The sequence below is a fragment of the Clostridium sp. genome (assembly GCF_050717635.1).
Lineage (GTDB): Bacteria > Bacillota > Clostridia > Clostridiales > Clostridiaceae > Clostridium_AD.
In genome coordinates this window covers 173,014-258,458 of sequence record NZ_JBOITO010000002.1, presented here as the reverse complement: position 1 = coordinate 258,458, position 85,445 = coordinate 173,014, and the positions used below count along the sequence as shown (strand labels likewise).

87 protein-coding genes and 4 pseudogenes (1 of these 91 running past the window's edge) are annotated in these 85,445 nt (G+C 31.6%); 31 read left to right on the top strand and 60 right to left on the bottom strand.

Going from position 1 to position 85,445, the window contains the following annotated elements; all coding sequences use genetic code 11:
- The first annotated feature begins 117 nt into the window (after positions 1 to 117).
- Positions 118 to 465, top strand: a complete 348-nt coding sequence (locus ACREWB_RS01560) for a group II intron maturase-specific domain-containing protein (protein WP_431545724.1) — start codon at positions 118 to 120, stop codon at positions 463 to 465.
- A 182-nt stretch (positions 466 to 647) separates the two neighbouring features.
- Here the strand turns inward: ACREWB_RS01560 and cls are convergent, their stop codons facing one another.
- Together cls and ACREWB_RS01550 are read right to left on the bottom strand one after the other, a co-directional pair.
- Complete coding sequence (gene cls / locus ACREWB_RS01555; RefSeq protein WP_431545716.1) at positions 648 to 2,129, bottom strand: cardiolipin synthase; 1,482 nt, start codon at positions 2,127 to 2,129, stop codon at positions 648 to 650.
- 317 nt (positions 2,130 to 2,446) lie between these two features.
- On the bottom strand, positions 2,447 to 2,569 hold the full coding sequence (locus ACREWB_RS01550; protein ID WP_431545715.1) for a hypothetical protein: 123 nt from the start codon (positions 2,567 to 2,569) through the stop codon (positions 2,447 to 2,449).
- Positions 2,570 to 2,650: 81 nt separating this feature from the next.
- Between ACREWB_RS01550 and ACREWB_RS01545 the strand changes: the two genes are divergently transcribed.
- Positions 2,651 to 3,094, top strand: a complete 444-nt coding sequence (locus tag ACREWB_RS01545) for a YaaA family protein (RefSeq protein ID WP_431545723.1) — start codon at positions 2,651 to 2,653, stop codon at positions 3,092 to 3,094.
- A gap of 325 nt (positions 3,095 to 3,419) precedes the next feature.
- Here the strand turns inward: ACREWB_RS01545 and ACREWB_RS01540 are convergent, their stop codons facing one another.
- Positions 3,420 to 3,584, bottom strand: a complete 165-nt coding sequence (locus ACREWB_RS01540; protein WP_431545714.1) for a PadR family transcriptional regulator — start codon at positions 3,582 to 3,584, stop codon at positions 3,420 to 3,422.
- A gap of 40 nt (positions 3,585 to 3,624) precedes the next feature.
- Here ACREWB_RS01540 and ACREWB_RS01535 point away from each other — a divergent pair, with 40 nt between their 5' ends.
- The 5 genes from ACREWB_RS01535 to ACREWB_RS01515 all read left to right on the top strand — a co-directional run bounded on the left by ACREWB_RS01535 (position 3,625) and on the right by ACREWB_RS01515 (position 6,536).
- On the top strand, positions 3,625 to 3,783 hold the full coding sequence (locus ACREWB_RS01535; RefSeq protein ID WP_431545713.1) for a hypothetical protein: 159 nt from the start codon (positions 3,625 to 3,627) through the stop codon (positions 3,781 to 3,783).
- A gap of 289 nt (positions 3,784 to 4,072) precedes the next feature.
- Complete coding sequence (locus ACREWB_RS01530) at positions 4,073 to 4,450, top strand: GntR family transcriptional regulator (protein ID WP_431545712.1); 378 nt, start codon at positions 4,073 to 4,075, stop codon at positions 4,448 to 4,450.
- Positions 4,443 to 5,138 (top strand): ABC transporter ATP-binding protein, encoded by a 696-nt coding sequence (locus ACREWB_RS01525; protein ID WP_431545711.1) that lies wholly within the window; start codon positions 4,443 to 4,445, stop codon positions 5,136 to 5,138. The genes ACREWB_RS01530 and ACREWB_RS01525 overlap by 8 nt, the downstream gene beginning before the upstream one ends.
- Entirely contained in the window at positions 5,138 to 5,902 is a 765-nt protein-coding gene (locus tag ACREWB_RS01520; RefSeq protein ID WP_431545710.1) for a hypothetical protein, read from the top strand. Before ACREWB_RS01525 ends, ACREWB_RS01520 begins: the two co-directional genes overlap by 1 nt.
- Before the next feature lie 79 nt (positions 5,903 to 5,981).
- The gene (locus ACREWB_RS01515; protein WP_431545709.1) at positions 5,982 to 6,536 is read left to right on the top strand and encodes a class I SAM-dependent methyltransferase; all 555 of its coding nucleotides are present in this window, start codon (positions 5,982 to 5,984) and stop codon (positions 6,534 to 6,536) included.
- 152 nt (positions 6,537 to 6,688) lie between these two features.
- Here the strand turns inward: ACREWB_RS01515 and ACREWB_RS01510 are convergent.
- Positions 6,689 to 7,121, bottom strand: a pseudogene (locus ACREWB_RS01510) (ATPase); the annotation flags it as partial.
- Between the two features lie 2 nt (positions 7,122 to 7,123).
- Positions 7,124 to 7,288, bottom strand: a complete 165-nt coding sequence (locus ACREWB_RS01505) for a hypothetical protein (RefSeq protein WP_431545725.1) — start codon at positions 7,286 to 7,288, stop codon at positions 7,124 to 7,126.
- A gap of 508 nt (positions 7,289 to 7,796) precedes the next feature.
- Between ACREWB_RS01505 and ACREWB_RS01500 the strand changes: the two genes are divergently transcribed.
- On the top strand, positions 7,797 to 8,138 hold the full coding sequence (locus ACREWB_RS01500) for a methyl-accepting chemotaxis protein (RefSeq protein WP_431545708.1): 342 nt from the start codon (positions 7,797 to 7,799) through the stop codon (positions 8,136 to 8,138).
- Between the two features lie 134 nt (positions 8,139 to 8,272).
- On the opposite strand, the gene ACREWB_RS01495 is transcribed toward ACREWB_RS01500, so the two are convergent.
- From ACREWB_RS01495 to ACREWB_RS01450, 10 genes and pseudogenes are all read right to left on the bottom strand, one after another.
- Complete coding sequence (locus ACREWB_RS01495) at positions 8,273 to 8,581, bottom strand: acetamidase/formamidase family protein (protein WP_431545707.1); 309 nt, start codon at positions 8,579 to 8,581, stop codon at positions 8,273 to 8,275.
- Between the two features lie 734 nt (positions 8,582 to 9,315).
- On the bottom strand, positions 9,316 to 9,639 hold the full coding sequence (locus ACREWB_RS01490; protein WP_431545706.1) for a nucleotidyl transferase AbiEii/AbiGii toxin family protein: 324 nt from the start codon (positions 9,637 to 9,639) through the stop codon (positions 9,316 to 9,318).
- A 261-nt stretch (positions 9,640 to 9,900) separates the two neighbouring features.
- Complete coding sequence (locus ACREWB_RS01485; protein ID WP_431545705.1) at positions 9,901 to 10,614, bottom strand: DUF429 domain-containing protein; 714 nt, start codon at positions 10,612 to 10,614, stop codon at positions 9,901 to 9,903.
- A gap of 88 nt (positions 10,615 to 10,702) precedes the next feature.
- Positions 10,703 to 11,440 (bottom strand): annotated as a pseudogene (rhuM, locus tag ACREWB_RS01480) (RhuM family protein); the annotation flags it as partial.
- A 22-nt stretch (positions 11,441 to 11,462) separates the two neighbouring features.
- Positions 11,463 to 11,672 (bottom strand): helix-turn-helix domain-containing protein, encoded by a 210-nt coding sequence (locus tag ACREWB_RS01475; protein WP_431545704.1) that lies wholly within the window; start codon positions 11,670 to 11,672, stop codon positions 11,463 to 11,465.
- A complete protein-coding gene (locus ACREWB_RS01470) occupies positions 11,638 to 12,003 on the bottom strand; it encodes a DUF1848 family protein (protein ID WP_431545722.1) in 366 nt (121 codons plus the stop codon). The genes ACREWB_RS01475 and ACREWB_RS01470 overlap by 35 nt, the downstream gene beginning before the upstream one ends.
- Before the next feature lie 281 nt (positions 12,004 to 12,284).
- Entirely contained in the window at positions 12,285 to 12,794 is a 510-nt protein-coding gene (locus ACREWB_RS01465; RefSeq protein WP_431545703.1) for a hypothetical protein, read from the bottom strand.
- A 252-nt stretch (positions 12,795 to 13,046) separates the two neighbouring features.
- Positions 13,047 to 14,708 (bottom strand): aspartate-alanine antiporter, encoded by a 1,662-nt coding sequence (gene aspT, locus ACREWB_RS01460; RefSeq protein WP_431545702.1) that lies wholly within the window; start codon positions 14,706 to 14,708, stop codon positions 13,047 to 13,049.
- 2 nt (positions 14,709 to 14,710) lie between these two features.
- The gene (locus ACREWB_RS01455) at positions 14,711 to 16,309 is read right to left on the bottom strand and encodes a bifunctional aspartate transaminase/aspartate 4-decarboxylase (RefSeq protein WP_431545701.1); all 1,599 of its coding nucleotides are present in this window, start codon (positions 16,307 to 16,309) and stop codon (positions 14,711 to 14,713) included.
- A 385-nt stretch (positions 16,310 to 16,694) separates the two neighbouring features.
- Positions 16,695 to 16,850 carry a hypothetical protein gene (locus ACREWB_RS01450; protein ID WP_431545700.1) on the bottom strand — a complete coding sequence of 52 codons (156 nt, stop codon included), beginning with the start codon at positions 16,848 to 16,850 and terminating at the stop codon, positions 16,695 to 16,697.
- A 457-nt stretch (positions 16,851 to 17,307) separates the two neighbouring features.
- On the opposite strand from ACREWB_RS01450, the gene ACREWB_RS01445 reads away from it, so the two are divergent.
- Complete coding sequence (locus tag ACREWB_RS01445; RefSeq protein ID WP_431545699.1) at positions 17,308 to 18,705, top strand: alanine/glycine:cation symporter family protein; 1,398 nt, start codon at positions 17,308 to 17,310, stop codon at positions 18,703 to 18,705.
- Between the two features lie 252 nt (positions 18,706 to 18,957).
- Here ACREWB_RS01445 and ACREWB_RS01440 read toward each other — a convergent pair whose 3' ends face one another.
- From ACREWB_RS01440 to ACREWB_RS01425, 4 genes are all read right to left on the bottom strand, one after another.
- A complete protein-coding gene (locus tag ACREWB_RS01440) occupies positions 18,958 to 20,259 on the bottom strand; it encodes an APC family permease (RefSeq protein ID WP_431545698.1) in 1,302 nt (433 codons plus the stop codon).
- A 269-nt stretch (positions 20,260 to 20,528) separates the two neighbouring features.
- Positions 20,529 to 20,804 (bottom strand): hypothetical protein, encoded by a 276-nt coding sequence (locus tag ACREWB_RS01435; protein WP_431545697.1) that lies wholly within the window; start codon positions 20,802 to 20,804, stop codon positions 20,529 to 20,531.
- 25 nt (positions 20,805 to 20,829) lie between these two features.
- Complete coding sequence (locus ACREWB_RS01430) at positions 20,830 to 20,982, bottom strand: lmo0937 family membrane protein (protein ID WP_431545696.1); 153 nt, start codon at positions 20,980 to 20,982, stop codon at positions 20,830 to 20,832.
- 246 nt (positions 20,983 to 21,228) lie between these two features.
- On the bottom strand, positions 21,229 to 21,432 hold the full coding sequence (locus ACREWB_RS01425) for a CsbD family protein (protein WP_431545695.1): 204 nt from the start codon (positions 21,430 to 21,432) through the stop codon (positions 21,229 to 21,231).
- A gap of 422 nt (positions 21,433 to 21,854) precedes the next feature.
- Between ACREWB_RS01425 and ACREWB_RS01420 the strand changes: the two genes are divergently transcribed.
- Positions 21,855 to 22,214 carry a hypothetical protein gene (locus ACREWB_RS01420; protein WP_431545694.1) on the top strand — a complete coding sequence of 120 codons (360 nt, stop codon included), beginning with the start codon at positions 21,855 to 21,857 and terminating at the stop codon, positions 22,212 to 22,214.
- A gap of 37 nt (positions 22,215 to 22,251) precedes the next feature.
- Here ACREWB_RS01420 and ACREWB_RS01415 read toward each other — a convergent pair whose 3' ends face one another.
- The 9 genes from ACREWB_RS01415 to ACREWB_RS01375 all read right to left on the bottom strand — a co-directional run bounded on the left by ACREWB_RS01415 (position 22,252) and on the right by ACREWB_RS01375 (position 32,186).
- Positions 22,252 to 22,413 (bottom strand): hypothetical protein, encoded by a 162-nt coding sequence (locus ACREWB_RS01415; protein WP_431545693.1) that lies wholly within the window; start codon positions 22,411 to 22,413, stop codon positions 22,252 to 22,254.
- A 176-nt stretch (positions 22,414 to 22,589) separates the two neighbouring features.
- The gene (nfsB, locus tag ACREWB_RS01410; RefSeq protein WP_431545692.1) at positions 22,590 to 23,243 is read right to left on the bottom strand and encodes an oxygen-insensitive NAD(P)H nitroreductase; all 654 of its coding nucleotides are present in this window, start codon (positions 23,241 to 23,243) and stop codon (positions 22,590 to 22,592) included.
- Positions 23,244 to 23,978: 735 nt separating this feature from the next.
- Positions 23,979 to 25,151, bottom strand: a complete 1,173-nt coding sequence (locus tag ACREWB_RS01405; protein WP_431545691.1) for an iron-containing alcohol dehydrogenase — start codon at positions 25,149 to 25,151, stop codon at positions 23,979 to 23,981.
- A gap of 85 nt (positions 25,152 to 25,236) precedes the next feature.
- On the bottom strand, positions 25,237 to 26,289 hold the full coding sequence (locus ACREWB_RS01400; RefSeq protein WP_431545690.1) for an S-methyl-5-thioribose-1-phosphate isomerase: 1,053 nt from the start codon (positions 26,287 to 26,289) through the stop codon (positions 25,237 to 25,239).
- Positions 26,290 to 26,340: 51 nt separating this feature from the next.
- On the bottom strand, positions 26,341 to 27,555 hold the full coding sequence (mtnK, locus tag ACREWB_RS01395; protein ID WP_431545689.1) for an S-methyl-5-thioribose kinase: 1,215 nt from the start codon (positions 27,553 to 27,555) through the stop codon (positions 26,341 to 26,343).
- A 186-nt stretch (positions 27,556 to 27,741) separates the two neighbouring features.
- A complete protein-coding gene (locus tag ACREWB_RS01390; protein WP_431545688.1) occupies positions 27,742 to 29,079 on the bottom strand; it encodes an APC family permease in 1,338 nt (445 codons plus the stop codon).
- Positions 29,080 to 29,220: 141 nt separating this feature from the next.
- Complete coding sequence (locus tag ACREWB_RS01385) at positions 29,221 to 29,964, bottom strand: nucleoside phosphorylase (RefSeq protein ID WP_431545687.1); 744 nt, start codon at positions 29,962 to 29,964, stop codon at positions 29,221 to 29,223.
- Between the two features lie 89 nt (positions 29,965 to 30,053).
- On the bottom strand, positions 30,054 to 31,364 hold the full coding sequence (locus tag ACREWB_RS01380; RefSeq protein ID WP_431545686.1) for an amidohydrolase family protein: 1,311 nt from the start codon (positions 31,362 to 31,364) through the stop codon (positions 30,054 to 30,056).
- Positions 31,365 to 31,595: 231 nt separating this feature from the next.
- Positions 31,596 to 32,186 (bottom strand): class II aldolase/adducin family protein, encoded by a 591-nt coding sequence (locus ACREWB_RS01375; RefSeq protein WP_431545685.1) that lies wholly within the window; start codon positions 32,184 to 32,186, stop codon positions 31,596 to 31,598.
- A 289-nt stretch (positions 32,187 to 32,475) separates the two neighbouring features.
- Here ACREWB_RS01375 and ACREWB_RS01370 point away from each other — a divergent pair, with 289 nt between their 5' ends.
- Entirely contained in the window at positions 32,476 to 33,249 is a 774-nt protein-coding gene (locus ACREWB_RS01370) for a DeoR/GlpR family DNA-binding transcription regulator (RefSeq protein ID WP_431545684.1), read from the top strand.
- A gap of 148 nt (positions 33,250 to 33,397) precedes the next feature.
- Here the strand turns inward: ACREWB_RS01370 and ACREWB_RS01365 are convergent.
- A pseudogene (locus ACREWB_RS01365) lies at positions 33,398 to 33,607 on the bottom strand (hypothetical protein); the annotation flags it as partial.
- Positions 33,608 to 33,622: 15 nt separating this feature from the next.
- Positions 33,623 to 33,883 carry a transposase gene (locus tag ACREWB_RS01360; RefSeq protein WP_431545683.1) on the bottom strand — a complete coding sequence of 87 codons (261 nt, stop codon included), beginning with the start codon at positions 33,881 to 33,883 and terminating at the stop codon, positions 33,623 to 33,625.
- A gap of 1,308 nt (positions 33,884 to 35,191) precedes the next feature.
- Between ACREWB_RS01360 and ACREWB_RS01355 the strand changes: the two genes are divergently transcribed.
- A complete protein-coding gene (locus ACREWB_RS01355) occupies positions 35,192 to 35,728 on the top strand; it encodes a hypothetical protein (RefSeq protein ID WP_431545682.1) in 537 nt (178 codons plus the stop codon).
- Positions 35,729 to 35,733: 5 nt separating this feature from the next.
- Here the strand turns inward: ACREWB_RS01355 and ACREWB_RS01350 are convergent, their stop codons facing one another.
- A complete protein-coding gene (locus ACREWB_RS01350; RefSeq protein ID WP_431545681.1) occupies positions 35,734 to 36,867 on the bottom strand; it encodes a hypothetical protein in 1,134 nt (377 codons plus the stop codon).
- A 148-nt stretch (positions 36,868 to 37,015) separates the two neighbouring features.
- Here ACREWB_RS01350 and ACREWB_RS01345 point away from each other — a divergent pair, with 148 nt between their 5' ends.
- Both ACREWB_RS01345 and ACREWB_RS01340 read left to right on the top strand, forming a co-directional pair.
- Positions 37,016 to 37,672 (top strand): hypothetical protein, encoded by a 657-nt coding sequence (locus ACREWB_RS01345; protein ID WP_431545680.1) that lies wholly within the window; start codon positions 37,016 to 37,018, stop codon positions 37,670 to 37,672.
- Between the two features lie 90 nt (positions 37,673 to 37,762).
- Positions 37,763 to 38,236, top strand: coding sequence for an HNH endonuclease (locus ACREWB_RS01340; protein ID WP_431545679.1), 474 nt, complete (start codon positions 37,763 to 37,765; stop codon positions 38,234 to 38,236).
- Positions 38,237 to 38,440: 204 nt separating this feature from the next.
- Here ACREWB_RS01340 and ACREWB_RS01335 read toward each other — a convergent pair whose 3' ends face one another.
- A complete protein-coding gene (locus ACREWB_RS01335) occupies positions 38,441 to 38,569 on the bottom strand; it encodes a TetR/AcrR family transcriptional regulator (RefSeq protein ID WP_431545678.1) in 129 nt (42 codons plus the stop codon).
- Positions 38,570 to 38,993: 424 nt separating this feature from the next.
- The gene (locus ACREWB_RS01330; RefSeq protein ID WP_431545677.1) at positions 38,994 to 40,265 is read right to left on the bottom strand and encodes a RidA family protein; all 1,272 of its coding nucleotides are present in this window, start codon (positions 40,263 to 40,265) and stop codon (positions 38,994 to 38,996) included.
- A 231-nt stretch (positions 40,266 to 40,496) separates the two neighbouring features.
- Here ACREWB_RS01330 and ACREWB_RS01325 point away from each other — a divergent pair, with 231 nt between their 5' ends.
- Positions 40,497 to 41,312: a GyrI-like domain-containing protein gene (locus ACREWB_RS01325; RefSeq protein ID WP_431545676.1), complete on the top strand. Its 816-nt coding sequence runs from the start codon at positions 40,497 to 40,499 to the stop codon at positions 41,310 to 41,312.
- A 439-nt stretch (positions 41,313 to 41,751) separates the two neighbouring features.
- Here ACREWB_RS01325 and ACREWB_RS01320 read toward each other — a convergent pair whose 3' ends face one another.
- Together ACREWB_RS01320 and yjeM are read right to left on the bottom strand one after the other, a co-directional pair.
- Complete coding sequence (locus ACREWB_RS01320) at positions 41,752 to 43,551, bottom strand: response regulator (RefSeq protein WP_431545675.1); 1,800 nt, start codon at positions 43,549 to 43,551, stop codon at positions 41,752 to 41,754.
- 237 nt (positions 43,552 to 43,788) lie between these two features.
- Complete coding sequence (gene yjeM / locus ACREWB_RS01315; RefSeq protein ID WP_431545674.1) at positions 43,789 to 45,303, bottom strand: glutamate/gamma-aminobutyrate family transporter YjeM; 1,515 nt, start codon at positions 45,301 to 45,303, stop codon at positions 43,789 to 43,791.
- Positions 45,304 to 45,830: 527 nt separating this feature from the next.
- Between yjeM and ACREWB_RS01310 the strand changes: the two genes are divergently transcribed.
- Positions 45,831 to 46,418 (top strand): DUF3794 domain-containing protein, encoded by a 588-nt coding sequence (locus ACREWB_RS01310; protein ID WP_431545673.1) that lies wholly within the window; start codon positions 45,831 to 45,833, stop codon positions 46,416 to 46,418.
- A gap of 496 nt (positions 46,419 to 46,914) precedes the next feature.
- Here ACREWB_RS01310 and ACREWB_RS01305 read toward each other — a convergent pair whose 3' ends face one another.
- Both ACREWB_RS01305 and ACREWB_RS01300 read right to left on the bottom strand, forming a co-directional pair.
- The gene (locus ACREWB_RS01305) at positions 46,915 to 47,166 is read right to left on the bottom strand and encodes a hypothetical protein (protein ID WP_431545672.1); all 252 of its coding nucleotides are present in this window, start codon (positions 47,164 to 47,166) and stop codon (positions 46,915 to 46,917) included.
- 597 nt (positions 47,167 to 47,763) lie between these two features.
- Positions 47,764 to 48,195 (bottom strand): hypothetical protein, encoded by a 432-nt coding sequence (locus tag ACREWB_RS01300; RefSeq protein ID WP_431545671.1) that lies wholly within the window; start codon positions 48,193 to 48,195, stop codon positions 47,764 to 47,766.
- Positions 48,196 to 48,222: 27 nt separating this feature from the next.
- On the opposite strand from ACREWB_RS01300, the pseudogene ACREWB_RS01295 reads away from it, so the two are divergent.
- Together ACREWB_RS01295 and ACREWB_RS01290 are read left to right on the top strand one after the other, a co-directional pair.
- Positions 48,223 to 48,624 (top strand): annotated as a pseudogene (locus tag ACREWB_RS01295) (DUF1295 domain-containing protein).
- A 26-nt stretch (positions 48,625 to 48,650) separates the two neighbouring features.
- A complete protein-coding gene (locus ACREWB_RS01290) occupies positions 48,651 to 48,953 on the top strand; it encodes a DUF2177 family protein (protein ID WP_431545670.1) in 303 nt (100 codons plus the stop codon).
- A 72-nt stretch (positions 48,954 to 49,025) separates the two neighbouring features.
- Here the strand turns inward: ACREWB_RS01290 and ACREWB_RS01285 are convergent, their stop codons facing one another.
- The 6 genes from ACREWB_RS01285 to ACREWB_RS01260 all read right to left on the bottom strand — a co-directional run bounded on the left by ACREWB_RS01285 (position 49,026) and on the right by ACREWB_RS01260 (position 54,708).
- On the bottom strand, positions 49,026 to 50,306 hold the full coding sequence (locus ACREWB_RS01285) for a glycoside hydrolase family 18 protein (protein WP_431545669.1): 1,281 nt from the start codon (positions 50,304 to 50,306) through the stop codon (positions 49,026 to 49,028).
- Between the two features lie 87 nt (positions 50,307 to 50,393).
- Positions 50,394 to 50,921, bottom strand: coding sequence for a hypothetical protein (locus ACREWB_RS01280; RefSeq protein WP_431545668.1), 528 nt, complete (start codon positions 50,919 to 50,921; stop codon positions 50,394 to 50,396).
- Positions 50,922 to 51,138: 217 nt separating this feature from the next.
- Positions 51,139 to 51,324: an alpha/beta-type small acid-soluble spore protein gene (locus ACREWB_RS01275; protein ID WP_431545667.1), complete on the bottom strand. Its 186-nt coding sequence runs from the start codon at positions 51,322 to 51,324 to the stop codon at positions 51,139 to 51,141.
- A gap of 72 nt (positions 51,325 to 51,396) precedes the next feature.
- Positions 51,397 to 52,116 carry an RNA polymerase sporulation sigma factor SigK gene (gene sigK, locus ACREWB_RS01270; RefSeq protein ID WP_431545666.1) on the bottom strand — a complete coding sequence of 240 codons (720 nt, stop codon included), beginning with the start codon at positions 52,114 to 52,116 and terminating at the stop codon, positions 51,397 to 51,399.
- Positions 52,117 to 52,252: 136 nt separating this feature from the next.
- The gene (gene spo0A, locus ACREWB_RS01265) at positions 52,253 to 53,068 is read right to left on the bottom strand and encodes a sporulation transcription factor Spo0A (RefSeq protein ID WP_431545665.1); all 816 of its coding nucleotides are present in this window, start codon (positions 53,066 to 53,068) and stop codon (positions 52,253 to 52,255) included.
- Between the two features lie 107 nt (positions 53,069 to 53,175).
- Positions 53,176 to 54,708, bottom strand: a complete 1,533-nt coding sequence (locus ACREWB_RS01260; RefSeq protein ID WP_431545664.1) for a transcriptional regulator — start codon at positions 54,706 to 54,708, stop codon at positions 53,176 to 53,178.
- 270 nt (positions 54,709 to 54,978) lie between these two features.
- On the opposite strand from ACREWB_RS01260, the gene ACREWB_RS01255 reads away from it, so the two are divergent.
- The 5 genes from ACREWB_RS01255 to ACREWB_RS01235 all read left to right on the top strand — a co-directional run bounded on the left by ACREWB_RS01255 (position 54,979) and on the right by ACREWB_RS01235 (position 61,175).
- Complete coding sequence (locus ACREWB_RS01255; protein WP_431545663.1) at positions 54,979 to 56,877, top strand: DUF2207 family protein; 1,899 nt, start codon at positions 54,979 to 54,981, stop codon at positions 56,875 to 56,877.
- Between the two features lie 61 nt (positions 56,878 to 56,938).
- Complete coding sequence (locus ACREWB_RS01250) at positions 56,939 to 59,587, top strand: zinc ribbon domain-containing protein (RefSeq protein ID WP_431545662.1); 2,649 nt, start codon at positions 56,939 to 56,941, stop codon at positions 59,585 to 59,587.
- A 51-nt stretch (positions 59,588 to 59,638) separates the two neighbouring features.
- The gene (locus ACREWB_RS01245; protein WP_431545661.1) at positions 59,639 to 60,196 is read left to right on the top strand and encodes a LemA family protein; all 558 of its coding nucleotides are present in this window, start codon (positions 59,639 to 59,641) and stop codon (positions 60,194 to 60,196) included.
- Between the two features lie 4 nt (positions 60,197 to 60,200).
- A complete protein-coding gene (locus ACREWB_RS01240) occupies positions 60,201 to 60,920 on the top strand; it encodes a hypothetical protein (protein ID WP_431545660.1) in 720 nt (239 codons plus the stop codon).
- Between the two features lie 108 nt (positions 60,921 to 61,028).
- On the top strand, positions 61,029 to 61,175 hold the full coding sequence (locus ACREWB_RS01235) for a small, acid-soluble spore protein, alpha/beta type (protein WP_431545659.1): 147 nt from the start codon (positions 61,029 to 61,031) through the stop codon (positions 61,173 to 61,175).
- Positions 61,176 to 61,222: 47 nt separating this feature from the next.
- Here ACREWB_RS01235 and ACREWB_RS01230 read toward each other — a convergent pair whose 3' ends face one another.
- The 3 genes from ACREWB_RS01230 to ACREWB_RS01220 all read right to left on the bottom strand — a co-directional run bounded on the left by ACREWB_RS01230 (position 61,223) and on the right by ACREWB_RS01220 (position 66,115).
- Entirely contained in the window at positions 61,223 to 61,963 is a 741-nt protein-coding gene (locus tag ACREWB_RS01230; RefSeq protein ID WP_431545658.1) for a copper homeostasis protein CutC, read from the bottom strand.
- Positions 61,964 to 62,172: 209 nt separating this feature from the next.
- Positions 62,173 to 63,411 (bottom strand): serine/threonine transporter SstT, encoded by a 1,239-nt coding sequence (gene sstT, locus ACREWB_RS01225; protein WP_431545657.1) that lies wholly within the window; start codon positions 63,409 to 63,411, stop codon positions 62,173 to 62,175.
- Positions 63,412 to 63,688: 277 nt separating this feature from the next.
- Positions 63,689 to 66,115, bottom strand: a complete 2,427-nt coding sequence (locus ACREWB_RS01220) for a glycoside hydrolase family 2 protein (protein WP_431545656.1) — start codon at positions 66,113 to 66,115, stop codon at positions 63,689 to 63,691.
- 216 nt (positions 66,116 to 66,331) lie between these two features.
- Between ACREWB_RS01220 and ACREWB_RS01215 the strand changes: the two genes are divergently transcribed.
- Complete coding sequence (locus tag ACREWB_RS01215; protein WP_431545655.1) at positions 66,332 to 67,216, top strand: glycine betaine ABC transporter substrate-binding protein; 885 nt, start codon at positions 66,332 to 66,334, stop codon at positions 67,214 to 67,216.
- A 68-nt stretch (positions 67,217 to 67,284) separates the two neighbouring features.
- Here the strand turns inward: ACREWB_RS01215 and ACREWB_RS01210 are convergent, their stop codons facing one another.
- The 8 genes from ACREWB_RS01210 to ACREWB_RS01175 form a co-directional block, all read right to left on the bottom strand.
- A complete protein-coding gene (locus ACREWB_RS01210; protein ID WP_431545654.1) occupies positions 67,285 to 67,557 on the bottom strand; it encodes a DUF5320 domain-containing protein in 273 nt (90 codons plus the stop codon).
- A gap of 86 nt (positions 67,558 to 67,643) precedes the next feature.
- Positions 67,644 to 68,594: a hypothetical protein gene (locus ACREWB_RS01205; protein WP_431545653.1), complete on the bottom strand. Its 951-nt coding sequence runs from the start codon at positions 68,592 to 68,594 to the stop codon at positions 67,644 to 67,646.
- Positions 68,591 to 68,932 carry a PadR family transcriptional regulator gene (locus ACREWB_RS01200; RefSeq protein WP_431545652.1) on the bottom strand — a complete coding sequence of 114 codons (342 nt, stop codon included), beginning with the start codon at positions 68,930 to 68,932 and terminating at the stop codon, positions 68,591 to 68,593. The genes ACREWB_RS01205 and ACREWB_RS01200 overlap by 4 nt, the downstream gene beginning before the upstream one ends.
- Before the next feature lie 142 nt (positions 68,933 to 69,074).
- Positions 69,075 to 70,448, bottom strand: a complete 1,374-nt coding sequence (locus tag ACREWB_RS01195; RefSeq protein WP_431545651.1) for an MATE family efflux transporter — start codon at positions 70,446 to 70,448, stop codon at positions 69,075 to 69,077.
- A 2-nt stretch (positions 70,449 to 70,450) separates the two neighbouring features.
- Positions 70,451 to 70,879, bottom strand: a complete 429-nt coding sequence (locus tag ACREWB_RS01190; protein WP_431545650.1) for a MarR family winged helix-turn-helix transcriptional regulator — start codon at positions 70,877 to 70,879, stop codon at positions 70,451 to 70,453.
- A 144-nt stretch (positions 70,880 to 71,023) separates the two neighbouring features.
- Positions 71,024 to 71,671 carry a hypothetical protein gene (locus tag ACREWB_RS01185; RefSeq protein WP_431545649.1) on the bottom strand — a complete coding sequence of 216 codons (648 nt, stop codon included), beginning with the start codon at positions 71,669 to 71,671 and terminating at the stop codon, positions 71,024 to 71,026.
- A gap of 102 nt (positions 71,672 to 71,773) precedes the next feature.
- On the bottom strand, positions 71,774 to 73,687 hold the full coding sequence (locus ACREWB_RS01180) for a M56 family metallopeptidase (protein ID WP_431545648.1): 1,914 nt from the start codon (positions 73,685 to 73,687) through the stop codon (positions 71,774 to 71,776).
- Entirely contained in the window at positions 73,680 to 74,063 is a 384-nt protein-coding gene (locus ACREWB_RS01175; RefSeq protein WP_431545647.1) for a BlaI/MecI/CopY family transcriptional regulator, read from the bottom strand. The genes ACREWB_RS01180 and ACREWB_RS01175 overlap by 8 nt, the downstream gene beginning before the upstream one ends.
- Positions 74,064 to 74,318: 255 nt before the next feature.
- Here ACREWB_RS01175 and ACREWB_RS01170 point away from each other — a divergent pair, with 255 nt between their 5' ends.
- Positions 74,319 to 76,022: an oleate hydratase gene (locus tag ACREWB_RS01170; RefSeq protein ID WP_431545646.1), complete on the top strand. Its 1,704-nt coding sequence runs from the start codon at positions 74,319 to 74,321 to the stop codon at positions 76,020 to 76,022.
- A 69-nt stretch (positions 76,023 to 76,091) separates the two neighbouring features.
- Here the strand turns inward: ACREWB_RS01170 and ACREWB_RS01165 are convergent, their stop codons facing one another.
- The gene (locus ACREWB_RS01165; protein WP_431545645.1) at positions 76,092 to 76,652 is read right to left on the bottom strand and encodes a TetR/AcrR family transcriptional regulator; all 561 of its coding nucleotides are present in this window, start codon (positions 76,650 to 76,652) and stop codon (positions 76,092 to 76,094) included.
- 265 nt (positions 76,653 to 76,917) lie between these two features.
- Here ACREWB_RS01165 and ACREWB_RS01160 point away from each other — a divergent pair, with 265 nt between their 5' ends.
- Both ACREWB_RS01160 and ACREWB_RS01155 read left to right on the top strand, forming a co-directional pair.
- Positions 76,918 to 77,265: a YggT family protein gene (locus ACREWB_RS01160; protein WP_431545644.1), complete on the top strand. Its 348-nt coding sequence runs from the start codon at positions 76,918 to 76,920 to the stop codon at positions 77,263 to 77,265.
- 105 nt (positions 77,266 to 77,370) lie between these two features.
- Positions 77,371 to 78,294, top strand: coding sequence for a DMT family transporter (locus ACREWB_RS01155; RefSeq protein ID WP_431545643.1), 924 nt, complete (start codon positions 77,371 to 77,373; stop codon positions 78,292 to 78,294).
- A 408-nt stretch (positions 78,295 to 78,702) separates the two neighbouring features.
- On the opposite strand, the gene ACREWB_RS01150 is transcribed toward ACREWB_RS01155, so the two are convergent.
- Both ACREWB_RS01150 and ACREWB_RS21790 read right to left on the bottom strand, forming a co-directional pair.
- On the bottom strand, positions 78,703 to 78,909 hold the full coding sequence (locus ACREWB_RS01150) for a hypothetical protein (RefSeq protein WP_431545642.1): 207 nt from the start codon (positions 78,907 to 78,909) through the stop codon (positions 78,703 to 78,705).
- A gap of 9 nt (positions 78,910 to 78,918) precedes the next feature.
- The gene (locus ACREWB_RS21790; RefSeq protein ID WP_503417239.1) at positions 78,919 to 79,029 is read right to left on the bottom strand and encodes an iron-sulfur cluster assembly accessory protein; all 111 of its coding nucleotides are present in this window, start codon (positions 79,027 to 79,029) and stop codon (positions 78,919 to 78,921) included.
- Positions 79,030 to 79,141: 112 nt separating this feature from the next.
- Between ACREWB_RS21790 and ACREWB_RS01145 the strand changes: the two genes are divergently transcribed.
- Positions 79,142 to 79,291 (top strand): hypothetical protein, encoded by a 150-nt coding sequence (locus ACREWB_RS01145; protein ID WP_431545641.1) that lies wholly within the window; start codon positions 79,142 to 79,144, stop codon positions 79,289 to 79,291.
- 589 nt (positions 79,292 to 79,880) lie between these two features.
- On the opposite strand, the gene ACREWB_RS01140 is transcribed toward ACREWB_RS01145, so the two are convergent.
- On the bottom strand, positions 79,881 to 80,291 hold the full coding sequence (locus tag ACREWB_RS01140; RefSeq protein WP_431545640.1) for a hypothetical protein: 411 nt from the start codon (positions 80,289 to 80,291) through the stop codon (positions 79,881 to 79,883).
- 282 nt (positions 80,292 to 80,573) lie between these two features.
- Between ACREWB_RS01140 and ACREWB_RS01135 the strand changes: the two genes are divergently transcribed.
- On the top strand, positions 80,574 to 81,845 hold the full coding sequence (locus ACREWB_RS01135; RefSeq protein ID WP_431545639.1) for a methyl-accepting chemotaxis protein: 1,272 nt from the start codon (positions 80,574 to 80,576) through the stop codon (positions 81,843 to 81,845).
- A gap of 125 nt (positions 81,846 to 81,970) precedes the next feature.
- On the opposite strand, the gene ACREWB_RS01130 is transcribed toward ACREWB_RS01135, so the two are convergent.
- Positions 81,971 to 82,906 carry a tRNA dihydrouridine synthase gene (locus ACREWB_RS01130; protein WP_431545638.1) on the bottom strand — a complete coding sequence of 312 codons (936 nt, stop codon included), beginning with the start codon at positions 82,904 to 82,906 and terminating at the stop codon, positions 81,971 to 81,973.
- Between the two features lie 202 nt (positions 82,907 to 83,108).
- Between ACREWB_RS01130 and nagZ the strand changes: the two genes are divergently transcribed.
- Entirely contained in the window at positions 83,109 to 84,392 is a 1,284-nt protein-coding gene (gene nagZ / locus ACREWB_RS01125; protein WP_431545637.1) for a beta-N-acetylhexosaminidase, read from the top strand.
- Positions 84,393 to 84,395: 3 nt separating this feature from the next.
- Here the strand turns inward: nagZ and ACREWB_RS01120 are convergent, their stop codons facing one another.
- Positions 84,396 to 84,791, bottom strand: a complete 396-nt coding sequence (locus tag ACREWB_RS01120) for a DUF1523 family protein (protein WP_431545636.1) — start codon at positions 84,789 to 84,791, stop codon at positions 84,396 to 84,398.
- 213 nt (positions 84,792 to 85,004) lie between these two features.
- Here ACREWB_RS01120 and ACREWB_RS01115 point away from each other — a divergent pair, with 213 nt between their 5' ends.
- A protein-coding gene (locus ACREWB_RS01115; protein WP_431545635.1) for a threonine/serine exporter family protein crosses the window boundary here: on the top strand, positions 85,005 to 85,445 show its 5' portion. It continues 318 nt past the right edge of the window; 441 of the gene's 759 nt are visible here — the first part of the coding sequence; the start codon lies at positions 85,005 to 85,007; the stop codon falls past the right edge of the window.

The window sequence follows — 85,445 nt, the reverse complement described above, 5'->3', positions numbered from 1 at the left end:
GTTTTATAGTAATCTTATTATTTTTCATGGTTATATCATCTCATATTTTTCTTATTTTTTCTATCTATTTTTTAGCTAGAATGTTATCCACAGTGGTTTCCGCAAGCTGTTTCCTATATAATAAAAAGGAAAACTAGTAAGAAGAAATACAAAGCAAGTTTATTAAGGTGTAAAGAATGGATGAAGAAAAATAGGACAATTCCAATTAAAGAATTTATGAAAACAATAAAAGCTAAAACACAAGGACACTGTAATTATTACGGGATTACGGATAACCGAAGGGCAGTAGGTAACTTCATTGATGAAGTTAAAAGGCTGATTTTTAAATGGTTAAATCGTAGAAGTCAGAAGAAGAGTTTTAATTGGGATAAATTTATTCTGTTTTTGGATAAGTATCCGTTACCAAAAGTGAAAACACGTGTAAATATATTTGATTTAGGTGCGGGAAACAGCTATATTATGTAAACGATGAAGTGAAGAGCCGTGTGCGTAAATAGCGCAAGCACGGTTCTGTAAGGGGTTGGGGTCGTGAGACCCCGCCTACTTGACCCTTTCATATACTTATTACTTGAATCTTTTATGCTGTAAATGTAGATATTCTGAAGAATGGATTGATAACAAAGAAGATATTATAAAAATTCAAATTTTCAAGCAAGCGGAGTAATAAAACGCCAAACAGATTCATAGATTTTTTTCCATAAACCACGATTAGCATAAGTTTCAATATCAAATATCGTACAATCTTCGATATCATTTAAAAATGTATCACGACATTTAATTGCAAATTCATTATTATAAATAAATGCATTGACTTCATAATCAAGACTAAAACTCCTAATATCAACATTTGCAGTTCCTACTGTTGAAACGTGATCATCTATAACAAGTGTTTTTGCATGAAGAAAACCCGAATGCAGATATACCTTTATACCACACTGTAAGAGTTTTGCCGCATTTAATAATGAAACAGCATAAACAGTTTTTATATCTGGTATACCAGGCAACATTATTCTAACATCAACACCACCAGCAACTGCAATTCTTAGTGCATCTAATATAGTTTTATCTGGAATAAAATATGGTGTTTGAATATATAGATATTTTTTTGCGGTGGTAATCATCTTAACGTAACTATCTTTTATAGCGTCATTTTTACTACTAGGTCCACTTGAAAGTATTTGTACTCCTATGTTTCCTTCTTCAATAGGATCATAAAAACTTTTTAATAACCTTTCGTCAAACTTTAATTTAGCCCTATTTACCTTTCTAAAACTTTGATTTTGCAAAAAAACCAAATCAGACCAAAACCTTGTTTGAAATGAAAGTACACTATAACCAGTCAGACGTATCGTTGTATCCCTCCAAGGTTTATTTATCTTTTTTAATCCAAAATATTCGTCACCAACATTAATTCCACCAGTATGCGCAATCTTACCATCAACAATAACTATTTTCCTATGTAATCTGTAATTTACAAGCAATAAACTTTTTATAATAGATGGCAAAAATCTGTATACGTGCCCACCAGCTTCTTTTAACTTCTTAAAATCACTCATATGAGTACGTAAAGATCCAATTCCATCATATATTAAATTTACTTTTACTCCCTGACTTGCCTTTTCTTCTAGAAGAGCTATAAATTCTTTACCTATCTTATCTTTTGATCTAAAAATATAATACATTACTTCAATACTTTTTGTTGCATTTCTAATATCTTCAAAAATTGCAGAAAATGTTTCCATACCATTTAATAAGAGTCTTGCTTCATTATTTTGAGTAAAATAACACATTATATTTTTTGAGTTCATGGTAATCAAATCTCTGTATTTTTCAGTTTCTACTTCTCTAAATTGTATTTTCTCCGTATCAATACTATGAATATGTTTCTCTAGTACTTTATTGTACTTTTCTTCTATTTCACCCATACCATACTTTTTTGACATAATACGTATTTTATATTTACTACCAACCAAGAAATAAAAAACGAACCCAATATAAGGTAAAAAAATAAATACCAAAAGCCATGCAAATATAACTCTCGTATCACTTCGTTTTATAAAAATCAGTCTCAAAACACATATCATATTAAATAAATATATAAATATTAAAAAAATAGTTGATAAATCCATGTTGTTCCCCCCACAATATTATATTTTAGGTAATTAAGTACAACCTATTCAATCACTATTATACTTCATCTAACACTATAAATATTTTAAAATAAAATTTAAATTCTCATTTTATATATTACTTCCTTACACTATTTTCCAGAGATAGGCTCGTCAATTTAGTCAATTCTCTTAAAGATTCTAGATTAATAATTGTTTTTATTTGTATTAAATTTTATATCATTTATGATACTATTATACTATATTTTATCCACTAATAAATTATTTTAACTCTTTTATTAACTGTAAGATTTTATTTATCACTGTATCATAAAGATTTATAGTCTCGTATGGCTTTGATATTTTTTGTTCATTATCATTTCTCCACCACCATTCCCTCTCACATCAATAACAAGATATGGATAATCCTTTACCTGTCCTAGAAAACTAAGAATTTTCACATCATCTTCTTCTATAAAGTTTGATTTACATTAGTGGTTAAATTCTTATCCTTACCAGCTAAAGGATAGTGTACCTATGATATAATAATATTATCCGGATTATATGGTGCACTTAGACCGCTTGATTTAATACAACCTTATAGGTTAGAGATGGGAACTAAACTTAAAAACAACAGAGGTAATAACTTATATGATTTTTGGGGAAGTAAGATTACTACGTATATTAAAAAAGAATTAAAGATACAAAACGATAATACACTTATAAATTTAGCATCAAATGAATATTACTCAGTAATAGATATGAGCAAAACAAATGTAAAAGTGATAACACCTATATTTAAAGATTATAAAAATGGAACTCATAAGGTTATAACTATTTACACAAAACGTGCAAGAGGATTAATGAGCCGGTTTATAATTGAAAATAGTATTAGTTTGCCAAGTGATCTAAAAGAATCTAACGAAGAGGGTTATAGTTATAATGAATATCTATCTTCTGACGCAGAATTCATATTTACTAGATAAATGTACTCATTGGGTTTAGAAAGGATTTTTCTTTTTTTGAATCGCAGGTAGATATCCCCACTCCTTAAATCCAAATTTTTCTAGTAACCTTATACTTGGAATATTCCATTCTAACAATATTGCAATTAAATCATCTCCTGCGGAGCTGCATATTAACGACTTCAGAAGGAGATTTAGACTCCCACTGAAGTTTTCTCTTTGTTACAGCGTGTAACTCCTACCTATAGAAGTAGGAGACTTTCCTTCTGAAATGTCGTTAAATTTCTAAATTTCAATTCTTCACTCTCTTTAATTACACTTTTTCGGAGTTTTTCATCAAGATAATTTAAAGTATAAGCTTGCTCAGCAGGATCCGTGAAAGAACTCCATAAAGCGTTCCTGGACCCATGTTAAGTCTTCCATTAGAAACATCAGTAATATCTTTCATAAGTATATATCCATGACTTGGATTCATCAGTACTAATAGTACATAGTACATAGCTTCTGTCATTGGTCCACCATTATATGGCAGAAGTTATTTAATAAAAGCGGTGTCATGGTATGAACAGAAAGAGATTTCAACGAATAAAAAATATGGTGTTTTAATGTATGAATTCCTGAATATGAAATCTGTACCTGATATTTTAAAGCTAGAAATCATCAGTGCATATACGAAGTTAACAAAAGCTTTTGATCCTGAAATTAAATGAATTATTAACAAAACACACTAAAGCTCACACCATTAACATTCTTTTTTAGCAAACATAAACTGAAAGTTCATGTTTGCTAAAAAATTCCAACCCTTTAAAATCCACGTCTTTGAATAATACTTATTATAAGCTTCAGTACCCGCCGTTTTGTATCAAATCAATATCAAACTACTACAAATTGGTTACAAATTACGTTAATATTTATTCTATTGACATCACGAGCGTTCTAGTGTACTATCAATATAGGTCACTAGAACGCTCATATGTTTTCGCAAAAGGAGATTAAATAATGGATACAGAATTTAATGATAAAACCCCTATATATCTGCAAATTATGGACTTTATAAAAATGGACATCGTTACAGGAAAGCTAAAATCCTTGGATAAATTACCTTCAGTACGGGAAATGGCAAATAATTTAAGGGTAAATCCAAATACGCTTCAAAGATCCTATCAAGAACTTGAAAGACTTGGAATTGTTTATACACAAAGAGGCACTGGAACATTCGTTGGGGAGGGTAAAAATATGGTGGATGATTTAAAAAAAGAAATGGCAAAGGAAGTTATAGATTCCTTTATGCTTAGAATGAAAAGCTTAGGCTTTACTACTAATGAAATAATTAAATCTGTATCAAATGAAACTATGGAGGTAAACCAGAATGACTAATATCTTAAAATCAGAAGAAGTATGTAAGTCTTACTTAAATAAAAAAGCTTTGCAAGGAGTAAATCTAGAAATAATGCCTGGAAAAATCTTAGGACTTCTTGGTCCTAATGGTAGCGGTAAAACTACCTTCTTAAAAATAGCAGCAGGCATACTACATGCCTCCAGTGGAGAAATTCTCATAGATGGTGAAAAACCTGGTGTTTATACAAAGTCTATAGTTTCATATTTACCTGATAATGAGTATCTTCTAAAATGGATGAAAGTAAATGATGCTGTTATGTACTTCAAGGACTTTTATTCTGATTTCGATGAAAAAAAGGTAAAAGAGTTACTACTATTTATGAATCTTGATGAAAATGTCCCAGTTAAAACCCTATCAAAAGGAATGAAGGAAAAGTTAAAGCTTGCCTTGGTACTTTCAAGAAAAGCAAAGCTTTATATACTTGATGAGCCACTTGGAGGTGTAGACCCTACTGCTAGAGAACAAATATTAGATGCTATAGTAAATAATTTTACTGAAAATAGTTCCATGATAATTACTACTCATCTTGTAAATGATATAGAAAGAATTTTCGATGATGTAGCCTTTATATCTGATGGAAAGGTAGTGTTTAAAGGTAATGCAGAAGAATTAAGAATGGAAAAGAAAAAGTCAATTGATGAATTGTATAGGGAGGTATTTCAATAATGTTTAAGCTCATAAAATATGAATTAAGATCTACTGCTTTAACCATACTTGGTATTTGTATAACTGTCATAGTTGCTAATCTATTTTTAATCACAAAAAAAACTTCCTGGGGTGTTGCTGTTCCTGTATTATCTGTGTGCTTAACTGTTGGTGCCATAATAGTAATTTTTATATCTTCATTAAAAGTTATGAGCAAATATTTGTATGGAGATGAAGGCTATCTATTATTCACGCTTCCACAATTTGGAACATCAATCCTAACCTCAAGACTGATAACCGCTTTAATTCAAACATCCATTGTAGCTTTTGTATGCATTTTCATGTTTAATTTAATTGCACCAGAAGAAATAAATTATACTTTCTTAAAATTGGTTACGCCTAGTCAAATTATTGTTATTATAATTGGATATATATGGGTCATATTTTATTTCTTAACTTTTATATACTTCTGCATGGTTATTGGTAAAGTGGCCTTTAAAGGTAAAAAACTAGGTAAAATCGGTTCTTTTATAATTTTCATTTTAATATCAGTTGCAATAAGCTGGTTAACATTTAAAATTGAAGCCCTATTTCCTCAAACACTAGATTTGGGCGGTTCTTCAATAGCTAATACTTTCAAAACAGCTAATACTAATTTAACTGTCCAAATTTTCGGTGGAGAATTTGGTACTAATATTGCCAGTGGCATATTTGACATTATTATTTTTCTTGGGTGCTTTATTACCACTAGCCATCTAATAGATAAAAAATTAGATCTTTCATAAGCTTTAATAATTTAATAATATAAAAATAAGATTAACTAAAAATAATAATAAAATTAGGCTTATAGAGGGGATGTTAACTATGTTTAAGTTTATAAAGGAATTTATTAAAAATCCTGAATTTATTGGAGCAGTGGCACCAAGTAGTAAATATTTAGCTGAAAAGATGATAGAAAATATTAATTTTAAGGAATGTGATTGTATTGTAGAATATGGTCCAGGAACAGGTATTTTCACAGAAAAACTTATTGCCAGGAAAAAGGAGAACACGTTATTACTTGTTATTGAGAATAACAAAGAATTCTATGAGGATTTATTTCATATGTATGGCTACAAACAAAACGTAAAAATAATAAATGATGGGGCAGAGAATATAAAAAAATATCTAAAAGAGTATAATATTAAACAGGTGGATTATGTTGTATCCGGGCTTCCTTTTACTGTATTGCCAGTAAGTGTTACAAATGCTATATTAAAGAATACAAATGATATATTAAGCAATAAAGGAGAATTTATTACTTTCCAGTACTCCTTATTAAAAAAGAATTTATTTGAAATTTTTTTTGGTAGTGTAAAAGTGAAGAAGGCAATGATAAACATACCACCTGCATATGTATTTAGATGCAGGGTAAATTAACAAACATAAACTGTAAGTTATTGTTTACTAATAGGCGGCACCTAAAATTACCTCCTAGCAAATAGGACTCCTTACTTAGTATAAAAATAGCTAGTAAATAAACTTTACTAGCTATTAATTTAATATATTATTAACCCAACTTAGCATATTTAAATCGTCCCTTTTAAATTCTCTAATGAGGTATAATACCTTATTTCAATGGTTTCCTCCGGTATTCCATGCCCACCTTTTCTAACCCTCTGCTTAACTCTCTTTTGCAATTTCAGGGTTTTCAACCCCTATATAATTCATCACTATATAGAATTCATTATCTTTTGCTATCCTTATATTTTTTATTATACTTCTACCCGACAGTGTGGTCTCTTGGTTAAATGATATTTCTTGTGAAATATAACTTTTTATTAGTTTCACTGCTTCTCTAGCACATTTCATTTGAAGATCATTATCTTGCCAAGAACCGATACTGGCTACAATTTCATCAGTATTTATTCTCTTTTCGTCTTTATTTTCATTATAATAAATCGACTTATATATTGAAGTTTTACCAGCACCATTGGTACCTGCAAATATTGTGTACGTTGGCATAATTATTTACCTATTACCTTTTCTTGTTCTCTTTGTAAAACCATATTAGATAACATCATATAAAAATCTTGCTCTTGTTTACTCTTTACCTTCCTAAATAAATCCTTTAATTGACTATAAGACATGCCCAGGAAAATGTCATATATCTCGTTATTTCCATCACTCACATCTATTACCTCCGATTGCGACTATTTATATAATATTATATACCAATATACTAAAATAATAAACAGCTCTTGACCCACTAAGGTAACTGTGACTTGGTAAAAACAGTAAATAGCTTCTAGTTAAATGGACATTAGCAAGCAACTCATACTATATCACTGTCTTTGCCAATCATCCTATTTTATAACAGATAAAAATACTTTATACTTTTATTTCACTTAATTTATAACCTTTATTAACATAATTCTTCACTACTTCATTTACGTGTTTAATTGTAGTAATCTCAGCCAAAGACTAGCAAAGACCCCTAGGGGTAACCCAAATGGTGTCGAAATTAAAAGCCATAAGCTTTATCAAGCTGCACATCTGATTAATAACAAGTAAAATAATTGTCACCGCTATGCTATAACTAGAAAGTAAATCTTCTAGTTTTTACAACGACCTCGGAGATCATTATATAAACTGGAATTTTATGTTTACTATGACTATTTTTCAACTGATGGAGCGATGTTGGCTACATTTAACGATTTAACAGGCTTAGCTATAGTATTTAAAGAGATAAGTTTAAATGTTGAATTTCAAAAGGTATCTTCTAGTGTTTCCGATACAGTATTGATTACCAACAGCCTTAACTTACATGCAAGCAATATTGAAGATATATTAGCGAACGTAACTGCTATAAGTAAGCAAATAAATCTATTAGCATTAACCGCAGCAATAGAAGCTGCAAGGTCTGGAGAGCAAGGTAGAGGGTTCTCAGTGATAGCCGATGAAGTGAGAAAACTAGCTAAACAGTCACAAAGTTCAAACCTACATAAGTTTATTTTCGAACTTAAAAGTGTAAAATCTTAAAAATAATTACAAAATAGCCTCTATATTATTTAAATAATATAGAGGTTATTTAAACCACTAATCATTGTTGTTGATTTAGATTGGTTAGGTTTTATAGTGTAACGTATCTTTATATAAGTACATCTACTATTTTCCTATAGTGAATCATAAATCCATAATGGCAATTCAAAACGCGCCGTTTTAAGTGGGTCAGCGATTTGCGATATTTGTACATTATTCCCACCATGCATTCCAGGTGTGCCACAGGATATGGGCTCTGTTTTTGGAGCAGTTCCGATCACTCCAATCATAGGGCATATTGGGATCTTAATCTTATCAGAAAACTCAACCTGACCATTGACTATTGGTAGGATTTTAATAAAGTTTTCTTTTAAGCTACTACCTAAAACTCCTAAATCAGGACCAGTAGCTGGATTAATCCTATTCCAATCAAGGTTTTTCATAATAGTATTTTGTGATTGTATTTGATTTTCAAAGCAATCACATGTCTCAAAAACTACTTGACTTCCTGCCGGAACCTCAGCAACTGGTATATTGCATTTTTTCAGTGATTCTTTCCATTAACCCTTTAAACCCTATTATTGATATAACTCTTTTAAGATTATATGCAAAAGCAAGTTCGTCACCAAACCTCCTCACTAAGGTGCCAGGCACTTATAAAACAATGTAAATGAGCCTTAGGGAGGATCCAACATCAAATGCATGAAATAAAAAAAATATTTTTTTTAAAAGTCCAGAATATAAAATCCTAAAAACATCTACAACTTTATACAGATTACCACTCATGTCAATAAATGTTGAAAATTTAGAGAAACTCTAAAACCAATAAATATTTTAAAATCAGTTTCTTTAATTTACAATTAATCTTTAGTTTTGTCACTACACTGACACAGAAAATTGTTATTATACGTACATAGAAAGTAATTGATTTTTTTTAATTGAAGTCCCCCTTTAATTAAAAAAAAATTTACATAACACAAAGAAATGGAGACAGCATATATATTTATCTGCTGTCTCCATTTCTTTCTAAACTACTTCCACAACGTGCTTGTTGATGTAGTTATACTTGTCTATACTTGTTTATCCTTATTTATTTTAAACTATAAGGGGCAAAATAAGTAACTTACATAATTCATATAATGATCTACAAGAATTTATTGATTTTTATTCATCAATTTCAATAAACAAACAATTTATTACTTTCCTTTAAGTATCCCTTATGCGCAATAAAATCTTGCATTTCTTTCAGCTTGTATAATTGAGTTACATCATATATATGCCTTACTTTTTTATTTATTGTTCCATCAATTGCATGTCTTTTAACCGATAAAATTTTATCACCAAATGTTCTCTCAACATTTAATACATTAACCCTAACGGTTTTTAATTCGTATTTACTTATATCTGCCATCATTTTATTCTTTTCTAAAAATTCTTGAATATAAGTTTTAAGATCTTTTTCTTTATGAGGATATGGTTTAACACTAGAACCTATTTCCAATTTAACCTTCCTATTTTATCGCTGAATGCATTACCAATTAAAATTTATTCGATTAATTTACTATTCTTCCCAAGTCACAGTTACCCTAGTAGTATGCCTAGCCCACTTGCCAATAACCTCCGAGATCGTAGTATTTGCTTCTATTTGTTGAGATGACGCTGCTGGGGTGGTATAAAACAAATTGTTTATAATTTATTTACGTCCTTCGGAGGATATGAGCACATCAAATTTACCACCATTCAAGTCTGGATATGCAACTAGCTAATCCAACCACTCTGCATAAACCATTTGCATCATTATGTCTTTTGAATCCATCATAGGATTCTCAGGAATAGTCTTAAGTCCATTTTCTATAATCATTTTTCCAATCACTGCCAAACACATGGCATCAATAACATCATCAATTTTCTTTCTTGATGACACATCGTATAAAAATTTATCTACAACTTGATTTGCATCTGGATAATATCGTCTAATTATTTCAAGACGTTTGTGCTGACCTTCCTTAGATTTTTTATTCTCAAGCACTGGTATATTGTTATTGAGTTTTAAAAAACAAAATTCAGGATGGCTTTCAACCAGCTTGTTTTTCCACTGAATGTTACTCTGCAAGAATTCATCCACTTGCTTTATTGCTTTAGATATACCTAAAGTTTGTTCTGAAAGGCTTTTCCCCAAAATAGCAATGTTTTGTTCCCTAGCAGTTATTTTATCCTTAGCATATATAGCTTGTCTACAAGGAACTTCAAATATGCTTGAGCTCTTCTTTCCAAGCTCCTTTCTTACAAGACGATCTGGGCGTATGTCACCTTCACTTTCAGCAAGACCTATTGGAATATCAATTATAAAACTATGAGCCTCTGGATATCTATTGCATATATCCTCTATAGTATTAAATTTACCAACCTCAAAATGGCTTTTAGTTATATAAACTGCAACCCACTTACCATTACATCCATCAATTCCAACACTCACGTTCTTACCCCCTCTCTAATTTATTAGCAAATTCGCTTCGCTCATAAAAAACCCCGTGGTGCGTGAACAAATTGTAAACACAATTTGTTTTGCTAATCGCAACCTCAGATTTAACAATTTTTCCTTTGGGTACAGATTCCCATGTAGTCAATCCCATATGTTCTTTTTCAGCATCAGCTCGTTCTACAATCAGTTCTGCTGCAGTATGCCTGTGAACTGCCCAATGCATTTTATTTTGTACTGTTTGAAAAAACCTCCTTGTAGTCTTCGAATTTTTATCATAATCAAAAGATGTAGCATACAAGTCTGTGATTTTTTGATAAAACTTGCGTTCAGAAAGCCGTATTTCACGAACGCTTTGTAGCTGACGCTCAAAATATTCATCCGTAAACATATGACCCTTTTTCAGACGTTCCTTATCCATCGTCCATCCTTGAATTGTGTAATACTTTACAATTTGACCTGCCCATTTGCGAAATCGCACAGCACGTTCATTATTGACTTTAAAACCTACCGCAATAATTGCCTGTAAATTATATTGAATCACTTCGCGATTTACCTGCCGGGAACCTTCCGTTTGAACTATTCGGAATTTCCGAATAGTTGAGTCTGAAGCAAGTTCAGCATCATCATATATTTTTTTTATGTGTTCATTGATGGTTGGCAGACTAACATCATATAATGCTGTCATCATCTTCTGTGTCAGCCAAATATTCTCTTCCTCATAACGCATTTCCAAACTTTCATCACTATCACCAACCGCAGCAATATATGTTAAATATTCAGCAGCAGATGAATGTATCGTTACTTCATTCTTATTTTTCATAGATTTGTCCCTCATTTCCAATTTAAATTCTTTCACCATTTTTTAGCACAGAAGTCTGTTCATAGGTTACACTCAGTGCATCAGCTATAGCTATCATTTCTTCGGAAGACAATGATACTCGATTCAATTTTTTATTAAAATTCTGCGGACTTTGACCTATTCTTCTACAAAGTTCTGCAATGCTTATATTCTGTTTCTCACATAATTCTCGAACCATATCCGATGTTGTCATTCTCCACCTCCACCTGTATAAATATTGAATTCTGTTCTCCTGTTTCATCAATATCTTGTATTTTTAAACTATTTACATCTTTTCTATCATTAACTTGATTTTTTTCAAAATCTCTTAATAGAATTGGAGACTTTGAATTATGCATTCTATTATTTCTTTCTGCTTTCTCTTTGTTAACATTAGCATAGCAATATAAACAGTTATTTACACAGGAACCATATTGACCAATATCAATGCATTTCATACAACCACAATATTCTCTATTGCCATCTAACTTATCTTTATTAATTATTCTAGACCCTATTATTCTTTCAATTAGCTCTCCATCGATATTTCGAAATACAATTACTATATTTCACAAAACGCTATATTTTCCTCTTATATTGCAAAATAAAACACCAGATACAAATGTACCTGGTATTGATAAGATATTATTAATTTTATAATAAAGAAATTAACCTATTATTTTCTTTATGTTTATATATCTTAATATCATAATCCTTCTTTATTTACACGGCTCGGGGATCCTTGTGTAGCCTTACTTAGCTTGCTATAAATTACATAATTTCCAGCTGTACCAAGGTATACTGGATTTGTGTACAATAATAACGATTAGCTTACTAATCCAGCGATATAGGGTGATAACAGTAAGCTTGCATCCTTTGTATTTATTGACATACCAACTTTTAATACTGGGAGTTTTTGCTCTCTAAAATTAATGGCGAAGGCATCTACTACTTTTTCTGTTCCTGTACTGCGACCGCCTAAAGTTGATCCTTCAATTTGGTTATATGCAGCAAGATAACAAACTTGCTTATTAGAAAGCGTAACAGGTACTTCTAACGGTAAGATTAACAACCCTCCTGTTAAAGAGTTTACTACAGAAGTTACAGCAATAACATTGGCTTCTGTCTGACTTACTGGTTGTAGTATTGCCAACTGAAAGTTCCCTTTACCACCTGTTTGAGTAACATAAGTTGCAAGGCTACTAATAGTTGTTTGCTGTCCATTAAAAGCAAGGGCTCCAATGGCCTGATTGCTTCCTCCACCATGGTCAAAAGCAATTAATGCATTTATATCTCCTATCTTCAAAGTTTCAATTAGCAAATTCGCTTCGCTCATAAAAATCCCCGGGGTACATAAACAAATTGTGAACACAATTTGTTTTGCTATTTACAGATTACATTACCATCCTTACATCAACTATATCCTTAAATTTTGGGAGAGCATTGCAGCTATAGTTGAGAAAGTCTGCTATGTCTACTTTTCATCATGGCATCGCCTTACTTCCTTTTTTCGGAAGGCTGTCCAGACCCCATAAGAGGCAACTGAAAGTTACCTCCTTCCTAAGCACATGCAGACTGGTTTTACTTGCTACAACAATACGATGATAAGCGGCCCAATAACAGTCAGTAAAATATTACCGACGGCATATGCCGGCGTGTAGCTTAAGGCAAAAACACTGCTACCTGTCTCATCGGTGACTGCATTTAGAGCGGCTGTGACAGTACCAGCTCCACATTGTCCGCCGATGATATCAATGGCATCTAACTTAAGAATGTATTTTCCAAAATAAAGGGAAAGAATATGAGGCACAATGGAGAGTACTGCCCCAATGATTAGTACCATGAATCCCATTGATTGCAATGCCACAACAAAGCTTGCCCCTGCGGTAATCCCAACCACTGCAATAAAGGTATTCAAACCCACACTCTTTAAAAACCAACGTGTAGATGAAGGAATTTGACCAATATTGGGATGTCGTGACTGATACCATCCAAAGAACAGTCCTAGAAACAATGCACCGCCTCCGGCACCCAGTGTGATGGGAATATTGAAAGCGGTCAACGTAATCATACCCACCAGTAAACCACTAATGATGCCCACAGACATATAACTCACATCGGTATCAATGCCTGTGTTACGTGCATAACCAAATTCCTTAACAACTTTATTCATAACGTTCATAGGTCCTACAATACGGATTGTATCTCCTTTTCTCATATCGTGGATGTCCTCTAAGGGATATCCATCTCTCAAAGCAGATACGATTATAATATTATTGGCACTACAATCATCAATATGAGATTGCTGAAAGACCTTTGTGAGAACGATATTTTTCTGTTGCAAAATAACATTGAGATATTTCTTTTCCGCCGTTTCCTGAAGGTTGGCTCCTTTAAACTCAACCATACTCAGCAAATCACCAATGAGGGTGATAACATCCCCTTCCATAAGTTGGAAACCCTGTGATACTGTCACTTCTTGGTCGTCGCGAAATATCTTTTCAAATGTCAAATGATTGTCGTAGTTTTTTTCAATACCAGAAACAGATTTTCTTATATAAACAGAACCTTCTCCAATACTAAATGCACGCATTTTTATCGTACTGATAATCGTCTTCTCCGATGCATTATCTTTAAAGTTTATGCTTTCAACCTTTTCCTTGGTTGCTTCCTTCAAATCTACTCCCAGAAGCTTCGGTGCAATATTCTTAAGTAGAATAACGACACCTACTGTTCCAAAAACATATGTTAAGGCATAAGCCACAGCAACCTGTGCCTGCATGGCGTTTTTAGCCGCTTTACTTAGACCTGAAAGGCTCATGATCGAGGAAGAGGATGTGCCTATAACTGCCGATTGGGTAAGTGCTCCTGCCACAATTCCTGCCCCTTCGCCAGGGCTAATGTGAAAGGCTTTAAACAGTATTAGGGCCGTCACCAGTGAACAGGCTGCAAAAAAACCAGAATGGATGATGAGCTTAATCCCCGACTTCTTAAAGCTGCCAAAAAAAGCTGGTCCAACCTCATAGCCGATGACAAAAATGAAAAGGCTAAAGAAAATAGTTTTGATAGCTGGTGCGATATCAAATGTCCCTGCCTGCCCAACGATTAGTCCAATAATTAGTGTTCCAACCGTTGCGCCCAGGCTAAAGGACTTTAACCTGAATTTTCCAATAAAATAACCCAGAGCCAGACAAATAAAAATAGAAAGTGCTACATTATTGATCAAAAATTCACTCAATACCTTTAGCATGATTAATCACCCACTTCCAATGATGACTTCATTTTATCATCATATTCTTTTAGCAATACTTTAATTCGTCTTCCAATTTTGAAGTAAGCATCGTCGGGTAGGTTCGCTTGCGACACCCGCACTGTTCCCGAAGCGGCAGCAAAACCCACCCCTTCAATAAGCACCACGCCTTCTTCCTTGGCAAGATTCAACAAAAAATCAATCTCTTCAAAATTCTTTCGAATATATGTTGCCAAATTCTTACCATACAACCGCTCCGCTAAACTATAAATATCAATGAGCGCATAGTACTTCGCATTTTCACGAGTGTTATCCTCTTTAATTCCCAATCCTTCAAAAAGATTATGATATCGCCTGGCCACAATTTTCTTAGTGGATTCAATATAATCATCACAATCATGGCAAACTAAGTGAGTCATGGAGAATAACGCCATCATTGCCTGCTGTGGTGTGGACAATCCCGATGTATGATAAAGCCCAATGGACCGGCTATCCGCGGTCAGTCTTTCAATAAAAGGAAAAGAACGTGGTTCAATGGTCACAATACTATAATCCTCATCAAGGGTCTTTAATTTTTCTTCGGGTAAACGAGCAATCAAATCATCAAAGACATTCTGCTTGTTCATGGCGATGCAGCCAGTCCTCCAGCCCGTGGCACCATAAAGTTTAGAGTATGAATACACAAGCAAGGTATTATATGGTGCAACCGCATAAACAGATTGAAATCCCTCTACGAAAGTCCCATAGACATCATCCGTGATGATCATCAAATCAGGACGTTTTTCGCATATTTCTTTAATTCGTTTTAAAAGAGTGCTATCTAATGCCCGTGATGCCGGGTTGGAAGGATTCACCAAAAAGAATGCTTTAATGCTCTTGTCCTCCAGAACATCCAGAGCACCTAGGGGAATCTCCCAGTTGTTATCTTCACGCGCTGCCAAATCCACCTCAACCATTTCATATTTCGTCAACTTAGGAATCTGTAAATAAGGGGTGAATATAGGCATGTTAATGGCAATTCGGTCTCCTTCATTGATTAAGCCATTCTTCTTAAGAGAATTAAAGATGTAACAAATGGCCGCCGTCCCACCTTCTGTCGGAAAAACCTGGGTTGATTCCGCTAAAGAAACACCATTATAAAGGGTGTCTTGCAGATAAACATTAATGATTTTTTCTATGTTGATCAAGCAACGGGATGGTACAGGATAGTTGTTCCCAATGATGGCATCCGTAAACTCCTTCACCAAGGCGTCTCGACCAATGCCAAGTACATCAACGGCATAATCTATGAACAACTTAATGAAAGCATCTTCCTTCTGGCTGCTATCCAAAAAATCATTCAATCTGCCACCAATTCCATCCAATGTAGTGTATCCACCCAGATTGCCTTCATGCATGGTAAGTTCAGACTCCTTCACACCAAAAGCCATAAATCGAGTAAATGCCAACCGTGCCTGGGTATTAATCCAATTTGGATTGCCACGTCCTGCATTCAAAAAACTATTATCCTTTTCATTGTTTTTTGCAAACTTCAACATCTTTGATGCAATTTCAAACGCTCCAACTCGTTCCAACTCTTTTTCATATTGATTCTTATCCATACTATCAATCTCCTCTATTTTGGAATTATATATTTTAACGTGGTAAATTTACACTTTGAGGTTACTACTCCTACAATGAGTTAACGTCATACCAACTATTACAATTCCTCCTTAAATTCTTTTAAATAGCTTTGCTTTTTATTTCGACTACGTATATAGTTATTTGTTTGTAAACTTAATGAATTATTATACTTTAACTCACGATAAATCATATATGTGTATTGCGACATATATGTGTGTATTGCGACATATATGTATGTATTGTGACATATATATTGTACCATATATATGTATATAAAACTATTTTTCACCAATATGTCTAAAGTTAGAATTAAACAATCTTAGCGTTTCCTTCTGGAATTGTAGAAGAATATTTTACACTTGGTTATATATCATTTTCATAATTCATAATAATATTTACATTAATTTTTTCTTCTTCTCCAACTAATAGCATATTATCAAAGTCTCGATAAAATAGTGGAACAGGTATGCATCTCATTAAGGATCCATTAACCTTAACATAAAGGGCTAAAACTTTCATAGAATAAGCATCAATAACTACTACTCCAGTCACTGATGCTCATTCTAGATTCTAACTAACAATTTACTTTTTACCCAAGTCACAATTACCATTGATGGTTCATGATTATTGACAGACTAGGCGAAAACTATCAATATTTGTCTATTTATGATATTATATAAGATAGACGGAATTTGTGGTTTAAATCTTTAGAATATACTTAAGTTGTACATTTTTAGATATTATAATGTAATAAGATTATTAATAAAAATACATAAACAAGCCGCAATTAGTATAACCTTTTGCTTTTGATATTATAACCAAAGCAAAAGGTTATATCTGATTTAATAAAAGAAATACCAATGCACTAAGGCAAGTACTAAGGTGTTCATTGATTCTTGCAATGACATCGGATTATATGGTAAATCACTATAAAATTTTTAGATAATATCATAAAATTGAATAAGGAGGAATGAAAATGGAGTCATTTGCAAATATAGTCAATAAAATTGATGGATGGATATGGGGTATACCACTCATTGTTTTATTGTTTGGAACTCATCTATTCTTAACTTTTAGACTTAAATTTATTCAACGGTACATATTTAAAGCTATAAAGTTATCAGTAACAAAGGATGAATATGGTCATAATGTGGGGGATGTAAGCCAATTTAGTGCATTAACAACAGCACTTGCAGGTACTATGGGAACTGGTAACATAATTGGTGTAGCAACAGCAATTGGTATTGGTGGACCCGGTGCAGTCCTTTGGGTCTGGTTAACAGGTCTTTTTGGAATAGCTACAAAATATTCCGAGGCGTTGCTATCTGTTAAGTATCGTGTTAAAACAAAGGATGGTACAATGGCTGGTGGTCCTATGTATGTTTTAGAGCATGGACTTAAGTCAAAATGGGGTGGAGTAGCCTTTGCATTATTTACAAGTATTGCAGCTTTTGGTATTGGATGTATGGTACAGTCTAACTCCGTATCTTCAATGGTATATGAAACTTTTAATGTTCCAACATGGATTACAGGAATTGTAATAGCTGCATTAGTAGCAATTGTTATACTAGGTGGAATAAAGAAAATAGCTAAGGTTTGTGAAATTCTAGTTCCATTCATGGCCATATCCTATTTTATTGGGCTTCTTATACTTCTTGTAATCGGATATAAAACTGTTGGAAGCTCAATAGCGCTAATATTTAGGGATGCATTCTCCCCTCAGGCCGCAACTGGTGGATTTGCTGGAGCAGGAGTTATGATGGCAATGAGATTTGGTATTTCCAGAGGACTTTTTTCAAATGAATCAGGTCTTGGTAGTGCACCAATAGTTGCAGCAGCTGCACAAACAAGAAACCCAGTTAAGCAAGCATTGGTTTCAGCAACAGGCACATTTTGGGATACAGTTGTTGTAGCTGCATTGACGGGCATAGTTATTGTAAATTCAGGTTTTTGGCAAAAAGGTCTAGAGGGTGCTGCACTTACTAAGGCTGCATTTTCAGCAATACCTGTTATAGGACCTATAATGTTAACAATCGGACTTATTACACTTGTGTTTTCAACTATACTTGGTTGGTCATATTATGGAGAAAAAGCAATTGAATACTTACTTGGCAAAAAAGCTATTGTACCATATAGAATATTTTGGGTCATATTTATTTATATTGGATCAGTGTTCTCAATTTCTTTGGTTTGGGGACTTGCAGATATATTTAATGCATTAATGGCAATTCCAAATCTAGTTGCCTTAATTATGCTAAGTCCTGTAATTGTAAGTGAAACTAAGAAATATTTATGGGATGATAATATAGAAGCAATAAATAGTGAGTCAATAAGAGAAATTGATGAAAAAGGAAAAATTATTGGGGGGTTATAGTGCTACAATAAAGAGGAAGTTTTTAAATTATTTTTAAACACTTCCTCTTTATTATTATTTCTGATTACAATCTGTTCACGTCCCCCGGGGGTTTTTATGAGCGCAGCGAATTTGCTAACTATCTTTTATAGTGTCATTTCGAGTGCTCGTTCCCCTTGAACCCCCCCACAGTGGACTTTCACCACCTAGTTAATTGCCATGGCTGGCACACTAAAAAGAACGCAAATTTACAATTATTTGCGTTCTTTATTGCTATTTACTGGGTCTCTGTACTCTACCCCTTACTTTACGATAGATTATTTCAATAGCAAACGATAAACCCACCATAATTATTAACACCCAAATTTGGCTTGGCGCTACAGTAGCCCGTTGCCATATTAGGATGCCTAATGCCATCAAACACACAAGCATTCCTGCTAATGCTATGGCTCTACGACTGTGTGTTTTCTTGAAAAGCTTATAATTGGCAAAATTAACAGCAGCAAAAATTAGTAAAAATCCAGCACTACCCATAATAGAAAGACTCGTTATGTTAAAAAAGTTTGCTACTAATAAAGTCAATCCAGAAGTAATAAAAAGTCCTTCCACGGGTTGATGCCAAACCTTTTTATCCAAAAATTCTGGCAACTCACCCTCTTTGGCTATAATAAAACTAACTCTAGATGCTCCGTACAAGGTTGCATTGATTGCTGAGGCAGTTGACAAAAGGGCCGCAACTGTAATAAGAACATAGCCAAAACTACCTAAAAACGGCTTAGCTGCAGCCGCTAAAGCGAAGTCCTGTGCACCTGCTATTTGCTTAATCGACAAATTTCCTAAGGTAACCACAGAAATAAGTACATAAAGCACTAAAACAAATCCTACTGCGGTAAAATATGCTTTAGGAATTGTCTTTTCAGGATTGCGCATTTTTCCGACTGCGTTAGCCATAAGCTCAAACCCTTCATAAGAAACAAAAATAATCATGCCTCCCGCAATTAGCTGAAATGGCTGGCTCCATGTAGATGGTTGTATATTTTGTGGATTCGTACTCCACAGACCCACCATGATAAACAAGATTAAGATTGTTAATTTAAAGCCGACAATCCATTTTTCTAATTTACCAACTATCTTGGCATTGAAGAGATTTAAGCCAGTAAGGAGAATAACAATTCCACTAATTAAGACATGTTTCCCTACTAATTGATACGCTGTAGGCAAAGCCGTAGCTCCGTAACTGCCAAAGGCGTAGGCATACAGGGCAAGCATTATTACGTAACTCACCCATAACAGGATATTGAGTACACCTGTAATTAGCCCGGTCCCAAATGCCTGATTCAAAAATTCAACAGTTCCTCCCTGACCCGGGAATGTAACAGACAATTTAGCGTATGAATAAGCTGTCACCAGTGCTACTACTCCCGCAATGGTAAATGCTACCGGGGTACCTCCTTTAGCAAGATTAACCGCTAACCCCAGTACAGCAAAGATACCTCCACCTACCATACCACCTACGCCAATTGCTACTACTGACCAATAACCTATAGACTTTTCTCCAGTAGATGAATGACCCATTTTATGTTAACCCTCTTTCACGACAACTCTCTGTCTTTTATTGTATCAGTTTCACTTACAATTCTGTTTCCATGTGCCGATGATCTCAGTCCCATCAAGCAAAGTTACAATAATATTATTCCCTTCAAAAACAATCATATTCTCGATTATTTTTGAAGGGAATAAAAAACTTTTAAATAGAAATACTGATTTTACTTAACGAGAATTGTTCTTGATATCCTTATATAGAAAGTTTATGAATACTTTTGACTCGTCCCAACTAACGCAATTTATAGTTCTCTTGCCAGTTGGTTAGAATCCCATATAGCATACATGATATTATGCACATTACGGTAATCACCAACGTTGTAAACAACCTTATCCGAATCTACCATAGTGTCATAAAGTTTCTTTTGATAACGATAACCCGCAGCAACTATGACAGTATCTGCCTTTAATGTCTTTATGAATGAACTACAATACACTTCAATTTTATTAAAGACTAAGAGACCTTTTAGCCTATCAAATATTTCCATGATACTATTGAAAAAAATAAGAGCCTCCAAAGGCTCTTATTTATAAAGTATTTTCCTATTTAAATCTTTTTTTTGAAATCATATCCACTATAAACACTATTACACCTATTACTAGTAAAATATGTATCAAGCCGCCGCCAATACTAAATACTAATCCTAAAACCCAAAAGAATACAACAATTGCACCTATCAAACTTAGAATACCCATCTAAACACAACCCTTCTTACATTAATTCACTATTATAATAGCAAATTTTATTTTTAATTCTCCAAAAAAATTCTTAACTAAAAAATACCGACTAATTTAAGTATTATTATTATTACAACAATTCCACCAATTAATTTTAACATATAATCACACTCCTTGTTATTTGATAATCACTCCTATATATTTACTATTACCTTTTTTACCTTTTGAAATTTCGCTCCAAGTTACTTATGTACTTATGTACTCTTATTCTTTATTTAATGTATCATTAAATTTGTCTTCAATCTTATCTTCGGTTTTATCAATTTTTTCCTTTAAATCACCCTTTTGATATTGAAGCCGCCCTTTAAGCTCCATCTCTTCGCTATTTGAGACTTTACCTACAGTCTCCTTAGTCTTTCCTACGACCTTATCTTTTTCATTTTCAACTTTATTATTTAAATTAACCATCATACACCTCCATTTTATTTTATGGAAAATTGATATCAAATTTAAAAATTTTTTCTATAATATAGAATGTATGATTAAATTATAACATATTTCTCTTAGTTTATCAACATTGTTCGACATTTTTTTTATTATATTGAACTGATACGATCTAATGGCTATAGTTTAATTTTCTAATTGGGTTAGTGCCAACATTTCCGATTTATCTATACTAACCGACGCTAAGGATATAACTGGTAATAAATCAAGATTTTCAACCATGTTAAGACAAAAACAGACATAGCCAACATACGTGTAAAAGCGAGCCACATTGATGCGGCTCGCTTTTGCACGTATCGTTACTTTACCATTATGAATTTTTTTAAGCAAGCTCATCCAAGACCTCGCATAATGATGTAACTTCACAGCAGCTTAATGCTCAAATAATGTTGTTTAAAGAAGCTTTAGACCAGTTTGGAGCAACGAGTCCTAACCAAGTTGTTGAACTGTGGGCTAAAGGATTTAAAGAGCGTAATGGGGTTTTACAATACTCTGTTTATTGCGATAAATTAAAGGAAAATTTCATTAAAAACCGAGGAGAAGCACCAACTTCTTATTGGATCATTGGGGCCTCAAGTCCTTGGTTGCAAAATTATGAAATAATAAACAATAAAAAATTAAGTAATAATTCTTATGAGATAACCGTCAAATTGACCTGGGTAGCAGTTCAATATAATAAGTCAGAAAAAAGGACTCTAATTATTGTAAAAGAAAAAAATAAATGGTGTATAGAAAACATAAAATGATTTGAAATAATCAATAATTTCGTTCAAGTATCTCCTATCAATAGTACGAACATGCCAAATTCATATATGCAACTAAAAGCGACTTATAATCTTTTAACTGCTTTCCACTTTCAATAAGATTACAGCAATTCTCAATAATTTCTTTGTATTTTCCTTCAGCTCTTAGTGCAGAAACTTTCCGCTGAGTAGAGTCAGACATTGAGGTTATAACCGTTAGAAGACTGTTTCTATTTGCTTAAGAATGGTTAAAGAGCCCACTGAGATAAAATCTCAGTGGGCTCTTTAACCATTCACTTAAAAAAACATGTTTCCACATGTAATATCACATTAGTTAAATCTATCCCCATAGGATAGCATGTGAAAAATTTTTATCTATTAGATAATAGTAATTATTTCTTCCTCTTTTAATCTAGATTTAGGTAATTTAGCGTTGAAATCTTTATCACTGCGATAACCTAATCCAACTATAGCAACTGCAGTATATCCTTTTTTACGTAAACCTAACTCTTCATCTAAAACTTCCGCGTCAAAACCCTCCATTGGTACAGCATCAATGCCCATTGCAGCAACACCTAATAAAAGATTACCAATGTTTAAATATACTTGTTTTTCCATCCAATATTGTAAATCTTTCGAATCATTACGATGTATATTTACAAACATTGAACGTCCCTTATATTGTTTATCTTTAACTTCTTTCACAGCAAAACGGCCATCAGCTTCCTCTTTTTCTAATATATGAAGTAAATAGTCCTCATCCATATCAGTTCTTGAACAAAATACAACAACCTGAGATGCATTTAACACTTTAGCTTCATTAAAATTAAAAAAGCCTTGGGTGCTTTTACTAATTTGTTTTTTACCTTCATCTGTATCTGCAATTATAAAGTGCCATGGTTGCCCATTAACACTAGATGCACTAAGTCTTAACAGCGCCTTGATTTTGATAAAATCTTCATCAGAAATTTTCTTTGTAGAATCAAACTCCTTTACAGAATAACGTGTGTTTAAAATTTCAATTAAGTTCATATTCTTTTCATCCTCTTTTTTCTATGTATTTTTTATTATTTGATCATTAACAATATTTTATTTTGAAAATAAACTCTAACAAGTACCATACCCTTATTCATATTTCTCTTTTTATATACTATATACATTAATCCATATACTTAATATTATTATACCTTACTTACTTGAACCCATCAAAGGAATCCGTAAAAATAATTCACAATAGGTTAATGTTGTAGCAATAGAACATGGAAGGTTATTATTTCTACTACTTTGAAAATAATAAAATTTAGTGTAGGAAAGATGTATAATTTAGCGATTATTCTACGTTGTAGCTGCAATTTGATTAACGCTAAATTGTATGGATTATCTCTAAAAATTGTACACCTATATCACCCTATGTAAGAATTTTCCTTATTGTGCTATGTTATTACGCCTGGTATTAGATTCTTTTAATATCCTTTGTTATTTTCTCATTACCTGCTGCCTTCCAGCCATAAAGTATTTCATACTTTCGCCTTGTTCCCATTTTATAGGGAGAACTTCCTTTTTATATATTATAAAGTAAAAATAAAATCTAGATTAAAACCCCCTCGCTTCTAATTCACAAGAAGAAAGGGGGTTTTAATTTTTGTGAAATGTATGCTAATATATTTATCTTTTCCGAGATTTTTTAACATAAATTAGAAGTTTATATTTGCTATTCTTGCATAATGCATTAACTATCAATAAAGTTTTAGGTCTAGGAAATTAATATTACAAAGCTAATCTAAAAATTGCTTCGACGTCTTTTTCATTTAGTTTCATGAATCCACCAATTTTACTTTCATCTGTTACACCAAGATGTTTTACAAGTGCTGAAATATCTTCCTCTTTGGCACCCAGTTCAGCAAAAGTTAAAGGCATTCCTATAGATTTTAAAAACATTTTAAAACGTTCAATACCCTCAAGTGCTGTCACTTCAGTATTTGAAAAATTCATATCACATCCAAAAACCCGTGTAGCAAACTGTGCAAAACGGTTAATATCATGTCTCATTACATATTTCATCCAAGCTGGAGCTACAACAGCTAAACCTGCACCATGTGCACAATCATACATGGATGAAAGTTCATGTTCAATCTTATGACTGCTCCAATCCTGTTCTCGACCAACACCACAGATGTTATTGTGAGCAACCATACCTGCCCACATAATATTAGCACGTGCTTGATAATTCTTTAAATTATTCATAACCTTAGGTGCTTCTTCAATCATTGTCTTTAACACAGCTTCACAAAAACGATCTGTAATTTCAACATCTTGAGTATTTGAAAAATATCTTTCACATACATGAAGCATGATATCGGTAATGCCACAAGCTGTCTGATAAGCTGGCAGTGAGCAGGTATACTGAGGATTAAGGATAGAAAATTTTGGACGTAAGGCTTCTCCTGTAGTAGCCCATTTTAGTAGTCCATTCTCATTAGTTATAACAGAGTCAGGTGAGCCTTCGCTTCCTGAAGCTGCAATTGTAAGAACTGTAGCAACAGGAAGTGCTTCATCCACCGTTTTACCAGTTGAATAATAGTCCCAAAAATCTCCCTCATATGGAACTCCTGCTGCAATTGCCTTGGCAGAATCAATTGTACTTCCACCACCTACTGCAAGTATAAAATCAACGTGTTCTTTCCGGCACAAATCGATTCCTTCATAAACTAGTCCACTTCTTGGATTTGGATGAACACCACCCAATTCAATATACGAAATATCTGCTTCCTTTAAAGATGTTGCAACAGCTTCATATACACCGTTATGTTTAATGGAACCGCCTCCATAATGAAGTAAAACCTTTGTTCCACCGAAACGCTTTACCAGTTCACCCACATCATTTTCGCTTCCTTTTCCGAATGAAAAGTATGTGGGAGCATAAAATTTAAAATTTTCCATAATATTAATATTCCTCCCTAAAAAAAGTGATAATTTAAACTTTATTTACTTATACTATCTAACCAAAACTTCTGTTTTATCTATCCTAATAAAACTTCTGACTCTTCGTTTCAAAGTACCTTTTTAAATCATAACTAGAAAAAATACCTTTGTCTGTTACAATACCACTAATTAAGTGAGGTGGTGTAATATCAAATGATGGATAAATACCTTTAACCCCTTCTAATGTATTTTTCATACCGCCATAGGATAAAACTTCCCTATAATCTCTTTCTTCTATAATAATATCAGAGCCTTTTTCTTTATCTACGTCTGGTATTCCTGTTACAAAATATGGTATTCCAAAGTGTTTTGCTAAAATAGCAATCTGGAAGGTCCCAATTTTATTTGCAATATAACCCTCTTTAACTATGGTATCTGCAGCAGAAGTAAATAGATCTATATTTTTATTCTGCATGGTATATGCAACCATATTATCAGTTATGACCGTTGTATCAAAACCCATCTGACTACAACAGCTTGCAGTTAATCTAGCTCCCTGTAAATAAGGTCTCGTCTCTGCACAGTAAATTTTTATTTCATTATTTCGTTTCCTCGCTGCTCTTAGCATCGTTCCTATAATTGTTTCTCCAAAACACTGTGTCATAATACATCCATTCTTAGGGAACATATCAGCAAGATATTCCCCTACCTTATCCATAGTAGAATAACGTCTATTTAAAGAATCTATGGTTGCATTAAAAATAGCCTGTGAGGCATCTTTACCTTCTGATAAAGCTTCTTTAGCAGCCGCTAAACAGCCTTTTGTTATAATGCTCATGCGATTTGCCGTAGTAGGTCTGGCATGAGAAATATCATAGGCTGCCTTTTCAAGAAATTCTAACTGCACTACCTCATTTTTTCCTCTTACCTCAAAGGCTGCAAGCGCCATGCCCATACCTGCCGCAGTATATGGACCTGCACTCTGAGTTACCATATCCTTAATTGCCTTTGCTACCTCTTTATAGGTATTACAAACAACAAATTTAATTTCTCTTGGATAAATTCTTCTATCTAGAATACTTACCCTTCCATTTTCATACCAAGCTACATTTTCATACTGCAACATAAAAGCCAAGTCTTGATCCATTCTTTCCATTTTATATCGCCCCTTTTATCTTTCAAAGCAACAGTAAAGCTGCCTTGAGTGTTATGACACTATTAATTTAAATTCCTCGGTTATATCACTTCCTGTAATAAACCTATATCTGTTCATTATTAAACTAATACCTATTTTAATTAAAGCTCTCTCGAAAGGAATTCTTTGCTCTAATTTTTTTATGCTAGTTACCTCTAACACTTTAGAATCTCCTACAACCCGTCTAATTATTTCAGTACCAGCATAACCAAGAGAATCTGCTAATACTTCTTTTACGTAATGCTCTTTAAAATATGAATTATATAAATTAAAGTTAACTAAAACATCATACTTTTCTGAAAACTTTTTCTTGAAAATATTAAATGTATCTTTTATACTCTCTTCAATCCAGCATAAAAACTCTAAATTGTTGCATTCAGTATAGTATTTATTGCCCCATGCAAAGAATAAATTACCTATTACATTGCCAACGTCATATCCCATCGGTCCATAAAAAGCAAACTCTGGGTCAATTACCTTAATTCCTTTTTCATTGGCAAAAATAGAACCTGAATGAAGGTCTCCATGAATGAGTGCTTGTGCATGATTCATAAATCCTTCTCTTAAAATACCAACTTCAGATTTTAACCTTTCATTATTATACAAGTTATTTTCAACGAAGATCTCGTTTTCCTTTAGAATTATATTTTTGTTTCTAGTTCTATTTTTATAGTTATAATAAGGTTCTGTGAATACTAAGTCTTCAGTAATATCACAAAGGTCCTTATTTATACACCTACTAACTCTTTCCTTTTTATCTGCACTATCAATTACTAAATCCGTAGTTGGAAGTAGGGTGTCTGCCAAAAAAGTAGATATATTATCAGCTAAATGAGGAAAACATTTCCCACTCAAGAGCTCCGTTCTTAGATTCTTATATTCTGATATATCCTCCATAGAAAGAGCACACATAGTTCCGTCATAATGGTAAATTTGAGGTACAAAAGATTGAGCCAAAGTTCCTTCTATTTTTAGAATTTCAGCTTCAATTCTATTACGATTAATATCTAAGGGCCTTCCAGAGGATCTTAAAAACTTGTCTGCTTGTTTTATAATTAAGGATTTACCGGTTTTAGGATTCCAAACCTTAAATACGTAGTTGATATTTCCATCTCCTATTTCTGTAGCTTCTAATTCTTCCTCATCACTAAAATAGTGCGTTACTTCTTTAGCATAAATTTTTATTTCCTCCGCATTCATTAAAAAATGTTCGGAATATCGGTTCATTTTAAAATCCTCCTTCTAACCTTTCACTTTTATTTTTTTCTTTAGATATAAATTTAGGCCATCCAATTAATATGAAGAAAGTTCCGAATACAAGCATAAGCATGCAATACCAGGCAACGTTTTCATATTGTAACAAAAATGCTAAATCAGTATCTTATCTCTTCATTTATCTCGCTCCTACTATGATTATTTTATAGCTTCTATTTTTTTCACCTTAGGTTCACGAATAAAGGCATAAGCCATTACTATTGCACAATATCCAAAAATTACTTTTAGTCCTAAGGAACCAATAAATTCAATACTAGAATAGAATCCAAAGATATAAATTCCTGAACTAAGAATTGGTAACCCGTACATAGCCCAAACAGGTAATTTAAAATATGCTTTTTCATAAGCTTCTGGATTTTTTTTAGGCAAAAACATAGTAGCAAGTACAGGAAATATTGCGAAAATTAATCCGATGTTATTACCAATGATTGCTATATATTCTATGGTTCCCCCTGTCAGTATTGGTAACATACCCACTACATAGAAGATACCTAAGAGCAAATGTGGTGTTCCGTACTTTTTATTCTCAACTGCCAACCATTTTGGAAACCACCCATCTTCAATAGCCGCCTTAATACCCTTTGTACCCCATGCAAATACAGCATTCAAAGAAGAAAGTAAAGCAAATATCGCACCGCCCACAATAAAGAAAATATAAACCGGTGTTGGAAAAATTTGTTTTGCAACAGTACCCAAGGTTTTATAAGCAACGTCTTTTATTGGCAATACACCTGATGCTACGATTGCCATCAAGAAATAAACAATTGAAACTATTATAGTAGAAAAAATCATCGCACGTGGAATTGATTTCCCTGGGTTCTCCGTTTCTCCGCCTAGTTCTGATAAATACTCCGCACCAATCAAAGCAAAACGTACTAAGAAAGAAGCTGCTATAAATCCCATAACCCCAGATGGCATAATATTTTCAACTTGGAAAAATGAACCGAAATCTTGCACTTGTGGTAACCCAAAAGCTATAAACAGACCTAAAGCAGCCATCAACACCAAAACCATTATATTTTGAATAAATACTGCCGTTTCAATACCACGCAAATTGGCAAAGAAAATTAATGTCATTACAATGGATGCAACAATAGTTGTATTCAATCCTGGAATAAATTCCTTTGCGTACTCCGTAAATCCAATAGCATAATTTGCCAATACTAATTGGCCTGCAACTAAAAGAGAAACGTAGAAAAAAGCAGTTTTTCTTCCAATTAAATCACGAACGTATGTATACATACCTCCTGATGCTGGAATTGCAGATCCAAGAGCAGCCAAAGAGATAGTTGGAATTATAACCAAAATAGCTGCTAATAAAAATGACCACGCAACTCCTTTACCAGTTAATCCAATTCCAACACCTGTTAAGATCATGATTCCTGAACCAATAATCTGTCCAATAGAAACACCCATAAGGTCCATAAAACTAATGCTTTTCTTTTTTACTACATTAACTTGCGAATTTTTTTCCACTTTTTAACCCCCTATTTAATATTTAACATATCTATCTCAACTATAACTTTATTTAAAAAAGCCTAAATAAATCCCATTATTTATCAGTTAATAATTAGCTGTTTTTCATCTCCTGAATTAAGTCTTCAGATTTTCTCCTTATTAGTTAAGGGCAACTGCTATTAATGCGTCTAGAGCTATTGTAATTCCCTTATCTACAGTACGTTTAAGCAATTCTGGATCTGGATCATTGCTTTCAGCTGAATCCAAAACTGCCAAAGCATTTCCGTCAACAGAAAGAATTGCTCCAGCCTTTGCACCAAATAAACTTGCTGCAGTGTACAAAGCGGATACTTCCATCTCCAAGGCAATTGCTCCTGACCTCATCTGCTCCACTGTATTGGTAGGCATAACACCAGAATAAAATGCACCTTGCGTCACAATAATTCCTTTAAACGCCTCCATCTGGTTATCCTTCACACTTTGAACTAATGCATTTATAACATCTAAATCAGCAATAGCAGGAAAGGAATCCGGTACATAGATATTAGATACTCCATCTTCTTTAGCTGCCGCTGTAGCAATTACTAAAGTTCCAGCCTTAACTTCCTGTTTTAAACCACCACAAGTACCAATACGAACAATTACTTTGGCACCACCTTTTATAAGTCCGATAAATGATAACATAGCACCACTAGCTCCAACTCCATGAGATGAAACAGTGATTGGCTCTCCCTTATACTCACCATAATAAGTCCAATACTCTCTTGCTTTAGCTAGACATTTCATGTTATCCAGCATATTTGCAATTTGCTCTGCACGAAATGGATCCCCACACACTAATACTCTTGGTGTGATATCCCCTGGTTTTAATCTGATTCCTGGTAAAATAACTTCTTTTGACATTATTCATCCTCCATTCTCATTCTATTACTTTGTTTTTCTTTATTTTTACTGATACATTTTGTAGAAAACATTATTCAATTATATTAATATCACTTTATATTTAGTGATAATTTCTTAGCAATTAAACGTACTTGATATTTTATTTTCTCTTCATCTACGAATTTTAAATCTTTGTTCTCCATTAGAATTTTTCCATTAACTATAACCGTATCTACATCACTTCCTTGCATACTATACACCATTGCTGACATTGGATTGTTTAATGGTGTTAAGTGTGCCTTGTCCATATCGATTAAATTTATGTCGGCCTTTTTACCAACTTCTAAGCACCCTGTTACGTCTCCAAACCCTGTTGCCTTAGCTCCATTAACTGTAGCCATTCTAATGACTTCCTTTGCATTAACAGCCAAAGGATCCATTGAATTCCCTTTGTGAATTAATGATGCTAAATGCATTTCTTCTACAAAATTCAAGTTGCTGTTACTTGACGCACCGTCAGTTCCTAAAGTAACATTAATACCTTTTTTTATCATCCTAGGCACATCAGCAATACCACTGGCTAATTTCAAATTACTAGATGGACAATGCGCTACACTAACATTTCGATTTTTCAATATTTCAAAATCACCATCTGTAAGGTGTACGCAATGAGCTGCAATGGTAGGTACATCGAATACACCCCACTCCTGTAATTTTGCCATGGGTGTTGTTCCATATTTTTCAAATATTTGTTCCTGTTCGTAAGGTGCTTCTGAAATATGAATTTGAATCCCTGTTTTAGCTTCTTTTGCAGCAGCAACCCTAGCTTTTATTTTTTCTTCTGAATAAGTGTAAATTGCATGAATAATAGCATATTCCTTAATCAATCCATCATGAGAATTATTCCACTTCTTGATATGAGAAACATACTCCTGATATTCCTTTTCAGGAGTAATTAAAATATGAGGTCCCGCAACATTAGCACGAATATTATTTTCTACCACAACATCCATCATTACATTGCTTGGCTCATACATCTCAGCAAAGCAAGTAACTCCGCTCTTAATCTGTTCTAATACGCCTAACATTCCTCCCCAATAAATATCTTCATGCGAAAATTTTTCTTCAGCAGGAATCATCTTTTCAAATAACCACTTATTTAAAGGAAGATCATCCCCATAGCAACGAAGAATTGTCATAGGCGAATGAACGTGCGTATTTACAAATCCTGGTATAGCCATCTTGCCCATTGCATTAATCACTTTATCTGCATCAAATTTGTCTACTGTTATATTTTCTTCTCTTTCAATAAATACAATATCACTACCGTCAATACCTATAAATCCATTTTCAATTACTGACATCTCAGTATCTACTGTAAGTATCTTTACATTTTTTATTAACGTTTTAATCGTTTTCATTGTTTTCATCGTTTTTATCAATATCCTTTCATCTAGCCATTTCTTCTAATCAATCAACAGCAACTCCCGCATCTGAAACTCTATCCTTAAGTCCTAATTGTAGGAAGAATTCCTCCAATCTCTGCTACTGCTCTCTTGTATTTTTTTTGCTTCTACCATGAAAGCATCTTTAGATTTTTTCTTTATAAAAAATGTTTACGCTCTAGAAATCTGCTTTATAAATATTAAGTATTACTCAAGTATTACTGGGTTACCTGAGGTTTTTGCATAATAGTAAATTTTTGCAGCATCTTCTACATAGGCACTTGCAATAGATGCGTCTTCCATATTCTTACCACAACTAATAGTACCATGATTTGCCAAAAGACATGAATTAGACTTTTCTAAGTAAGGAATTATGGCCTGTCCTAATTCAAGAGAACCTGCAGGTTTAAATGGTACTACCTTAATGTCTCCGCCTAAGAAAGGTTTCATTTCAATTAGAATTAAAGGAATGTCTTGTCTGTTTACTGCAAAACCTGTAGCAAAAGGTGAATGTGTATGGACAATGGCATTAATATTAGGATATTTTATATATATCTCCAAATGCATTCTCCATTCTGATGATGGCTTTTGGCCTGGTTTTTTAGTTTTACCGTTTACATCAATTTCTACTATATCCTCCTCTGCCATTAAGCTATAAGAAAAACTGCTTGGTGTAATTAAAAAACTTTCATTGTCACCATCAATCTTCCTCATACTTATATTTCCACTTGTTCCTGCTACCAACCTTTCTTCATATAACCATTTGGCAGTGTTCAATATAATTTCTGTTTTTTTCATAGTCAAACCTCCTAATAGATTTATTATAATATACTCAATATACAACATATTAACTCAAAAGTCAACATTTTTGTGAGTATTTTTGTGGTTTTTTATTGTTTTTTGATATTCTTACGAAAAGTACTAGACTGTATATTGACTTTAGGTTATAGAGATGTACAGCATTTCTTTGATGCAACGTTAGCATTTTAAAGCTGGCATCTTGTTATTCATCACTTGTTGATATTTGTAGCTTTATGTGGTATATTTTATTTGAACTTCAATACATTTATAGAGAGGAATTAAATCTATGTTAAAAATTAATAGACAAAAGGCAATAGATGATGAACTACATGCTCGTGGCAGTATTCTAATATCTGATATGAGTCAAAAACTAGATTGTAGCGAAGAAACAATTCGACGAGACATAAAAGAGATGGAACAAGACAAGAAATTAACTCGCATTCATGGTGGAGCATTTTTACCTGAGGAATACGATAAAAGCGTACCTATTCAATTAAGAGAAACTTTTTTTTCTGCAGAAAAAGAACGTATGTCTTCTTATATTATAAAAAATTACGTTCAAGAAGACGATATTATTATGTTAGATTGTAGCACCACCTGTTTAACACTTGCCAAGCAATTGTTATTTTCCAATACGAAGTTAACGATTATTACTAATTCTCTTCGTATCTGCAATCTTTTTAACACTATTTCAACAAATAAGGTAAAACTCATATGTCTTGGTGGCACCCTACGCCAGAGATCTAGTTCTTACATTGGATACCAAACCACCCAAGCACTCTCTAGATATCTTGCCGATAAATGTTTTATTAGTTGCTCTGCAGTTGATTTGAAACATGGGTTAGTTGATAATAATCTAGACGAGGCTCAGATAAGAAAAACCTATATTAATCAATCACGCCAATGTTTTTTGGTTGCAGATAATACCAAGTTTTCTGATAAATCCGATATTATAATTACTGGATTAGAAAACTTAGATATCGTTATTACTAATAAAAGACTCTCTAAAAAATGGGAGCAAACATTGCAAGACTTAAAAATCTCTATTGATTATTGCTAATCCATTATACGAGTAGCAAACAGAAATTGTTCACAGCATTACCAATTTCCGTAATGAGGTCGTCCTTTTAGACCTTTTGCAACCACTTGTACCAAGCGAATTTTTATTACAACTATTTTTCTTCATATAAAGCAAAAAAGCACCTATATTAGGCTGCTTTCATAACAATAGGATTGGCTAAATATCCTAGGAAATTTTCAACTCCTAGGATATTTATGACTCTCTTCAAATTGTAGCTAAAGACGGCTATACTGACTCCACCAATTACCTTTTTGAATCCCCTTAAAAATAAATAATCGAAATTCATACCTATTTTTAATGTTCCAAATACATGCTCAATAATTTCTTGCCTTTGACTATATTTAGCCTTGTTTTATTTGGTCCTTTTATTAGCAACATCAACAATTTCTTCATATGTTTTCCTTGTTAATATTCTTCCTACTTTAGATGTTGTACATTTTTCTTTGCATGTACAGTTATCACAAGCCTGACGATTAGCATATTTTCTTTCTTTTACATCTTTTTTCTTAGTTATACACACTAATATTTGCCCTTCTGGGCATATATAAGTATTGTCTTGTGGATTATATATAAATCTATCATTAAAATAAATAGAATCTTCAGTGCTATACATAGCGATAATAAGTAACCACTGTGCATTCCCTCTCTTTTCCTATTTAAACCTATTAATACTGCATTATTAACTTCCTTATGTGGTTCCAGTGATGTTACATAATCAAAACACTCTTTAAAATATCACCAGTAGGTCTTTCAATACTGTATCTTATTGCTTGTTCTAACTTTTCATCTGCAAATGTAACTATATTTCCAGCAACCTCATTACTGAAAGAAAGTCCATGTGAAAAAACCTAGTACACCAATTATAAATAGAGTCCATGCTACAGGATGCTTTATTAAAGTTTTCATGATCGATCCCCCTTTTAATAATATAATTATTAATAATTATATTATTAAAACAAATTATATATTACCAAACTACACAGTATTAATTCCCTTTACTCATAATAAAACTTACTTTATTTAAGATAAAATCTTACAGAATCTGTTTGAGTTCCATTATTATCTTTAATGTTTTTTCTATATGGGTTCTCACTAATATCTCAAACGGCGATTACTTTTGCTATCACCCCACTTGAAGTTGCTTAGGACAGATTGGAACATTCTTTGTTTCAGTTGTAGGTTGATGACCTGTTTTTGTTTAGGTAGGACTATAGAAATTATAGGAGGGGTTTTTTAAAGCCACATCATGAACTATTAGCCATGAAGTGGCTCATTTTGTATGCATATCTCTATTTCCAAAGGATTAACACTTCATGGTTCGTTGTAATGATTATGATTAAATACGCAACAACAAAGTGGCAACAAATATAATAGGCTCAAATAATGTTGTTTAAAGAAGCTTTAGACCAGTTTGGAGCAACGAGTCCTAACCAAGTTGTTGAACTGTGGGCTAAAAAGGCATAAGTTCAAAGGAAAAGGGATAATAGATTTACTTCTCTATATTTCAATTGAAATTCCAGAAATAATTATGGGAATATCATTGCTTGGATTTTGGTATATTTACATTAGCACTTGCACATACAATCTTTTGGTAAAACATATCTTATAAACTCATGGTTCTTCTCTAATTGACCCTTTTGACGGCAACAATTCACATGCGAAAAACAGCCACAAAATAGTATTTCCTATTTTTGATGACTTATAAAGCAAGTAACTCTATTAAACCTAAAATATGATTAAAAATAGAGAATTTGCATTTATAAAATTGAACAAAAAGACTATTCTTATTATTCTTAGTCTTAAATATAAATATAAGTGCGACCTTAGCAGGTCAAGGGGGGATGGTAAAGATTATATACCATAGTTTTTATATTAATACTAAAGTATTTACTATTTAAAATTTTTTAGGGGGTATCTTTTTTTGACAAAGAAAACAATATTAATGCAAACTTTTGCGTTTAAGCCTAGTGGAACTATGATACCCATGATTATTACACTACCTTATAACCTAAATCCAGAGGTGAAATTTGTAATTAAAGAAGACATATATCATATAAAAAAGGCGGGACATATGTCAACTATAGCTATAAGAAATAGTATAATAGAAACTGACGAAGCCCTAGGTTTTCTTAATATGTTTATGATTAATGATGATGACGAATTAATCTATGACTGTTGGCTAGATTATAATAATAAGATAGGTAGACAGATGGTGGAAATGCTTTGTACTCAGGAAAGAATTAGGTTTGAGTTTAGGGATAGTCGTATGGAAAAATGCGAACAATTTAGTATAGACAACGCTCTAGCTCCATTTGCAATGCGATATATCAAAAATAGCACTGCATACAACGTGTGGGCTGAAAATGACTTTGATATATTAAAGAATAGTTTAGACCAAAAGTATCCCATATATATTGATCTCTGGGATGAATTAGAAATAAAGCCGCCAACCAGCTAATGACTCTAATTGGAGGTTTTATTTGCATTTTCAAACACTAAACAATCTTTACATTGCTTAAAGTTTTGATTCAGGGCTATTTTAATCTCGGCAAAATATATTTTATTTGATTTTGATATAGCCTTAGTATTTTCATTAATACCCTTAACCCATTTACAATTTTTATGATGTAATACTTTCGTAGTAACATTTCCTATGTATTCAAAATTTTCTAATTCCGTAATCCATTTATATTTTTGCAAGTCTTTGATTTTTACAAGGGGTTTTACATAAGTGGTTGATGGTCTATTCAATTCAAGTTGATATTTCTCTACTAAATTCAGCTGCTTAAGCTCTTTAAACCAACCGCAAATCGTTTTAATAGCAGGTGAATCCATTTCGCCTGCTTGTGACCTTTCTCTAGACAATTTTTCGGATATTAGGTTAAGACTCTGAAAAAACGTACCACTAGTCTCCATTTTCTTAGGGTTATTATTATTTTGTCTTATACTTGTTTTCGTACTCTTATTTGTACTTAGACCACAATAGATATAAAGTTTTAAGGCACCACCACTTATTGTATATAGATACTCCTTAAAATTAGTATGGATCGAAAAAAATAGTGTTTTTAATTTTCGGTTCATTTTGACCCATTTTTTATATTTAAATACAAGTTTTCTAAATGAGTCTTCGGGTGCAAAATTATCTTTGCACTCTATATCATAAGGTTTAATAAAAATATATTTTTCACCTTTATGCTTTTTTGTAAATATAAGTCCCATATCTTCTAATTGCCTCAGCCACTTATATACTACTCTCTGCGTACAGTTAAACAAATCGCTTATTTCCTTTAAATCTTCTTTTAAATAACCACATTCGTAATCCATTGTGAGACCACAATGGATGTATAAATTAATCGCTTTTGAACTTTTGAATAGTTTGAGTGAAGGCATAAATGTGTTATATATAACGAAAAACATATTTATATTCTTAAAATATTTATATTCTTTTTTATCAGTATTTTTAAGTGATTTACCTTTCTCATATTTTTTGAATTCTATACAACCTTTTATAAGTAATGTATAATCTTTATATTCTTGTACATTTAATGAATGTACAAGCCATTTTTTGTCTTTATATATTTCTTTTTTTCTAGCCATATATATCTCCTTAAATTTAACATAATTACTAATTTATCTATTTTTAAATCAACCCTTAGCAGGGTAAGGGGTGGAAATAGAATATATACCAATAGAACTAATATTATATACCCTTCATATTTTAATAAAACGAGAGGTCGTGGTCAATATGTATACGCAAAATAATAAAATAAATGAACAAGTGAAATATTCAAATACCTATAATGTATTTATCAAAATATATAAAAATACTGTTAAAGACAAAGAATGGGCAAACGCAGAAATAAATGCGAGAGCAGATCAAGCTTACACAAAAGGTAAAAATGTTTTTACAATAGTGATATCATCTAACCTTTTGCAAGAAATAAAATTTTATAATGGTATAGTTCATTGCTTTGCTACAATTAATTCATATAGAGTTCTATATAATTATTTGTCACTCAATGAACTTGGAGTTAATGATGAAATAGAGTTAATTAATTTAATTAATTCGAAGAACATAAATCTTTTTAATAGAATAAGATTTATAAACAATAATGCTAAAGTTGGGGAAATCACCACTGTAGATGAGGATGAGGAACAAATAACATGTAAGGTAATAAATACTTATGAATCATTTATTGATTACACTACTACAAAGTCTTTGCCACTTAATAAGAGCTCTAATATTCCGTTTCACAATGATTTTGTAAAAAATTTAAATTTATCTAAAGTAAAATTAAATCCTAATAGTAAATATGGAGTTCAATCCTATAATCCTAATTTATTACATTCATTTACCTACATTTACCTGCAAGAAATTATAATTATTACAAGCTATATATGATTTACGTTTATCTAATTATTAATTAAATAAGAAAATAAAGAGGTCACTAAGTTATTCTTGGTGACCTCTTTATTTAAGGAGGAATTAACAATGTATATTGAAAAAATCGTGCAAGTAAAAAATATTATAGTATTGAATAAAGACGGTAAATTATTATCGTCGTGTAATCTTAAAAGAGCCAATAAATTAGTCAGAAGAAACTGTGCTAAGTGGACAGGTGATAGGAAAATAGAACTTTTGGTAAATGATAAAGATAGAAAAATCCTTAGAAAACAAATTATTGAAGAAGCAGGGCGCATTTGCTATATATGCAATGAATATATAGCAGAAAATGAATTCCCAACACTGGATCATGTTACGCCTAAATTTAAACTTGGTGAGGATAAAAAAGAGAATTTAAAGTGCTGCTGTAAAAGATGTAATGATGATAAATCTAATATGGATTTAAGCGAATATGTTGACCATATAAAATATAACAGAGGCAATTATTTATGGCTTAGTAACGAACAAATAGAGAGCATATATAAAATGGGGAGGGTTTTATGTAGTAACTCAGCAATGTGATTAAAGCAGAATCAATTAAGTTATATTATTCTTCAAAGTGAAAGGCTATTCATCAAAATTTCACATCATATCAGTATTTGTTATTGAAGCTAGAAATGTACTGCCATTATATATGGATCACCTTCAACAAATTCACCTGCAGCTATCATCTGCCAACAACACTATCTTTTAAATAGAATAAAAATAATTTCTTAGTTATTTTAACTAATGTTTATATAATGAACTGTCTTTTACTCCTACAGCGTTGGGTATATCCTTTACAGATACACCATCATAACTGTTTTTTGAAAAGAGTGTTAATGTCTCATCTAATATTCTTTCTTTTGTTGTCATACCTTTAAACCATACCTTTCTAGAGTATTCTTACTCATTCATTTACCTCTAAGTAAAATGAATATACCATAAAAAATATCATAAAATACAACTAGCGAATACGGCATTCCCAAAATAAAGGCCAGACCTGTTTTTACCTTGAGCAAGTCCCGCATTAATAAGTGCTAAGTTTTTTTATCATTACTAATATACGTAAACAGCGTTAAAATTCTAAGATTTTATTTAAGTATTCATAAACTATACTTCTACACTAATTTCTAACTTCCTCTATATAGAGTAACATTTTTGTACCGTAAACTAAAAAAGGAGCTGTCTCAATTTTAATTTGAGACAGCCCCTTTTTATGATTAGGGTATGCGATTTCGCATTCATCATCATCATTAACAAGTAACTTTAATAGTTCCTGTATTTAAACAAATGCTTATTATGCTTGTGGAGGTGTTCCTTCAGCATTTGCTACAACTGCATCCATTTGGACTAATGCATCGTTAGTTAAAACTGATACTCCGACCATTGTTCGTGCAGGAACACCGCCTGGGAAGAATGTTGTGTAAACTGCGTCTACAGCATCAATATCTGCAATATTTTTAAGGAAGATATTCACTTTAACCACATCATCCATAACGTGGTCCACACTTTCTATAATTGCCTTAATATTTTTTAAGCACTGGTAAGCCTGCTCTTTTACACCACCAGCTACCATATCAGCAGTTTTTGGATCTAAAGGTAATTGAGCTGAAATATGATTGTAATGAGAAAAAGCTACAGTTTGTGTAGATAGTGAACTTTTTGGTGCATTTTCCGTATTGTTTGCTTCTATAATTAGTCCATGTCTGTCTTCAACAAGTTGTGGTGGTGTACCATCTCCGTGTGACACCACTGCTTCAATTTGTACCAAAGCATCCATAGGTAAAGCTGAAACTGCAACTGTTGTCCGTGCAGGTACATAAGCTACGGCTCTTGCGATAGCTGAGTCTGGGAAAAATGTTGTATAAACTTCATTTACGGCTTCAATATCCGAGAAGTTTTTAAGGAAGATGTTAATTTTAACAATATCGTCAAAAGGAACATCGATACTTTCTAAAATTGCCTTAATATTCTTTAAGCACTGTCCAGCTTGCTCTTTTACACCGCCCACTATAAGTCTACCAGATTTTGCATCGATAGGTAATTGTGCTGATATATTATTGTAATGAGAAAAAGCTACAGCTTGCGTAGATAGAGTACTTGTTGGCGCATTAGCCGTGTTATTTGTGAGCTTTATAAGGTCTCCTGATTGTGGTGCGTTTGGAATTGTACCTTCACCGTTTGTAACAAGTGCATCAATTTGCACCAAAGCATCCATAGGTAAAGCTTCAACTGCGACTACCGTACGTGTAGGAACATAGCTTGTGAAGAATGTTTTATAAACTTCGTCTACAGCGTCAGTATCTTTGATATTCTTAACATATACAGTGATTCTAACAACATCGCTCATAACATGGTCGATGCTTTCTACAATTGCCTTAATATTTTTAAAGCACTGCTTCGCCTGCTCTTTTACACCACCAGCTACCAATTCACCAGATTTTGGATCAATAGGTAATTGAGCTGAAAGATTATTGTAATGAGAGTAAGCTACAGTTTGTGAATATGGACCGATACCTCTTGGAGCATTTTCCGTATTTCTTGCTAATACTGCGTTATATCCGCTCATGATAGTATTCCCCTTTTGTAATATTTATTGATAGAATCATTAAAATTCATCTAAGCAAATCATAAACCTTTGACTAGCTCTAATGTCAATAGGTATTATTATTCTTTTTGCACAAAATTTATTAATGTCAATATGATACATTCATATTTTTATATAGCTTTAATGCTACTTAGTGGTTTATAATAATAGTTATAAATTGTTTAATATTTATAGAATGGATGTGGCATACTTATGAAGGATACTTTTTTAATTGGAGAATTAGCCAAGCTTTTTAATATAAGCACAGATACCTTAAGGCATTATGACAAAATCGATCTTTTAAAACCTAATTGTGATGCTGTAAATAAATACAGATTCTATAGTGTTCGGAATTTTTTCAAACTAAGCAGAATCCTATTTTTTAAGAGTCTTGATATTTCATTACAGGATATTAAAAAATATATGAATAATAAAAATACAAATAACTTAATGACCTTACTAAAAAATAAGGAAGATGAAATTGATGTAAAAATAAATAAGTTAGTCAATTTAAAAAACAAAATAAATACAAAACTTGAGCTACTCGGAAATATAAAACATGAACTGAATATTGTAAAGATAAAGCGCTTGCCTCAAAGAATTGGAGTGGTTTTAGACATTAAAGATAGTAAAAACGATTACGAACTTAAAGAATCCGTTAAAAAAAACGAAAAATATTTAAAGCTCAGTTCCTGGCTTATTGAAGGGCAAGTATACACTTCTCTCTCAAGGGAAAACATGACAAGTGGAAATTTTAATAAATTCAAATATTTCATCGAAATCTTGTCAACTGAAAATATAATAGGGTTGGATTTGATAACGATTCCAGAAAATGAGTTTGCTTGTGTTGTTTTTTTAGGACCATATAAAAATATCGAAAATCACTATACTGTTCTTATTGAATGGATTGAAGAAAATGGATACGAAATATTGGGAGACTCTATCGAAAAAAATATAGTAGATTATGACTTTTCAGATTCTGAAAATGAATATGTATCTGAAATACAAATACCTATTAGAAAACTCTAAAGCTTCCTTGCCTTTTAGCCCATTTGCGTTTATCTAACTAAAATAATAGAGACACAAATTGTGAGAGGCGACCTTGTCACGGTTGCTTTTTAAGTTGAAAAATAATTAAGGTATTACACATATAATATATCTATGCTATATTATATCACTTATAGGTTAAGAACAGGCTAAGTTTTGATTTAAATTCATAAAAAATACAGCTCAAATTTGAGCCGTATTTTTTAACGAAGTCCTTTTTTGATCGTTATTATTAATTTTCACAGCTAAATTGAAAACATTTTGAGATTCTTTTTTTAATTCTTTCATCTTATATTCTCAAATTATTATTAGATAATAAGTTCATATTACTTCCTACTATATTTTAGCTTTTGCACCTCAAAATGGAACCCGCTAAGAATTCTCAATGCGGTTTTTTCATACTCTGAAAAGTATATTTTTTTTATATACTATTTAATAAATTATCTTTAATCTTTAAGAACGCTCGTACACATTTAGGACAAAGTTGCGTACCAGATACAAAAGTAATCGTTTTTACGGCATCATCTAAAGTCTTTGCATTTCTATATGGCCTATCGCTGGTCAGTGCATCGAAAGTATCTGCAACGGAAATAATTCTTGATTCAATAGGAATGGTTTCCTTAGAGATACCTGTTGGATAGCCTTTGCCATCCCAACGCTCATGATGGTAACGTATTATGTTCGCTTCAAAATTTAATGTGTCAATATGTGAAAGTATTCTAAAAGCAACTTCGGGATGGCTTTTTATATTGTCGTACTCATTCTCAGTGAGAATCCCTGGTTTGAGCAGAACCGCATCTCTTACTCCAATTTTCCCAACATCGTGAAGCTCAGCGGCAATTTTTAATTTTTCTATTCTTTTTGAAGTTAATTTTAGTTCTTCTGCAATTTGTACAGCATAGATAGTTACCCTCTTACTATGTCCGCTTGTACATTCATCTCTAGCTTCAAGAGCAGATACCAACGCTTTTATACTTCCAATCATTAGTTCATATTCCCTTTGATTCTGGTGATGCTTTTCCTTTAAAAAATACTTTACTAGCATCACAATTTTATCAACATCAAAAGGTTTTTCAAAATTTTGTATTACTCCAAGTTCCAGAGATTTATTTACATTTCTTTTTTCATCACTCCAGCTCATTAACAAGATATCCATTTTACTTAAAAGTGGATTTTTTCGTATAAGTGAAGCTAATGTATATCCATTAATAAAGGGCATATTTATATCTGAAATTAGTAAGTCTGGTTTTTCTGATAAAAGCAGAAAGTATGCTTGCAACCCATTAGTTGAAGTTATTACATTAATACCATTCTTTATGAACGCAATACGTAAGATGTTTGAAACTATAGCCTCATCATCTACCACTAAAACCTTATAGTCATGCATAGCGCCAATGTCATTGAAAAAACTTTGTACTTTTTCTAAAATTTGATCAGGAGTGGATTCATTTGCAATGTAGCCATCACCCCCTACAGTAAAAGTAGCTTCTATGATGGCACCCTGTGAACGTGATGACATCATAAGAATAGGTAAATAGTCATTATACGTTTCTGCTTTTATTATTTTGCATAATTCCAAGCCATCTATACCAGGCATATCGATGTTAGTTAGAACTAAATCTGGTCTATCTTTAAGAAATAAACTATAGGCTTCTATTCCATTATTTGCAAATATAGGTTCATAAATAGTATCGTTAAAGGCCTTACGTTTTAGTTCCTGTGTTAATTTATTATCATCAACTAAAAGTATTTTATATTTATCTTTATTAAATTCAACATCTAAATAGGATCTTCTGGCTTTTTCATTGTTAGCCTTTTGTTGTGGAATATATTCAATATATTTATGTAAATCATTTAATTTAGTAACACAAATATTTTTAAATATTGACAATTTATCTGAGAATTCAATAACATCCTTTGATGGTGTATCTTCTAGTAATATTAACAAAACCTCAGGCTGTTCTTCTAAACATTGGTACAATTCACATATTGGTGTTAAAATCTTGCGATAATCACATCCCAAATATTTATCTAAAAGAATTAGTGTTTTAATTTTGTTTTTTTCTTTAAATTCCATAAAATCATTAGGATTAATTAGTTCAAGATCTATTTGTTCAATATGAGAAAATGTGTCTTTAATGTAATTCGAAGTTGATGGATTATCTATTAATGCTAAAAATGTCATTTTTATCGCTCCGTTCCACAAAATAACTCTTCTCATTCTATAATACAATATTTCTATTTTAATTTCAATGTTTTCCTCTATTCATAGTAATATTTTTTTAAATAAATACCATTACATTATTCAAGTAAAATATGTCATCATATGCTCCCATATTTTACAATGGGGTTGTACCGTAAACTTAATAAATGAATAATAAAAAAGTGACATCTGTTCACAATACAGATGTCACTTTTTTATGCTTTATGATTAAATTTAATTTAAAAAGAATATGCTTTATTGTTTATTTAAATATTTTTTTTCATAGTTACTATACATTATCCATGCAACTGTGGCAAAGAATATTGGTCCAGCTATACTCCAAAGTGTTGTTTTTAAATCTCCTGCCAGTGCCGGTTGTAGAATTGAGAAGAAATTTGCAAATCCAACAGTGAACATAACTACAACTGTCCATATTACAGCACTTTTGTATGTCTTAAACATTTCAAAAGGTTTGATAATATCTGTGTTTTTCTTGAATGGTATGAAAGCAAATGCTATAAACATATATGGAATAGTCATAGCTACATTAGTCATTGATACCAATATTACAAAGAATTTTTTCATACTACTTCCACCGAAGGCTATAAGAACAATCATAACACAAACAATTGCTGCTTGAACCCACATAGCATTTTGAGGTATTCCGTCTTTCATTTCTGCCATTTTACCAGGCCATAATTTCGCTGGAGTACCTTCAATTATTTGTTTTAATGGAGAAAACATTAATGCGAAAAATGCACCTGCTAAAGTTAAGAACATTGAAAATCCAAAGAATCTAGCTATTCCATGTGACATTGCTATTGAAGTTGCATTGCTTGCACCAAATGCTTGACCTAGAGCATATCCTAGATTACCCATTACTACATAACTAGCATTACCTAAATTAACAGTCTTGTCGCCCATAACAGTTGCCCAATTAGTAAATACACCAACTAGGAATATTCCAATTGAGTATCCAATTGAGATAACTGCTGCTGAAATAACTATACCCTTAGGGAATGTCTTTTCAGGATTTTCTGTTTCATCTACAAGGCCTCCAACAACTTCTATACCACCATAAGCAAATATAGCAAATACTATGAATGCAAATGCTGAAACTAGACCTCCACTAGAAGCAATATCTGGTGATTTTGTAAATGAACTAAGTCCAGTTATTGGCTGAGCTAACTCACCATGATTTCCTATAAGTACTAGTATAGCTCCAACAAATAAAAGTATATTTGCTGCTACAACTGCTGTTCCACCAATAGACGTAAACTTTTTAATTCGTTCTATTCCCTTAGTACACATATACGTAACAAATAGTATCCAAAGGACTGCAAGTATGCCTAGGGTTTTAGGCCCGTTTAATCCACTTATACCAAAAAGTGCCCAAGTTTGCGTTGTATCTTTACCAAATATTGCATTTGATATTGGAATCCAAATTCCTGATGCTACATTGACCATCCAAACTACATAAGAAGCATACCACATGAAAGTTGCCATAAAAGCATATTTAGGGCCTACTGATAGTGACATCCATGAGTATATTCCACCTTTTTCCTCCCTAAAAGCTGTACCAAACTCAGCCATCATGAAAGCAAAAGGAATAAAGAATGCGAGACCTGATAAGATATACCATGGAATAGCGGCATACCCCATTATATAGAATGACCTTGGCATGTTATTAAATCCGTAAACTGATGTAAATATCATTAAGACTAATGATATAAGTGTTAATTTTTGGGTTTTTTTAATTTTTTCTGACATGTTTTTTATCCTCCTTAGAATGTAAACGAATAATTTATTTCACTGATACTATTATATATGAAGCGCTAAAAAATTCAATGTTTTTTTGAAAATACGATTGAATATTGTATATGATTCGAATCTAGTGAAAATACAATGGAAAAATTAGGATGAAAACTTGCATAAATAAGTAATCAAGGTGGACAATCAGTCAATATATTTTTAGCTAGCTCATCTAAAGCCTCACAAATCCCCTCCTCATTAGCCATCAATCTAACAAGAAAAATATTTCATTTTCATTTTATACTTTTATTTAAATTCAATATGAAACGGGGTTATAAGTTGACAGAAAGATGATTCAAAACAGTGTTTGTAGGCATTTTACATAAATTGAATAATGCAGTTTTACAGCAAAAAATCTAGTAACACAAGCAATTTAACAGCATAGAATATATTACAAACATAGGATTACATAACATTAATCCTTAATGAAGTATCTTCATTATTGAGCTATGTTATTAAAATATACTAAAAGGGGTTTTAATAATATGTATAAAGAGAAAGTAAGCTGCTGCCCATATGCTAAGAAGGTTCCAACTACGCCATCACCAGTACCTGCACTTCCGGTTCCTTCAATTGAAAAATTTGGGGAAAAAGTAGAATTAGTAGTAAACCAAATTACAATAGCACCACCAAATCCTCCTATTTTTCGTATTGTAGATATTGATAAAGTCGTTGGAATTACAAATTTTAAACTAGCATCAGTTAATGGACCTGGAGTTTGTCACCCATGGTGGACAGCAAAAGTAATAATAGATGGATATGTTGATAAAAATATACTATATAAAACAATAACTAATTTTACAGAGGATGCTGTAAGTGGTCCAGTACACCAATATACAACAAGAGTAGAATTTGCAACTTTTGTTGAAGTAAGATCGATGGATCCAATTTGTTTAACTGACAACGTTAAAATATGCGCCGCATTTGTTGAAGGCGAAATAGATGAATTATTAGATCCAAATGATGTTGCAGCAGGCGCACCCGATTTTGCAATCACTTATAATTCACTTCTAGAAAAAATGATAGTAAAAATCGTTCTTAAAATTACAAAAAAAGAATGCTGTGCAAGATAACCTGTTAAAAAATATTTTAACAATATATTAGATTATCCCTTTTTTAACTAAATGTAAATATAGTGAAATATTAAATTAAGCACAGTTGTTATTTTTTACAACTGTGCCTTTTACATATCTAAAATGTTACATAAATACCAATTATTATACTAAATATTTACTTATTTCACGTTGAACATTTCTTCCATGCCTTTAATTCCTTTTTCAATATATTTTACATTGTTACTATCTCAATAAAATAATAGAATGTCCGCTAACTTTCATTAGTGATAACCAACAACATATATGGTATCATAGGACTGTGAGTTTACATAACTCCATAAACTAAGAACAAATGTTATACATCTATAGATATGGGGGTATAGGTAATATATTGGTAAAAACGGTTTATATACTAGATAATACTCCCAATAAGTAGCTATATAGCATTTTTCAAGTAATAATGGGTATAAAAATAACCGATTTATACATAAATTGTAGAAATCGGATATCTTATTTATACATTTCTAAAAAATTTTGTAAATATAGAAATAAAAATCATGAATAATCCACATAAAAATAAAAAAGTTGCTTCTCTTTTTTTATTCTTAATATATGAGGAATACCCATCTAATATACTCATGGTACCTAATAATGCAACTACAATTGACACTGAAATTCCACTATTAATAATATTAAAAATACCTAAAATCGCTATTATAATAGCGATTACTGAAATTAATGTCTTGATAGTCTTAGAATTTTTCAACTTATTACCTCCCAATAAAATAATATTATCTAAGGCCTCGCAAAGAACACTAGGAGATGATTTTATTTAAACATTCATAAACTATATTTCTACATTAATTTCCAATTTCCTCTATATAGAGTAACATTTTTGTAAATATGTAATCATTGCAAAGAAAAATTCGAAAATGCACCTTATATATGTTCTAATAAATATCAATAACTTATTGTATAATATAGTTAATAGCTTACTTCGTGTTATCGCGAAATAAGAAGCGATATATTTTATTAGATAGATAAATTTATATGGAAAGTTAATTAATTCAATATAAAATAGACGAGGTACCTTTTTAGGGTCTTTTGAATTGCATAAGCATATTGGTTTAGTATGAAACTTTCAATTTTAACTATGATACCATACTCCATTTCAGTGATTGGAAGAAAAACTAATAATCTCTGGTTTCTAGAAATATAGTAAAGATTTCTTATTGCTAAATTCCTACTCTTATTACAAATCTAATTTCTTATCTACTTCATCAATTAATTTAGCACAATACCTTTGCTTTTTCCGTTGATAAATATATCTTAACGCTTGTAAAATATCATTTTACAAGCCTCTTCAAATCCAACTTCCTGAATAATAAGTATTAGGAAAATTTTTATCATGAAGTAATTTAAAAGCATTATTATATTCTGATGTGAGTTCATAATCTTTCACTTCAAAAATTTCTTTGAATTTATCTCTACCTAACTGCATAATAAAGTGCTCACCATTGTTTTTAAATCCATATTTCTTCGCAAATTGTATACATTGGGTGTTTTCACTATTACAAAACACTCGAAAACTGCCACAGCAATTTATTATATTTTCTTTCAAACATATCCACAACTTACTAGAAACATTTTCTTCACTATATAATTCATCCACAAAAGGTCCCCATAATTCTCCATAGTTTTTTTCCTCATCTACATCTATCCCCAGTGCCCCTATAAGTTTTTCACCATGATATGCACTAACTTTAATAATTGAAGATAGTCCATATTTGGACAAACTAACTATAAAACCTAAAGATTTTAGATATGTTGCTATGAGAAAAGCCTGGGAGTACTTGAAATTATAGGTCTTGCAATTTGGATGATTGGATTTATTTTTGAAGCTATAGGCGATAAACAACTAAAAGACTTTATTGCAAATAAGAAAAATAAGGGTCATATTATGAAAGATGGACTTTGGAAATATACCAGACATCCAAACTTTTTTGAAGAAGCCACAATGTGGTGGGGTATATTTATAATTAGTTTATCATCATAAAGTGGAATAGTTGGAATAATTAGCCTTATAGTTATATCCTTATTGTTGCTGTACGTTTCTGGGGTGCCAATGCTTGAAAAACATTATAAAGATAATAAGGAATTTCAGGCTTATTCAAAGTATACAAGCATATTTATACCTATGCTTCCTAAAAAGATTGCTAGATAATTTTAAAAAGAAAGGAGAATTGTAATATGAATTATTTAAAAGAGTATGGAGTAACAGCGGCATTAAGTTTTTATTTATTATATATAATTGGAATAGTTTTCTTTGTTATTAATCCAGCTATTGAAAAGAAAAGCTGGAAATATGCCCTATTTGCTGGAATGTTTTTTGGATTTATAACTTATGCCACATATGACTTGACTAATTTAGCTACATTAAAAGACTGGCCATTTAAGATAACAATTATTGATTTAATTTGGGGAAGCACCCTTTGCGGGTCAGTATCATTGATTACTTATAATATACTAACTAAAATGAAGTGGATGATTTAGAAAAAAGGGATGTCTCAAAATGATTAATTAAATCGTTTTGAGACATCCCTTTTAAACCCTCTTAATATTTATTTAAATAACCTTTTTAATATTATATAAAGATTTTAAAACCAACCAATTTTGAGGAAAGAATCTTCCTATAGTCCAATAGCTAACACCACTAAGGTTAAGTTCATTTACTAATTTCAGTTTTGCTCTAATACTTCTTGCATCCTCAAACCAAGCTACATGCTGCTTGCCATTACCATCATAATAATTAAAGTAAGGAGCTTGTGCTACCATGTCATATTTTATTTCTGCCCCCTCTCTTGATGCAATATTAATTGCACCTACATTAGAAATAACTGTTGCCTTTGTCCCACGCTTATAAGGCAAGGTCCAATCATAGCCGTAGTTTGGTATGCCCATTAATATCTTATCGCTAGGTATAGCAGTTACAGCATAATCCAAAACTCTTCTAACTGCATTAAGCGGTGCCACCGCCATAGGAGGCCCAAAGGTATATCCCCATTCATAGGTCATCAATATAACATGGGACGCTAATTTTCCATGAACAGGGTAATCATGAGCTTCGTACAATAATCCCTTTTGTTCATCAGATAGCTTAGGCGCTAATGCTGTAGTGACAGAAAAACCTAAGGGCTTTAGCTTTTCTACTGCCTTTTTAAGGAAATTATTATATAATTGTCTATCATCAGGATATACATACTCAAAATCAATATCCAAACCATAATACTTTTTTGCTCTAAGGGTTTGTAGAACATTATTAAGCAGTGTGTCCGAAAGCTGTGCACTTCCTAAAATTGTATGTGCTAGATCACTGTTAAATCCTCCACCTGGTACCAGATTTGTAATAACTAATATTGGTGCTACCTTTGCCTGCCTTGCTGCTTCAATAATAGAAGCATCATTAATAGATATTAGAGTTCCATCTTCTTTTACTTGGTGACTAAATATGCTAAGATATGTTAGATAAGGCAAGGTCTTTTGCAAAACCTCATTGGTTATATTAGAGAAGGCATATCCGTTTACCTCTATTGTTCCAAGTTTTCTATTACTTGCAGGAATATCGAGTATCTGCCCTGGAAATATTAATGCAATATTTGTGAGATTAGAATTAGCAGCACTAAGTTCATTAATTGTTAAACCATAAGTAACAGCAATTGTATAAAAAGTCTGCCCTGAAGCAACTATATGTGTTCTCACTCCCCCTAGAATTACTAAAGTCTGTCCTACTATCAACCTGTTAGGGTCCGCAAGCTCATTATCTACAGCAATTTTATTAAAAGAAACATTATATAAACGAGAAATTGAATAAAGAGACTCCCCTGATTTTACAACATGGATAATCAAATAGTTCCCACATCCTTTTTTTCATACTTCAATTTAGTATATGATTGCCAATGGGAATATGATTCCTATACCAGAATAACCCCTTATTTAATTTTCAAAATCCTTTTCAGCCTTGTTTTTTATAATTTTTTCAAGCTTTTCTACACGTTCATTATAATTACTGTCAATTGCGTATCTAACGTGATAAGGAAATAGTTTTTTTAGGCTTTTAACATAGCCCATTCCATCATCTGGGTATTTATGGCTTTTAATTCTAATTCCATTCTTACCATTTTTGATATATAAAACTACGGGCAGTGATGTTCCACTTTCCACGCTTAGCTTCCCTTCCTCTATAAAATAACCTTCTTTTAATACCCAAACATATATTTTATCTTCATCTGTTCCCAAAACTGTAAATGCACTGTACATTTTCCCTTCTCTTGCTTCATTGATATCATTTGTTTTTGTATCGAGATATTGTAAAATTATTTTTTCGTCTGTTTTAGTAATTCCGAAAGAATTACCCCATTTATCATAAGCTAAAAATGCAACAATAATAATTATTATTATAGAAATAATTAAATAGTTTTTTTTAGTGTTTATATTTTTGTTATTTATTTCATTATTATACATTTCATCCTCCCAAATTATTTAAGTTTAAATACAAAATATTAAAATCAAACTATAAGATTATTGTTTCATTCATATATAGAAACATAATGTTTATTTAATTATGATACATATTATTACACTATAACATATTCTCAAGATATTTAAAAAGGTACCTATAAGGAAACACTTTATAAAATGTGTCTACCTTATAGATACCCGTTTAATGTTTATATTCTAATTATAAGTTTTTTTCGTAAGACTCAACCATTTTTTTAACCATTTGTCCGCCTACAGATCCATTCTCTCTTGAAGTTAAATCTCCATTGTATCCATCTGTTAGATTAACTCCTACTTCTTTAGCTGCTTCCATTTTAAATTTGTTTAAGCCTTCTCTTGCCTGTGGAACTAAATTTCTATTTGCCATGTAAATTACCTCCTCTTATTTAATAATGATTTTCATTTGCATTATTATTTTGTGCATTATTATAAGAAATACTCATAGTAATTTATGGTTGTTTTTGTTAGTGCTATTTAATCCCTTATTAAGCTTTTTTAAGGCTCTCTTTTCAATTCTAGAAACATAGGACCTAGAAATTCGTAAAATCAATGCAATTTCTCTTTGCGTTCTAGGGTTACCATCAAGTAATCCATAGCGCATTTGAATTATTGTTTTTTCCCTATCCATCAAATTAAAATTTATCTTATCATAAAGATTTTGCTTTTGTATTTTACTTTCTACTATCTCAAAAATTGAATCTTCATCACTACTTAATACATCCAAAAGGGATATCTCATTTCCCTCTTTATCAGTACCAATAGGATCCTGTAGGTACACATCCCCTTTCGTTTTTTTATTATTACGAATAAGCATGAGAATCTCATTTTCTATGCACCTTGAAGCAAAGGTTGCAAGCCTTACTCCCTTACTTATATCAAAAGCTTCTATTGCTTTAATAAGTCCCACAGTTCCAATAGATATGAGATCATCTATGTCTTTTCCTGGGTATGAGTATTTTTTTACTATATGTGCGACTAACCTCAAATTCCGTTCAATGAGTATTCCTTTAGCTAGTAAATCTCCCTCCTTAAATTTTGTTAAATAGGATTTCTCTTCCTCTTCACATAATGGTTGAGGGAATGAACTACTGCCAGTTATATAAGCTGTTAAAAATGTAATATTTCCAATGATATCTAATAAACTATTTATGAAAAACAAAAGGGTCCCTCCTAGCATAGCTTATTACTATACTATGATTAATTTTAATAAAATTGCCTGTACATATAATTTAAAATCGCAAAAAAAATAATTTGAAAGCAATTTGTCTATACAAGTTGCTTTCAAATTATCATTTTCAACTAACCCTATTTTGTAATCTTAGCTTGTCAGCTACCATGGCTATAAATTCTGAATTAGTAGGCTTTGCTTTGCCACTACTAATAGAATATCCAAAGATTTTATTAATTGTTTCTATTTGTCCTCTGTTCCATGCAACCTCTATTGAATGTCTTATTGCTCTTTCTACTCTACTAGCAGTAGTATTAAATTTTTCACCTATTAATGGATACAATTCTTTTGTTACCGCTGATAAAAGTTCAACGTCATTTACTACCATGCTTATTGCTTCCCTTGCAAACATATATCCTTTTATATGAGCAGGTATTCCAATTTCATGCATAATATTAGTTATTTGACCTATCATATCAACATCAACTGATTGATTTCTATTTATTTTAATTTCAGTGTTATAAGCATTAGATACACTTTTCACATCGTCATTATCTATAGTTTTATCTGTCAGCTGTCTTATTCTTCTAATCAATACTCCCATGTCAAAAGGTTTTACAACATAATAATCTGCTCCTAGGGACATGGCTCTTTGTGTTATTTTATCTTGACCCACTGCTGATAAAACTATTATATGAGGCATTGGATCTAAATCCATTGTATCTAGCCTCTCTAAAACTCCAAGCCCATCAAGAATAGGCATAATTATGTCAAGTACTACCAAATCAGGCTTTTTTTCTTCAATTAATTTTAATGCCTCTACTCCATTCTCTGCGATGCCAACAACAACCATATCCTCTTGTGTTAATAGATAATCACTAAAAATATTACAAAATTCTCTGTTGTCATCTGCAATAATTATTTTTATTTTTGCTTCTTCCATAATTACAGTCTCCTTTATCTTTCATTCCCATAGTCTTACATTTATAAATTCTACAAATTATTGGTAAATCCTCCTGTTTTATAAAATTATATTAAAAAACACCAAGATCATAAAAGTATTCCAATAAATTTTTCAAGTTTCTCAATGGTATGTTTTTTCTGTGATTTATCCATTGTTGTTTTGTTTAGGGCAATGCTCATATAGTTCCAAAATGATTCAACCATATTGCTTTCATTTATAGCAAATACAACCGATGGCAACGATGTTTTTGCAACAATTATCCCAACGCCTTCCTTAGTATATAACATATATTCATCTGATTTTGAGCTAGACGCGATAGTTGTATTATAGTTATCAAAGGTTTTCATAAGTCGAATAATATTTTGAAGATGTGCGATAAATTGCGTTTGGTTGTAGAATAACTGGTTACCGCTAAGCAAATCAGAAAAACACACATTAACATCTCCCCTTTTTATTGTTTCTATATCAGGCAGGGTGATCATTTGTGTAAATTTATGATTTTTTAGATTATTCAAAAAATTATCAGTCCGCTTCTTATGATAAGATAGAAGTCGCTTTTTTGTATCATTATCTGTGCATGAAAGAATACTCTCTACAACACACATAGGCATGCTTATACTTGATAGTTCATTTGTTTTTATAATGCTGTGCCCATCTTCTGACTCAAATTCTGAAAGAGTAGCTAAATAGTTATCTTTGTTTATAGAGGTAAATATGCGCATCAAAGGACGACACAGTGAAAGATAACTATTATATTCCTTAGCAAGTGCTTTTATAGTATTTTTATCTGTATAAAGAAAATTAGCTGCAGTGCTTGCACTATTTCCTACAGATGCGGAAGCTAAAGCTACAGTCTCTGATGCGATAAATAATGTTCGCCTAAATATTCCATCACGAGTTTTAGGATAGTAGTACGGTTCGATAGATCCCGTCATGTAAATTGGTAGCCATTGTTTAATTGATGAGCTCATATCATCAATATTTCTGCTTACTGTATGGATAATTTTTATTTTATTACCATTCATAATAACTTTAGACAAAAGTGTTGTCCATTTTGCTGCAAACTCATGGTTTATAGTTAACCATTCTAAGTCCTCATTACTGTATAAAAGCAACGTTTGGGGACTTTTGCTATTTAATACCTTTAACAGGAACGTAATAACTGCATTTTGCTTTCCTTCTATGCCATACAATACTTGTCCATTAGTTAATGTGCTTTCTGGGATACATGAGACATCATATGCTGTATTTTGTGTAGAACGCTTAAAACTAAAATCCGAAACATCCTGAAGAAGATTTTTAATAGGATTTATGTCCTGTATATTATCCTCTATAAGCCATTTATTTATAATCTCTGTTTTTTTCTCATTATTTGTTGGCAAACTATTGGGTGGTATTTTGAGGGCCTGACATAAGGCAACCTTTTGATAATCCAAATTGCAATTTCGCGCGAAATATGAGGATATTGATTTTACGTAATTCTGGTTTTTCGAAGGAGTACGGACTCCTTGGCGCAAACGGCTGATAAAGGATGGGTCAAGGGCAATAGTATGGGCAAGCGAACTGTTTATTGTATTTGTTATATTCATAAGTAAATTAAGTTTCTCACTGAAAGTCATACAGATCACCTCTTTAAAGCAAATTATATCATATTGAGGAATAACAAAACAATACTTTTGGCATAAATCGTTCCATTTTTTTGTCATTGACTAATGGTATAAGTGGTACTTTTTATCTATGATTGGCTGGTATAATTTAATTAGATACTTCAAGCAATTTTAGAAAGATGATTCAATTATTGCACGGTCAAAGTGCAAAGGGCATATAAATATTATAGAATAAAGTTTCTTACATACTTTTTAATATAAAAAGAAGAAAGGGGGTAAATGATGTTCAAGAAAATTATCATAACGATAATCGGAATATTTATATTGTTTTTAATGGGGATAGGTATATACGAGAATCAAAGTGGCATATTGTCTTCAGACGGAAGAAAATCTATCCTGCAAGATTTGAACTATGAGGTAACGATTCTTCCAGATGGTAGCGCTCTAGTTGATGAATATAGGGAATATAAATTTATCAAAGGTGATTTTAGCAGAGGCTACCTAGAAATTGAAGGACATGTGGATAAAGTATCTGTATTCGAAGAAAATACACCTTACACACAACTGAAAGCTTTTGATAATAATAGACCAAAGGGTTATTTTGCAGTGCAACCAACCGGAACCAAAACAAGAATTGAATGGTACTATAATGTTGATAAAAAGGAATCTAGAACCTTCAAAATCCAATATAGGGTGTATAATACTTCAAAACTTTATAATGATTGCGTTGACTATTTTCAAAAGTATGTAAGTAGTGATAATGTATATAAAATAAAAAATCTAGCAGTTTTAGTGAATTTACCAGAGGGTGCTAATAGTGACAACACAAAGATATGGGCTCATGGACCTACTGGTGGCAATATTAGCTTTAAAAATGATACAACGGTAGAGCTATTTATGAAGAACGTTCCACCTAGGGAATATGTTGAAGCAAGAATTTTAATGCCTGTAGAAGTAATACTGCCAACAGATGAGAAAATAAGTGTTGATAACTATAACTATCTTTATGAAATGGAAAATAAGGCAGCAAGTGAAGGTGATAAATCAAAACTTAAAAATGGTGTTGTTAACATTATTACCATATTCATTTCAATAATTCTTCTTATTCTTCCTATAATTTCAATAATAAAATATAAATCTAAAATAAAAAGGCTTAAACCAGAGCTTACCCCTGATTACTATAGAGATTTGCCTTCAACCATATATCCAGCAGAGCTTGACTATTTGATGAATCATTATACTCAAAAGTATAATTCATCGGTTCAAATTTCTGCAACTTTATTAGATTTAATTAATAAAGGGATAATCAATGGAGAGGCTAAAGAGAAAAATGGAGCTTTGGGCAATAAAAAAGATACAGAATTTATTAATATATCCACTAACTGGAATGATTTATCCAGTCATGAAAAAGCTTTATTGAATTTCCTTTTCATAAAAATTGGCGGAGGAACAGGTAGAGTATCATTAAAAGATATTAAAAAATTCTGTTCAAATAAGAAAACAGCAAAAGATGCATATAACTTTTATATAGACTTTAATAAAAAGGTTCAAAATCTTGTAAATAAAAGAGAGTATTTTGAAACAAAGAGAAATGAACTTCCTAAAAGCACTGTCCGTTATTTTATACTATATATAATTCTAATGATTTTACCAATGGTTATGATGAACAAAATAGATTTTTTTGCATCATCAATAATTTTTTATGTATCCATAGCAGGCTTTACAGGTTTTATGATAGTTGCTTTCTTTGGAGGAAAAGTAAAACCTCTTCTTACCCAAAAGGGAGAAAATCAATTTGCCCTTTGGAAGGCATTTAAGTCATTTTTAGGCGATTTTACAACCTTTGACAAAAAAGAATTGCCAGAACTGTTTATGTGGGAAAAGTATTTAGTATATGCAACTGTTCTTGGGGCTTCTCAAAAGCTTTTAAAACAACTTTATGCTAAATATCCAGAGCTTGTTAATGCTTCTAATAATACAAGGTTATTCTATTTAATAAATAGTGGTAATTATCAAAACTCATATAAATATTTAGGGGATATAGGAAATACCATATCTGAGGCAATGAGAGATTCTATTAATATTACTTCAAGAGCCTCAAAGGGTGATGGCGGAGGATTTTCTTCAGGTGGTAGTGATTCTGGAAGTGGATCAGGTGGTTCTAGCGGAGGAGTTGACTAGAAGCATAGTCTTTACTAAAAGAATAGTATTTAATAAAATAATACTCTAATGGAGGGGAAATATGTTTTGTCAATATTGTGGAACTAAAATACAAGATAACGAAGCTAGTTGCAGCCATTGTAACCATCCAGTAAACAGAAGCAGAAAAGAAAGTCTAATTAATAATGAAGAAATCAAACCAACTACTCCTGTTAATGTTGCGAAGCAAAATCCGATAAAATGGGAAATGGATTCACCTTATGGAGAAGTAAATGATAAAAGAGCTATAAAGCAAACTCAAAAGTATTCTAGAAGAAGTATAGCTATTGGTTTTTCAGTAATCCTGCTTATTCTAATTTTGGTGCTATTAATTAATAATCCTTTAAATATAGGAAGCATAGTAAAAAGAAATACTACTGATCCATTAAGTATAACAGATAGACCAAGTTTAGAGACTATATATACATCAAGCCCTTTTTATTCCCCTGAGCTTAATTTACCATCTGATGTTGGTACAAATCATAATAAGAATGTTATGAATAAGATAGATGAAATATTAAAAATAACAGATAAAATGATGGGTAGCTACAGTAGTATGAAGCAGGAGATATATGATAATACCCTTAAGATTTATGTTCTACTAAAAGAAATCGATAGTGCACACAGTACCCATTATATAGAAAATAGTGAGGCCTTAAAAAAATTAGAGGAATTAGTGGCTTTCTTTGAACTACAAGAGTTAAGATACTACGGACTAGAAATTAAGAAAACTGGCGAAGGACTATATGACAGTGATATAGCCTTTGCAAGAGTGGCTTCTGCAATGACGACCTGTGAAAAGGTTACAGAAGCATATAAATTACAGATTGTTTTTTCTACAAACCTTTATGAGACTTTTAAAGAAGACCCTAGTACTAGCATTCAAACACTATCAAAAGGCCTTAAAGATACCTATCAAAAGAGTAATGCAGATGTTTATGGCGCAAACCTAATGGCTGGAGTAGATACAGTGAATGAAATGATTATGTCACTAGATGCTGCAACCGCCTTATTAGCACTTAGTAATATTGAATATATGGAAAATAATATGGAGCAGACTAAAAAAGATGTAGAGAAACTTAGAAATTCTAATTTAGTAGATGTAGAATTTGTTGAGCTTACAGAGCTTATGATTGGTGAATATGAAAAAATGACAGCTCTAAGTACGGGACTTGAGGCTTATGTAGACAAATTAGACTTGGATATGAGCTTCCAGCAAAGCAAATCAATTTTTTCTTTCCTTAAGCCACTAGTTGTTAAAGCCTCTTCCGATAAATACAGTTACGGAGCAGGTTACAATGTGCAGATGCTTCAAAAGAGTGGGCAAGAGTATATGGATAAGCAGCGTAAAGCCTACGAAGAAAAGTACAAAGATGAAAGCTATTGGGAAACGGCAGCAAGAACAGCCAAAGAATTTAGAAAAGGTGTTCAAGAAGGCGTTGAAAATGTAGATGCAGCGACCTTTGAGGGGTTAAGAACTGTAGCTGGACTAATTACTCCTAGTTTAGGAAATGGAAAAGAAGATGCATATAAAGATATCCAAAAGCGTTATGCGCTTGCACAGAAAAGGATAGCAGAAGGGAAAGGTGGTCAAGATGTCTTTAAAACTGCTGTAGATGGATTTGATGCCTCGCAAAAACTTGTAGGAGAGGGATGGTACAATATTGGAGCATTTTGGGAGGATGAATTAGGGCTTCCTGAGGATACAATTTCTCAAGTTGCAAGCGGTATGGGTACTCTTGCAGCAGAGTCATTTACCCAATTTGGACAGGGGCTTGCAAGAATATTAGACCCAGATGCAAAAGATTCAGATATAGCAAAAGGCTGCTTAGAAGTTGCTACCTCAATGGTAGGAGGCACTAACAATATCTTCTCTGCTACAAAAACAGGAGGTGCCGTGATTTCTAAAATGGGTAAAATCCTTACCAGTCCTATATTACATGTAGAGGGAGTCATTGATGCAATAAAGGTAATCAAGAATATTGGTTTACCTAAGCTTGGTTCTTTAACTTATAAAGAAACTGCGATAAAAGGAACAATGGCAATACTAAAAAAATCAAAACAAGTGGCAGGAAACATGATAGATAAGCTGGATGAGGCCTTTACTAAAGAAATATCAGGCATATTCACAAAGAACTGGAAGGATAGTCTTTCAGGATTTAGAGATTATGCAAATAAGGCAGGTTCAAATATAGATGATTCAGCAGTTAAGCTTATAGATGAATTTATTAATGGCTATATAGATAACAAGGTAACAGATCTTGCGGCACATCCATGGCTTTGGGATCCAACTATAAGTGATAAGGAAAAGGAGGCAAAACTTGCGAGTGAGATAGATAATATAAACCAAGAAATTGAACAAGGCCTTGAAAAAATTCAAGAGCAAATTGAAAAAAAACCTTTAAATGATGTTACTTATTTTAATGGAAAATGGGAAGCAACTATTGACGGTGTAACTGCAGACTTTACAATTAGAATTTGTGATGATAGCTATGCAACTATATCCGTTGTTTTTGTATCCTCAACAACCGAATATATATATTCTCAGTCAAGTCAAACATTAGAACTTCTACCTCTACCTAAAAAAGAAGATGAAGAATATGATTTTTTGGGTGCTAAATTTAAAAAGACTGCTGTAAATGGCATTGATGCCGTCCAAACTGAAGGTATAACATTTAAAAGAGTACGGTAGTATTAATGAGATAGCCTGTATATAAAATAATTAAAATTAGGAGGAGCTATTATGATATACATTATTGGAATTGTGGCTGTACTTATTTTACTTGGAATTAGACTTATTTTCTTTTATAATAAGATGATAAAGAAAAAAGCGAAGGTAGATAATAGCTGGGGGCAAATCAATGTTCAATTAAAAATGCGGTCAGATTTAATACCTAATTTAGTCGAAACTGTAGGAGCATATGCCACCCATGAACAAGAAACCTTGACTAAGATTACTAAGGCTAGAAATATGTATTTAAATGCGCAGTCTACCAATGAAGTAATTGAATCTTCTGATGCCATGACAGGAGTAATAGGACGACTTTTTGCAATATCCGAGCAGTATCCTGACTTAAAAGCTAACCAAGGATTTTTGGATTTACAATCGCAGCTTAGAGAGCTGGAGCAAAAAATAGCCATGTATAGACAATTTTATAATGATACTGTATTAATGTTTAATCAATTTGTTATTTCTTTTCCAAATAATATTTTTGCAGCTATATTTGGTTCTAGGGAGCTGCCTTTCTTCCAAATAGATGCGTCAGAAAGATCAGCGCCTACTGTACAGTTTAGGAGATAAAAAAATGAAGAATACACAATTAAAAGGTATAGTTACCTGCATAATAATTCTGATAAACTCAATTATAATAACCATAATAGCCATGGATAATGGCTGTTATGGTATGGCCTTTTTAGGAATTTTTTCTTCTTTATCTAGTTTTACAATTTTCTTTCTGTTTGTAGGTAGGGCAAACTGTATGGCAAAAATGCTTAATGGCAGTGATATTATTGCAGCATGGCAGTACACAGAAAGAGACACAATTAATAATATAAAAAAAATAAAAGAAGAAAATAAAGGGCTTTTTGTTATGGCCATTCCTGTATTTTCTCTTGTGATAATTATTGTAGCATTAACTGTAGGAGTTGCATCTGGAAATATAGGTGTAGGGCTTATTATTTTTATTATTGTATTAGCACTTAATATATTGTTTTTTAAGATGTATATGACCACGGAAATAAAAGAGAAAAATGTTAATATAAAAGCTTCAGACTGGAAAAAAAGCTATGTATATATTTCTACATCAGGAATTTATGCTCATGGTATTCTAAGTGTTTGGAAAGGATGGGGATCTAATTTAAAGTCGGTTAATTATGATGGTACAAAAAAAACATTAGACTTTACCTATTCTTATATCAAGCCATATGGGTTTGGAAGATATACAGTTAATGTAAGTGTTCCAGTAGATAAATTATATTTATTAGATAATCTCAAAAATAGTTTTTTGGCTTACTGGCAAGAATAGCATGATAAAAATCGGATACGATTCGTATATTTGGGCATATTAATACTGACTATCTATTTTAATGAGACATTTTTTTTGTACTCATAGATAATTAAGGAGGGGTTTTATATGCCACATATAGACAAAAAAAATAACAAAGACAGTAAAAACAATGATAAAAAAAAGAAAAAAGAACTAGATACGATGAATGTAGAAATTTCTGATGAAATAGGAATTTCTAAACACTCTAAAAAAGCAAAGAAAACATATAAATAAATCTTCCTAAGTAGAAGTGACATCACTTCTACTTTTTTCAAAGCATATTACTTCTCCAAAATTTCTCTAATCTTTGCTATTTCTTCACATTGAGTTCTAAGAATCACATACTCACTAATAATGGGAAACCCCATGCTTATATCGTCTCTTCTATATTGCATATCACTTTCAACCTCCATCTTACCAGAAGTATGTACCGCATAAGATTTAGTATAGCTTATTACATCTTCTACATTACTTGAATTTATTCCACTTCCTATGAGAATTTCTATCTTATGTTCTGATTTTTCCACCAGTTTTTTTAAAAGTTCTTTACCCTGTGTACAACTATTTTTCTGACCTGAGGTTAAAATAGAATTGATTCCTAACTTCTTTGCTTCCTCTAGTGTAGCAAGTGGATCTCTGCACAAATCAAAAGCGCGATGAAGAGTCACATGCATTCCTTCTGCCTCTGCTATAAGCTGTTTCATTCCATCTATATTAAGTGTTCCATCTGGTTTTAACATCCCTATAACTACTCCACTTGCACCAGCTTTTTTAAACATTCTTATATCTCTTTTCATTATTTCAAATTCATTTTCTGTATAACAAAAATCACCATATCTAGGTCTAATTAAAACATTCATTTTTAAGCTTACTTTTTCTCTTAATATTTTGAATAAGTTTATATTAGGTGTTGTACCCCCAATAATTAGATTGCTGCAAACTTCCAGACGGTTTGTTCCACCTTTTACCGCTTCCATAGCTGATTCTACAGAATCCACACAAACTTCTAAAATATATGACATAGTATTCTACTCCCTTTCTGTAAATAAGTTATACATCATTAATCTCTAACCCTTGCTCGCTTAAGTTTTCATAAACTATAATTCTGCGTTAATTCCCATATACCTTTATATAAAATAAATTTCCCTATTCCATAAAAAAAACACCAAGATTATAAAATCTTAATGTTTTTTATGGTGTTAAATAAATCAGGTATTTTAACCTACCTTCTTTAAGCTACCTTTTTGATATCAATTTCTTTTCCTTCTTTACGACGCTTAGCAAATTCAGCTGTTGCTGTGAATAGTGCATCTGTGGAAGAGTTAAGTGCCGTTTCACAAGAATCTTGTAAAACACCTACAATAAACCCTACACCAACTACTTGCATAGCAATGTCATTTGGTATTCCAAATAAGCTAGCCGCTAGAGGCACAAGTAATATTGAACCACCAGCTACGCCTGAAGTACCGCAAGCGCTTACAGCTGCCAGTATACTGAGGATTAATGCAGTAGGCATGTCCACTTTAATTCCAAGTGTATTTACTGCTGCAAGGGTCAAAACAGTAATGGTAACAGCTGCACCAGCCATATTTATCGTAGCACCTAATGGAATAGAAACCGAATACGTGTCCTTATCTAAACCTAGTTCTTCACACAAACTCATATTTACAGGAATATTTGCCGCTGAACTACGTGTAAAGAAGGCAGTAATACCACTTTCTCTTAAACATTTAAGTACAAGTGGGTACGGGTTTTTACGAATATTTATGTACACAATGATTGGGTTTATAACAAGAGCCACAAAGACCATACAACCAATTAGAACTGCAAGTAATTGTCCATAGCCAAGTAGTGCTGATATTCCATTTGTTGCAATAGCATCAAATACGAGACCCATGATTCCAAGTGGCGCAAAGTTTATAACCCATCTAACCATTTGGGTTACTGCATCTGAAAAATCATTAATCATTGTCTTTGTAGAAGCAGGAGCATTTTTCAAAGCCAAACCAAGAACTAACGCCCAAGACAATATCCCTATATAATTGGCATTAAAAAGTGCTTTTACTGGGTTATCAACAACATTAAGTAGTAATGCTTTAAGAACCTCTACGACACCTCCAGGAGGTGTAACATTTTTAACACCTTCTGTTAGTGTTAATGTTACAGGGAATATAAAACTTGCTGCTACCGCCACAAATCCAGCCAAGAATGTTCCTAAAAGATACAAACCGATAACGGATTTTATATTGGTTTGATGACCACTCTTATGTTGAGATATAGCCGACATAACCAAGAAAAATACCAATATAGGTGCAATCGATTTCAAAGCTCCTACAAATAGCGATCCAAAAAGGATAATTGGTTTTGCTTGCTCAGGGATTGTTACGGCCAAGATAATACCTATAACCAAACCTATAATTATTTGTTTTACCAAACTGATTTGATTCCACTTACTCATTAGTTTTTTCATAATTTATTCCTCCTAATAGTTAAGGAGAGACGAAACAATACACAGCTATTTTAGCCATACTACTAACTTACTGTTTATTCTCCTACTTTGAACAATTGCAAGTAAAAACGATACAAAACAGATTCTATCACGGATTGCAACTCATGTAAAGTAAAGAATAGGTGTAATTTTTACCAACAAATAAGCAGTATAATCTGTCTTATGATACAAATAAACTACAGAATAATCATAAGTTTGATTATTCTGTAGTTTAAATATAACTTTAATAAAATAAAAACTATACCTTTAAAACATTTATTAAAACTTTCTCTTCTCCATATCGTTCTGATGTAATCGTGACCTTCGCATTTCCTGATGAACCAGTGGTTTTTATCCAAAAAACGCTTGACCCGCCTATTAAAGGAATGTGCTTTGGACCGATAATTTCTATTGGACCCTCTACATTTAAAAATATGGATTCATTGCTATAAAATAGTGTTTTACTGTTATCATCTTCTATACTAACTACAATACGTGTAACATCATAGGTTTCTTCTTCAACAAGAGTAGTTGCATCTGGAGAAACTTTCATATGCACAGTGCCTAATTGCGATTTTTTAACAGTCAGTACAGATTTTTCGTTAATATATCCTTCAAATTTATAAGTAGTTGCAGAATCTCCCCAATTACTCATGTATATACCATATAACTTATAAATATCTGAGAAACTTTTTTTATATTTAACTAATATAAGCCCCATTTTAATTTTATCGAATAATGTTATTCCAGACTCTCCGGTTTTTGAGAGCCTTATAAAACTTTTTTTAATAAAACTTGCATCTTTATGATTAAAATCTTCATTTTCATGTATTTGATTTCCAATATAATTATCTACTATAACTGGAGCATGGGGAAGTGATGGATATAATTCTTTTGCAGGATAAAAATTACCAATGAATAATTCATTTTTATATACCTTTACATAATTGCAATTGGTAAAAATATAAGTATCCCCAACTAGACCTGCTGGAAAATCACCAATTTCCATGGAATTTGCCACATGCATAACAGGCTTTTCATCTTGCATAGAACTATATACATAAGCTGCATATTTTTCAATTCTATACATGTCCATAACACCGTGATAACAGATTTTATCCCCACTTCCGAAATCTTTATGGGTATTGTAATCAAACATACACCAACCAATAGCACCCGAAATATCCTCGTTTTTATACATAGCTTCAAGTACATTTAAATGTCTCTTTGCCTGTTCAATCCGATGAGGTTCGCTATCATACTTTTTAGTTGGAAACATATGTCCATTATGCTCTGTAACCAGATAAGGCACCCGTTTTTGGGTAACCCTCTTCCTATGTTTTAGCCCTTTATTTTTACCTGTATGAGAAAAATCATTAAAGGTGTATACATCTTCTAATAATTGACTTCCTTCTATATATCTAACGCCGCCAGTAGGTCTAGTTTCATCCAAAGCATGAGCAATGGCATTGGTTTCTAAATATAATTCAGCGCAGTCTTTGGATTCATTTATCCTTACGCCCCAAATAAATACACTTGGGTGATTCCAATCTTTCATAATCATTTCTCGAACATTTTTCTTTGCAATACTGCGCCATTCATTGGAATCTCCAACATGCTGCCAGCCTGGAATTTCATCAAAAACTAAAAGGCCAAGTTCATCACATCTATCCATAAAATGATTGCTCTGAGGATAGTGACTTAATCTAACAGTATTCACCCCTAAACTATATTTTAATATTTCTGCATCTTTATACTGAGCACTTTTGGGCATTGCATAACCTACATATGGAAATGATTGGTGTCTATTAAGTCCTCTTAGCTTTATCTTTTTTCCATTTAAATATAATCCATCGTTTTTATAAGCAATTTCCCTAAATCCAAATCGTAGCGTTTGTTCATCTAATATTCTTTCTTTATTTCTTACTTTAATGTTTAGTTGATATAGATTAGGATTATTTATATCCCATAAATTCACGTTATCTACAGTCTCTATAATACTATATTTTTCCAAGTATTCCCCTTTAAGCTCCACTATTTTAGTGAATTCATGGCAAATACTATTTTTATACACTAGTGTAAATACTATTTCAAGAGAATTCGTAATTTTTTTGTAGTTTTCAATATAAAGCTCTATGTCTAAAAGTTTTTTATCCTGCAAAATATCTTTTGTTTTTATATGGCAATTTGCAATAGATATTTCACTTACATACTCTAGCCTTACCTCTCTATATATTCCACCATAGGTAAGATAATCTATCATAAAACCAAAAGGCGGAATTTCCTTTCTTTCGTGAGTATCAACATATATTACAAGTAGATTCTCTTGTTCATATTTTAGCACTTTTGTAATATCCAATTTAAAAGGCGTATATCCACCTTTATGCTCACCAACAAATTCGCCATTTACAAATATTTTTGCGTAAGCCATAACACCGTCAAAGTGAAGAAAAGCATATCTATTCATCATGTCCTTTGAGACATAAACCATTTTTCTATAACAACATTCAATTTGATACATATTTTCATCAAAGTTATTATAAGGTATTTCTACAGCTGAGTGCGGTATGTTTACTTTTCCAAAAATGTATCCATTTTCATCACCTGAAATCATTCTTTCATCAAATTTAGGGCAAAACTCCCAATCAAAATTCAAATGTTCTATAATTGGTAAATTACTATTCATTAAAACGCCCCCATAATTAATTAGTTTTTCACTTCCTCTATATAGAATAACATCTTTTCAAATACAAAACATCCTAAGTCTAAAATTTGAACTTCTTAGCTATATTTGTTATACTGATTAAATGTGCTATAAATTTATAGTGGTATATTTACAAAAAATACATAGATCAAATACTAAAATAGTCACTACGTATATAATCTAAGGAGGAATAAATTTATGATTAAAAAAAACTTAAAGAAAATGGGTGTAATAGCTCTTAGTTTAGCGGTTTTAACTTTTGTAGGCTGTAGTAGCAGTAAAAATGCTAACAAATCTATTGGTGAGCAAATGGGTTACAAAATTACAGGCATAGATGCTGGTTCTGGCGAAATGGAATTTGCAGAGCAAGCTGTTAAAGAATATAACACAAATTATACTGTTCAAGCTAGCTCTGGCGCTGCTATGACACAAGCACTAGCAGATGCCTATGAAAATAAAGAACCAATAATAGTTACTGGTTGGTCTCCTCACTGGATGTTTTCTAAATATGACTTAAAATACTTAGACGACCCTAAGGGACTTTTCGGCGGCGTTGAGCACACAAGTACAGTTGTACGCAAAAACTTAAAGGAAAAAATGCCTAATGCTTATAAAATATTAGATCAATTTTATTGGACTCCAGAAAATTCTGAATCTGTTATGCTTGAAATTAATGATGGCGGAAACATAAAGAAAGTTGCAAGACAATGGGTTACTGACAATACAGATAAAGTAAGTAAGTGGACAGCAGGCGCAAAAAAAGTAGATGGAGATGCAATCAGGATTGCTTATGTTGCTTGGGATAGTGCAATTGCATCTACTAACGTAATTGGATCAGTACTTCAAGATATGGGTTACAAAGTTGATCTTGTACAAGTAGATGCAGGACCAATGTGGTCTGCAGTAGCTACTGGAGATGTAGATGCTATTGTTTCAGCTTGGCTACCGGGAACACACGCTAAATACTTAGCAGACTACAAAGATAAAGTTGAAGATCTAGGACCAAACCTAGAAGGAGCTAGAGTGGGTTTAGTTGTTCCTAAGTACATGGATATTAATTCTATAGAAGATTTAGCTAAATAAATTACTGATGTCTGTTGACTCAGAATTTAAAATAACAAGTAAAAAAGGGAGGATAAATCATCCCTTTTTTACTTGTCATCCTCAGAAGTATTCAATTGATTATTTATTAAATTAAGTCTATTTTCAAGATTAATTTTTTCTTGTGCAAGTAAATCTTTTTGGTTTATAGGATTAATTGAGTTATTAAAACCATTCATTCCTAAGCCGCCTCTTCTACCTGAATTTAAACCCATACCTAGGCCTCTAGTTCCTCCTACAGCATTAGTTACATTACAAAATCCCATACCTCTTCCTGTATTTGATCCCATTCCCATTGGACCTGTACCATCTCTTCTAGCCATGAAAACATCTCCTCTATTTTTAGTTTTGGGTATATGACAATAACTAATTTTGATCTATTCAAAAAAATATAGTTTTTTTATGAGAGCTATTTGTTTTTTCTAAGCAGTACTTTCAAGTGACCAAACACATCGAATGAAACGATTATTACCACTACCACTAGAGTAATATACATTGACTTTGTCCATACTGTTTCGATTTTAGAGGCGCGTGCACCAAGTTTTTCTGCTATTAAGTTCAAACGCCATAGGTCTGGATTATACACGAGCTGTGTAAATATGGCCACTCCTAATACATCTAATACTATGGATATAAAACGTGTTACAGACTGCCATTTTCTTATAATTAGCAGGTAAATATTTAGCAAAAGCGAGCCTATTAAGACTATATTTATCCATATCAAATAATGTTTAAAAATCACCATATTAAATATAGGGATAATTATTTGAGTGGACTCAAGTCCCTGAATTACTTGATTTATTGCAACCACACTGAGACATAAGAAAAATGTTTCAACAACCAGATCAAATTTTTTCACCCTTTGATGTGGCTGGATTGCTTTTTCTAATATGCTCAGAGACCAACCATTGTCTTTTGGTATTTTTTCTTTTGGACTATAGTATTGAATCGCTGCAAATATCAGTGTAATAAGCCCAATAGAAGATAATGAAGACTGCCAAATCTGAGATATGATCTTTAAATAAAGCTGAATACCCTCTTTGGCATTTGTTAAATGCATCATATTAGTTATTGTTATCCCTATTGCAGTACCAATAAGTGCAATTTTTAGAACCAACCAGTAGGTATCAATATAAGCTGCTCCAATTAAGACTCTAGGTTCATGCATATATGCCTCTGCAACTTTTCTAGGATGGCCCATTATTCTAATGGCTGTTTCAATTTCTTCATCTGTATATTCTTTTTTTCCGAAATTATCTTCAAGATAATCGTATAAATTGACTTCAATGTCCTTAAGCACTTCTATTTTTTCATAAGGCGGTAAGTACTTTCCTATTGTATAAAGATAGTTTGATATCATGGTGTGCCTCCTATTAGCTTTGACATAGTTTTCTCAAGCAATGTCCAATCCTTCATAAGCCTTTCTCTTACGTTTAAACCAAGTTCGCTAATTTTGTAGTAACGCCTTGGTCGATTTCCTTCAAGTTGCCATAAAGATTCTAATAAACCTTGTTTTTCAAGGCGCCTCATAAGTGGATAAAGTGTGTTTTGTTCCACTGACATCCCCTGCCTTGTAAGTTCCTCTATCAGTGAATAACCATACTGCTGCTGGTCCAGCTGTGTTAAAACCGCTAAAACCAAAGTCCCACGTTTCATTTCTTGCTGGATATTCTGAACTATGGATTCCATATCGGTCATGATACCAACTCCCTTAATTACATTATACTGTGTGTCACACAGTATTGTCAATATTATATTGTTTTTTATATAAAACTTTATAATGCGGAAAAGTGGCCAAAGATAAAAGCCTTACAAACTTAATGTTTGTAAGGCTTTTAGATTAGCACACGTCTTGTATTTTTCCTTCTAAATTTTTAATTTTTTCTCGATATACTTTAATTGCAAAGTACCCCGAAATTATTAAAGAAGCTCCTTCTGATATTGGAAAAGCTATCCATATCCCGGTTAATCCAATTGATTTGCTTAGAATAAATGCCAATGGTAATAAAATAATAATCTGTCTTGCAAAGGATATAATAAGGCTTACTTCTGCTTTACCAAGCGCTTGAAAAGCCACAGAGATAACTATTGCTACCCCTGAAAACACAAAACCTATACTTATAATTCTCAGACATTTAATTCCAATTACTTCCATCTGTGGTGTGCTGCTAAATAGCATAAGCAGCTGCCTCGGGAATATTACAAATACAGTTGTACCAAGAAGCATTATTACGCACGCAAATATACAACCATACTTGACAGTTTCCAGTACCCTATGCTTATTTTTAGCGCCATAATTATAGCCAACTATAGGCATGAGACCCTGTGTCAAACCGAATACAGGCATATATATAAAAGACTGTAATTTAAAGTATGCTCCAAATACTGCAACAGCAGTTCCAGAAAATCCTGCTAAAATCAAATTAATACCAGATATCATTATGGACCCCAACATTTGCATAAACATTGCAGGGACTCCAACTTTGAATATTTTACCTGTAATTTTACTACTATAATGAAATTTCTTTAAATTTAGTTTTAATCCATTTTTATTTCTAAGTACGAGTTTAATTGCATATAGCATAGCACATATCTGACCAATAACCGTTGCTATTGCTGCACCCTTTACACCTAATTTAGGGATAAATAACAATCCGAAAATGAGAATTGGATCTAGAACTATGTTGGTTATCGCACCTAATAACTGTATTCTCATAGAACTTAACATGTCACCAGTAGATCTCAAAATATTCATACACACTTCTGATATAATGCTACCAAATGAAAACAGCATAATAATCCTAGTATACTGTACTGCATATTTAATAACAACAGGGTCGTCAGTAAACAGTTTAGCAAATATTTCAGGTACAAATGTTGAACATATAGCAAGGATAATCCCTAGTATAATGCCTATTGCAAACCCATGTTCCGCAGTATTCACCGCATCATCTTTGTTCCCCTCACCCAGTTTTCTAGACATAAATGAGTTAATTCCAACGCCAAACCCCACAAATATTGATACTATTATAAGTTGAATTGGAAAAGCTATGGATAAAGCAGTAAGTGCCTGCTCGGATATTTTTGCTACAAACATACTGTCTACAACATTATATAGTGCTTGTACAATCATGGACAGCATTGCTGGCAATGACATTTTTATAATCAGCTTCTTTATATCCATATTACCTAGTTTATACATATTTTCTTTCATTGTTAGTTCTCCTTCGATGTCGTTATATTATCTACCATTTTGGCTAGCATACTTCTTATTGTTTCAATATCATCATTAGAAATGTTATTAGTGAGAATGTCTTCCCATGCTTCTAAGATTTCTATAATGCTAGGAAATATATCTTTTGCTTTATCTGTTAAATATATGCCCTTTTCCCGTTTATCACTTGCGCTAACTACTCTATTAACATAATTATTTTTTTCAAGATGGGTTATTATTTTTGTTATAGTGGCCTTATTAAATAAAAACAATTCATTTATTTGTGTTAGGTTAGCCCCCTTATCGTCCCTTAAAAATAATAATACTTCAGCTTGAACTTTATTTAGATTATATTTTTTTAGCTTAGCATCCACATAATTATTTGCATTTCTATATAATATTGAAATATTTCTTCCTATTATTTTTCGCATATTTTCTCCCCCTATAATAGTTGCACAAGAAACTATTATACATCATAATGGTTTCTTGTGCAACTATTATTTAAAGCAATATATATCACTAAAAAATCACGCTAGTATAAGCGTGATTTTTTATTAAATATATAATTTTCTATATTATTTTCTACCTTTTTTTGACCATATTTTTAAACCTATAAGAAGTCCAGTCCCAATGGTGGATGCAATTCCTGTATATAATGCTACTTTACCTTTGCTTGTTTTATTTTTGGGTGTTTTAACTGTCTTGTGATAATCTTCCATTAGGTTTTCATACTGTTTCTTGTTCATATTACCTATACCTATACCCATAACTGTACAATTCATGCCTGCAAAATAATTAATTTTTTCTGATATGTAACAGTTAAAAGCATGTATTTTCTGCGGCGTTGAACTTCCATCATTCCATAACTCAACTCCGAATAACTCTTCATATATAAATTGATGTTGGAAAACAACTAAAGAGTAATTGCCCACTTTTGAGTGATATATATTAATATATCCACTTTTTGCAATTTGATTGTCGATATTGCCTTTGTATAAAACTAAAACATTCTTAGATGAATTTTCGCCCTTAATTTTATCAAATAATTCGTTGCCATTAAATGATTGAAATAATTCAACAGTAGTTATATTATTCTTTACTAATGCAAGTTTGATTATTTCTATATATGAATCAATGTATTGTATATCTTCAGGAAGTTTATTTTTGTATTCATTTATTATATTTTGAGTTTTCTTATTAAATACACCATTTATAAATTCCACTTTTATACACCTCTTTCTTTCTAGTGAGTTTTATTAGTTTATCATATGTTACCCTATTTGTTTGTTTTACATAACATTTGTTTTTAAAAAATCTTCTTTCTACTAATAACCCTTTGATAATGCATTTTGAAGTAAATCTATCTTACCCGCAAGCACAGAAATATCACCATATTGTTTTTCAATAGAAGCCCGCGAAAATGTAAATGTGTCATCATATTTTGAATTATCTAATTTTCCATCAGACTGTGAATCACGAAATGCAAAGTTTACTTCATCAAGATTATCAATCATGCAAAATAAAACCAATGCATTTCTGCTCATATTAGAATAAGTCTCATTATCATGATCGACAATTGGCCACTCAAAGCTATGTGAAGTATGTTTTCTTGCTTCATAAAACACATTAAGTTTGTATGGTTTTTTTTCTGTTACCATTGATATATATTGTTGCTTAAAATAGCTATAAGGTACAGGCAGAGCGTTTACTATAATAGAAACCTTACTGTTATCCCCTAAATATGGTGTTTTATATTTTGAGATTCCAATTAAATCGTATGCTGGCATACCAACTTTTACAGCAAACCCATAACTAACTGTTCCTCTATCTTTAAAGTTTAATCGTAACGTATAAATATATTCACCCGCATCTTTTGGTGCAGTCATACCTAAATCCCCACCATTTACAAAGGATGATGGTACTGGTTTGTATAACTCTATGGACTTACCATCTTTATATATGGAAATCTCTTCAATTGAAAAATCATATTCTTTATCTTTTTTTGATTTTTGTGTTCTAATAACAAATTCTTGACTTGGTTTTATTAAAGTAGTGTTATCTAATTTATAATCAAAATTTTTAGGATCATCTGAGTCAGCCTGAATGGTTTCACCACTATATTTCCAAGAATAAGTACCCATAAGTGCTACTTTTACCTCTTGATCTTCTACATTTATATATATATCATGAGGGGTATTTTCCCCAGCCCCAACTCCTGCTCCTAAATATAATGCACCAAATATAAGACATCCTAGTAAAATCACCGAGAGAATTATTACCTTTTTTGATTTTTTACTATGGTTCATAATTGCTACTAACCTCTCTTTTAAGCCCTTTTTCTCGTCTAACATAGTTACCTGTAATGTACCAGTAGGATATTTATGCTGTGCTACAACAGATATTAATGTATCCCCATAATCTTGTTTTTCTGATGGACTAAGGTTTTTGATTACCGCTTCATCACAAGCTAGTTCGCAAGAATTATTAATATCCTTTTTAATAAATTGCATTAGTGGGTTAAACCAGTGGATTGATGTTGCTATCATTATTAGCCATTTCACTGCAATATCAAAACGTTTAAGATGTACAATTTCATGAAGCAAAATATTCTTAAGCTGAATTTCATTAAAATTAATGTCTGGAATGATAATACAAGGTCTTATAACTCCAATTAGCATTGGGGTGTTCAAAAATCGATTACGTACAAGCCTCACTTTGTTTCGTCCTTTAAGTAAAGTGACCAACATTTCTTTTTCTCTATTAGTAGCTGAAATATTTGACTGTTTTAGATATTTTAAAAATTTAGCATACCCTGTTAAGTTAACAGTAAGTGCGATTATTACGCCCATTAGCCAAAGGTATACACTATACTGGTTAAATAAATCTTTGAAATTCCTATCCTGCTTAGCCTCACTATTATAAAGACTATTGGATACATTTTCTTGAACATTAGGTAGTGTATTTGAATTAGATATATTTTGGGCTGTCCCCCCAACTGGTTGAACTTTACCTTGTGAAGTTTCTATCACTGGCATTTGGTTACCATAAAACAATCCATTCATAATACTTGTTTCAAAAGAAAATGGTAGTGTAAGCCTTAGGAGCACCACAATCCAAATGTAGTATTGTATAGACTTTGAAAGCTTGTGTTTAATAAATGGCTTCAATGTAAATATCAATATCGCAAGAACGCTGCCCGATAATGAAAGTGATAGCAATAGTTTAACTGTTTCATTCATCACTATTACCTACCTTAAATAAATTTCGTAGTTCCTCGATGTCAGTATCATCAAGTTTTTTACTTCCCAAAAGAGATGCTACAAGTTTTTTTGCACTGCCAGAATATAACCTATTAATTAAATTTTGTGTAGTATATTCGTTGTATTCTGCCTCACTAACTAAAGGCTTATAATAGAACATCTCTTTTTTAGTGGCTAAAACTACACCCTTATCGCACAGTCTGCGAAGTAATGTTTTTATTGTAGATGTTTCCCACTTACTTGTGTTCTCCAGTGTTCGTCTAATATCTGACATTGGGAGTTCATAGCCCGCTTCCCATAATACTCGCATAACTTCAACTTCTGAATTTGTTATTTTAGAAACCAATGTGTTCATATTCATTCCCCCTCTTGGGTTACCCGTGTAACCTTAAATATAGTTTACAGCCGTAACCTTTGCTTGTCAATAGATAATTTACATTTTGTGTCTTAGAGTGAATTCACTTTGAAGATTAGCTATCACAAATCAAAGGCTTTGTTGCAAATTTGCACAAACCACCCCTTTTGATGATTTACTGCCTTTGATAAAAATTATATTATTGCTATAGACACTCCAACACAAATTTTTAAATTAAAAGGAGATAGATTAATTATGGTAAATTATGAGAGAATTAAAACATTAAAACCTGAAGGAATTGAAAATAAAAAAGCATATCTAATTGGCGGAGGTATCGCTTCACTTGCGGCTGCTGAATACCTAATCCGTGATGGTCATATGGACGGTAAAAATATAACTATTTTAGAACAAAAAAATATTCTCGGTGGCTCTATGGACGGTGCTGGAAATGCAAAAGATGGATATGTTGCACTTGGCGGACGAGAAATGGAAGCGCATTATGAATGTATGTGGGATTTATTCGGGAAGGTGCCATCATTAGAAGAACCTGGACGAACTGTTTTAGATGAATTTAAAAAACTAAATGATAGTGATCCTAACTACTCTAACTGTCGTGCAATCGCTAACCGTGGAGAAAAACTTGATTTTTCAAGTCTTGGACTAGCAGAAAATCATGTTAAACAACTTACTAAATTATTTCTTGCTACAGAAGATTGTTTAGGAGCCGTTACTGTTGAACAATTTTTCGATGCTTCCTTCTTAAAAACTGATTTTTGGTTATATTGGAGAAGTATGTTTGCATTTGAAAATTGGCACGCTCTTGTTGAAATGAAACGTTATATGCATCGTTTTATGCATCTAATGCCAGGAATGAGTAAAATGAAAGGATTAGTTTTCACTAAATATAATCAATACGATTCAATGATTCTTCCACTAAAAAAATCGTTAGAGTCACAAGGAGTAGTATTTGATTTAAATACAAAAGTAACTGATTTAGATATAGATATAACTGCAGATAAAAAAACAGTTACTGGAATTCATTTAACTCGTAATGGAAAAAAAGAAGAACTTATTAAAACTACAGAAAATGATTTGGTATTCTTTACTAATGGATCTATGACTGAAAATGCTACACTTGGAAATATGGATAAAGCACCGGTACTCGATAGAAGCGAAGGTGCATGCTGGAGTCTATGGAAAAAAATAGCTACAAAAGATGCTTCATTCGGAAAACCAGAAGTATTCTGTAGTGATATTGATAAAACCACATGGGAATCATATACAATAACTGCTAAAGGCCCTAAAATGAGAAAACTTATGGAGAAATTTGCCGAAAGAGAGTTTGCTCCACATCAAACTGCAACAGGCGGAATAATAACAGTTAAAGACTCAAAATGGTTATTAAGTGTTACTGTTAATAGACAACCTCAATTTACCAATCAACCTGATGATGTTATAGTTATATGGGCATATGCTTTATTCCCTAACAATGAAGGTGATTTCATTAAAAAGAAAATGAGTGCTTGTACTGGTAGTGAATTATTACAAGAACTTTTATATCATTTAGGAATTGATGAAAAAGATATGCATGAATACATTGAAACATGTATAGTAATTCCTTCTATCATGCCTTATATTACAAGTCAATTTATGCCTCGCGAAAAAGGAGATAGACCACAAGTTGTACCTGCTGGTAGTTCAAACCTTGCATTTTTAGGTCAATTTGCAGAAGTTAAAGATGATTGTGTATTTACTGTTGAATATTCAGTTCGTTCTGCTATTATGGCTGTATATACTTTACTTGGACTTGAAAAAAATCCACCTGAAATATATGCTAGCCAATACGATATACGTGTCGTTGCTAATGCAATTAAAGCATTGAATAGTGGAAGACCACTACCTGCTGAAGGAATCATCAAAAAATTATTGTGCAATACAAGTTTAGAGGGCTTAATTTAAGTCTTAAAAATAAAAAGCTATGAAATATGAGTTTAAAAACTTAATTTCATAGCTTTTATATATATAATACTATTTTGGTATTTTAAATTCTAATAGTGCTTTATGGGTATCTCCAATTATTATTTTATTGAGATTATCAACAATTTGCTGTGGATTTTCTTTCATATTTTTTCTTATCCATTCAAGCAATAAGCCAACAAGCGCAACCTTATAAAAATTTACTACAAATTCCTTTTCTTTTTCAGACACTTCTTTGCCTAAGGTAATTTCATCTACAACATTTAAAACCAGGTTGTACACTGCACTATATAAGTGAGTTTCTAATTGGCCTCGACCAATAGAATTATAAGTATTTAGAACCATTTTTCGGTTTTCACTCAAATAATAAAACATCCTCAAAAAGCCCTGTTGCCATGTCTTATAGGTTATAGTTTCTTCCATTACGTTTCCAACTTCATTTTTAAAAATCCACTCTAAAAGTGCATAAATATCTTGAAAGTGATAATAGAATGTACGACGATTTACTTTACATTCCTTAACAATATCATTAATTGTGATTTTACCTAAAGGAGTAGTATTCATTAAACTTTTTAGTGATTGTGCTAAAGCTTGTTTTGTAATTTCTGACATACTTTTTTCCCTCCTTTTTCGACAATTATATATATATTATATTTTGAATATATTATTTAGTCAATATACTTAATTTACTTCGTCTAACCTAACAACTTTAAATTAAGTAAGAGCATTATTTAGATTTAAGCTTTGTTAGATAATATTGTTAAATTTTAAGTCGAATAATGCTTGTATTTCTCTAAAATAAGTCTATACTTGTTCTATATAACAAATCTTGCTATTATGTATAAATAATAAATCAAACTAAATGGAGGAAAATCAAATGGGAGAAAACACTAATTACAAGTCCAGTGAGCATAATTTTAAGTACAGAAAAATAGTGTATTATATACTGGGTATTATTGAAATTTTTTTCGCCTTTAGACTTATTTTCAAGCTTCTTGGGGCCAATCCTGGGAGCACATTTGTATCACTTATATATACAATTTCAGGAGCATTCCTTGCCCCCTTCAGCGAAATATTTAGAACAGCAGTAACTAAGGGTATAGAGACCAAATCAGTTTTAGAGCCTGCAACTATTATAGCTATGATTGTTTATGCACTTATTGCATATGGCATAGTAAAGTTAATTGAAATAGCCGGAATACATAAGGATAAAGAAGTAAAATAACAATAAAACCAGGAGAATAGTTATTGCTCCTGGTTTTACTGTACAGATTAATTAAAATATTCTATACCTGCTACAAGCTTATAGTTATAAACTGGAGGTAATTCTATGAATCACAAAATGGATATGTTACCAATTTTATCAGGAATACTTACATCATCAATCTTTGGTTTAAGTTTTTTATTTTCTAAAAAAGCGCTGAACATCGTAGAGCCTTTTACCTTACTATCTTTTCGCTTTCTTACTGCCTTTTTAATCATGTCCATTCTTATCATCTTCGGGGGTATAAAAATAAATTATAAAGGCAAAAACATAAAAAGTCTGCTTGCTCTTGGATTAACGCAACCAATCATCTATTTCATGTTTGAAACCTTTGGGATTAAATATTCTTCCTCATCCCAAGCTGGTCTAATGATTGCACTTATTCCTATATTTGTAACCGTTTTATCTGCTTACATTCTAAAGGAAATTCCATCAATAAAACAGTGTGGTTTTATATTTCTCTCTGTTAGTGGAGTAATACTGATTGTACTTATGAATGGATCAACCTCTTCTGGAAGTTTACTAGGTGTGTTTCTATTACTTGGAGCAGTGTTTTCTGCATCAGTGTTTAATATCCTGTCAAGGAAGTTCTCTAAAAAGTTCAGCTCTATGGAGCTAACTTACGCCATGATGGCAATGGGCGCAGTATTTTTCAATCTTGTTTCTATTTATAATCATTTAAGAGCTAACACATTAACCCAGTATTTCTCACCTTTAAAGAATAAAAGTTTTCTAATCTCCCTTTCATACTTAGGAATATTGTCTTCTATAATTGCATTCTTTTTAATTAACTTTACTTTATCTAAAATCGCGGCTTCAAAATCTGCAATTTTTGCTAACTTATCTACTATTGTTTCAATAATCGCTGGAGTTGTACTTCTTCATGAGAGTTTTAAATTATATCACCTTATTGGATCTGTATTAATATTAGTAGGCGTTTGGGGTACAAATTACTTTACATGTAGAGGGGTTCGCCCAATTGAATTATAAATATCATTTAGCTTAACCCATATTCCTTCATTTTTTCATCTATATATCTTTTTTCTAAAATTTTATCAAGTTCTTCTAGTAAATAACTATGTATATGATAACAATGGTAACAGTTATTTAATAGACGCGGTGTCATGGTATGATGAGAAAGATCTTTTAACAAATAAAAAATATAGTGTTTTAATGTATGAATTCCCCAATATTAAATCCGTACCAGATATTTAAAAGATAGAAATCATCAGTGCATATACGAATTTAACAAAAGCTTTTGATGCTAAAATAAAATGAACTATTAACAAAAAGCATTAAGGCACACCCCCGTTAAATCATTTAAAAAGAGCATTTCTGTATTATTCAGAAATGCTCTCCATAAATTTACCTGCTATTATGTAGTCGCTAATTAAATTTTTAACTACAGCTACTACAACTAGCACATTCACCATCTGTTTTATTCTCTAGTTCGATAGAAAAACCGTCTAAACCATTTTCCTCACCACATTTTATTACTAAATTTCCAAATTCATCATTAACACTCTTTGCTACTAATAATTTAATATCTCCAAATTTCTCAACATTGTCGTCTTCTTTTTGTTCATCCAGAACAAGATTAAACACAGGGCCACTTCAGCCATTACCTGTTAAGTTAATTCTTATTCGATCTGAAGTTACATTGTTTTCCTTAAGAAATTTTTCAAATTCCGTAAGGGCTAATTCACTCATATTTACAAAAGCCATTCTTATTACCTCTCTTTACATTTTATTTAATAATGATAGTAACTATTTTCATTACTAAATAACATATTAAATTAAAAATGAGAGTTTTGCAACAGTTACTTGTACATTAATTATGAATATTAAACAAGTAAAAACAATATTGTTTTTATTTAATTATACTGAAAAGATAAAGCTTGTAGATATTCCACCAACAAATACCAACGTCTTTACTATAACAATAAGGTTTATACTTAACATTCCAATTCTTTTAATATATTTTTAATTGCTTTGGTCTCCGATGAATATTGAAATGTTTCTATAATATTATTTTAATCTAATATACCTATTTAATACATAGAATATGTATTAGGTAATTATTCGTTTCTTCTATATTCCTAAAAATTACCATATAGTATCTTTTAAAAATTTCCATAAAAAAAGGTACTATTTAAAGTAACCCCTGCTCATATTTAAAATGTTGCTAGTATATCTTTGTTGACTTTTATATATAATATTTGTAGAATATAATAAAGTGGGTGATTAGAATTAAAGATATTTTTGAAGCATATAAAAACAATATATTATTTTGTATTATACTTATTATATCTTTGTGTATCTCTATAACTATTGGTGCTATTTCTATGTATTTTATCTCTTATCACACACAAAATATATGGTTGTCACGTCTTTCATGTGCTTTGATTTTCAGTATAGTTCCTTTCATTTGTTGTTCAATTTTTAACATAAAATATTCAAGGCAATTTAGAAATTCAATTTTAATATTTTTGAAAGCATCAATTTTCTGCTACTTGCCTATTTTTGTATTAGGATTTATAGTATCTTTAATTGTAAGCAGTAAATAAACATACCCTCTATTTTAGAATTGGTAATGCTTCTGCCCATTCTAATACTACTAATACACTTTTTAAGATGTCTTTTTGTAGTTCAACCTCATTTTCATATGACTTAGAATAAAAGTCTCTTCTGATTTCAGTTATATCTTTAAATGTCTCAAGAATGGTGTGTGCTTCATGATCAATTACATAGCCTTCTGGTAGAAATGGTAATTTTATACCCTCCCCAAATAAAATATAACTTTGTGGCAATTTCTCATATGTATGACCGCTACAACAATAAGTTGTTGTATAACCTTTCTGGTTTAATATCTTTATAATTACTATATACAGATCATCAATACTAACCAATTTACTACCACAATTGCCACAAGGAATCCTCCTTGAGAAACCATAAACTTTAAAGCAATTCAAGCATATTTTTTTCATCTATATCCCCCATTCACCTATTCAATATCTATGCTAAAACTCTTACGTCTAAAAGAACTGGTTTCTTCCATCCCCCCCTATAATTTCGAATATTTCTATTATATATTATAAGTTTTATATTAAATTTTATCAACTTATTATTAAATAAATATTACTACACCTAAATATTGCAACTGTAATAAACTCTAAAATTATACAATATTATATGATTAAAGCATGAATTATATGTTAATATAGGTACATAGGTATTTTAAAACTATAATTACATTTAAGGGGGGCATTATGGTGCATAATAAGCTTAAAAAAGAAAAGAATAATAGAAAAGGGATGTCAATTAAAACAAAAATATCAATTCTTATTGGCGCATTAGTAATTTTAAACATTGCTACAACTTCTGTTTTTACCTATACAATAGGTTCGCTTGTAGGTTTATTTTCAATATTACTTGGTATAATTGTATCAAATGTTATAATAAGTCCATTAATACAAATAACTTTACTTGTAGATAAAACTTCCAAATTAGATTTAAGTGATGATGCTATTACTGATAATTTAATTAAAAGAAATGATGAGTTTGGAAATATATTTAGAGATATAGTTAATATGAGAAAAACATTAAAAGATGTTGTAAAAGATTTAATTGAAACTTCGGAAAACATAAATAATAATACTGATATTGTTGAAAATCTTACGGATATATTAAAAATAAAAGCAGAAGAAAGCTCTTCTGAAACTGAAACACTATCAGCTGGAATGGAAGAGACAGCAGCTACAGCGCAGGAAATTTCTGCTTCTTCAGGTGAGATGAAAAATATGGTTAATAATATAGTAGATAAAGCCTCCGAGGGTACCAATATAGCTCAGAGCATTGTTAAAAAAGCAATTGGGATTACCATGGGAACTGAGGGGTCTAAAAAGGATACTGACAAAGTTTATAATGATATAAAGAATCAGTTAGAAGTTGCAATAGAGGGTTCAAAAGCGGTTGATGAAATACATGGTCTAGCAGCTTCAATACTTCATATAACAAGCCAAACAAATTTATTAGCACTAAATGCTGCTATAGAAGCTGCTAGGGCAGGAGAAGCAGGCAGAGGCTTTGCAGTAGTCGCAGATGAGGTTAGAAAGCTTGCAGAGCAATCGGGAGCTACAGCAGCTGATATTCAAAATGTAGTTAAAAATGTAAATTCTTCAGTAAAAAACTTATCTAAAAGCTCTACTAAAATGTTAGATTTTATGGATGAAGAAGTTTCACTTAATTATGAAATAATTATGGGTACTGGAAAAGAATATATGGATGATGCAGAGAATTTTAATAAGTTTATGAAAGAATTTGATGAAACGGCACAACATTTGAATAACTCAATAAACGGAATTTCAATTGCAATAGAGCAAGTAACCGGTACTGTTAGTGAAGGTGCAGAAGGCGTATTTAGCATTTCAGATAAAAGCATTGACATAGTAACCAAGATGGAAGAAATAAAAAATACTACTAGTGGTAATAAGGTTAGTGCTGAAAAATTAAAAGAAATAACATCAAAATTTAAAATTTGATAAAAAGCAGGGCTGAAAGGTTATTTCAGTCCTATTTTTTCGCCCATGAATACACAGGTTTATTTACTGCAACCTTAATAAATTTAAAATACTGACTTGCAATTTCCTTTAAGTTAACTCTTTTATTACACCAGGTCCTGTTCTCTAAATAAACTTGAAACAGCTTCATCATAATCATATAATCTTTCTGATTTCTTAATTTTTTTTGCATATTTTGCATTATTTGAAAACCCTTGAATCAAATAAGACCACAATTCTTTCATTTTAAACAAGACATTCCTATCTCCAAAGAGCATTCTTTTATAATCTTCATAAATTTTATCATGAAAATCTTTTAGTTGTTTTTTTTCTAGTTTACTCTCATTTGTAATGCCATTAATAAGTCCAGGATTTCTTAATAATCCCCTGCCAAACATTAAAGTGTCCACACTAGGGAAATCTGTCAAAAACTCCTCATGATCTTTTATTGTAAAAAGATCACCATTATAGCAAACAGGATTTTTACTTAAAATCAGCGCTTCCTTAAAAATTTTCAGATTAGGCTTATTTCTATAAAAATCTTTTTGAGTCCTTGGATGAATAATAAGCTCTTCTATAGGGTACTTGTTAAATATTTCTATTAAATCATAAATTTCTTCTGGTTGTTCTTTTCCTATTCTAGTTTTGATTGATATTTTTGTTATGGATTCGGAAAATATTTCATCTAAAAATACATCAAGTTCTTCTCGTTTTGAAAGGAATCCAGACCCTTTATTTTTTGAAACTACAGTTCCAGAAGGACATCCCAAATTTAAATTCACCTCATTATATCCTAGCATTTTTATTTTCTTTGAAGTATGGATAAAATCTTTTGCATTATTGGTTAGTAATTGTGGAATTAAAACTAATCCTTGGTTGTTCTCAGGCAAAATATCATTTAATTCTCTAGTTTTAAAACTTTCACTTTGATTTGCAACAATAAAAGGGGAAAAGTATTTATCTATATTATTAAAAAAAGCATTATGGGCATTTCTATAAACATACCCAGTCAAGCCTTCCATAGGTGCGAAATAAAATTTCATATTAAACCTCCATTATTCAAATTCTGTATCATAGTGTTTTATCAATACTTTTTTACTTCCTATTATATCATTTAAATAGACTCAAACGAGAAATTAATTAAACAACCTTGCCATCCTTAATGTTAATTATTGAAATTCAGATTAAAATTCTATATAATTGGAGCAGGACACAATGTAAGTGTTAGAAGAAGGAGGCATATCAATGTTAAAAAAATTCAATTTAGTTCTTATGTTACTATTTATTTTATCAATTATGTCTGGTTGTAATGTAATTAGTAAAGTTAACAATAAAAATATAAATAATAATTCATCACAGATAGATGATGCACAAGGCCATTCACAAGAAAATAACACACAAGGTTCAGAAATAAAACCTGATCCTAAACCAATAGATCCAATCATAGAGCAAATAGTAAAAATGACTATAGACGAAAAGATAGGACAAATGCTTATTGTCGGAATTGAGGGCTATGATTTAAACGAGAATACTAAAAGCCTCATAGAAAAATATAAAATTTCTGGGGTTATATTATTCTCAAATAATGTTCAAGATTCTAATCAACTACTTAATCTACTAAATTCATTAAAAAGTGAAAATCTAAAGAATAAAATCCCACTATTTTTATCTGTTGATGAAGAAGGTGGTAGAGTAACAAGAATGCCTAAAGAATTTAAAAAGTTCCCAACAAATAAAGCAATAGGAAAAATAAATGATACTGTGTTATCTAACAAAATAGGTAGTACTATTGCGCTAGAGATAGGTTCCTTTGGTTTCAATATGGACTTTGCACCGGTTCTTGATGTTAACAGTAATTCAAAGAATCCAGTTATAGGAAATAGGTCTTTCGGAGAAGATGTAAATATTGTAAGTAACCTCGGAATTCAAACTATGAAGGGAATTCAATCTGGAAATATTATATCTGTAGTGAAACATTTTCCTGGACATGGAGATACCTCTATAGATTCTCATTTGGGATTACCTTCTGTAAATAATGATTTAAAAAGGTTAAAGAGTTTAGAACTAATACCTTTTATAGCAGCGATAAAAAATAATGCGGATGCAGTAATGATTGCACATATACTTTTACCTAAGATAGATAGTGAAAATCCATCTTCATTGTCTAAAATAATTATTACTAATATTTTAAGAGGTGATCTTAATTTTAATGGCGTTATAATTACTGACGATATGACTATGGGTGCTATAGTAAAAAATTATAATATTGGAGAAGCTGCTGTTAAATCAGTAAAGGCTGGAACCGATATTGTACTAGTTTGCCACGGTTATGATAATGAAGTAACCGTAATTAATGCAATGAAAAACTCAATATCAAAGGGCGATATATCTGGTCAAAGAATAGACGAAAGTGTATATCGGATATTGAGTCTTAAACAAAAATATAATCTAAATGATGAAATTTTAAATTCCGTAAATGTTGAAGATATAAATAGTAAAATAAATAACTTATTAAACAAGAGATTTTAAAATTTAATGGGTATCCGCGATTACTCCTTTAACACTTATAATATTTTGATAATATGATAATATGGGTATACTTATGCCATATGCTTTAATCTCGTATTTTCTATTAATTATAATTCCCCAATACAAATCTTCAGAATGAATTTTAAATTCTAATAAACTGTTAGTATTTTTAAATATCCTTATGTTTCCATTTTCCGTTTGTGTATAAATTAAATAAGTATCGATATTATCACGTTTTATTACTCGTTTATTTGCAATAGTTACTATATAAGTACTTCTAATAAAATGTGGAAATAAGATACTTACACCTATCATCACAATAACTATAATTATTATTTTTTTAATTTTAAATTTTGGAAAATTTATTCTTTTAAATTTGTAGTCAATATTCCCAATCATAATATCTCCTTTATTTTAATTAATCCACTTACTTTAATTGTTATTCTTTTTCCTGACTATTAGAATATAATACAGATAAATATTTTCTAAATTCTAATATTTATTTTAAACATAATAGTAAACTATTTTTACATTAATCTATATAGATTAATGTAAAAGATGATATAATTATGCTAGTTATAAATAATTAACAAATGTGAAAAGAGGAATAATATGGAGGGTAAACAAGTTTTAGAAATTGCACTTTCTGCGGGTCAAATGCTAATGAGTAATGGTGCTGAAACTTACAGAGTTGAAGAAACAATTGAAAGAATATGTAATTCCTATAGTTTAGAATGTGAATGTATAGTAACAACTAACGGTGTTTTTGTTTCTGTTTTAGATGTAAATAATGAAAAGGTGACTTCACTAAAAAAAATCAGATCAACACATTTAGATTTGTATAGAATAGAACTTATCAATTCTTTTTCAAGAAGTATTAAAAATAATCCTATAAGCTATGAGGATGCTGTGAAAATACTTAAAGATATAGACAATGCACCCTTTTTTACTTTTCCAGTAAGACTTATAGCCGCAAGTATGACTTCATTTGTTTATTCACTGTTTTTTAAGGGGACAATCTATGAAGCAACAGTTTCAGGAGTAATAAGTATC

What these genes read in the sequence shown, in the direction of transcription:
- cls (WP_431545716.1), bottom strand. Translation starts at nt 2,129, where the DNA reads ATGGATTTATCAACTATTTTTTTAATATTTATATATTTATTTAATATG.
- ACREWB_RS01540 (WP_431545714.1), bottom strand. Translation starts at nt 3,584, where the DNA reads ATGACAGAAGCTATGTACTATGTACTATTAGTACTGATGAATCCAAGT.
- ACREWB_RS01530 (WP_431545712.1), top strand. Translation starts at nt 4,073, where the DNA reads ATGGATACAGAATTTAATGATAAAACCCCTATATATCTGCAAATTATG.
- ACREWB_RS01525 (WP_431545711.1), top strand. Translation starts at nt 4,443, where the DNA reads ATGACTAATATCTTAAAATCAGAAGAAGTATGTAAGTCTTACTTAAAT.
- ACREWB_RS01520 (WP_431545710.1), top strand. Translation starts at nt 5,138, where the DNA reads ATGTTTAAGCTCATAAAATATGAATTAAGATCTACTGCTTTAACCATA.
- ACREWB_RS01515 (WP_431545709.1), top strand. Translation starts at nt 5,982, where the DNA reads ATGTTTAAGTTTATAAAGGAATTTATTAAAAATCCTGAATTTATTGGA.
- ACREWB_RS01495 (WP_431545707.1), bottom strand. Translation starts at nt 8,581, where the DNA reads ATGAAAAACCTTGATTGGAATAGGATTAATCCAGCTACTGGTCCTGAT.
- ACREWB_RS01475 (WP_431545704.1), bottom strand. Translation starts at nt 11,672, where the DNA reads ATGACAACATCGGATATGGTTCGAGAATTATGTGAGAAACAGAATATA.
- ACREWB_RS01465 (WP_431545703.1), bottom strand. Translation starts at nt 12,794, where the DNA reads ATGAGCGAAGCGAATTTGCTAATTGAAACTTTGAAGATAGGAGATATA.
- aspT (WP_431545702.1), bottom strand. Translation starts at nt 14,708, where the DNA reads ATGCTAAAGGTATTGAGTGAATTTTTGATCAATAATGTAGCACTTTCT.
- ACREWB_RS01455 (WP_431545701.1), bottom strand. Translation starts at nt 16,309, where the DNA reads ATGGATAAGAATCAATATGAAAAAGAGTTGGAACGAGTTGGAGCGTTT.
- ACREWB_RS01450 (WP_431545700.1), bottom strand. Translation starts at nt 16,850, where the DNA reads ATGAAAGTTTTAGCCCTTTATGTTAAGGTTAATGGATCCTTAATGAGA.
- ACREWB_RS01445 (WP_431545699.1), top strand. Translation starts at nt 17,308, where the DNA reads ATGGAGTCATTTGCAAATATAGTCAATAAAATTGATGGATGGATATGG.
- ACREWB_RS01440 (WP_431545698.1), bottom strand. Translation starts at nt 20,259, where the DNA reads ATGGGTCATTCATCTACTGGAGAAAAGTCTATAGGTTATTGGTCAGTA.
- ACREWB_RS01430 (WP_431545696.1), bottom strand. Translation starts at nt 20,982, where the DNA reads ATGGGTATTCTAAGTTTGATAGGTGCAATTGTTGTATTCTTTTGGGTT.
- ACREWB_RS01425 (WP_431545695.1), bottom strand. Translation starts at nt 21,432, where the DNA reads ATGGTTAATTTAAATAATAAAGTTGAAAATGAAAAAGATAAGGTCGTA.
- ACREWB_RS01420 (WP_431545694.1), top strand. Translation starts at nt 21,855, where the DNA reads ATGTTGTTTAAAGAAGCTTTAGACCAGTTTGGAGCAACGAGTCCTAAC.
- ACREWB_RS01415 (WP_431545693.1), bottom strand. Translation starts at nt 22,413, where the DNA reads ATGTCTGACTCTACTCAGCGGAAAGTTTCTGCACTAAGAGCTGAAGGA.
- nfsB (WP_431545692.1), bottom strand. Translation starts at nt 23,243, where the DNA reads ATGAACTTAATTGAAATTTTAAACACACGTTATTCTGTAAAGGAGTTT.
- ACREWB_RS01405 (WP_431545691.1), bottom strand. Translation starts at nt 25,151, where the DNA reads ATGGAAAATTTTAAATTTTATGCTCCCACATACTTTTCATTCGGAAAA.
- ACREWB_RS01400 (WP_431545690.1), bottom strand. Translation starts at nt 26,289, where the DNA reads ATGGAAAGAATGGATCAAGACTTGGCTTTTATGTTGCAGTATGAAAAT.
- mtnK (WP_431545689.1), bottom strand. Translation starts at nt 27,555, where the DNA reads ATGAACCGATATTCCGAACATTTTTTAATGAATGCGGAGGAAATAAAA.
- ACREWB_RS01385 (WP_431545687.1), bottom strand. Translation starts at nt 29,964, where the DNA reads ATGTCAAAAGAAGTTATTTTACCAGGAATCAGATTAAAACCAGGGGAT.
- ACREWB_RS01380 (WP_431545686.1), bottom strand. Translation starts at nt 31,364, where the DNA reads ATGAAAACGATTAAAACGTTAATAAAAAATGTAAAGATACTTACAGTA.
- ACREWB_RS01375 (WP_431545685.1), bottom strand. Translation starts at nt 32,186, where the DNA reads ATGAAAAAAACAGAAATTATATTGAACACTGCCAAATGGTTATATGAA.
- ACREWB_RS01370 (WP_431545684.1), top strand. Translation starts at nt 32,476, where the DNA reads ATGTTAAAAATTAATAGACAAAAGGCAATAGATGATGAACTACATGCT.
- ACREWB_RS01360 (WP_431545683.1), bottom strand. Translation starts at nt 33,883, where the DNA reads ATGTATAGCACTGAAGATTCTATTTATTTTAATGATAGATTTATATAT.
- ACREWB_RS01350 (WP_431545681.1), bottom strand. Translation starts at nt 36,867, where the DNA reads ATGGCTAGAAAAAAAGAAATATATAAAGACAAAAAATGGCTTGTACAT.
- ACREWB_RS01345 (WP_431545680.1), top strand. Translation starts at nt 37,016, where the DNA reads ATGTATACGCAAAATAATAAAATAAATGAACAAGTGAAATATTCAAAT.
- ACREWB_RS01340 (WP_431545679.1), top strand. Translation starts at nt 37,763, where the DNA reads ATGTATATTGAAAAAATCGTGCAAGTAAAAAATATTATAGTATTGAAT.
- ACREWB_RS01335 (WP_431545678.1), bottom strand. Translation starts at nt 38,569, where the DNA reads ATGACAACAAAAGAAAGAATATTAGATGAGACATTAACACTCTTTTCA.
- ACREWB_RS01330 (WP_431545677.1), bottom strand. Translation starts at nt 40,265, where the DNA reads ATGAGCGGATATAACGCAGTATTAGCAAGAAATACGGAAAATGCTCCA.
- ACREWB_RS01325 (WP_431545676.1), top strand. Translation starts at nt 40,497, where the DNA reads ATGAAGGATACTTTTTTAATTGGAGAATTAGCCAAGCTTTTTAATATA.
- ACREWB_RS01320 (WP_431545675.1), bottom strand. Translation starts at nt 43,551, where the DNA reads ATGAGAAGAGTTATTTTGTGGAACGGAGCGATAAAAATGACATTTTTA.
- yjeM (WP_431545674.1), bottom strand. Translation starts at nt 45,303, where the DNA reads ATGTCAGAAAAAATTAAAAAAACCCAAAAATTAACACTTATATCATTA.
- ACREWB_RS01310 (WP_431545673.1), top strand. Translation starts at nt 45,831, where the DNA reads ATGTATAAAGAGAAAGTAAGCTGCTGCCCATATGCTAAGAAGGTTCCA.
- ACREWB_RS01290 (WP_431545670.1), top strand. Translation starts at nt 48,651, where the DNA reads ATGAATTATTTAAAAGAGTATGGAGTAACAGCGGCATTAAGTTTTTAT.
- ACREWB_RS01280 (WP_431545668.1), bottom strand. Translation starts at nt 50,921, where the DNA reads ATGTATAATAATGAAATAAATAACAAAAATATAAACACTAAAAAAAAC.
- ACREWB_RS01275 (WP_431545667.1), bottom strand. Translation starts at nt 51,324, where the DNA reads ATGGCAAATAGAAATTTAGTTCCACAGGCAAGAGAAGGCTTAAACAAA.
- spo0A (WP_431545665.1), bottom strand. Translation starts at nt 53,068, where the DNA reads ATGGAAGAAGCAAAAATAAAAATAATTATTGCAGATGACAACAGAGAA.
- ACREWB_RS01260 (WP_431545664.1), bottom strand. Translation starts at nt 54,708, where the DNA reads ATGACTTTCAGTGAGAAACTTAATTTACTTATGAATATAACAAATACA.
- ACREWB_RS01255 (WP_431545663.1), top strand. Translation starts at nt 54,979, where the DNA reads ATGTTCAAGAAAATTATCATAACGATAATCGGAATATTTATATTGTTT.
- ACREWB_RS01250 (WP_431545662.1), top strand. Translation starts at nt 56,939, where the DNA reads ATGTTTTGTCAATATTGTGGAACTAAAATACAAGATAACGAAGCTAGT.
- ACREWB_RS01245 (WP_431545661.1), top strand. Translation starts at nt 59,639, where the DNA reads ATGATATACATTATTGGAATTGTGGCTGTACTTATTTTACTTGGAATT.
- ACREWB_RS01240 (WP_431545660.1), top strand. Translation starts at nt 60,201, where the DNA reads ATGAAGAATACACAATTAAAAGGTATAGTTACCTGCATAATAATTCTG.
- ACREWB_RS01235 (WP_431545659.1), top strand. Translation starts at nt 61,029, where the DNA reads ATGCCACATATAGACAAAAAAAATAACAAAGACAGTAAAAACAATGAT.
- ACREWB_RS01230 (WP_431545658.1), bottom strand. Translation starts at nt 61,963, where the DNA reads ATGTCATATATTTTAGAAGTTTGTGTGGATTCTGTAGAATCAGCTATG.
- sstT (WP_431545657.1), bottom strand. Translation starts at nt 63,411, where the DNA reads ATGAAAAAACTAATGAGTAAGTGGAATCAAATCAGTTTGGTAAAACAA.
- ACREWB_RS01220 (WP_431545656.1), bottom strand. Translation starts at nt 66,115, where the DNA reads ATGAATAGTAATTTACCAATTATAGAACATTTGAATTTTGATTGGGAG.
- ACREWB_RS01215 (WP_431545655.1), top strand. Translation starts at nt 66,332, where the DNA reads ATGATTAAAAAAAACTTAAAGAAAATGGGTGTAATAGCTCTTAGTTTA.
- ACREWB_RS01210 (WP_431545654.1), bottom strand. Translation starts at nt 67,557, where the DNA reads ATGGCTAGAAGAGATGGTACAGGTCCAATGGGAATGGGATCAAATACA.
- ACREWB_RS01205 (WP_431545653.1), bottom strand. Translation starts at nt 68,594, where the DNA reads ATGATATCAAACTATCTTTATACAATAGGAAAGTACTTACCGCCTTAT.
- ACREWB_RS01200 (WP_431545652.1), bottom strand. Translation starts at nt 68,932, where the DNA reads ATGACCGATATGGAATCCATAGTTCAGAATATCCAGCAAGAAATGAAA.
- ACREWB_RS01195 (WP_431545651.1), bottom strand. Translation starts at nt 70,448, where the DNA reads ATGAAAGAAAATATGTATAAACTAGGTAATATGGATATAAAGAAGCTG.
- ACREWB_RS01190 (WP_431545650.1), bottom strand. Translation starts at nt 70,879, where the DNA reads ATGCGAAAAATAATAGGAAGAAATATTTCAATATTATATAGAAATGCA.
- ACREWB_RS01180 (WP_431545648.1), bottom strand. Translation starts at nt 73,687, where the DNA reads ATGAATGAAACAGTTAAACTATTGCTATCACTTTCATTATCGGGCAGC.
- ACREWB_RS01175 (WP_431545647.1), bottom strand. Translation starts at nt 74,063, where the DNA reads ATGAACACATTGGTTTCTAAAATAACAAATTCAGAAGTTGAAGTTATG.
- ACREWB_RS01170 (WP_431545646.1), top strand. Translation starts at nt 74,319, where the DNA reads ATGGTAAATTATGAGAGAATTAAAACATTAAAACCTGAAGGAATTGAA.
- ACREWB_RS01165 (WP_431545645.1), bottom strand. Translation starts at nt 76,652, where the DNA reads ATGTCAGAAATTACAAAACAAGCTTTAGCACAATCACTAAAAAGTTTA.
- ACREWB_RS01160 (WP_431545644.1), top strand. Translation starts at nt 76,918, where the DNA reads ATGGGAGAAAACACTAATTACAAGTCCAGTGAGCATAATTTTAAGTAC.
- ACREWB_RS01155 (WP_431545643.1), top strand. Translation starts at nt 77,371, where the DNA reads ATGAATCACAAAATGGATATGTTACCAATTTTATCAGGAATACTTACA.
- ACREWB_RS21790 (WP_503417239.1), bottom strand. Translation starts at nt 79,029, where the DNA reads ATGGCTTTTGTAAATATGAGTGAATTAGCCCTTACGGAATTTGAAAAA.
- ACREWB_RS01145 (WP_431545641.1), top strand. Translation starts at nt 79,142, where the DNA reads ATGAATATTAAACAAGTAAAAACAATATTGTTTTTATTTAATTATACT.
- ACREWB_RS01140 (WP_431545640.1), bottom strand. Translation starts at nt 80,291, where the DNA reads ATGAAAAAAATATGCTTGAATTGCTTTAAAGTTTATGGTTTCTCAAGG.
- ACREWB_RS01135 (WP_431545639.1), top strand. Translation starts at nt 80,574, where the DNA reads ATGGTGCATAATAAGCTTAAAAAAGAAAAGAATAATAGAAAAGGGATG.
- ACREWB_RS01130 (WP_431545638.1), bottom strand. Translation starts at nt 82,906, where the DNA reads ATGAAATTTTATTTCGCACCTATGGAAGGCTTGACTGGGTATGTTTAT.
- nagZ (WP_431545637.1), top strand. Translation starts at nt 83,109, where the DNA reads ATGTTAAAAAAATTCAATTTAGTTCTTATGTTACTATTTATTTTATCA.
- ACREWB_RS01120 (WP_431545636.1), bottom strand. Translation starts at nt 84,791, where the DNA reads ATGATTGGGAATATTGACTACAAATTTAAAAGAATAAATTTTCCAAAA.